The organism is Vibrio methylphosphonaticus, from assembly GCF_023634655.1.
Taxonomy (GTDB): Bacteria; Pseudomonadota; Gammaproteobacteria; order Enterobacterales; family Vibrionaceae; genus Vibrio; species Vibrio methylphosphonaticus.
On the sequence record NZ_JAMKMS010000003.1, the window covers coordinates 57,672 to 173,014 of the forward strand.

The window sequence follows — 115,343 nt, forward strand, 5'->3', positions numbered from 1 at the left end:
GCTTTTTCAGCACTGTAATCACTACTTGGCGCGTAAACGTCCCAATAAAAGTAAATTGATGCAGCAAAAGCAAACGCTAACAGGAACCAAAAACCACTCCAAAGCGCAGCTTTGCGAATAGTGATGAGTCCACCACGGGTTTGATAAATATCTAACGCGACTAAACCTAGCGTTAATACTAGAAATGAAAAGTAAACAGATAAGGGCATACGTCCTCCAGGCAGAAGGACGATGAGTGAGTGTCGACCTTCCGCAAACCAATATACACTAGAGTGAAAATGCTCACTCGAACTTGATTGCGTTGGTCTCGTCAAAGCACACAAGATGCTCTTATTTGCCGGATAAGCATTAGCTTAACGAGATGACGACAAATAATTTAGGTGACTACTCCCCAAAACGGGCGGATTGTATGCCTGAATTTATAGGTTGTCTACGAATTTTTTGGAAACAATTTTCCAGGGGACAGAAATGCAAAACCAGCAATAAAGATTGCCGGTTCATAGGGGGGACTACATATTTTATAGCATTGATTTATTTATGCTTTTTCTTTATCGATTGTTTTTTGATTGGTTTCTTTCCAATACTGAATACGACAACGATGAAGTCGAGCACGTCTCATTTTTTTCATGGGTTAATTCCTTCTCTACTCTACGCATTCCAAGTTACTTAGGTTATGTAACAGTGAAATGACAACCGTAAGACTATTGTGTGACAACGTTAAAAAGCTGGATTCGAAATCCATTCGAGCGAAATCTGCTCCTTGCCACTTTTCATACAGAGCCTATCTGTAATGAACCTATCCTGAATCTCATTTTTATGAATCCAGGTAAATAGTTTAGAGTCAGAAATGCGATGTAAGTTCAAAAATTCAACCAGTTTCTTATCGACTTCATCTGGGGTGGCGTTTCCCAGCAAATCAGGAATATTGAATTTTTCTTGGCCAACCGTCACTTCTTCTAACTGATAATTATCAACACGAAGATTATAAGGAATACGTGTATAGTGGTATGGCATCATATCAGCGATGAATTTAATGCGAGTCACCTGCCCTTTTGTAAGGTGTATTTCCGCATTCATTGGCACGCCGCGATAATCTAAATCAAATCCACAGTAATACTTGTGCTCTGTTTCTCCGCAATCATAGACATCCACTAATGCTTCCACATCCTTCAAAGCCCTAATCTCAATGTGTCCTGCGATGAAGTCATCGATCCAACTGGCTTGTACATGGAAAGCAGCCATGAAATATAGCAACGTAGTAAATAGCATATTCTTAAAGAGGATATTCTTAAAGAGAATAGAGACGGGGTTATGTCGCCTATCTCCAACCCATAATCTCATTGGTTTTTGCATGCTCTCCTGCCTTATGTGCATGATGGCAAGTTGATATTAAAGCGACTATTGCCCATCAAGCTCTCTCAGCTAGGTCACTGAATTTACGTTAATTCCAAAGATATGCTGTACTATATCACCTCACCATCGTCTACTTCGCAGTTTCGCATAAATTTATTCCTCATTCCGTTCTGAATAACTGAGGAATCTGATAGAATTTATTCGTCTTATTCAAATATAAAAGCAGTCATGAACGTTACTCCACATTCCCTTTCGATTCTCGTTGCCTGCACTTTACCGCTCATTCTCACTGCATGTAACAGTGATGACACAGTATCGCTCGGAGATAGAATACCACCAGCTCCAGTCAAAGTGTTTGGGCCAGAGTGCAACACCGCCAGCACATCACAAACTGTACGTTTTATACATGTTGCCGATCTTCACGGTCATTTTGGATTTCAAGAAAAATACTACAGCAAAATCAAAGCCGTCCATAACCAAGCACTTTCTGAACAACCCTATACGTTGTTTACCAATGGCGGTGATGATTATGAAAAAGGCTCGGTTGCCGAGCAATTATCACGCGGGGACGCGACTTTGGAAGCGACGCAAGCGCTAGCTTTTGACTATCGTGTTATTGGCAACCATGACTTTGCATGGGGGCCCGAACAACTGCTCAAATACTCAAGAGATGACGTCGCAACCGTTCTTGCCTCCAATACTGAATATGACGGAAATGATCCACAAGGCTTTGATGGTGTGAATTTTGCCATTGCTCAAGTTGGTTGTGTGAAAATTGGCTTTTTTGGTATGACTTCTGGCCCTTGGAATGAGTTAGATCAAGAGGTAAAACCTCAAACTGATTTTATTCCTGATTTCAGCATGCGCTGGGACTGGAACGACAGAGCAAGACAATTAATCAGCGACTATGCACAAGACGTTGACTATATGATCATGCTCAGCCATTTAGGATTTGGTACCGATAAGGCTCTGGCGACCTATGTTGACGGTATTGACTTAATTCTTGGTGGGCACTCTCACGCCACGCCAGAAGCGGAATTAATCAACAATACCATGGTCGTGCTTCCCGATTTTAACGCTAAAGGTTACACCGATATCGAAATCACCTTCAACCTTAGTGATAAGTCAGCGGTCATCACTCAACCGATTGTCAGTACCGACATTGAGCTTACCTCCAGTGTCGATCAAACCACACAAAACAAAATTGATACGATTCTTGGTCGCTATGCACCCGATGCCCATACCGAAATCGCCGTCTCGAAAAGCCAGCCAACTCGAACACAGATGCGAGATATCTTATATAACGCCATGCGCTCTTTTACCAATCCAGAGACGCAGGAGTATTTTGAGATTGATGCCAGCATTCTTAATGAAAATGAAATCGAAGACAGTGAAATTTGGGCGCCTGGATCTCTCACACAAGAGCATTTCCACCGCTCCTATCCAATAGAGCGCCAACCAGCAAATACGCCTGGATTTACTGCTCTGTATCAGGTCCAAGTATTGGGCTCTGAGCTTAAGCTCATGGTTGACGCTAGTAGTCAATTGCAATATAACGGCCCTAATATCGATGAGGTCGATGATCAAACACGCTATAACGTTGCCTTGTTTAAATCAGCCGCATGGAACCCTGAACTATTTTTCAATGCCAATTATTATGAGAAAGAAGACGCGGTACTCATTGCTGAAGCCTGGCAACTTTACGATGTTTATGCACGAAATCGTACCGCCAACTGCCAATTCATAGATTCAGACGACGTACTTTATAGCTGTGACGATGACGCAATCAACGCGACAACCATATGGAACTTCAATGACCCCGACAACATATTCAATGGCGAACAAAGTCAACGATCATCCTTGTCGCTACAGACAAATACAGGCGAACTGGCAGACTGTAATAGCGCTATTCTGACATGTGGCACCACCGATGCATTGGGTATACCTGATCTTCCTGATGGTTCTACAGGTAATGTCATCAAGCTCGAGGCGCTTATCGCTGATGAAATTGGCGAGTTAGCGTTACAAACAACACACGCCGCAAATGGAGACTTTGCGTCACAAGACCTGATTTCTAACTATACCTTGGCTTTTGATGTACTTTGGCCAGAAAGTAGTAGTAATGAATATCGAGCTATCTTGGACGCCAATGATCTCAATAATAAAGTCGAAATCTACCTGAACGAAAGCAATCAACTAGGACTGTATTCTCAATATGCGGGAACGTTTATGCCGAATACTTGGTATCGTATTGCCTTGGTGTTTTATACCTCTGAAACTGGCGATGTGGTCTACAAACTCTATGCGGATGGTAAGTTCATTTCAACAATGCGCTACAGTGCTGGCGAAGGATTTAAGTGGGCGATGAATAAAAGCACCATGCGTTTATTTACCGATACTGAATATCAAAAATACGAAGCTGAACCTGTTTACTTAAACGCGTTGTTGTTCACGCCAAGACCACTAACCGATGTTGAAGTGGCCAGTTTGGGCACAGCTAAGAGTTCGCTGACATTCACTCCAACCGTTCGAGAACTCAACCAAACGGTGGAAAGATTTTATGAGAATGCGCCTGAGGATTGGGCGCACAAGTGGATTAAGCAACGTGCTAAGTTTATGAGATCTACGTCTAGCCCATCACAAACGCAGGACTCACAAACTATCCGGCTCAAATAAGTTGTTGAATTACTTAGCTCATGGGTTAATACGCGGTTAAACGTTATAAACTAATGAGCTTTATAAACCATATAAGCTTTATAAACTATTAAGCAGCCCTGAGTCTTCAGGGCTGCTTATATAACATCGCTCTTAATAATAGCTGGAGTAGAGCCTCAATGGGTCAGGTTGAAGCTCTGCACTCTCCCATGCTGGATCAAAGTGATATTTAAAATAAAGGTTGAACAGACTCGGTTGATAATCACTAGAAAACTGTTGAGAAAGATAACCAACCAAACTCCAGTGGTCTGTCATTTTATATTCCGTATACAATTGCACGGCACTACTAACCCCCGAACTAGTTGTTGCGCTCCCCCCCAACAGATAAGGAGCGTCAAAACTCGCATTGGAAAGCGATACCGTGCCCCGAGCCCCGTATGTCCAATCGTAGTTATATCGTCGATAATAAGAGACGGGCAATGAAACCGACACATAAGACTGTGGGCTGTAGTAATTACCGTGACCAACCACAACCTCATTGACGTTTTTATCGTATCCCATATAGAACAGTGAACTACCGATGGACAAGGCTTGATCGTTACTGCTTATTAGGTTGTAGTAGCCACCAAACATACCCGATAGCCTATCGTTGTCTGCAACGTTTTTTCCGGTTAGTTTGTGGTACTCACCGTAGCCCCAAAAACCATAGGGCCGCCCATCATTCCACGAGGCACTAACTGTACCTCCCGCGCGCGTAATACCTCCAAACTCCGTCACATTGCCACGGCGATCAGCCACTTCCAAACCGGAATAAGAAATCAAGCTAGACGTTACGGGTCGTTTACTAATGCTCGCGCGCATGGAAACATCACCAAATGTACTCGTCCCTTCGACCCCACCTACCCAATCACTAATCCGAAAACCAATGGGTGTAGTGCCAATATCAGCGCGCCACTGCGACGCTTGCCAACCTACAGAAAATGCTTGCCCAACACGGCTTCGTTCAAAGTTAACACCTTCGTTATAATAAGTTAACTCGCCGCTATTAAGGTAAACACTCTCCGTGCGTAGTTTTAAGTGGCCATCCCAATCAGGCATTGCGATGCTCAGCTCAACAGGCGCAGTTAAAAAAGTGGCTCCATTTGGCACGGAATTAAATTCTGCACCAAACATCACGTAGCTTTGATTTCTTTCCCGCAGTACATCAAGCGTCGAAATTAAGTCATTGGTCATCCATTGATCGTCGGCATTTCTATACGCCGCTCTCATCGAACGTGTGCTTGTCAATTCATGGCGTTCTTTATCATCTAACAATAAACTCTTTTCCGCATAACGCTGCACCAGAGCCCTGTCATTCATTGCATTCGCTTCTTCTTGAAGCCGCCAATAATCAAACGCTGTGAATGTTTGCTGCGTTGAATGATTATTGAAAAAGTTAACGTAGGCTTGATTGCTGGTTCTTATCGCGGCGATTTCCGCCGTTATAAACTGCTCTTTCGTTAGTAACCGTACTCGATCTGCTGATGCGTTAATTAACTGCTCCGCATGATCTGGGGATTGACTGACCAAAGACAGATAACGATCCGTTCCTAGATTAAAGCCAGAGTTGATCAGTTCGACATACAGCTCAGCCGCTCTATCAGGTTGCTTATTTGCTAAATACTGGTCTGCTTTAAACGCGAGTTCTCTATCATCGATGACGGAAACATTCATTTTCCGTTTTCGGGCTTGAGTATAAACGGCATGATGTAACTCACCCTGATTAAGGTCAAACGTCACCTGAGAATAAAGCACTAATTCATAGTCTTGCATTGCAGAAACATCCACCGATGCTAGTGCCTCATTGGCGACATCTTGGTAGCCAAATTCGCTCCACAACACTATCGCAATTGGAAGGTTTTGCTCGGCAACACGATCGATATAAGGTGATATTTCTTGCTCATTTGCACTTTTCTTTTGTAGTGTTTGACGATGATATTCCAGCGTAATTCTGGTAAATGTGGCTTGCTCTGACGGTGTGAGGGTTGTTAACTTATTTTCACTAACAATCCCATAAGCCTCGGTCCAACGATTCTCTGACACTAAAAACAGGGAGAAGGCATGAGTATGCTGCGCATCCTGATGTTCAATGTATGCATGACGCATCATATAATCTGCAAGATCGCGCTCTTCCAAGCGGAGTAACTGTTCGGCAATGTCTTTTTTCAACCAAGGGAGGTAGGCTGTACTCGCAATAACGTCCTGAAATAACGGCGACTGCTCTAGTGAAGGAGATAATGAATTCACCTCCTTTAAGCGGTTTAAAATGACCGTATGTTCCACACTCGCCGAAAAAGACTGTAGCGCTTTGCGCTGAGGACTGGTTAACGTATTTATCGCGAGCATTTGACCTTCTGCCCCGAGTGTAGGTTGATACGTTTCAACCCAAAGTTCTAGAGCACTCGTACTCAATGGTTCTAGCGCGATGGCCTTTTGGGCCCATTGATTAGCTTGTTCAAGATCCCCTTTACCTCGTAAAATTTGCCCTTTAAATACATACGCTAAGGCAATTTGACCGTCAATTTCTAGAGCCTTATTAATGTAAATTTCCGCCTGATTCAGATTTTGGTTGACCATTGATTGGCGAGCTAAGTCGATCGATTGCCAATATTCGATAGAGCGTTTTTGTGATGAATAAAAGTCCGCTAAATCTGGATTATCATCACTGGCTTTTGCTTGTTTCAGATACGCCAATGCCGCCACGTAATTACCGCGTTGAAATTCATGACGGCTCAACGCATCAAGAATATCAGGATCATTCGGCCACGTTTTATTAGCAACGCGCAGCGCTTTGAAACCTGAGGCGGTGTAGTTCCCTTGCCTTATTTCTGCCAGCGATCGTCGCTTTGCACGATAGCGAGGGTCTTTTCTCAAGTTCTTTTCTGTCGACCAGCGGCTTGTCGCGGTTTCGTATTTTTGCTGAATAGATAAATCGTCGGGATGATAGCTCGCCACCAGCGAATAGGTGTCAAACCATTGTTGTGAGAGTGGTTGTGAGTCCAACTCATTTAGCCACAAGCTACTTGCAAAGGCGCCCAACTGAGCATCATTGGCTAAGTTTTTATATATTTCGATGGCTTTCTTTTCATCGTAGTAACGGGCTAAGTGACGAGCCAAACGAATTTGAATTTCACCAACGTGTGGAAATGCCGTATCGAGCGCTTGGTATCCCTTAAGAGTTTCATCGGCATGTTCAGGAAAGGTCGATAATAAGTCCAGATATTCCAGTTCGTAAGTAATATCGGGGCGGCCAGAGTCAAACAAAGCATTGAAACGGGTTAGTGCCGCAGCATTCTGCCCACCTTTTTGTAGTAATAATATCTGGTTAAAATCACTCTTTTTCTCACCGTTAACTATTAAGTAAGATTCAAATGCTCGGATAATATCTTTATTATCCAGCATTTTTACTTTTGCAAGCAATGACGTCGCCAAATCAAACTGATCGTTTCTTACTAACCAGCGTCCTTTGGCAAACAACGCCTCTGAGTTGGTTGGTTCGATCGCTAGCCAACGCTCGACGGCAGACAGTACCAATTCTTCGTCTTTTTTTAGTTCACCAATAACAATTTGGTTTTCTAACCACGAAGGCGCCGATTGGTAATATATAACAGGTGCATTAGTAGCAGCACAAACCGGCACTCCCCCGAGTAAAGCGAGCGTACATAAACCTGAAGCAAAATTGGGCACCCTTAGCATTATTTAGCCTGACTAGTAGATTTCGCCTGACCATTGGTTATGGTCTGAGTACTGGCTTCTTCTTGATAGCGAGACGGTTCATTTTCCGCCCAAGGCAACATCAATTCTCCCTTAGGGCTAAAGCGAAATTTTTCCAAGTACCACGCCGTCCCAAACATCGCCAACACATTGTTATAATACTCGTCATCTCGGTCGGTAATGAGTTGAGCGAGCGTGTCTGAATAAAAAGTAGCAGCGAGATCATCATCACCATTAGCGGCCAAGAAAGGTAGCATCGCAGCTTTGAAACCAATAGGCGCAATGCCTTCTGTCAAACCCTCGTTCGCAAACGTCATTAACGGCACCTGCTTGTCTGTATTGATTTGCTTCGCAAGCGGTTTCAAAGACTCTAGGATGACCGTTTGGTTATCCATACCAACCGGCATCATACCCGCCCATAAGTAGGTCCGAATAGCGTTGTAACTCCCTTCAGATGTTGTTTGGTTGTCATAATAATACTGGCTACCATCATAGAGTACCCAGTCAGGGCTTAACCCCTTATGCTGAGTTTGTAACAAGAGCTGCATTGAGCCAGACCACAGTTCGTGCCAACGTTTGTCGCGAGATGAATGTACGAATTTTGCCAGTAGAGGTAACGGAACATAGCTAGGGTTGAGTTTCACTACAGAATTACTGATAAAGCCCTGCTTCCCTGGAACGAGCTGCCGATGACCCGGTGTCAAACTAATGGTTTCTTCCGCAAGGATGCGCAGCGCTAACAAGTGTCCGACATTTTGATAGTAATCGCTTTGCCACAAACGTCCTGCTTCGATCAAGGTATAGGCTATCCAAAGATCAGAATCTGACGCCGAATTACTGTCTAATATTGTCTGTCTATTTTCGGAAGTTCCCCACAACCATGCAGGCAATCGAGCGGTCAGGTCTCCTTCAGCAAGGTGATTGCGAGTCCACTCATACACCTCATCAAACGTTTTTCGATCATTTTCTATTAACGCAAAGAATAATGCATAAGATTGTCCTTCTGAGGTTGTGATTCTTCTTGCATCAGAACCGTCAACTACTCGCCCATTATCAATAATGTAAACGTCTTTAAATTGCTGCCAGGTAGTCTTGTCTTGTGCCCAAGCGAGTGAAAACGAAGCCATACATAGTAAAATGGTTATTAACCTAGTCATTACGATGCTCCATAGTGCTACCTAACCGGCGAGAGGCGTAGGCTCGAAGCATTCTCCAAGCCAATAATGTGAAGCCCATAACCAAAAGCAACGCGACCATTACCATCACCATCGGTCTATCGGAAAAGTGATACCAAATTAAATCATAAAGAGGCAACGAGCCAACAAAATAATGGTCTCCGATTTGATAGCTGGTAATATCGTATTTGGTAATCGCCACCGCTGAACCCGACAATTGCTCACTGTTCTCAGTCAGCGCCTTTTTCAACAAGGGAATGGACTGCTGATTACGTGCTGACAAAACGGTGACGGTTCTATTACTTGTCACGGGTGACTCGAAACTAGCGATAGAGGCAAACCCACCGCGCGTCGACAAATGCGCAGAAACCGTTGCAGGCTGCCCATTAAACTTAGCTAAGTCTTGCGCATTACCTTTTTCTGGCTTCACAGCGGCAGTCATAAACTGGCCATCTTCCGAGGAGTTAACGTAGGCCAATGACTCAGAAGCTAGTCCAAACTCGGTTGCAGACTGCACCCCTAAAACAAGGATATCTTTGTCGGTAAGTTGCGTTTCATCCCACGTATCTAGCAAAGTATACCGATAAGCAGGTAAACCCGTTTTCTTAGAAATAAATCCTACGGTTTCTAACAACAGTTCGATCTCTTTATCGCTTGGTTGCGGCGTTATTACGATGGCTGTTTCAGATAAATCCGCCATTTTTGAATATGGGAAGCCTGAGCTTGCAAAAACCTGACTATTTGGCATTCGTATGTAATGTGGAAACCCGGAGAAATCTACCGTGGAATTACCATCAATAGCCGCATATTGAATCGAAGATGAACTACCTTGGCATTCCCCCGCGACACTTTTTGCGAGCTCAAAGTTAAAACCTACTGTATTAGTTGTTGCCGCTTTGAAACCCGGTATTTTAAGGTTTTGAGACTCCGAAAAAGACTCACTTCCGAATACTGGAAGTCGCCATATCTGTTGCTGCTTGCTCGTGCCTTCACTATCAAGAGAAAACGCGCGAACAAAACCATCGTTCACTGTCACACTCAACTTCGAGCCGACTGTACCCTCTTGAGGAGGTGAATGACGATAATTCAATCTTAGCGGTATTGAATTGTCATTCCAGGTAAACAGATCGGGTGGTAACGTGAAACTCACATTTATAGGCGCTAGATTTACTCCCTGACTTTCAAGTTGGTAACCACCCTCAATTAATTCTGAAAACCTAACAGCTCGATCTGTTGGTAACCAATTTGGCGCATCGTATGGTTGGCGTACTTGTAAGTTTTGTACTTGATTAACATAGGCAACCTCACCAGCCATAAGCTGATTACTCGCAGCTAACCCTTTAACAGCCAGAGACAATTGCAACTCATCAGCACCCAAGATTAATAGTAACTTTACTTTCGGGTTATCGGGATGACTAACCATCTGAATCGTTGGTTGCGTAATACGAGGTAAATCTTTTAGGAACGCCGGTCTGGCGTTATTGGTCGCAAACACCACCGCATGTCGACCCGGCAGTGTATCGCTGTAAACTGGAAACTCAATATCTCGCCACTTTACATAGCTCGCAAAATAACTTGCCACGTTAGATACGGAATGAATATTGGTTAGAGATAAACCTTGTGGCACCACGAACGGAATCGTAACGTCATGAAAATCACGGGCATCAAAAAAAGGTGCCGGCAATAAGCTGAGCTCATTCGCAATGGCTAGGTTTCTAACATCAAGCTGGATTGCGCTTGCTGAACTCAATTCCCACCACAACGCAGGGTCATTGCCATCACTACACTGGGCGTCGATCTGGCCATTTAGTTCAAACTTTAATTGGTTATAATTTTTAAAAAACCGTCCATCTAACGCTATGGTTTGACTTTGCTTTGGCGTAGAAGGGTCACTATCGATTTGAATCACATCCATAAGTTCATTATTCAAAAACACTCGGAGATGCGACACTGACGCTCTAAGTGCGGGGGATGGATAAAACTCCAGATGTAATGACCCACCTGTAATTACTTGGTCTAAACGAGATCCAAAGCCAAGATACGCCACGCTTTGGTTACCTTTCATCGCAATAGATGAATCCCCAGCGATATCAGCAAAAGTGTATTCGAGTTTGCCATGTTCCTGAGATGATATGGCGGTATCTATCTCGGATGCAGAAAGTATCGACGACATCATACTCAAAGACAAAATCGAAAGCGCTCGCATTATTTTCATTATTACTTCCCTACACCATCCACTTTGGTCTGAATGACGTCAAAACCAAAACAAACTTTTCCATTCCCATATACGCCCTTTGAATCATCATAGGGCTATAATCCACAATTTTTCGAAATCCAATGACACTAACAAACGCCATACCTTTTAAGCTTTCTAGTGGTCTATCTTCATCATACGATTTTTGCCACTGAGACCAGGTATCAGAACGAGCAAACGTACACTGGATGAAATGTTTCTCCTTCTCCAGAGTCATCGGCATGAGTTGAGTCCCTACTGTACCGTCACGACAGAACTTAATTTCACATAAAAACGATTCTGTGATGCCATAACGTTGCAATGCGACGTGTACTTTATCCCCGACATTCAGCTTAATCTCCGGATGAGTATCAAACCCTAGTCCACCAAAAGAGAAATCTTTTAATTGTGCAGGATAGTGATGCCCATCAATAGTGCTAAAAGAAATAGCGTAATCCACATCGATCCGATGGGTTTGGCGAACTTGTTTCTCTTCCGCAGCAACCGCTAAGGCAACCCCAAGAACAAATAAATTATAAACCGTCCAGAATAAGTTAACGAGAACGGTTGTGGTTTGAGTAAATTCATCATCAAATAAGCGATAAATTCCTACACTCATACCCAATACATTAAGCAGTAATAACGCAATAATCGGCTTACTGATATTCCAATCAAAGAAGCTTGTTTTTATCAAGCCCCCTTTTTCTGTCACATTAAATGTACCTTTATTTGGTGCGATTAATGCAACGGTTGTCGGTATCGCTATATACCAAGCTAATACGGTTTCGTACACTTCGCCCCAAAATGAATGACGATATTTCCCCTGTATTCTGGAATTCGCTACATTCGCGTGGAAGATATGCGGAAGCACAAATAAAACAATCGCTAACGCTGGTGCATAGATGATGTAAACGTCTAGGAGTAAAAACGCTAACGGCGCTACCATAAATACAAGTCGTGGTATTCCACTTAGGAAGTGCATCATGCCGTTTAGGTAACACAAACGTTGTTGCCATTTTAGCCCGCGACCAAACAGAGGATTGTCCACTCGAAAGATTTGAGCCATCCCTCTTGCCCAACGAATCCGCTGTCCAATATGAGCCGAGAGACTATCGGTCGCAAGGCCCGCGGATATAGGTTCTTTTAAGTACGCACTTCGATAACCAAGACGATGCATTTTCAGTGCGGTATGAGCATCTTCAGTGACAGTTTCTACGGCCACACCACCAACTTCTTCTAAGGGTGCCCGCCTCAATATTGCACACGAACCGCAAAAAAATGTGGCGTCCCACATATCGTTACCATCTTGAATCAAACCATAAAACAGGTTCCCTTCATTGGGCAATTTTCTAAAGTTAGATAAGTTTCGTTCAAACGGATCGGGCGAGAAAAAATGATGAGGGGTCTGCACTAACGCCAGCTTTTCATCTTTGAGAAACGCGCCCATTGTGACTTGAAAAAACGCGCGGGTAGGAATATGGTCACAATCAAATATCGCTACAAACTCCCCAGAAGTCTGTGCCAAAGCATAATTTAGGTTGCCCGCTTTCGCATGTTCGTTAGTAGGACGGCGAATGTAACCCACCCCAACTTGCTCCGAAAATGCTTGAAAGTCATCTCGTTTTCCATCATCAAGAATATAAATATTCAATTTGCTCTTAGGCCAGTCTATCGTCTTAGCCGCTAACACCGTTGCCCTAACCACTTCTAACTCTTCGTTATAGGTAGGGATATAGAGATCAATCGTCGGCCACTGCTTAGTTGAAGAAGGCAACAATATTGGCTTTCGATTGAGGGGCCAAATTGACTGAAAGTAACTTAACAGCAACACAAGCCAAGAATACGTTTCTGCCATGAGCAAAATTAATCCAAGGATCATATCTAGATCCTTATCCCAATTAATCGTTGAGCTATATCTCCACCAAATGTAACGGCAAGACGCGATGAGCGAAAGAATAATGAGAAGTAGATTCGGAAGCCGGCCTTTTAGACCCCGTATAGAAAAAGCGATGAGCGCTAGCGTACCAACAAATACCATCTGCGCAGAAATAGAAAATGGTACCGTTAAACATAAGGCCGTTAGGATTAGTAAGAGACTAAATAATAGTGGGTTCGGTAGGACTCGATTTGCCCCCTTATCTGAGCCTATTGAGTCTAATTTAGTATCAAGCGACGACACAACGGCTTGAGTCAAGTGTCGCAAACTAGACATACATTGGCTTATACCTTTGCCTAGTACTTTTAGGTGAACAACGACGTACCACTGTTCAAAGTTAAAACTCTGCTTAACACACAAAAGCCAGATCAACTGTACACACACGCGGATAGTATCAGTCACTTTAAAGTGGTCAATATCCACATGTGGGAATGTCTTATCCCAAGTTTGACGCTCTAAAGGGTGTCGAAGAAATGCCTTAGAGAACACGAACAAAACGAACAAAATCAGATGACGTGAACCCAGTGAATACTCAGGTATTTGCAAAGACTCAGAGAACGAGCGATACACCTCAGGGGAAACAAATGTCTTAGCTACAATCATCGCAATTGCCCTAACGTTGTCTCTGTTCCAAGTATGACATGGTTACTGTCGCCAACTGCTTAAACTCTATGTGGCTTTGAGAATATGGTGCAGACACCATGACATTTGATAGTTCGGCAAATGTCTCTTGGATAGATATATCGAAGTAAATATATGAGGATAGTAGTTTATCGCCTAGCATCTCCTCTAGGACTAAAGTGAGATCAAGGTTTAAACGAACATCGTGGCGACATGCATTCATAACAAAACGAATATTATCAGTTGTATCATTAGCTTGTAACCATCTGGACAACGTCATCACAGATACCGGGCTAGGGTTAACAACCTTAATAGCCAAATCACATTCAATACCATAATTTTCCAGACTAATGCCCACTGGCAACAGTATTATTATGCTATCGAACTTAGATGGAGCAGTGCTAAGCATTTCAGTTAACACGTTAACCGCTATTTCAATATCGAGCGAGGCATCACCATAAGGTAAAAAGTAAGTCCCCGCTGGGCTTTTAAAAAGAGCACTCTTCCATGATTTCCCTAGACTATATACGTTAGACCAACCATCACTATCTAGTGCATTATGACCAAACCAACAACCAACCAAATTTCGAGAATCAAGCTCAATGAATAAAACCTTTTGGCCTCGTTCGGTATAAGAAGCAGCTAAATTGGCGGCGACTGTACCGGCTCCGGAACCACTATTTATCGCTTGAACTGAAATTACTGCCATTTATCACTCGCTAGTACTAACAAGATTATTATTTGTCGCAACCTCCTTAATGTGCACCTTATTACTTATGATACTTTCACCTAAAGGTCGCTTACTTAAAAATTGCCACTTTTCATAAGTGCTTTCTAACTCTTGATTTTTCGTTATATTCTTATAAGAACTACAATCTAAACCATACGCTTTATAAATTTGTGAAATGTCCGACGCACCGTTAATCATTGCTCTCCTGAATCTATTTGTCTATACAGATTCAGCATAGTACACTACTTTTAACAAAACAGCAGCCCAAATGAGATCTTTAGTTAATGATTCAACAAGTTATCGGGTTCGATTCATGGAAAAACATGCACTTGCTCGCAATTAATGGTTTTAATATACCATTAGTCGAACGGCAATTTTCCGTATTGCTATCAAACATAGCTAAAGGTGAAATCTTACCAAAAGAACCCATCGATGACTCATCAACGAAGCACCTCAAACACGTATTAAACTCCATGTTTTCCGAGATATACTTGCCAGAAAACACATTATCGGCTGCTTGTTTTTTGGATGACTTAACTCAGATAAAAAACATTGAAAGCCATCATTACGCCATTATTATTGACCGTAACAACCTGAAACAGTTTGATGTAGGGATCATCATTCAAACATGTATGGATACATTTCAAAACCTGACTATAATCGTCGTTAATTCGGATTCTTCCTACATTCAAAGTGTTATACCTAAATCATTGATATCAAACCGCTTCTATCTCGGTGAAATATTTTCCATTCAAGGAAATACTTACTCTAATGTAATTAAATATCAATCAGGTGACACTCGGGTATACAACAAAGCATTTAAACTAGACAGTTCCACATCTAGTCATTCACTTGCTGAATCACTGCCTGTATTTATCCACCAAGCGGCTGCGCCAGAACATTTTATTATTACTCATGGTTACCATGCCTTTAGTTGTAGCAGTGAAATAGAATCCAGCATCTCTAACATACAAAACGCCGTCATTATTTTTACCTGTCAGAGTTTTCAAGAGATAGAGCGAGTCACCAGAGAAGTCTATACATTCAAACAAAAGTTTGGGGAGTCGTTACGAATTCTTGTCAAGGAAGGTACACCCTGTATTCGCTACAATGATTTTCATATGCTCATTAATGCGGGTGCGCAAAATATTATCGAACATTATCGCTCTGATTCAGTAATTTTTGACCAAGTACGCCTTGCCTCTCTCACGACAATGGACCGCAGTAACGTAGCTTTAACAACACTCGAAAGCTTCTTCCAAAGCCCGTTGAATCACATTGGATTTCAGGAATTTAATGTGTTTATGGACGTGACCAACAACGTCGTTGACAAAATTAAGCATTCGCAACTAGAGTTTGCCCTGGTGGAACTGATTCCTTTTTCATCTGTTTCGATTGCAGAAGCAAAAAGTTACTGCACGTTGAGGCGCAAAGGAGATATAGCAACGACCCTCGATGGTCGTATTGTGCTGTTTTTCAGCTCACTGAGACTTTATGAAGTATCCCAAGCGTTAAGTAATGTATTTTCTATTTCGACTACTGAGATTTTTTCTCAAATAAACACGTTAACGACGCACAATGACATACTTGATAAATTGAAAGAGCTTAGTCAACTTAGTCACTCAACTATACAAGCGCCTTCTCCTAACGGGCTGGTCAAGAAGACAGTATTATCGAGTAACAAAGCCGTTAAGGTTGACTGGGAATCAATATGAACATTAATGAGTTTTTCATCGTGGCTGGTTTCTTTACCGGGGTTGGCATTGCTGTTTGCCTTTTCGCACCCTTGGTATTTCGCTTAGTAAAAGTCTTCTATTTACTTATTTTTAAACGCCCCAAATATTTGAAGAAAACCAAATTTTAACTATGAATACGACCTCTCGCACATACTCTTGGTTCCTCGGCTGGTGGACAGTCTATTTCGCATTAAAAGTTTTTCTGTTTTGGAATGACACGCTGAAGTTTGACGCTCTTTATAATTTTGCATTACTTGCATTCGTCACGTTTCCGATCCCGAATCGGTGGTTAAACCGAACCCGTCATTTGATGGCAATAATTTTCGCTTTACTGCTCTTGCACCATGATTCGTTTCTTCCACCGCTTGAGCGCTTAACAAGCCAATGGGATCTCATTCGCCAATTTGATTCCACTTATTTGCTGTCTCTTGCTATCGATTTCGTTTCCTTTGATCTCGTCGTATTAATCTCACTTGCAAGCCTCGGTTATTTATACCTCAACCAGATTTTTCGGTTATCCACGTTTGTGATTTTGGCCATGATCGCGTGTACGATTCCACCATCATTATGGCAGCCTATCGCTGCTCCAAATGTTGTACTATCGGGAAATGATAACAGCGGATTAGATCTCCCCCTTTCGAGCCAGGCAGACATCAACGACGTTCAAATTGATACCTCAGCTGAAGGGCTTAATCGCTATCTTACGGATTTCTTTTCACTCCAATCGAGCTTAACTTCTTCGTTGTCATCGATTGAAAATATCACGCCCAACTATGACATTCTGTTTATCAATATCTGCTCATTAAGCTGGGATGACTTAGAATTCAGCGGCAACATTGATCACCCACTATTTGAAGAACTTGATATTGTCTTTAACAAGTTCAATTCTGCAACGTCTTATAGTGGGCCTGCAGTATTACGCATCCTTCGAGCTAACTGCGGTCAACAAAGTCACGCCGCTCTGTTTGATAACAAGCTAACAAAACAGTGCTCGTTGTTTGACGAGTTGCATCGACTCGGGTTTGAGAAAGAAGTGTTGATGAATCACGATGGAAAATTCGACGGATTTAACAAACATATTGCGAGTAATATTGGTCCTTTTACCGCTGCTGTAAATGTCGATGAAATGCAACCATCACAATACGCGTTTGACGGAACCAAAATTTATAGTGACCAAGAGGTCTTATCTAAGTGGAATAGTATCAATCACGATAAACCGACCGTGACTTTGTATAACACTATTAGTATTCACGATGGCAACCGTGTGATTGGTGAGTCAGGTTCACGCCTAGTTACATACAAACGACAACAAGCTAAATTGCTTGATGAACTTTACGCCTTTTTTCAAAACTTAACAGCAAGTGGACGTAATGTTGTTGTGGTCCTTCTGCCTGAACATGGTGCAGCGGTGAGAGGCGATCGCATGCAAATTTCAGGAATGAGGGAAATCCCAACCAAAGCCATTACCTCTGTCCCGGTAGGCGTAAAATTCTTTGGTAATGCGACCATAGTGGAACAGCAGCAAATCACTGTTGATACACCGGTTAGTTTTTTAGCGATCAGTGACTTGATAGCCAACATCGCGTCAAGTGGCATCTATCAGGGAGAGAGTGTCACTCTCAACTCACTCATTGAGAATTTACCGCAAACACCGGTCGTATCCCAAAACCAAGGAACAACCATGCTAGAAGTTGATGGTAAGCAGTTCTATAGCTTTGATGAAACATCCTGGACAGAGTACAAACAATGATGTTGAGCCCAAGATAAGTATTAGGACAACATAAGTATTAGGATAACATAAGTATTTTGGTCGCTCATTCATAGCGAAGAATGCGTGAAGGGTCGCTAGAGCTAGGCGTTGGATCATTCATAAAAACGCTCCCGTGAGCATTCAAATCTTGTTATATTTCGCAAGATAAATCAGCGCTAATCAACATCTATTGCGGAGAAATCATGTCAAAGAAAACCGTTCGATTTGAATACGAAAAAGAAACCAAAAACAGTGTTCGTTACCAAGAAGTCCCAGAAGAAGGCACTGCACCCATTGTTGGGTCGCTGTATGTTCAAAAATGGTTTGCCGGAACCAGTAAGACCATTGAAGTGACGATTGAGAAGAAAGACTAGGTTTGTGACGTTCGCACTATATTTATCGTCCATCAGCACGACGTCATTCGTGCTGATGGAGACTGTCCAATTCATGCATGCGCTCAGATGATAACGTCATGTCACTGTGAGGCAGGTTTATACGATGACTTTCACTCGCCCTACATCGCCGCTTTCTAAGCGGACCTTAATGCCATGAGGATGATTGGGCGACTTAGTCAGTAAGTCTTTTACTACTCCTGCCGTTAGCTTGCCACTACGTTGATCTTGCTTTAACACTATTTTCACTTCGATTCCTGGCTGAATATCAGCGCGATTGGTTCCATTCATACTGCTACCTTGTAAATTACTAAATCAAGCTTGTATCAAAATCTTGGACGTCAACGTCCATTGAGAGAGAATCTATTTGCGCTTGTAGCTGCTGTATATTTTTTTCTAATTCACTCAGCGTCAGCGTATTATTATCAAGGGAATACACTTGCTTTAAACTATGGTAATAAAAGAAAAGTACCACTATCGCGTCACGATCATTTTCACTGACTCGCTGCTTAATTGGTTTGATTCTACGATAAATGCGATTCTGCAACGCTTTTAGGCGCCATACGTAGTACACCTCTTTAAAATAGGGTGTATTTTTCAGTTTAGACAGCACCGCAACACACACGAACGCTGCTGCGATAACACCCATTAAGTTTAAGTGAAAGTTACCTGTCGACTCTGCGGTAGGGTTTTGTGACCCAAAGAAAGCAATCAATACGCTACCAAAACCAACAGAAAGCACCGCTAATGCTGCAACAATAGCAATTGTAATCACGTTTAGGCGCTGCTTATATATCGTTTTATCGATGTTAATTAACTTCATAGATCCAACTAGTTAGCGAAATATGACATCATGATAACCCATGCTAAGGCACTCAGACCACTTTCTTTGAAGTATGTGTCATTAATGGTAAGACGGAGCCAGAAGGTCCCCTACGATTACACGCCATATAAAGATTTCGGAACGAATAAAAAGAAAAACCCCGAGACCTTTCGGCTTCGGGGTTATATCTCTTACTCGCAGCAGTCCAGCTACTAAAGGTGCTCCATGCATCAATCCATGACAGTAATGCTAAGTTCCATTAGCATATTCCATTCATCGCCTTCCTAGCGGTGTCCAAAATAGTATTCCCTACTCGCTAACCATCCTCGCTAGCATTCATCACTCGTTCCTAAGCGGTGTCCTTAACATCTATCCTGATGCTTATTCCCTACTTTTCCAAAAGTGTCCACTGCCTTCCCTAGTTCGTTACCTATCCTAGTAACGGTTGCTTCCGTTCAATGTCCTATGTGCATTCCATGCTGAAAGTCTATCCTAGACTCTCAAGACGTCTTCCTGACGATGCCCTTACCTGGTGCCTTTCCTATTCCGTGTCGCTCTCCTGTCGACACGAGATATAATAATGAAATTTCGCTAATTTAACGTGTTACATTTGTGTAAACCACGTACAAAACCCGAAGAAAACAAAAGCAATATTCAATAAAACAACACCTTAGCTGACTTCACATCCAAACTCCTCTTCGCAATCACTCGTATAACTCACAATGTTGTAAGCGATCTCGCACACAGAGAAGCGACGAAATAGGCGCCCCCCTAAAAATCAGGTTAACTCTACGTTACAGACCATATCGATCATAAATAAACCACCACTACAATATCACTGCACACCCGATTGCCATGACAACGTTAAAGACAAAAAAGCGGCCTCACAAGGAGGCCGCTTTGTTACTCTCGCTCAGTAATCACGAAAGCTCTGCTATGCCATTCTTTGGCTCGGAGTCCAACGAGCAAGAGAAGGAGTAAACTTGATACCTTGTGATGTCAGAAGGTTCACACGAGCCAAGTACGCGGCACCGTGCATGAGGTGCTTGGCAAGGTCTACAGCATTACGCTGTTGATAATCATCAAGGTAGCTATCTTTCGCCCACGCATTAAACGCACCTAGTGCGGGACCCGCCCAAACTTGGTAGTCCATCTCACGACCTTTTTCACCGGTATTTGACCAACGACTAGAAAGCCCTAGATACCAGCGGAAGATAAGGGCCATTTTACGCTTAGGGTTGCCTTCTGCACGTTCGATCTGTTTCGGGTCACGCTCGTTAAAGTGCGCTACCGTGCCAGCCCAGATCTCGTCTAGGGTTGAACGGAATACTTGAGTTTCCAGCTTATGTCGCTCATCGGCAGGAATCGCTTCAATTGAGTCGTAGCGCGTGTAAATTTCGTATAACTTGTTGGCACGCATTGGGAACAATGTACCACGCTTCACGACTTGTAATTTCACCCCCATTTCGAACATGTCTGCTGCAGGCGCCATCGTCACATCGGCCATTTCTGTCGTGGCCAGTAACTTACGAGTATGCTCACTAGCACCCGCTTCAACACACGCTTGGTTGATAGAGCCAGTGACAATGTAAGCCGCACCCATGTTGAATGTCGCTAATGCCGCATCAGGTGTACCAACGCCCCCACCACAACCCACACGAATTGGTGTTTTAAATTGATACTGAGCTTGGATTTTATCTTTCAATGCTAAAATCGTTGGCAACAATGTCACTAATGGACGGTTATCCGTATGGCCGCCAGAATCTGCTTCCGCGGTAATATCGTCTGCCATTGGCACCAACTGAGCCAGCTCCATTTGCTCAGCGGTGATGCGCCCTTCATCGAGCAATGCTTGCAACATTTTGGCTGGCGCAGGTGCCATGAACTTGCTTGCCACTTCGGTACGGCTGACCTTCGCAATGACCTTATTGCCAATGACAATTTCGCCTTTTGCATCTCGGCTCAACCCTGCCGCTCGGTAATGCACGATTTGTGGCGTTAAACCTAAAAATGCAGACGCTTCTACCGTCTTAACATTGTGCTTCAAAAACAGTTCGACACTGCCGCGTTCAAGGGCTGGTTCACTTGGGCTATGAATCAGATTAAATGCATATGGGCCATTTGGCAGCGCCGCTTGAATGCGGTTAATCGCTTGCTCAACACGTGATGGAATAAGACCTGCAGCGCCAAATGAACACAGTATACCCGCCTGACCAAGGGCTATGACAAGCTCCTCTGAAGAGATACCATTTGCCATCGCTCCTGCGTAGTAAGCGTATTTTACCCCGTGGCAGCGACGAAATTCTTCATCACCAAGGCTTTGAGTCCCTAATGCAGGCGCATAAGCGCTTACTGGTTGACTATTAGCTGCACTTGCCGAGTCGCCTGACGTCACTTCAGCATGCTGGCTAAGGCCCAACCCCTTCTCAGGGTGATTCACTACATAGCAACCAAGACTAAGATCTTTAAGGATGGTCGCCATGGTTGCTTGGTCAAAATGCGTCGTGCTGTCTTCAATTTGCCACGGCCACGGAGAAAGCTTTTCATTGTTCATCGTTAGTTGTGTTGTCATTATTATTTGTCCTTTCTCACTCAAGCTTCTTCAATGCAAATTGCGATGTCTTTTACTTCATAGATACGAAGACCGTCTTTGCTCAAGTTGGCATCACCAACAATGATTTTCTTACCATCTTCGTCTTTGATAGCGGTGATGTGCACATCAAGCGACATTTGTTTGTTCAACGGGTTAATTTGACCGCGATATTTCCACTTCACTTCCGATTGAATCTGACCAAATTTCGGTGAACGGAAACCCGCACCAAGGTCTTTGTTAAGTGCATAGGTTTGCATCAATTCAATGATGGCTTCTACACCCAATGAACCCGGCATTACTGGGTCTTGATGGAAGTGGAATTGGAAGAACCAATCACTTGGGTCAATAGTGCGCTCGGCGTACAAGTAACCTAGTCCTGACTTACCACCATCACTGGTAATTTGCACCTTGTCGATGAAGTTCAAACGTCCACCAGCTAACTGGTAATGGGGTTGAGTTACGCCATTCGCTAATACGGGTGCGTTAAAGTAACGGCTCGATTTGTCGAGTAAATCGATGGTGACATCCGGCGTGCGATTGTTGTCGATGTGCCACGGTTGCGTCACTTTTCCGTTATCTAGACCAAGCTGATCTTTCAGCGCAGCACCTTTGAAGTAACCAAACACAGCTGTACCTTCATAGAAAGGCACCCCATCAGTGCTCAACTCAAAACTAAAGCTTTGCACGATGTTGGTACCCATCATGACTGTAGAAAGCAAACGTGAGTCATTGGTGATGGTTTTACCACGCAGATCAACATTACGCAGCATTTTGCCGCTACCGTCTAGGTTACGGAAGAACAACTCTTCACCAGGGAAGCCTAACGTCGTCCCCATGTAACCTGAGATAAAGCCATTCGGTTGCAGTGAAATTTCCATTAACACCGAGTACGGCATCAAGGTTTCATGGCTATTTTCATCGAAATACCACGCGTTTTCTGGTACTTCATATTCGGCAATACACGACGACGGCTTTTTAAAGTCGCCTCGTTTGCCGTTGATTTCTACCACACGCGTTGTGAGCTGGAGATCGCCACACGGAGTGCGCGGTGGGATCATGCCACGATAGATTGAAAAATCAGGGCCGAAGCATTTTTCAATATCGCCAGTGGCAAACTCAAACATATGATAAGGCGTGAACGGAACCGTATCAGGCGTACGATTTGGGTAATCAGGCGTAACGGGTGCCTCTACGTGTTGCAGTGGAATCACACCTTTATTAGGTGCTGTCGCTAAGTCTGGAATTTGCGCCATCAAAGGTGCGTTTACAGACGCTTGAGGCTTAGATTTAGACTCAGTCTGTACTGGGCTAGTCAACGATTCTGCAGTCGCGGTTAGTTGAGCTGAGGTCGATTGACTCGCAAGCTCAGGATAAAGCGTACATTCTGCTTCTTCCTTAATCATCACGCCAAGGTTTTGGAAATCAACAATCACTTTACCGTTAAGCAAAATATCGATATTCGCCTTCGCGTATGGACGTGGGCTCACCCCAATTTCCGTCACTTCCATGCGGTACGTTAGCTGTGCCGACTGTGGTAACACTTGACCACGACAACGTACTTGTTGCGGTGCGTTTTCTAGCGGCTGGAAGCGACCGTTTTCAACCAGTGTGTGCATGCCAAGGTGCATCATGTAGAACTGTAATAATTGACCACAGCCTTCTGCCATCAATGAACCAGCCATCACGTTGTCATCTTTAAAGTGACAAGGGAAATACCAGTGCTCTTTCTCTAGCTGTTTGTGACCTTCAATCAGACCTAAGCCCCACGTGCCGCCTTGTGGTTCTACTCGGCTCACTTGTTCAATCATCATGAACTTTTCTGAGCTAAAGCACAGTGACGGTTGATGCTGGTTAGATTGATGCGTCGGACCAAAACATTCCGCGATGTTCGCCGTCAACAGGTGACGTAATGCACTGTGATCAAATTGCGATTTCGGGCAATGTAATATTGGCTCAAAACGTTGCTTTGTCGCTAATTGACGAGCCTTGATTTCGCTTTCGGTATGAATGACACCTTTACCATCCGCTAACTCTTCATCGGTGAAGAAACCAGCACAACCGTTATCCATTTTCAGGATCATCTTGTCGCCGATAAAACACTCGTACGAGAAGAAGAACAACAAGGTATCGCCATTGCGAGCGTAGTTGTTAATGGAGATATCGTAGCGTAGCGTATCACCACCACGTGGTAAGTCACCGAGGAAGGTTAAGGTACAATCAAGAAGACGGTAAACACGCTCACCTTTGTTCTCAAAATCAATCCCTAAGTAGCTGATCAGCATAAGATCGCACTGACCCGATTCCACCGCTACTGCCCATGGAATCTGACCATCCACTAAGTATGGCGCATCGACGGGAATATCGTACTCTGTCGTCATCGTGCTTGGCTTGTATTCCAGCATCGTTGCATCAAGCTTGGTCACACGAGACACTAATAGATAGTCGGTAGTTGGCAATCTTACGCGACGCTTGTAGCTATCGATGATGGCGTAATCCGGGCCAAATACCTTAGCAATATCGCCTTCTGCGTATTCAACAAGATCGTCGTAATCCCAAATACATGGCTTGCGTTCAGGACGTGCTGGTGCTGCGTAAACGTTAACCGGTGCCACCGGAACGACAGGTTGCGCTTGTTCGGTTTGCGCAGCGTTTTGTACCGTGCTCACCTGACTCGCTCCGCTTACTGAGCCCGCCTCTAGCCCTTTGGTAATGTCATTCAGTTGCGCTTTAAGCAACGCATCAGCGATTTGCATGCCTTGCGCTCGCGTATTCAAAAACTCTTGGTGAACCTTCTGCGTCAACTGCTGATTTTGTTGAAATTTGCTGTGTGAGGCTGTCGCCACTGGGGTATTTGGCGCGGTTACCGCGCTATTTTTCGTGGATAAAACATCAGTCATCGTACTGTGATTACCTATTAACGGGTTTTGACTTGCTGCGGTTTGACCTGCAACAGTCGAAGTATTGATAGAAGAAGCAGGCGCCGCTGATACGTGGTGAGCGAGCTTCACTGGTTCCTTAGATACCGGTGCAGCGCTAGGCATTGAGTTTGCTTGTGTCATTTGCGCTATCGTTGGCACCACAACACGTCGTTGCGGCTGCTTTCCGGCTGACTTTTGTTGAATACTTGCCAGCTGGTTTAACGGCGATTCGGTAATATGCTGGAAAATATCGCGACCACCTAAGCTCACCGATTTAATCAGCTGGCGCTTAGCATCGGTCGCTAATTCAGTGTTCAATCGAGCCGACAACGCTTGCGTTTCATGAGTCGATTGACGAATCAGTAATTGCGAACATTGACCTTCACTAATGCTAGCGACGAGTGCCTGTTTGCTCGCACCTTTTGACACGTTCTCAAGATTTAGTAAGCCATTTAACACGCTCGCCATCCCAGAAGCAGAGGCACAATGCCCCACCACTTGGCTAGCTTGAGTGTGCTTGGCTGCCACTGTAGGCAAGATTGAATCATGGTTCGCGGTATTTGAGCTGGCTGGTGCCAGGTTAAGTTCAAGGATATCTATTTGGCTTGACGTCGTCGCAGAATGCGTTAACAACGCATCGGTTACGGCTTGGCTACGCGCACTAGAACCAAAGGCAAGCGCGGCGATTTGACCATAACTGTTCGCCTGTACTTGACTGGCGTTGGCATGATTTTCATCCACAAGAACCAAGGCCCCTGCCCCTTCACCGACATTCCAACCACTATCTTGAGCGTGCATTGCAACTGGCGTAACACTGTTTTGCAAAATGACATGTTCCGCACTGCCACTGAGGTCGACCGCTGCGATCACCACTGCATCTATTGACTCTTGTGACATCAGGTTTTGCGCGACATCAATACAACGAGCTACAGACTGCTCAGCGGCAGAAATGGTAAAGGCGGGACCATTGAAATCCCACAATGACGAAATACGTGACGCCATGATATTGCCGATAAAACTGGTGTACTGATTCAGCTTCGCCGCATCCATCACACTGTCCATAGCAATTTTTTCAAGCGCTTGGTACTCGTCCGCGGTGAGCTCAACGCCCATGTTGGCAAAACTATCGGCCAGCTGACTGTGCAAGTTGACACGCCCACGGAACTGATGCATTTCAAGTTCCGTTTCCATCGCCACTAATACGGCTACTTTTTGCCCAGGCTCCAACTTAGCATCGCGAATGGCTTCGTCTGCCACTTTCATCAAGAGTAGCTGCTGTGAAATCAGACGGTCATCTTCATTTGGCGGGATTTTAAAACGCAGAAAGTCCAAATCAAATTGATCAATGTACGCCCCATGAGGCACGGCGTTAAGACCAAATTGGCGCAAGAGGTCTGGGTGCTTATCTAGCCCTTTCCAACGTTGGTTTGGCAATTCTATAAAGGCGTCGTTATCCGTTTTAATAGCATTCGCCAGCGCGTTGACGCTTGGCAATGAACCAAAATGAGACGCTAGCCCTATGATGTTTAGTGGCGAAGCGCTTGGAGTGTGCTGCGGGTTAGCCAAAGGAACGACATTTGAAGGAGAGTACGCTTCCAGTAGCAAGTGTGCATTACAACCACCAAAGCCAAATACCGACACGCCCGCACAGCGCTCTGTATTACCGGGTTTATTTGGCCATGGCTGAACTTGTCTCGGTAGCGTTTGCGACCCAAATAACCCATCTGGTGATGAAAGTGGGTTTTCAAGGTTAATACTCGGCGGCAACACGCCCTCTTTCATGGCAAAGATCATTTTCATGATCCCCGGCATACCTGCTGCTGTTAGTAAGTGCCCAAGGTTCGATTTAGCCGAACCAATCAAGGGCGCGTTACTTCCGTTAAGTTTTTCAGCAAAGAAGCGCTCCATAGACGTGAGCTCTACTTTATCACCCAGCGGTGTCCCCGTTGCATGACATTCAATCACTTCAATGCTATCTGGCGTAAGATCCGAAGCTTGGTAGGCACGCTCAAACGCTTGCACCTGTCCTTTACTGTTCGGGCTCAGCACAAACTGACCTCGACCATCGTTGGATAAACCAATACCACTGACTACAGCATAGATGTTGTCTCCGTCACGTTGAGCATCAGCTAAACGTTTGAGCACTAATACGCCAGCACCTTCACCAGCAAATAAGCCCTTACTGTTACTATCAAATGGCACGGAAACGCCGTGATCTGGATACGCGTGGAAAATTGAAAAGCCCATGTTAATAAAGAATGGGTCCGCACCAGAAACAGCACCTGCCAACATCATGTCAGCCTTGCCGGTGTTGAGATAATCGCACGCAAGTTTTAATGAATAGACTGAGCTTGCGCAGGCCGCGTCAAGACTAAGCTGCACATTACCCAACCCTAGAGCATCCGCTACTAACTTAGAAGCGTTATGCGCAGCTGCTCCATTGATTGCATTAAGCTGGCTTGCGTTTTCATTGGTTGGTAGCAGGGAAAACTGTTCATTACTCAATTTGCTCTTCAGCGCTTTTTCTACCATTGAATGGTACATAGGTAAAAATAGATCGTTTGAGCGTGTGGTTGGGAAAGACAATGCCCCCATGATGATACCAGTACGCGCCAACACTTCCGCGCTTAACTCTATGCCAGCGTCCTTTAGTGCCTTTCGGCTCGTGTCCAGTGCCCATAAAAAGCTCTGATCAACACCGTTGAAGTAGTCTGGCGTAACACGGTAACCCTGAGCATTAAACGTAAAGTTTTCAATATAGCCACCCTTATCGCAGTAAAAGCGATCAGACTGGCCTTGGTTACCCTGATAATCCTTTGGATTCGCCCCTAGCTTTTCAGCACTTAACGTTGAGCGTGCATCTTTTTTATTTAATAGATTTTGCCAAAAGTCTTTCGGCGTATCGGCTGAAGGGTATTGGTTCGCAATCCCTACAATGGCTATTTTATTTTGTTGAGAACTCAAACTGGCTCTCCTTGATGATAATTCGCTACATTTTCTGCTATCGATAAACCACACGATGTAGACACACGATTTATCTCATGCTCTAAACCGGTTAACAATGGTGACACAGAAAGAGGAATTTGATGGGTAATGAGCTGACCAATGCATTTAAGTAGCGTGACAACATCGTCTCCGCCCTTGGCATTGGCCGCAATAGTGCAATAACCGCTCGAAACACCGTCGTTACGATTGATTTTATCAATTAGCGTGCTTGTTTGACGGTCTGCGCCCACTTCAATAAACAAACGCGCCCCTTGCTTTCGAGCACTGCGAATTAGTGAAGTAAAGTCGAGGGTGGCACAAAACGTATCGGCAATAGACTTGGCAATACTGTCACTATCGATACGGATAGGAAGATTGTCTGGTGCCGCCTCAGTCTGGCTATTAACAGGAAGACCCGCAGCACTAATGAAGCGGATGTGTTCAGGCAAGCTATCAAACAAAGGCTGAGTATAAAAGTCACGAACTTGAGCATGTTGGCTCAAGGCTGGCGTGGTATGCATGGCTGTCACGCGATTTGCGGCAATTCCGCGCTTACCCAATTTTTTGAGCAACGCGCGACAACTGACTTCACACCCTGCCAGTACACAAGTATCACCCTGTATAATCGCAAGATACGCACGTGGAAACTCAGGAAGCAGTGTTTCAATAGCGTGAGCATCACAACGGACCACAAAGCTATTCCATTGAATCTCTTCCTCGCTATCGAGTTGCCAATCTTGCCTTACGGCCGTGAGTTCACCTGATATCGCAGTGGTAAAAATTGGGCTTGTCTGCGTCATCTCGATCAGCGCATGCGGGTTACGCCACACTCCCAAGCTTGCCCACATCGATGCCTCACCCTTAGAGTAACCTAAGGCAAAATCAGGTATGACTTGAAATTCCTCACACAACAATTGTGTTAGCAAGTAGCTGCTACCCACACCGGCGATAGCGAGCTCGCTTAGTGACATGTCTTGTGCTTCTGCAGCGTAGGTTTTGCGCGCTTGCAACATCTCTTCCAAATTCCCTTCTCGCTCTAATCGAGCAAAAAGTGATGGGAAATAGCGATGAAACTCCGCTAGCATTCCCGGATAAACGGTCCCGACACCAGGATAGACAAACGTCACACCATCTTTACTTTTAGGTGCGGCAGAGAAGCAACTACCCGATGGCGTTTTATAATGACTGCCATCCGTAAATACCGACGTCAATGCCGTCGATAAAACCGAAATTTCTTTCAGTGCTCCCTCTGCACTTGACGCCTGAATCACGATATTTTTATGCATTGGGGTAGCAACGTTGCCACTAGGTTGCGACAACGATTGTTGAAAACTCATCAGATTCGCGCGCATAAGCTCCAGTAACCCAAGAGGATTACTAGTATCTAACGCTTTGATCTCGCCAGATAACTGAGCTAAACCAATCTCAAGACTGGATTCAGTTTGCCCTGAAACCACAAACATCACGCGCTCGTTTGACAACAAAGACTTCGCTGGCGCTAACCCCGTTGCCTGCGTGAGAACCAAGCTCGCAGTTTTCTGACCCATCGGCGTTTGGCTATCGCTAGATTGCGCATTAAACGTGAGTAGAGCAACTCGCGCTCGATGCGGTTGAGTAAACCAATAGCCCTCAGATAAGCTTCGTGCTGCTACCGCCTCAACGGCATTGAACAACTCGCTAAATTGCTGGGCAGCTGACAGCGCACCGAACGACGGCTGAAAACTCACATCAGACATACGACGCTTAGCTTGCAGTAAGGCTTGCTTCGCATCTGCGCCATAACCAGAAAAATACGCGTCGGGGTGAATTTTACCTTTTGCAGCCGTTAACGCACTTAGCATCAACAACCTCTTTGCTCGCGGGCCGTCATTTAAGCCTGAAATCAATTCAACGCACTCACCTTTAAGCACAGCGTCAATAGCCATTTGCAGTGAGTGTTGAAAGTCAGACTCGATAACGATCTTTCGGATCGAAGTCGCGGTTGATATTTGGTCGGCAGAAAGCTCAGAGGCACAAGCCGACTGAGCTAAAAGAGCGATGCGCAACGGCATCGCTTGTTGAGAAGATAAGCTCACTATGACGTCAGCTCCTTTTCGGCTGTTGGCTTCGTAATGAAAGCGTCATTCAAGCTCTTACTAATGGTCACCTTTGCACCCATCATCGTCGCACTTAAACGACCATCTTGATGGTACAGCGAGATATTCGCTTGTAACGAGCGAGCTGTGCTTTTAATCACATCAAGCTCTAACCAGCCTTTATCACCCGCTTGCAATGGTTGATAACAAACAAATTCACCAATCGCTGACGGTAAGCTTGCAGCCCCATACTTCATGCGAGCCCACACCAGCATAGCTTGTAGCAAGTAGTCTTCGGCAAATGGCTGGCTATCTGAGAAACCATTTTTGGCGATAAACGCACCACAGTCGCTTTCGGCGATCGTCGGCAATTGACACCGAGCCAGTAGGCTCGTGTCATCAAAGCGCTCGATTGACGTAATACCTTGTAATCTCGGTCCATGGAACAAGGTGCCATCGCTATATAACGACGCTTTACTCGCCACACTTCCTGACTCGCTCGCCTCAAAATGCTTCAGAAAAGCGCTTGGAACGTCCGATGCAGTTTGTACCTCGGCAACTTGTAATTCCGCTTGATACTGAGGACGACCTTGGCAATGAATCATTGCTTTAATTCTTCCTGAAGATTTCGCTAACGGTGACAACGTCACCGTTAGCTCTTGTACTTCATCAGTGTCAAATATCACACCTTTCAGCAACTTATAGTTATGAACACTCACGCTCACTCCTAACTGTTGCTGCGCTGTTTCACGCATCCATTGAATGGCGCACACTGTCGGTAACACTGGGTTACCGGCAATGCAGTGGTCTTGAATAAAAGGCAGCGCCTTCGGATCCAGACTACGTGTCACAGTGATCGTTGTGTTTAGCGGACTCTTTGCAAGATGCATAGACTCCGCACTAAGCTTTTTTACAGCCGCTTCCTTATTGTCAGAACCTTGCATGCTCGTGCCCACAAGCAATTGGATACCCGTTTCGCCCAGCAGTTGAGAACTAAATAGCTCAGCTCCCGCTTGAAGAGGAATCACGTACACACCGCGCTCTGTAAACATTTTCTTCAGAGCCGCGTTAACCATGCCGCCATCCCACGGTCCCCAGTTAAAGCTCATCACTTTCGCTTCTAGGTGACGTGCAGACAACTGTAGTGCCGCTTTGTTTAAGATTTCATTCGACATTGCATAGTCACTTTGGCCCGTATTGCCATAGAAACCAGCCGCAGAAGAGAACATCGCAATCAACTTAAGCTTGCTGCTATCAAGACCAGCTAATACCGCCTCAAGTCCACCAACCTTGGTACCGTAAACCATGTTCAATTCATCAAGCGTTTTATCTTGAATGTGTTTATCAGCAAGAACACCTGCGCCGTGAATAAGGCCTGTAATATCGCTATGAGCGGCTAACGTCTTGCCAACCGATTCGCGGTTAGATACATCAAGGCTTAAATACTCTGCGCTCGCACCGACTTGGCTAAATGCAGCAAGCGAGGCGTTAATTTCTAGACTGCTTAGTACAGGCTTTAACAACGCATCCACTTTCTTTGGTGTTGGCTTATCACCAGAGGCTTGTAAATGAGCAATCGCTGCAGGTTTTAGTTCGTTCGGTTGCTTACCTTTTGCCCACTGTGGAAGCTCATCAGACGTGATGTGCTTGCTACGACCAGCAAGAATAAAGTGTGATTGACACTGCTTCGCTAGTGTTAGTGCACATTCAAATGTCACACCTTTTGCACCACCAGTTACCAGTACTTTGTCGTTTTTAGTTAGCTGAGCTGCGGTATTTTTAACCAGAGCAGAACCAGGAGTTGTCGCTATTAATGTCGCTCGTCCCGATTCATTTTTCGTTGCTTCACTTAGACCTATTTCTACCGTATCTGTCTCGATATCAAAGAGCTCAGCCGTAATAGCGTCACCTAGATGACGAGCATCTAGCGCCTTAGAAGCATCAATTGAACGACAAAATACGTTAGACCATTCGTGACTCAGTGTTTTTGTTAGACCCGATAACGCCGCTTGGTTTAACTCAGCCACTTTCAGTTGATCACTGTCTAAGTAACCAAAACCGCCATCAATACGACTTAGCGTAAAGAACACACTACGACCCATTACCGCGTTCAACTGTGTTTTTAAGTGCTTAGCAAACAAAAACGCAACAGTTAAAGACGCTTTAGCATCTGCGCTAAGGTTGATAGCCGAAGCGTTATTATCGGTAGTTTCTGTTGCTTGTAAGTGAACAAAACCCGCGATGACCTTGTTTGACTTATTTAGATCAGCTTCGATATCGCCGATCACCGCGCTCACACCTGAATCATCAACACTGGCTAATGTGTAACTCGCCACTTCTGAATTTAAAGGTGATGCTGCAGACTGTGGGCAGCGTACAACCGCAACCTCAATACCGTTCGCAGTGAGTTTCTCCGCTAACACACCTGCGTTATGACCATCATCAGTGATCACTACACAAGCGTCTTTAGAAAAACAATCGACCAGTCTATCGGCTGCTGGTAACTTTTTTAGCGCCACCTCGCTGTGTGGAGGAAGTGCCATCACTGGCGTTTCCACGTTTTGTGTTTCAACAACTGACGTCGCCACTGGTGCAGCAGCCAAGTTGCCTGTCGTCGCTAACTTGCTTTGCATGTAAGCAACAATTTCACCCAATGTACGACACTCAGCCAAATCCTCTGGGTTTAACTCAGGTAGGTTTGGTAGTTGGTCTTGAACGGTTCCTAAGATCTCAACGCGTTTAATCGAGTCGATACCTAAATCGGCTTCCATATCCATCGCTAGATCCAACATTTCTGCTGGGTAACCGGTTTTGTCAGCCACGACATCAAGCATTGTCGCTTGAACATGCTCAGCGTTAAGACCACTCTCTGCCACGACCGGCGCTGCGGCAACGTCAGCTTCAAGGACTTGAGCAGCACCCGTGCTCAACTTGCTATTCATGTAGTCCACGATTTCGCCTAAAGTGCGACACTCAGCAAGATCTTCTGGGTTTAACTCAGGCAATGTTGGTAATTGGTCTTGTACAGTGCCTAGAATTTCCACACGCTTGATAGAATCAATACCTAAGTCGGCTTCCATGTCCATCGCCAGATCCAACATTTCAGTTGGGTAACCGGTTTTGTCAGCCACGACGTTTAGCATCGTTGATTGAACTTGGTCTGCGTTTAACCCATGGCTTGCTGCTGGCGCTGCTGCGACAGGTTGAGCGTTGCTCACACTAAGCTTGCTGTTCATGTAATCAACAATCTCGCCTAGCGTTCGGCACTCTGCAAGATCTTCTGGGTTTAGCTCTGGTAATGTTGGAAGCTCATCTTGTACTGTACCTAGAATCTCTACACGCTTGATAGAGTCAATGCCCAAGTCAGCTTCCATGTCCATAGCAAGGTCAAGCATCTCAGTTGGGTAGCCCGTTTTCTCTGCTACAACAGAAAGCATCGTGCTTTGAACAACGGTGGCGTCTAGGCCGCTTGCTGCAGTAACTGGCGTCGCGACTTCTGATGTTGATTGGCTGATTACCGCTGGCAATTTGCTGTTCATATAATCAACAATTTCACCCAATGTACGACATTCAGCAAGATCTTCAGGATTTAACTCAGGTAGCGTTGGCAGTTCATCCTGCACGGTACCAAGAATTTCAACACGTTTAATCGAGTCGATACCAAGATCCGCTTCCATATCCATTTCTAGATCAAGCATTTCTGTTGGGTAACCCGTTTTCTCGGCGACGACTTCCAACATAGTTTGTTGAACAGCGGCAGCATCAAGACCGTTTGAGGCTGTTTCCGCCCCACCAGTAGATGCTGAAGCAGTAAGTGCTGAAGCAGCCGTGACAGGCGCAGCAGAAGCCGCTGCCATTTTGCTGTTCATGTAAACAACAATCTCGCCTAAAGTGCGACACTCAGCGAGATCTTCAGGGTTTAGCTCTGGAAGATTTGGCATCTCATCTTGAACCGTACCAAGGATTTCCACACGTTTAATGGAGTCAATACCAAGATCCGCTTCCATGTCCATGTCTAAGTCGAGCATTTCTGTTGGGTAGCCCGTTTTCTCAGCAACCACCTCTAGCATCACTTTTTCTGCGTCTGCAGTGTGTACTGGAGCCGACGCTACTGGTGTGACAGGAGCAAGAGCAGGCGCTGCTGGTGCTGGTTTCGCGGCTTGAGCCTGTACAACTGGCGATTTAACCGGAGCCACTTGTTGTGGAGCAGCTTGAACAGGCTTTGATGTTGGCACGGCTTGCGCCACAGCTGGTGCTTGAGGTGCTGGCGCTGGCTGGATCGCAACCGTAGGCGTAGCGACCGATGCTGGTTGCATCAACGGTGTTGCGGGCGTTGTTTGGCCTGTCAGCATAGTCAGCGCAGAATGATTACTGCTTGTTTGCTGTTGTAAATATTGCGCATGCGCTTGAAGTGTTTGGGCTTGATGCTGATGGAACATGTCCATCGAACGTTGCAAGCTCTCAGGGATAGCAACGCCAGCGCTTGCCATTTTTGCTTGCTCAGACATTAGGGTGTTAAAGGTATCACCGTATTGTTGAGGAATCGCCAAGAACTGCTGGTGCACTTCTGCCGCTTGCTGTTGGGCATTGAAGAATGATTGTAATGACGACTCATCAACAGAAGTCACTGCCGTTGCAGACGGCAGAGTCTGGGTGGCTTGCACGGGTGCTACTGGCGCATTAACTGGCGCGGCAGACGGTCCTGCTACGGCAACCGGCACTTCTACCGGCACTTCTACAACTTCAGTTTTAATCACTTCTTTTTCCACGATCTTCTCAACTTCAACTTTGACTTCAACAATCTCAGTTTTCTCTGTAACCGTACCCGCCGCCAAAGATGCATCCATCTTTTTGCGCGTTGCTGGGCTAATGTAGTTCGTTGCGTTTAGCTTAATATTCATTGGCGACGTTGCTGCTGGCGCTGCAATCTCAGCTTGATACGGGTCAATGCTATCTAGCGTGACACCCGCAACACACAGCTGCATGGCGGCTAAACGTAACTGCTGGTCACTATTACCTTTCGGGCTCGGGTTAAGACTGATTGTGCATAGCTCTTCACTCTTGTCTGCGAGCGTTTTCTCGACCAATTTTTGTAAAATATTCTTTGGCCCAAACTCAACAAACACACGAGCACCCGCTTCATACATCGAATCAAGCTGCTCACTAAAGCGTACTGACTGCAACATGTGTTGCTTAAACGCTTTCTTAATTGCTTTGCTGTCTTTGCTGTGCAACTTACCGGTTGCATTTGAATACAGTGGTACTCCAGGCGCACCAAACGTCACCTTATCGATAGCAGACGCAAATGGTTTTTGCGCATGAGCGACCAATGGGGTGTGGAACGCACCAGAAACAGGTAAAGCAATCGCTTTGAAGCCCTGCTCACTTAATGCTTGTGCCGCTTGTTGAGTGGTCGCGGTTGGGCCTGCGATAACCAGTTGTGTTGGCGCGTTGTAATTCGCAATGCTCACCCCTTCGAAAGCACTGATGCAGCTTTCAACGGCAGATAACTTGTCTGCATCCAAAATAACCGCGTACATTGTTCCGCTGTCACCTTGCTCTGGCGTTGCTGCCATCGCGTCACCACGGGCAAAGGCTAGCTGGTAGTAATCGTCTTGCGAAATAACACCAGCAGCACATAAAGCGCTTAACTCACCAAAGCTATGACCCGCAACCATATCGGCCTTAAACCCAGCTTGCGTCAAAATATCAAATTGACCCATAGACACGGTACCAATCGCACTTTGTGCGTTAGCCGTATTGGTTAATAGTGCCTCTTGAGCCTTAGTAGCATCTGCCGTAAATGTTGGAATTGGGAACAGCACTTGCGACAACGCGGTCTTTTTATGCTGTCCAAAAACCTGATCGGCTTTTGCAAGCTGCTGGCGCATTTCTGGATAGTGACAGGCAAGCTCACGCCCCATATTAAGATATTGTGAACCTTGACCTGCAAATAGTGCCGCAACCTTACTCGCACCGTCGTCAGCCACTAATGCTGATTCACGGTAGCTAGTACCGTTTGGAAGCTGCCAGTGTGTTTTTGCTTGGCTCTCTGTCATAGAGATCGCTTGAGTAAGTTGAGCCTCTAGATCAGCAATGTCTGTGACAACTAAACCTAGTCGTGCATGGGAAGCGTTAAGCTCACGCAGGCCGTGTTGCTCGGCAAGCACATTCAGGTCAGCAGAGCTATCGGCAACGCTATTAGAAACCTGCTTTAGTGTCGCAATTAGCGCCGCTTTTGATTCCGCACTGAATAATAGACTTTGTGGTACTTGGCGCTGACGGTATTTGTCACCGCGAGCATGTTCCTGTGTGTACTCTTCTAGGACCACATGGAAGTTTGTGCCGCCAAAACCAAACGAGCTAATACCCGCACGACGTGGCGTACCATCAACACGCTGCATCCATGGACGCGTTTGGGTATTGAGATAAAACGGTGAGTTTTCAATATCCAGCTTTGGATTCGGAGCCGAAACATTAATCGTTGGTGGCAATACTTTATGATGCAGTGCGAGCGCGGCTTTAATTAAGCCGGCTGTACCCGCGGTTGATTTAGTATGACCAATTTGCGATTTTACCGAGCCAAGCGCGATGTGTTGTTTTTGCTCGTTGTCTTCACTAAATACCGAGTTTAAACCACCGAATTCAGCCACATCACCAGCGGCAGTACCCGTACCGTGAGCTTCAAGCAAACCCAACGTATGAGGCGCAAAACCCGCATCGTCGTAGGCACGTTTTAGTGCTTTTGCTTGTCCTTCAGGACGAGGCGCATAAATACTTTTAAATTTACCATCAGAAGAAGAACCTACCCCTTTAATCACCGAGTAAATTCTGTCACCGTCACGCTCTGCATCTTCTAAACGCTTCAATGCAACCATGCCAATACCTTCACCGATCATCATGCCTTTAGAATCGATGTCGAAAGGTTGAATGGTTTCGTTAGTGGTAAACGCAGGCGTTTTAGAAAAGCTCATGTACATCGTTGGCGAGTTATCAGTACATACGCCACCTGTGATCATCATTTCACTGCGACCTTCAACCAGCTCGCTCAATGCCATACGCATGGCGGCAAGAGAGCCAGCACAAGCGGCATCAACCACACAGTTAATACCACCAAGATCAAAACGGTTGGCAATACGACCAGAGATAACGTTGCCTAAAGAGCCTGGAAATGAATTCTCTTCCCAGTGAATATACTGGTCTTGGAATTTCTTGATCATCATTTCACTGTCTTCATCACTAATGCCGCTGCTCTTGAAGACTTTCTTTAGTACTGGGTATTGCAAACGAGCATTAAGGCTCTGTGCGATCTTCTGACCACCGCCAACACCTAGCGTGATGCCGATTTTGTCACGGTCATAACCATCTGGTAGCTTGGCATCTTCCAACACTTCCTTCGCGACAATCAGTGACAGCAGCTGAGACGTGTCAGTCAGTTCTAAAATGTTTGGCGGAAGACCAAACTCCATTGGGTTAAAGTCCACCTCAGGAATAAAACCACCGCGCTTACAGTACGACTTATCCGGTGTTGTTCTATCTGAGTCGTAGTAATCCTCTGGACGCCAGTGCGTGTCCGGCACCTCAGTAATCGCATCTATTTTCTCGCTGATCAAATCCCAAAATTTATTTAGGTAACGAGAATTAGCAAACATGCTTGCCATACCAACAATAGCGATAGGCATATCTTTAAGACGTTTATTCAGACGAGTATCGTCTATGGATTCAGGTGTCGTTGTTTCTGGTTGGCTCATTTATGAGTCTCCACTGGAAATCACAGAGGGTGATGTCTGGTTTTGTGGCTGGGCTTTTGGGTGTAAGAACGAACAATCTAAGTTAGATTTGGAAAAGCACAGCCGAAAAGTTAGGTTGCTGAGTTTTGGCAACCTGGTAGAAATTAGATTTGCAAAATGCAATAACTTGCATTGGTAGAAATGATGTTTCATGCGCGATGTAAGCGCTCAAACGTTAGGGTGGTGTCCATTAAAATCCTGTTCAAATGATGGCGACAAACACAGCTAACTTCGCCACGAAAACGAGTTATTTTGTCTAATGGAACAGCAGGCTACCGGACAGGGCTTTTTGTTACAATGCTCATACTGGTCACTACCATCTCTTCAGACCAGTTGAAAATAGGCTTACTAACGAAATTTTGGCTCTCAACACCAATAACAACCTGATTAGTAAGGGTTTAGAGTAATTACTTAGTGCTTTTACTCTACTTTGTGACAAAATGCGATCTAGCTATCATTTTCGCAACTTTCACAGATTAAACGTCGACACATCAAGGCTAACAGACTACAAACGAGCAAATATCATTTAAATCTAAATCGGGTATAAAGGCATACTTTTTGACGATTCCACACTTGATTTTCCATGGATTCATAGTGGCAGAAAGGGTATGATCTAGAGCGATTTTTGAGTGGCTAGGAGTATGGTATTGAAGGCAGTTCAGCATGTCGATTTATGGATTTGTCCACTCGTAGAACTTAATCAAGACGCGGATATAATTCGCGAACTGAAATCGTGGTTAAGCGATGATGAATTAAGAAAAGTCTCTCGCTTTCGTCAACCACAAGCCCAACTTACTGCACTCTATGTTCGCAGCATGTTACGAGGCATTTTATCTCGCTATTCACCTATTCAGCCCCAGCATTGGGTATTTGAGTACGGTGAAAAAGGTAAGCCTCGTCTAAGTAACTTGCAACGCACACAAACTGGGCTTGAATTTAACCTCAGCCATAGTAAAGATTACTTGCTCATCGCCGTTCTTCAATCCGACGATGAATCATTGATGCTCGGTACAGATATCGAACATTCGCGAGAAAGCACAGATATTCACGCGATCATGACCCATTATTTCGCTGCACAAGAAATAAATGATCTCAATGTGTTACCTCTAGAAAAGCAACGAGATCGCTTTTTTGACCTTTGGGCGTTAAAAGAATCGTATATCAAAGCAACGGGGAAAGGTTTGGCGACCTCACTAAAACAGTTTTATTTTGATTTTAATCAGGCAACGCCTCACTGCGTCTCATTTGTAGATAATGACAACAAGTCAAATACAGCTAAGGATTTAGTCATTTCATATGACATCACGGTACACTTCACGCCTGAGCATCAAAAAAGTCACAAGAATGCCGCCGCCAACTGGCAAAGCTATTTGGGTCGGTTAGATGACCAATATCGAATCGCAGTCACATTAGGTGGAAGCGAACGGCAGATAGAATTAAAAGGGATGACATTCGATCCCTCTCAATTAGTGATCCGTTAGCAATCAGTTAGTAATCGTCGCTTTCCTGATACAAATGCATGCTTAACTAGCCATTTAGCATTGCAGTGAGCACCTCTTCAGGTACAGGTTGTAAACGTTTGTCTTTGTCCAAACACACCATTTCTATATCACCGATAACTGCTGGTTTACTAGCACCTTCACGCCATACTTCCTGACGCCACAGTGTTTTATATTTCCCGTCCAACTCAAAAGACGTGCGAATATCACAGATTTCAGCAAACTCAACGCCATCTTGGAAGGTCATGTTGGCTTTATAAACTGCAAACCCTAGCCCATGATCATTCCATAGCTCGGCCAGTTTATCGCTGCCGAGTACATGCTCACGCGCTCGCTCGAAGTATTTTAAAAAATTAGGGTGATAAACCACACCAGAATGGTCGGTATCTTCGTAGTAAATTTGAACCGGATGGTGATAAATCTTACTCATGCAATGGCGTTCTCTCGTCGAATCAATAAACGCGGTAAACACCGAACAAAAAGCAGCGATTCACTCAAAGAACAAGTAATTCGCGAATCTATACGATGAAAAGCCAACGTAGGCGATGCCGCACTTTACCCTACTTCTTTTTACTTCTTCAATGATTCAACCGAGCTGTGTACACTCATCAGACCTCAGGACGAACCTGAACAACACCTAGCCAAGCGCTGTGAATAGCCACTGACATATGAAACAATCACTCTCTAAATAGAAAATGGGACCTGATTTTATTCAGATCCCATGACTGATGCTCTCTTTATTAACCCGGCGCTTCTATGTTTTATTTACTGCTTCTATATTTACTATAGCTTCGATCGAGTACATTATTTCGTTCTACTACATTAACTAGAACGCATCACATTAACTAAAACGCATTACATTACGTCGATTGAAGTGCCTGCTTTTTCTTCATTTTCATAGTCGAATACACAGAGAAGATAGCGAGTACGATAAACGCTAATGCTATTGGACGTTCATACAAGAATGACCAACTATTATCAAACATAAGCAATGATTTTCTTAGATTCGTTTCTGCCATCGGCCCTAAAATTATAGCAAGTAAAATAGGTGATGATGGGATTTCTAATTTACCTAAAACAAATCCTAAGAAGCCAAATGAGATCGCAATACCAATATCAAACATTGAATTATTAATGGCATAAGCACCAATAATCGACAGGAAAATAATGATTGGGATCATCAACATTTTTGGCACTTCGATAATTCGACAGAAGAAACGAATACCAAGTAAACCAATCAGTAACATAATGACATTCGCCACTAACATCGAACTGAATACGCCGTAGACTACCTCAGGGTTTTGAGCAAATAACAACGGGCCTGGCGTTAATCCTTGAACAATAAGCGCGCCTAACAAGACAGCAGCGACCGCATCTCCCGGAACACCTAAGGTTAACAGTGGTACAAGTGATCCCCCTGTTACACCGTTATTACCCGCCTCTGCCGCTGCTAAACCGCGAACCGATCCCTTACCAAATTCTTCTGGATTTTTAGATGAGCGTTTCGCTTCGTTATAACAAACAAAGGCTGATATATCTGCCCCTGCGCCTGGAACCGACCCTATTGATGTCCCTAGCAGACCACTTTTAACGGCAGTTGGCATCATATCTTTCAGATCTTGTTTGCTCATTAAACTACGATCAAACTTCGGTCGTGCCACTTTTTTCTCAGACAGCACTTTTTCAATTTGGTTAAGCGCTTCTGACAATGCAAACAAGCCGATCAATACCGGTATCACGTTGATACCACTATATAAGTCCATTACGCCAAACGTAAAACGTGGCACACTACTAATTGGATCTAGCCCAACCGTAGAAACCAATAACCCAATAGCACCCGCAAGTAGCCCCTTAAGGATATTTTTACCTGACACACTCGCGATAATTGTTAAACCAAATACCGCCAGGGCGAAATATTCTGGTGCATTAAATCTTAAGGCAAAGTTTGCTAATAACGGGGCAATAGCAATGAGGATAATGGTACTGATTAATCCGCCGATAAAAGAAGCAGTGGCTGAGATACTAAGTGCTCTCGCAGCTTGCCCTTTTGCCGCGAGTGTATGACCATCCAGTACCGTTGCAGCAGACGCTGGCGTACCCGGTGTTTTTAACAAAATAGCGGCTATTGATCCTCCGTATATACCGCCTATATATACCCCAATTAACATCACAAGTGCTGCCGTTGGCTCCATGCCAAACGTAAATGGCAGAAGTATCGCTACACCCATAGTGGCCGTTAAACCAGGTAGTGCGCCTAGAATAATGCCACCTAATACTCCAAACACGAGTACAGGGAATACGGCAAGGCTAAACGTGGCAGACAAGCCACCAATTAAATGCTCAAACATAGCGGTCACCTAAAACAACGAACCTTGAGGTAAGGAAATAACAAATACTTCTCCAAACAAGTAGTAAATGCCAAAAACAAATGACCACGCCACTACGTAATATAATGGTTTTGTGATCTTAAATACGACGAGATAAAGTGTAAATGCAAGAAGCGTAGCGTAAAGGTAGCCAATAAAGCTGATTAATACCGCGTAGCCAACAAGAAAAAATAAACCAAAAATAGATAATTTGGTAAAAATAGGCGAAGTCTCTTGCTTAGCAAGATTAGCCATTTTACTTTGAATCATTAATATAGCTGAGATAACTATAATTGCGATGGCAACAACGCTAGGAAAAAATTTGGCATCAACACTTGCGTCCTGTTGAAACATTGGCTCATTGAATTGACTTATGATGACAAGCGCAAAAAGGCTGATGAGGATCATAAGTGAAGGGAATATAATATTTCTATTGTTCATACTTTCGCCTCAATAAATATAGCGAAAAGTAGGAGCGAATACCGCTCCTACTAAATGCAAATTACTTAATTAGTTCACCTAGGGCTTTCGTATCCTGGTCAACAAATGCAGTAAACTCTTCTGCGTTCATGTTGTGAATAGTCATCGCACCTTTTTCCATGAAATCTTTAAATTCAGGCGTTGCCATTGCTTGGTCAAAGGCTTTACCTAATGTTTCAATCACTTCGTCTGGCGTATTTTTAGGAGCGCCAATACCACGCCAAGTGCCCGTACTTACATCGACACCTTGCTCTTTCAGAGTTGGTACATCTGGAATGAACGCAATACGTTCTTCAGACATCACACCTAAAGCTTTAAGTTGGCCAGAGCGAAGTTGTGCAATCGCTTCTCCTGGTGTCACCATTGTGACGTCCGTGTGGTGACCAAGGACAGCTGGAATCGCTTCAGAAGCGCCGTTATATGGAATAGCGTTAAGCTTGATCCCTTGATCTTTTTCAAGAGCCATCAAATAGAAATTTGGAGCCGCTGTTGAAGCAAACTTGACCGCACCATCAGCTTTCTTAGCTTCAGCAATCAGGTCGTTAATTGTGTTGTAAGGACTGTCAGCCGATACCAATACCACGGCCGGATCTAGATTCACCATACGAATTAGACGAAAATCGTCTGCGTCATGCTGCATTAGTCCCATTTGAGGTAATGATGCAATCTCACGTGTCACTACAGTTAAGGTATAGCCATCCGCTCTTTGCTGAGCACCAAAGCTCATCCCAACCGCTCCCGCACCACCAGTTCGGTTCATTACCGCAATATTTTGACCTAAAATGTCCTTGGCAGAGTTAGCTAAAGTACGACCAACGGCGTCGGTACCACCACCTGCACCAAACGGAACCACAAGACGTATGTTCTTAGTTGGATAGTCAGCAGCAATCGCAGATGTCGAAAGAATAATACCTGCAGTGACAAAGAGTTTTTTTAGTAAGTTATTCATAATATGACCTTTATACTATTATCTTGTTTGTTGTGTAGGGTTATTGATTTTTGTATTTTGATATTCACTCATCGTGATTTGTTCTATGGCAAGTGCAATCCAACCGCTAATAAGCATGTCGTACCATTGTTCTACTCCGCTGCACGCAACCACAATATCGCCATAAACAAACGATCCGTAAAATAAGACATCTCCCTCCCTTAATGACGATGGGTGTTGCGTTTGCATTTGAATATTGGGGCCAGATTGCCTCCATGCTTGCTGTGCTTTCTTTTTTGCTAATTCATCAAATGGAATCGTCCATTCACTTGGGTTTCCAAGTGATGCCTCAACCAACACCGCCTCTTCAAACGGCGCCTCCCAAGGCTTAACGGTTGGGTCCATCACAACGATATGAAGCTCCTTACGATTGGTACGCTCAAACAGTCGTTCAATCGAAGGTTTCGTCAATTCAATCGCATCTAACACGATGGCTTTGGTACTTCTCATAGTTAATCTCCTTGTCTTGCATTTAATATATTGTAAGACAAATTATTTTATTACCGTCAGTTTCCCCAAATGATAAATCGATCACACCCAACTAGGACAAGTTGCGTCACTGATCATATTTATCCTTTATAATAAGTAATTTAAGGTGATCTGAGACGTGTTTATAAATAGATATATCGAACAAACTATTTGTCTGAAAATAATATATATGAAATTAGCCATATTCTAAGATATGTCGCTTATTGCTAGATAACCAAATCAGCTCGTCACGCATCCTCACTCGCCATTCCACCTACTTTATTTCGACACTAAACCCTGTCAGCTAAGTAAGAAAGCGATGCGTAGCGATCACAAGGAGCATTAAATCGAGAGGGTATTCAAACGTCTGGTGCGCTATATGACGAAGATTTTAACAGAGAGGTATAGAAGCCGGATGCACCGTTTTAACGCCAACGAAAGAGAACATTGAGACGATTATTTCTAAATAAGAAACCGCTTGTAAGACGCACAGCAAGGATGCCATCGATCTCAATATTCAGCGTTGAAGCCTGGGTCTCAAAAACTAATGCAGCGGCACGAAATCAATAGAATTGTTGAGGTGAGTGCCCAGAATCACTGGACAAAAGCAATGAGTAAACTGGTTTAACTAGAGAAATTAAAGAGGCAAAACTTTGCTAGCGATAATCGCCTTGAGAAGCCTTTCGACTATGGCCTAGTCGCTTATCGCTCTTCCAACTATCCTAATAGGCCGTCATCCTCGTGCAGACGAGGAGCGTCCAAAGCGTGTGACTCACTTGAAGTAAAAACTAAGCGCCAGTATTCAACTCACAATGCGCTGATAAAGATCCCCTTGTTCAAGAGGGTGACAGTTAACTTTTATTTGTAGATGCAGTACCAAGCCAGAATTTAATCTGCGTTTTAAAAGGTAAAACACACTTCATAGACTTACTATTAACACTTAGCATTCACACTCTAGTATCAATGTCATTCGCGATTTTATTGACTGAGCTGCTTTTTGAATTATGTATCCGATAGGCCGTCGTTAAGTTCAATACGATTAGGCAAGATTCGAGCATGGTCCCCCCTACCGACCCCATCAATATATTATTAATAAGCCAGCACGACGCTCCAAGACAAAGGGTCAATCGAAGTGAAATCCCCTTTAGTTGAAAGATCGCATACGTGCCAATCGATGTACCAATAACAGAGAACACCTGTATCCAACTGGTCGCAAAAAGGCCACCAAATAATGCCAGCACCAATATCGTCGCCCAACATAGATATTGACCAGAATAACGAATGGCTAAGGCCGTACGTAAAAATGATAGTCCCGATGCAAAAGCCGACGTCATGCTTCCGAGTAAGATAAAGTGCAAAGCGTGAACAACATAAAAACCTAACATGCACTGTTTTAATCGTCGGTCATCGGTTTGCCAAAACGACAGTAAACCCAAAGCAAAGCTGCCAACGCCGACCCACTGTGCTATATCCATGGTACTTCCCAAATAAATAAGCCTCAAACATTGTTGAGGCTTAAAGGCTTTACGACAAGAGATGTTTGATTTACTAATTATTCAAGCCGATCACGACTTGTTAGCAACCGCGAGTACCTGTTTATTGCAGGTAGGTCGAATTGTTCGCTTTGTCTACTTCACTTAAGAATAAATCGAGTAATTCAGACCCTTTGTCACCGTGAGTTTCTCGTACGTACTTTTTCACCCCTGGTTGAGTGGCTTGGCGCATCGCTTCACGCTGCTCATTCGTTAACGAGTTAATCTTCATTTTCTTTTTAAGGCCCGCTAAACCACGATCATCCGATGCTTCGATAAGACGAGATAGACCACGGTTAGCACTCAACGCAATCTCTACTGCATCGGCAACGATTTTTTGCTCATCTGCTGTCAGACCATCATAAAAGTCTTTATTCACCATAAAAGTATATGGGGCAAATAGGTGGTTTGTTAAGGTTAGATACTGCTGTACTTCGTTAAACTTAGCAAACGACACGGTTGGAACCGGATTCATTTGACCGTCGATAACCCCTGTTTGAAGGGATGAGTATACTTCTCCCCATGATAGCGGGTAGGCTTCTGCCCCCAATGACTGAATAATTTTCTGGTGCGTCGGCAACGTCATCGTACGGATACGAAGACCTTTAAAATCTTCTAAATTTTCAATCGGACGCTTGGAGTTAGTCACAGAAAAGAAGCCGCCTGTATCAGGGAAACCTAAGATCTTCACATCTTTCATTTCAGCTTCAATATCTCGAGCTAAAGTTTGTCCAAATGGGCCATCGAGAACTTGATAAGTAGAAGCATTATTGTCAAACGCAAAAGGGACATCCAACACGCCAATTCTCGGATAGTAACCCGCTAAAGGTCCTACTGGTGACAATGTGCCTTGCAATTGTCCATCACGCACCATTTGGATGTGTTCTTTGGCGTTACCAAGCTGGTTGCTTGGGAATACTTGAACCTTAATCTCACCGTTTGTTGCCGTTTCTACGATGTTTTTGAATACGCCAGTAAATGCGTGGGCTGGGTTTTCCATAATGTCAGCTTTATTATCATGACCGATTCGCAATACTTTCTCTGCCATGGCAAAAGGGGCGGTGACAAAACTTGCAGCAAGAGCAGCAGCGACGAGCGTTTTCGATAGTGATTTCATAATGACTCCATTTCTATGAACTGGTTTTGTGTTGGGGGTGTATCGTGTTAACTCTAATTTCTTTATATAGACGTTTGCCTCCCATTTCTTTGCGGGCATTAACGTCTACAGTTGGTGCTCATTTAGCGGGGGACAACAAGCCAGTCACGCCTTCGCTAGATAAATAATCAAAGACGTCAATAGCCAAGTAGCCTCGGAATAAACAAGACAATGTCAGGGAAGAACGCGATGGCAAATAACAGGATCAACTGACCAATTAGGAACGGCATAAGTTCTTTGGAAATACCTTCAATTTTGGCACCTGTCACGGATGAGAGTACGAATAAGCAAGCACCTATTGGTGGTGTCATCAGTGAGATATTCAGTGCCAAGATGAACACGATACCTGCATGCAAAGGATCCATACCAATCTCTGCCGTTAACGGCACCAAAATAGGGGCTAAAATCACTAGCATGACGTTAATGTCCATAATCATGCCTACCGTCAGTAGCAACACGATAATCAACGCCAAAATCACATTTGGGTTATCTGACAACGCTATAAACATATCGGCGATCATCTGTGGGATCTGGTTAAAGCTCAACCACCAGCCAAGAATCGAAGCAGACCCAATAATTAGATAAATAACTGCCGATATTTGCGAGGTTCGCACAATCATATTAAACAACGCGTTAATAGTAAGATTGCGATAGATAAACGTACCGATAACCAATGCATACGCCACCGCGATTGACGCCGCTTCTGTTGGGGTGACGACACCAAATACAATGCCGCCTAAGATGATAAGTGGCATTAACAAAGCCAAAGCGGAATTTTTAAAATGATCGAGCACTTCTTTGAGCGTGGCCCGCTGACTCATTTTTGGTAAATTTTTACGCTTACCCATGGAGCCAATGATTGCCATGCACACTAAACAAACTAATAACCCCGGTAAGATCCCTGTCGCGAACAACCCGCCTATCGACACACCCATGAGCGAGCCATACACCACCATAAGTCCGGATGGCGGAATAGTAGGGCCAATAATCGAGCCTGCGGCGGTAACAGCACACGCGTAATCTTTGCTATAACCTTGTTTAACCATCGCAGGTACTAATGTACGCCCAAACACAGCAGCGTCTGCCGTTGCTGAGCCCGTAATTCCAGAAAAGAATACCGATGCGACCATATTTGAGTGGGCCAATCCTCCGCGAAAGTGCCCAACCAATGCCTGAGCTAAATACACCAAACGACTAGTGATGCCAGTATGATTCATAATTTCACCCGCTAGGATGAAAAACGGCATCGCTAGAAATGGAAATATATTCAGACCATTAAATATTTTACTCGGTGCCAATGAAGTAAAATGCGCACCACCGACATCATACATACCTGCCAAACCAGCAATACCGAGTGCTATGGCGATTGGAGCGCCGATTAGCATAAGACCCGCAAATATCAGTCCAATCATGACTGCTCTCCTTCAATGGCAACAACGTGTTGAGAAAAACTTAATTTAAATGCGTATAGATCCTCTAACCAAACAAGAAAAGCTTGGAATCCTGATAGCGCAAATGTCACCGGAACGGCAGCGTAGGCATAAGACATTGGCATTGCGAAAACGGTCGATAACTGGCTCGCACCTTTCTCTGCAAATGCGTACCCCAAGTAAGCGATATAACAAAAGAAGGCACATGTAATCGCGCCGACTATTATTTTGATAATACGTTGCACTACTTCAGGAAAGCGTTTTGTGACAAACTCCAATCCCATATGTTCCCGACCTGCCGTACAGCATGGGACCGCCATTAAAATAGCCCATATCATAATATAACGAGCCATTTCTTCTACCCAAACAAGCTGCAGCCTTAATATGTAACGATCGAGAACGCCTAACCAAACATCAAGAATAAGTAATGTCGTCAATATCCCGACGCACAGTTGATTGGCTTTATTCAACCTTAGCTTTGTGGTGGTAATAATATTGTTGGGTAATGTCATAAGCCCTATTCCTTTCCGTTGAATACAAACCTATAGAAAGATAAATCGCCGAAATAACGCGCTTCCTCAGCAGGTCATTTCACTCTACCTATTAATGTTGTCAGTAAAAATGACCAAGCTCACAAAAGAATAAAAGCATGATACTTTCAAACACAAAAAGAAAAATATATCTCTAAGATGTTGATGAATAACAATTTATTTGCAATTGCCGCAATGGGTAGCCAAAAATACTTGATAGAAAGTACCAAGCACTAATCAAATTAAAAATCAATAAGTTACAAAACCACAACAATAACAATGGTAAAAAGTAACATGCTTTTTACCATAAAACTCAATGATAGAAATTAGATGTGAAGCATGTTTTCAGCGATTCTATATGCGGGGGGATATTGAGTACCTAATGACAAGAAATCACTAATACTGAGTGATAATACTAATACTGCGGATAATCCTCGTACTGCGGACGATATTAATACTGTTGGTGATATCAATAGGAGAGACATCGCATAATTACTCTACCTCCCTCTTCAGGTATTCAGTATATCTGAAGGCCAATTTATCGAACGCGACCCGTCATTACTTGATAGGGTCAAGCCCAATTTGAGCGGCGTCATGGCTGGTAAAAGCTTGATATGGCCGTAATCCAAAGTGAGGCATCATAGAATAAATATGATCAAACAGGTCTGCTTGAACACCTTCATAGATAGCCCAGTCGGTATTATTGCAAAACGCATACACTTGAAGTGGTATTCCTTGTGGAGTAGGTTGCAACTGACGAACCATAATCAACATATACTGATGAATGTCTTTATTTGACCGTAAATAAGCATTAATGTACGCACGAAATAAACCTAGATTGGTCATTTTACGTATATTTCCTATTCCCTTGGCGTCCCCTAGCCCCTCATTGTAGTCTTTAATATCGCGCGATTTTTCATAAATATATTGACGTAAAATACGAATTTCTTTCAACGCTTCAATTTCACTGTCAGACATAAATCGAATCGAAGTGACATCAATATTCAAAGAACGCTCAATACGTCGCCCACCCGTATCCGACATTCCTTGCCAGTTGATAAATGCATTTTGCACCAACGCATATGCTGGGAGCATCGTGACTGTATTATCAAAATTGCGCACCTTAACCGTGGTCAACGAAATCTCTTCCACCGTTCCATTCGCGCCATAGGCGTTCATTTGTATCCAGTCATTCAAGCCAATCATGCGATTTGCTGACAGCTGGATACCAGCAACAAACCCTAAAATTGTATCTTTGAACACCAGCATGACAAAACCCGTTGCGACACCTAATCCAGATAAGAATATCACTGGAGACTCGTTGGCGAGCATTGACATAGAAACCACGATGCCAACAAAGAACGTAAAGAGCTTAATCAGTTGGACAAAGCTCTTGATTGGCATGCGACGAGTGAGGCCTTTAAACGTTGCAATGTCATTAAGGACGTCTAGAATCGAAAAAACAATCCACACAATCATGAACAAAACCAAAATACCCAGTACGCGATCAAGCACGCTCGCAAGCACGTCGTAGTGACCAACTGCAATAGGTAACAACACATCCAATACCATGACTGGTATCAATAGTGTGACCTTTTCCAGTAAATCGTATTTCGTTAAGCTATCGCTCAGAGGTCTATTCGTTTTTTGCAGTACATTTTTTACCGAACGGACAATTAAATGGTGTATGACGAAATAAAAAATGCCAGACACCGCTATGCTTGCCAATATAAACACAGAGGTCAGTTCAATGCCGTATGGGTCACTATGTATGCCAACCGCCGTTAACTTTTGGGAAATATAGCTCCGAATATGATTATCTAACACCAACCTACCCCTCGTAATGCGTGAAGCACTCTACATGTAACTCTAACAAACTGGGCTATCATAGCCGATATTGGTGGCTTTACCTGATGGCATTTGGCATTGAAATCTAAGCCAATCTCAACACCAAACTGTCACTGATTACTGACGCTGCGACTTCGCCTTCAACTGTTCAACAACACCAGAAGGAACCACTGAACTTAGTGCACTAAAGCATTGCTCGGTCGCTTTCGCAATATCGCCTTGCTGGACATTCCTCGCTAATACTTCACACTGGGCGTACAAATGTTGAGGGTTACCACTCAATCTGTACGCTTTATTCATAGCCTGTCCCGCAGCGAGCACATCCACCGGTTCAAGAGACAGTCCGTAGACATACCAATATTGTGAATCACTACTGGCTTGTTCGGCAGCTTGTCGTAGATATCTTCTTGCTTCAACATAATCTTTTTTCCTCAACAGAGCCAAACCCATACTGTATGGCAGCACACTCGATTGAGGTTGTGCGTCTATCCCCTGCTTTAACGTCGTTAACGCTTGTCGCTCATCGCCTTGCGCCCGGTACAAGTCCGCCAAATTGATATAGCTATTTTCAAAGTACGGCTCTATCTCAATCGCGCCTAAATAGTAGTTGATCGCCTTTTGTGTCTGTCCTATATCTCGATATACATTACCGAGATTAGTGCGACCAAACCCCCTGTCGGAATTGAACTCTTGAATCGCAATATAGTCATCCAATGGGGTTTTCAGAGTCTGTTTTTGTGCAGGATTGAGTTCACGCCAATAACGCACAAGTGCACCAGCAGCTTCAGCTCGTACCGATAGTACGGGGTCCCCTAATAGAAGACTAAGGATTCTCCATCGGTCGATGCCATTGTATCCCGACGAGCCAGCAATCGTGCCAAGACGGATCATTTCATTATCATGTTTAACGGCGCGACCCAATGCGACCAGCGTATTCTTATTATTATTACCACTCATTCGTTCTAAAGAAGAAGCACGAATGATAGAACTTATTGAGGCGTCTTGCGCCACGTAAGCTAGGGCATCAGGTGCCGCTTGATGGCCAATACTGTCCGCATAGAAAGCGACGGAAAAATGCTGTTGATTTCGGTGAGCCGAGTTAGGGAACCAACGGCCTATTTGCTCATCCGCCCATTGATCCGTTTTATCATCATGACATTGCGTACAAACGTTAGGCGTCTGGGTGTGCTGACTTAAGTCCGCTCTAGGGACATGCCAACTATGGTCGCGACGAGGGTCAACCTGCATGTACGTCGTTTCTGGCATATGGCACGTCGTGCATTTTGACGCCTCGCTATTTGGCAAATGAAACGTGTGTTTTTCAGCGCTATATTCAGCCGCGCTGTGGCATTGACTGCAAACCGCCTCCTCTGGTATTACTAATTTTGCACTGTGTGGATCGTGGCAATTGGTGCAAGTGACGCCTTTTTCCGCCATCGCCGACTGTAAGAAAGATCCATAAACATAGTCTTCATCATAGATCTGTCCATCGGAGTGATAGAGCTCTGGCGAAATTAAATTAAGACGATAGCGATCAAAAAACGAGCCGTTAATATGGTCACCCGTCTCATTCAATTGTGTTCGTCGGCTGTGGCACTGTGCACACGTTTGTAGTTGATTGGTTGCCTTGATTGTCTTAGGTTGTAACGTCTTACTACCCTGCTGGTAAACCCACTCTTTCACCGACTTGGAAAGATCGCGATCAAAGCCAAAGTGACTCGGTATGGCTATGTTTGGTTTTTTCTCAGCAGTCTGAGCAAGTTTAATATGTTCGCTCGCCGCACCATGACAGGCTTCACACCCAACGTTAATTTCCGACCAACTCGTGCTATAAGTATTCGTTGCTGGTTCATAGTTCTTTTTTAGATTGGTAGAGTGACAATCTGCACACATGAAGTTCCAATTTTGCCCGGTGTTTGTCCAATAAAACTCGTCTGTTGGAGTCGTGTCGGGGTATAAGTGAAACCAACGCTGGCCTCCTTGTGCTTTTTCTCTTGAATCCCACGCAAATGGAATGAGCTGTACTCGCCCATCATCAAACTCAACCATATATTGCTGAAGGGGCTCGAACGCAAACGTATAGTTAATCTGATAATCATGAAACTGACCGTCGGGACCTTCTATATTGACCCAAAATTCTTTGTCTTTACGAAAAAAACGATTACGTTTTCCTTGGTGATCGACAACCGCATTGTTGAAATTTCCAAGTACACTTTCGTCATTTGCATGTTTCATTGCCATATCATGATGAGAGCCCTGCCACGCCTGCCACGCTTGCTGATGGCAGTCGATACAAGCTTCACTTCCTACATACTCTGCTTGATTCTCAACCATCGCAGGTGACTGAGCGAATGCAGGCGGCGATAACGCTATCCCCGTAGCAAGCAGTATCCCCATAGCAAACAGTATCCCCGCAGAAAATAGTCCCCCCATCGCAGACAGTACCACCCCAAACTGAACTGCACAGACTACAAAAATGCCCGTTAACATTTTCCAACAACACTGCTTCATAACTATCCTTGTATCAGTAGCGTTCCTTGTTGTTTATCACAACACCTTTATTACTGTTGTCGTAATTCTTTCGCTCTCATGGTGAAAGATAGGACACTTTCTCTTTATTAGACAAGCGATTAACACTATTTTCAGAGAAATTGATTACAGGATCAAAAAAGAGCTCTTTCGAGCTCTTTCTATCTACTTAGTACTAACCACACCTCTATTTGTTAGGCGATTCCTGCAATTTATCCATTACCTGATCCAAACTAAAGCTTGCCGCTTTTTGTCGTGGAGGGAATTCCTTAAAGGTTTGCAAGAACTCTCCAACATACGCCTGAGCTGGGACAAACATATAAGCATGGTCAAGTAACCAATCATAATAGGTGTTTGAGGTTATATCCGCCGTCTCATATGGGTCCATGCGTAAATTGAACAACTTAGGTAAACGCAGTGTCACAAAAGGTTCTGCCCATATTTTCATTGTGCCCGTCGCTCGCTGCTCCATGAACACGGCTTTCCAGTTGTTATAACGAAGCGCCGCAAGATCGCCATCATCAGTGAAATAGAAGATTTCAGAACGACGCCCTTTCTCTTCTTCTCCCGTTAAATAAGGCAAGAAGTTATAACCATCCAAATGAACTTTGAAGGTTTTATTCCCCGCTTGGTGCCCTTTTAACAGTTTTTCCTTAATTTGGTCGTCACCTGCTGCTGCAAGGAAAGTCGGCATCCAATCCATATGGTGCATGATTTCATTGGAAACGGTGCCCGCTTCAATTTTACCTGGCCAACGAACCATTGCAGGAACACGATACGCTCCTTCCCAGTTGGTATTTTTTTCACCTCGAAATGGCGTCGCGCCAGCATCTGGCCAAGAGTTCATATGAGGGCCGTTGTCCGTTGAATAAAAGACGATGGTGTTGTCTTTTATGCCTAGATCATCCACTTGCTTAAGCAACTCGCCAACCTGACTGTCGTGTTCGACCATGGCATCCGCATAATAGCTAATACCGGTTTTGCCTAGATTGTCTTCTTTGACGTGAGTTCTAAAATGCATTCGTGTCGCATTCCACCACACAAAGAATGGTTTATCCGCTTTTACCGCACGGTCCATAAAGTCCAGAGCAACCTCTAGTGTTTCTTCGTCGACCGTTTCCATTCGCTTGCGGGTTAAAGGTCCCGTATCTTCAATTTTTCCATCAGCAGATGATTTAATAACCCCACGAGGACCAAATTTCTTACGAAACTCGGGGTCTTTCGGATAATCAATATTTTCTGGTTCTTCTTCAGCATTCAAATGATAAAGGTTACCGAAAAATTCATCAAAACCATGGGCAGTCGGCAAAAACTCATCTTTGTCTCCAAGATGGTTTTTCCCAAATTGCCCCGTCATGTATCCCATTGGTTTTAGAAGTTCGGCGATAGTGGCATCTTCTGCCTGAAGACCAATGTCTGCGCCCGGCAGACCAACCTTACTCAACCCTGTTCTTAAAACACTTTGTCCAGTGATAAACGTTGAACGACCGGCGGTACATGACTGCTCTGCATAGTAGTCGGTAAACATCATTCCTTCTTTGGCAATGCTATCAATGTTGGGCGTTTTATAACCCATCAAACCAAATGTATAGGCACTGACGTTCGACTGCCCAATATCATCACCCCATATTACTAAAATATTTGGCTTGTCCGCGGCCACCGCACCGGTCGCACCCATCAGCGCAACCGTGAGAACAGCCAAACGACGTTTTACGGCATACTTCTCTATCATAGAAACCTCTATCCGTTGTTGTTATGCATCCTGCACTACAACGTATAGTTCATTTCTTATACAACTGCGAATTGTGCTGTGATATATGTGCACAAATAACCGCATAGCATAAGATATCACAACTTAATTGCGTAAGTTATTAACAAATATAAGGTATTGCGCACAAAATGAGTTCGTTTTTTAATCATCCTAATATAGACTTAATTGATAACTAGCATACTAATTATGAACAAAGGATTGTTTATGTCTTACCTTCCAAGCGCCAAGCGTTTCATTACTAGAATCTCCACCCTTTTAATACCCATTGTTATTCTTGTTGGCTGTGACACCGCCCCTCCTGTCGTAGAAGCAGTTAAACCGAGCGTAAAAGTACTTGAGGTCATCGTGAAAGAAGTTACGCCAACCGAAGAGTTTGTTGGCCGCACAGAAGCCACGCAAGATATCCAAATTAAAGCGAAAATTCGTGGCAATTTGCTTAAAACCAACTTTGAAGAAGGCAGCAACGTTGAAAAAGACCAACTGCTATTTGAAATTGACCCTGAGCAATATCAAGCAGCACTCAAAGCGGCTAAAGCCTTAGTTGCGCAATCTCGCGCCGCTTATGACACAGCGGTTAGAAATTTCAAACGTGGTGAAGGGTTAATAAAAGATAAGTACATTAGCCAATCCGATTACGACAACCTTTTATCTAAGAAGCTACAAACTGCCGCAGCCTTGCAAAGCGCTAACGCTGAATTAGACAATGCAAAATTAGAACTTGGCTACACCAAAATTTACGCGCCGTTTAGTGGGCGAATTGGTCGTGCCGAAGTGTTTCTCGGTGACTTAATCATTCCCGATCAGACAGAGTTAGTAAACCTAGTTCAAATGGAGCCGATTTGGGTCAACTTTCAGCTTCCTGAAAAAGTGCTAATTAACGCGCAGCGCGCGCACAAGTCATCCGAATCAGATTATAAAATCGAAGATCTCCCCATTAAACTGCGCTTTCCAGATGGCACCATGTTTGAAGAAGTCGGCATGATTGATTTTATTGACAACCGAGTTGATGCGAGTACGGGCACATTGGCTGTGCGCGCTGAGCTTGCCAACAAAGAACATATCATTGTTCCCGGGCTTTATGTGACGGCGATTATCGAAGCCCCTGCTGTTGAAGAAGTTATGTTAGTACCCCAAAAAGCAGTACAAGAAGATCAGCAAGGCCGCTATATCCTGACTGTTGATAAAGACAGTCTTGTGAAGCGTAAAAATGTTGAATTAGGAAAACGCTATGGTGTTGATTGGGAAGTTGAAAAAGGCCTAGAAAAAGGTGAGCTAATCATTACTGAAGGCTTGCAAAAAGCCAGAATAGGCGCCGAAGTCGAGCACGAAATGGACACCGTGCAACCGTTCTCTGAAGATAAGTAGGAAGGAATCACTATGATCAGTAAATTCTTCATACATCGACCCAAGTTTGCGTTTGTAATATCAATCGTTTTAACCCTGTCTGGATTACTATCAATTCCAGTGTTGCCAGTTGCAGAGTTCCCCAATATTTCTCCTCCTATGGTATCGGTAACCACCTCTTACCCTGGTGCGAGCGCAGAAGTTGTCGCCGATACGGTAGCAAAGGTCATTGAGGCAGAAGTAAACGGCGTGGAAAACATGATTTACATGGAATCCAAAGGCGCCAACGATGGCAGCTACAACTTAAGCGTGACCTTTGAAGTCGGCAGTAATGTCGATATGGCTCAGGTCAACGTGCAAAACCGTGTACAACAAGCCATGCCGCGACTGCCGTCCGAGGTACAACGAAACGGTGTCAAAGTAGAGAAACAAGATCCTAACATCCTCATGATGCTCAACCTTGTCTCTCCTAACGAATCACTCGACAACCTATTTCTCAATAACTACATGGGCATCAATATTAAGGACAACCTTGCTCGTGTTAATGGCGTTTCGAAAGTCAGTATTATCGGTGGTATGGATTATTCGATGCGTATTTGGCTCAATCCCACTCGCATGGCAAGTTTAAATATCACGGTAGAAGAAGCGATTGCGGCTATTCAAGAGCAGAATATACAAGTTGCAGCCGGGCGAGTAGGTGCCGCACCTGTACCAAGGGATCAGCAGTTCCAATATACCCTATCGACCAAAGGGCGCTTGAGTCACCCGGAAGAGTTTGAAGAAATCATCATTCGTTCCAATTCAGATGGCAGCGCCGTCTACCTAAAAGACGTATCGAGAATTGAACTTGGTGCCGCCAGCTACGACGCAGAAGCTATGCTCGATAACAAAGCATCAGCACTTCTGTTCATCTACCAGGCCAGTGGCGCTAATGCGTTAGAGGTTGCCAAAGGCGTTCATGAAGAATTGTCGCGACTGCAAGAACAGTTTCCAGAAGATATGGATTACAAGGTTCTCTATGACACAACGCAGTTCGTTGAAACCTCTATTGATGAGATGATCGAGACCCTGCTCATCGCGGTATCGTTAGTCATATTTGTTGTCTATATATTCTTGCAAGATATTCGGCAAACCTTGGTTCCCGCAATAGCGATACCCGTATCGCTCATCGGGACCTTCGCCTTTCTACTGGCGACGGGCATGAGTATCAATACGGTGTCACTGTTCGCGCTTATTCTCGCCATTGGTATCGTGGTAGATGATGCCATTGTCGTGGTCGAAAACACCACTCGTCTCATGCAAGATGAAGGCTTAAACGCTGTCGATGCCACAACAAAATCTATGCAAGAAGTTACTGGACCCGTTGTTGCCACAACACTTGTTTTGCTTGCGGTGTTCGCTCCAACGGCCGTCATGCCGGGCATTACCGGACAAATGTATGCACAGTTTTCCATTACTATTTGTATTGCGGTATTAATTTCCTCGGTAAACGCTCTTACGCTCAGTCCCGCATTGTGTGCGTCTTTATTACGCCCACCGAAAACGCATGAAACAGGGTTCCACGCTAAGTTTAACAAGGTGTTTGATAAGGCGACCAATAAGTACACGGGTTTTGTATCCGGCATGGTTCGCAAGCTGATGTTAGTGGGGGTTGTCTACGCCCTACTGATTGGAGCAACAGGGCTACTTGCCACCTCGCTACCATCGGGCTTTGTCCCCACTGAAGACAAAAAAGCATTTTTCGTTGACGTACAACTACCAAATGGGGCGTCCATTAACCGAACCAAAGAAGTGATGACGAAAATGGTGGATGATCTTAACCAGATCGAAGGGGTAACTAACGTTATTTCTGCAAGTGGTTATTCCATCATCTCAGGTGCAGTCTCTTCGAATGCTGGCTTGATGGTGGTGATTCTCTCGCACTGGGATGAACGACAAGACCCATCTCTTGTGGAATCACAGATCGTTCAGCGGGCTAATGGCGTACTTGCTCGTTATAGTGAAGCACAAGCGGTAGGCTTCTCACTGCCAGCTCTACCTGGTGTTGGCACGGTGTCGGGCGTTGAATTTTATATTCAAGATACATTGGGTCGTTCGCCTGCAAGCTTAGCAAGCGTCATGCGAGCAACATCCATTGAGGCCACAACGGAGCCAGAACTCACCGCGGCGTTTAGTACTTATCAAGCGGATGTACCACAACTATTTGTCGACGTAGATAGACAAAAAGCCAAAGTTCAAGGTGTTCAACTAAGCAGTATCTTCACCACATTACAAACCATGCTTGGCTCTATGTATGTTAATGACTTTAACCGCTTTGGTAAGGTGTTTAGAGTCAACATGCAAGCTGAAACGGAATTTAGGGATTCTGAACTCGATATCGCTCAGTTCTATATTCGAAATAAAGATGGAGATATGGTGCCACTTAATACTCTGGTCACGGTTGAACCCAAACTTGGACCCGAGTATATCAACCAATTTAACCTTTATGGCGCAGTAAAAGTGAATGCCTTTCCTGCTCCCGGCTACAGTTCAGGAGAAGCGATTGAAGCGGTCAAGCGAATAGCTGATACCACTTTTCCTAACGGCTATACCTATGAATGGTCAGGGCAAACTTACCAAGAACTCAAGGCGGGTAACCTAGCCCCGTTTATCTTTAGTTTGGCGCTGATATTCACCTATCTGTTCTTAGTGGCGCAATATGAAAGCTGGACAGTTCCGATTTCCGTCATGTTGGCTGTTCCGGTTGCCATATTAGGTGCCTTTGTTTACATCTGGATTATGGGTTCAGATATTAACCTTTATACTCAAATTGGGCTGGTACTGCTGATTGGTCTTGCCTGTAAAAACGCAATTTTGATTGTGGAATTCGCCAAGCAATTACGAGAAGGCGGTATGAGTATTACCGACGCCGCAGTGAAAGCCGCTCGATTGCGTTTTAGAGCGGTACTCATGACAGCGTTCTCGTTCATTCTTGGGGTTATCCCACTTGTGATTGCCACAGGTGCTGGCGCGGCGAGTCGTGTTTCCCTGGGTTACGCGGTAATGGGGGGCATGATTGCTGCCACTATCGTCGGTACATGTTTAGTCCCCGTCTTTTACGTCATGCTTCAGTCAATGCGCGAAAAAGTTAAAGGTACCAAACCAGACGCACAGGCGTAATAAATGACGCCTTGCTCGCTATAATCCTATTTAGGACGGTACCAAGCCATAAAATAAAGCCTGATTTAATCAGGCTTTATTTTTTATGACCGAACGGTGCGTTGACTTAAATCCTTTAAGCCAGCAACAATAATGATCACCACCTGTCAGTTAGTTATCGCCACATGTCACTTAGTTATCGCCACATCTCACTTAGCAATGTCATCCATTAACATTCTCTTCACTCATTTACGATTCTCGTAAGAAAGCACAAATACCTCTCGAGTCTGCTCGACACGCATCAATTGTCTGAAAGGTATTTACGGTAGTACGACAGCCGGCTAAATGAACCGCTGATAAATTTGATTCACCGACGTGGTAAAGGTTTCTACTTCTGAGGGGGTTGGTTTGGCCATCAAGCCATACCTTTGTAGCACTTCGATAAGTTTCCAAGGCGTGACGGTCTCGTTGCCAACAATTTCGGCATGTCCGGCGTGCACGGTTATTGGCTGGCTTTGCTCAGAACTGTCCACTTTATATTTAGTTTGCTCGACGAGTGAGAACACATAGTCGTCTTGAATACACTGTCCATCGGCATTTTGAGTTCGGCATGTATTTAGCTCATCAGTTTTGATAATAAGGTGACGCTCGAGTTGCGATATCAACTCTCCGGGCGTTTCAATAAAGTCAGCCTGTGGTGGGATATCGAGATATTTAGCGCCAGTCACTGCGTAACAAATAGCATCTACAACGCCAAGAGAGGCGACTCTCAACCAATTAATTCCGCAATGTGACGCAGCTTCTATACCTTTAAATGGCGTCGATATGGTTGCGATTTCTAAGGGCTGATGGGTAATACCTTTACCATCTGTACGATGACGAGTAACAGCGCGTCGAGAGATCAGTCCCCCTTGGCTATGCCCTAAAACGGTAAGTTGTTGTTCGCCTAATGCTGGACTCAGCGTATTAATAGCATCAATCAAATCACCAGAAACGTCATCCAACCGATCCCTATCGTCATATTCAAAACACGCCGTCTGTTGACCTAATTCGGCGTAGACTTCCGACAGTGCCCTAAATTGCCCTTCAGACGCAAAGCAGCCATGAACAATCAACACCAGAGGTTCATTTTGATTCAGTTGTAGAGGCTTGTTTGAGCTTTCGCACGAGCGTACGGTTTTATCGGGAAATAACTGTGATAGATCAACCATCTCCGCTTGAACACTTGAAATTGTGCCAACCGCTATTGCAGTGCAAGTCGCCCAACAACACCACTTTTCCATGCTCCCACTCCTTGGGTTATTTAGTGTAGCAGCACGGTAAACTTAGTCACCGGCTTAGTCCACTCCGTCGCTTTGGATTCATCCGTTTAATAACAGGACTCCCGAGGATTGTAGCATGCTTGTTGATAAGTTCGCACCGGTTACTCAAGACCACTAAAGCGTTGGATTGGCTTAGTTTAGTGCGTCATTCCTTTGTACTTGTTATGAGTTAAGCCTAAGAATTTCGATAGCTGTAACGTGCCTTTTCTCTTCGACTATTAAAACTCTCTCTTCAAATAAAAGCGAACAACGGTTTGGTATCATTCCCTAATACGCCCCTTGAAAGGCAAATGATAGCAAAATCCCCTGCGTATCCAACCAAGTGGGTTCTAACACCTAGAGTTCCGCTTAACTAGCAGATATCAGCAGCAGTCATTGATGGTAAGAAAAAGTGCAACGCATAAAAAAGCCCTCAACGCGTGTTGAAGGCTGAATCGTTACCTTAATTTTGAACGTGCTCGCTTCGATGACGCGTTGTGTTCAAAGCGATATATTGTTTACTCTACTCTTTCGATGATCGTCGCAATACCTTGCCCCATACCAATACACATGGTTGCTAGCCCGTATCGACCACCACGCTGTTCCATAATATTGATAAGGCTACCGACAATGCGAGCCCCCGAACATCCTAAAGGATGACCCAGTGAAATCGCACCACCATGCAGGTTCACCTTATCTTCACGCTGCTCCCATAAGCCTAAGTCTTTTAAACATGGGATAGCTTGCGCAGCAAAGGCTTCATTCACTTCTGCAAAATCGATATCTGCGATCGTGAGATCTGTTTTTGCTAACGCTTTTTTGGTTGCCGGTACGGGTCCATAACCCATAAGCGCGGCTGGTACTCCCGCAGAGGCTGACGAGATAACCCTAGATCTCGGTTTGATGCCAAGCTCGATAGCTTTATCTTCACTCATCACCAGCAAACAAGATGCGCCATCAGACAAAGCCGAAGACGTACCCGCCGTTACGGTTCCTCGTGGGTCAAACGCAGGTCGAAGCTTAGATAAAGATTCAACCGTCGTTTCCGGGCGAATCACCTCATCATGCTTAACCAAGATTGGTGCACCGCTTTCGTCATGACCCATGGTTGGGACAATCTCGTTATCAAAACGACCTTCCAGTGTCGCTTCGTGTGCGAGTCGGTGTGAACGAGCACCCAATTCATCTTGCTCTTCACGCGACACGTTATGCAGTTGCCCAAGCGCTTCCGCCGTTAACCCCATCATCGCAGAAGCTTGTGCCATATTGCGGTTGTATGGGTTTAGGTTGATGCCTTTTGTCATCGGGATATGACCCATATGCTCAACACCACCAACGAGAACAACATCGGCATCACCCGCTTTTATCGAACGCGTCGCCATGTGCAAAGCGTCCATTGAAGATCCACACAAACGGTTCACTGTTGTTGCTGGTACTTCTTCAGACAACCCAGCTTGAAGTGCTGCGACCTTCGCAAGGTTGACGCCCTGCTCTTCTGTTTGCTGCACACAACCCCAGATCACATCATCAATCAAAGTGGATTCAACCTTTGGCTGACGCTTTAGCATGGCGCTCATTAAGTGAGACGAAAGATCATCGGCTCGAACATGTCGAAATACACCATTTTTTGAACGCCCCATTGGAGTTCGAATCGCATCTACAATCACTACGTTTTTCATATTTCTTGCTCCAGATTACGCGTAAAAATTACGGTTGAGTTCAACACGGTCACGAAGACCTTGAGGGATAGCATATAAAGAACCTAAGTCTTCATATTGTTGGGCAATCTCTAGCAACTTATCTAGACCCATGCTATCCATGTAGTAGAAGATTCCGCCACGGAATGCCGGGAATCCAGTGCCGTAGATAAACGCAATATCACCCTCGGCTGCTGATGAAATAATGCCGTCATCTAAACAGCGAATCGCTTCATACAGCATCGGTAACATCATTCGCATTGTGATGTCTTGAGGCTCCATTGAGATTGGCGCATCACAAAGGCGTTCAATAAGCGCAGTGGTTTCAAAATGGTTTTCTGGCTGTAAGCGGCCTTTGCGATCCGCTTTATACAGATAGAAACCCTCTTTTGTTTTTTGTCCTAAACGTCCTTTCGCCACAGATTCCGCGATCAGATTCGCTTCAGGCTTAGCTAAACGGGTTGGGAACGCTTCGCTCATCACATCAATGCAGTGATCGGCGGTATCTAATCCAATTACATCAAGCAGATGCGCAGGCCCCATTGGCCAACCAAACCCTTTGCTCATCACTTTGTCGATTTGAGCAATATCACCGCCCGCAACCAACAGTTGGTTGAAAGCCAAGAAGTAAGGCGTTAGGCAGCGATTAACCAAGAAGCCAGCACAGTCGTTCACCACGATAGGCGTCTTGCCAAGTGCCAGAACATAGTTAACTGCGGTGGCAATGGTTTCCGGTGATGTTTGCTCACCTTTAATCACTTCAACCAACGGCATGCGATGCACCGGGTTAAAGAAGTGAATGCCACAGAAGTTCTCTGGGTTCTTTAATGAGTGCGCTAAGCCACTGATCATCAAAGTAGAGGTATTGGAGGCAATCATTGCATTTGGCGCAACCTGCTCAAGCTCAGCTAACACCTTTTCTTTAACGATTGGATTCTCAACGACCGCTTCAATCACCAAATCACAGCTGTCTAACGCTGCATTGTGCAAAGTCGGTACGATACGGTTGAGCACTTCACCCATCGCCTCTGGGCTCTTACGACCGCGAGTGACTTGTTTAGAAAGCAGTTGATTGGCTTCATTTAGCCCTAACGCTAAACCCTGTTTGTTGATGTCTTTGAGCACCACATCCAGCTTTTTATCCGCGGTAACATAAGCGATACCACCGCCCATGATGCCCGCGCCGACCACCCCCACTTCTTCGGTTTTCTTGCCGCCTTTAGCGTGTTTCTTTGCCGTCGCTTTTACTGCCATGTCGCTCAGGAAAACATTCACCAAAGCGTCTGCTACACCGCTTGCGACACATTTGATGATTCCCGCCTGCTCAAGCTTTAAGGCTTCATCGCGAGAACAACGAGCGCTTTGAGAAATCGTGTTCAGAATAATGCCTGGTGCAGGGTAATGTGGACCTGCGACTTTCGCGACCATGCCTTTAGCTACATTAATCGACATCGCCAGTTCCGCGTCATTCAGAGTCAGTGGCGCTTGTTTTTCTTCATAACGCTGCTGCCAATCAAAGTCACCAGAGATGCACGATTCAAGCATGGTTAACGCACTTTCGATTGGGTTTGTCTTACTCGCATCGATCACACCATCAACAACATGATGTTCTAACGCTTGCTTTGCCTTAAAGGTTTTACCCGTTGTTAGCCATTGCAGTGCCGTATCCACACCTGTGATGCGCGGTAATCGAGTCACCCCACCCCATGCTGGCATAATGCCAAGCTTAACTTCAGGCAGGCTCATTTTTAGATCAGTCGTCGCAAGACGATAATCCGCAAGCAGTGAAAGCTCGACGCCACCACCAGCCGCGACACCATTAACGATCGCGACTTTAGGAAGGTTAAGATCTTCGATTCGGTTATAAATGGAGTGCGCCCATGATAAATAATCGGTAATGGCCGCATCACCGTCACTAAACAGAGAGCGAAAGGCTTTTACATCCGCGCCCGCGCTAAATAACGCTTTGCCTGAACGGATGATCAGACCGGCAGCATCACTGCTTTCAAGTTGCTCGACACAGTTTTCAAGTTCAATTAATGCCGACTTAGTGAGTGTGTTAACCGAATCAGATTCTGCGTTGAAAACCAATTCAACGATACGATTAGAATCTTCGATAAATGCGAGTTTAAAAAATTGTCCTGTAAACATAATTACCTCCTACTTCACTAAGCCATGTTGTTTTGCTTCAGCCAGTAACGACTCACGAAAATCTGGGTGCGCGATATTCGCTAACGCATGAACGCGTTCAGAGACCGTCATGCCACGCAGATTCACTGAGCCGTATTCCGTCGCCACAATATGTACATCGTTACGAGGCGTGGTAATCGGCGTGCCTACTGGTAATGACAAACGAATATTCGACTCTAAACCATCTTTACCTTCACGCGTTGCTGCCAAGGCTAAGATGCTGACGCCGTTTTTCGCCATGTTTGCTGCTCGTACGAAATCTAATTGACCACCTGAACCTGAAATTTGGCTAAAACCCGCCCCTTCAGAAGCAACTTGACCCACAAGGTCAATCATCAAACACGTATTAATGGAGACAAAATTATCGTTCTTCGCGACTTCATACGGGTTAACGACTTCGCTCATTGAACCCATCTCAATGTCTGGATTGTTGTGCAGAAAGTCCATGACCTCTTGCGGGCCTGCCGCGAATGCCGCGACGATCTTGTTTGGCATGTGATTCTTTTTAGTGCCAGACACCGCACCGGCTTTACACATCTCCATGAGAGATTCCGTAAACATCTCTGTATGAACACCTAAATCTTTACGGTCACGAAGCGCCATGCCCATCGCATTGGAAATAGTTCCAATACCAATTTGTACCGTCATTCCATCTTTGATGTATGGGCTAACGTGTTTTGCAATTTCGGTCTCAAGCTCCGAAGGCTGGCCAGCTTTAGGTGACGCGATACTATGATGGCCTTCGACTAATGCGTCCGCACGATCGACATGCACGATATTGTCTTCATTGCCGATAAAAGGTTGCTGTTCATTAACAACAAAAATCACTTTAGAAGCATGTTTCAGCGCCACCTTCGTTGCTACGCCGCCGCACGCACCTAAGCTCACAAAACCGTCTTCATTCGGTGGTGTCACTTCAACAACAACCGTATTTGGCTGCAGTTTTTCAAAAATATTTTCAAAATTAGAGAAATGAAAGTTCGTCACCTCTACGTTGCCGGTGCTTTGCAGCTTTCTTTCTATTGTCCCCATGAAGAGACTGATATGTTTGAAGTTTTCTCGATACTGAGGCTTCAAAAATTCGAAAGGAGTCGTCATCAAACCCGTGTAGATTTCACAATCACTGAATAGGTCGAGGTGTTTATCCAACTCCTTTAGAAAAACAACTGGAATGGACAGTAAGCCACCTGCCCAGATTTTGTCACCTGATGCGAGTTTGCCTACCGCAGACTCTAACGAGAATAGTTTTTCGCTATGGATCTCTTGCCAATTATTCATTATGTAGTTCTCATTATACTTTGCATAACAGGCTAAATTTTGAAAATTTCTTTTCCATTAAAACCAAAACTTGTATGTTATGCATGAACGCTGGGTATAGGTAAATATCCTTTTCACGGTATTCAGAATACAATTTCCCCAGGCTTTAACTTTGCATTTTAGGACAAGAAATTCACTATTCTGGACAATTAATCACTTTGTGTTTTTGATCACATCTCAGCTTTATAAGGTCATATAATGACATTGGAACAACGCTTTCATAACTCCCTTTCGGTTCACGCAGGTTGGCAAGCCTTGCTCGCTTTAACAGCAAAAGAGCATCAAGTGGAGAGCCATTTTTTCCCGCCGAAGCGTAAGAATTCAGATGGTCGATTGCATTTTCATGACCTTCGAGAAGAGTTAGTAAAACTGTGTGAATATACCGATGATGAGCTGATCCCCGTAAGAGCCGCGAAGCACGTTACTCCCTTAACCTTTGGCAGTTACTCTTTAGCACTATGGACCGCTCCAAACCTAGAGGCGATGCTAAAAACCGCGGCTGAATTCTCGTTCATTATTGCGTCACCTATCCGACTTCAATATAGAGAAAATAAACAAGGTAGCGCAGAGTTGTGGGTACTCAACAGCGAGCCTTTCAGCCAAGAAAGCCATGTCACCTACCTTGGCGTAACAATGCTGATCGCCACACTCATTTTTATCATCAAGCATGTGATTCTCAGCGAAGACATCGATGTGAGCGTCAAACTGATTGAGCATAAATTCTCTCCCGATCGCACAGAACAACTTGAGCAGTTAACTGGAGCAAAAATTACCGCCGGACACCCTATAAGAAAGATCGCTATCGATAAAAAGCATCTGCATAAACCTTTAGATAATTACGATGAGGGGATCTATTTTTCGGCACTGAATCTCCTGAGAAAAGACGCGGAGTCCTTAAAGAAAGGCGACCTGATTCTCCAGATCTACAATGCGCTCAATCAAGCGAATAACTTGGAGAATGTTTCGGGTGAGAGCCTTGCTCAATCGCTCAATATGAACATCCGAACGTTGAATAGAAGGCTTGCTGAGCTCAACACGAACTATCGAGGCGTAGTCGAAAAATACAAGTTAGAAAAAGCACTGCACCTGTTAGAAGATCAACATATCAACATGACCGAGATTGCCTACCAACTCGGCTTTGCTGATTTGAGCACTTTCTCACGTGCTTTTAAAAGATGGACGGGGCTAAGTCCTATAAAATTAAGGCGAAGTCAGAATATCACCTAGCTAAAGACTGATCTAAATCAACGTTACTTTCGATGGCATATTCGGCAAAACTTTTGTCCTAAAGTGCAAAGTTAGCACGTTCATCCCTTGCTTTAATATCACCAGTACTTGCTTTGGTTAACACCCAATGCATTCAATTATTGGAGATTAGATTAGATTATGTTAAAAAAAGAGCATAACGTGCTTTTTGAACCGATGAATATCGGCTCGTTAAAACTAAAGAATCGTTACTCTATGGCCCCGATGGGCACCTTAGGTTGTGTCGATGGTGACGGCGCGTATAACAGCCGTGGCGTTGAGTATTACGTGGCGCGCGCACGTGGTGGTGTTGGCCTGATCATTACCGGTGTGCAAATGGTAGAAAATGAACTTGAACAGTTCCCTATGCCTTCCCTTCCATGCCCCACCAACCATCCAACGGCTTATATCCGCAGCGCAAAAGAGATGACCGAACGAGTTCATACTTACGGTACTAAGATATTTGCACAGCTAACCGCGGGTTGGGGACGTTCTTGCATTCCCGGCTTCACTCCTGAAGATAAATCCATTGCGCCTTCTGAAGCGCCGAACCGCTTCGATCCTTCAATCACCCACCGCGAACTGACCACTGAAGAAGTAAAATACTTCATCTCTAAGTTTGTTGAGTCGGCTGCTATTGCCCAAAAAGCAGGTTTTGATGGCGTAGAAATACACGCCGTTCATGAAGGCTACTTACTTGACCAATTCACGATGGAGTTTTTCAACCAACGCACAGACCAATACGGTGGCAGCTTTGAAAATCGTTATCGCTTTGCGGTAGAGATTGTTGAAGGTATCAAAGCGGTTTGTGGCAAAGACTTCCCGGTATCACTACGCTACTCCGTTAAAGGCAACATGAAAGGTTTCGGCCAAGGCATTCTTCCAGGCGAGCGCGCTGAAGAAGTGGGTCGAGATATGGAAGAAGGCCTCAAAGCGGCTGAATATTTGCAAAGCGCAGGGTTCGATGCTCTGAACGTGGATGCCGGCACCTATGATTCATGGTACTGGAATCACCCGCCAAACTATTTCCAACCGGGCATGTACAAGCCTTACTGCAAAGCCGTTTCAGAAGTAGTCGATATTCCCGTACTAATGGCTGGCCGTATGGAGAACCCAGATCTCGCTTCGCATGCTGTTCAAAATGGTATTTGTGATGGTGTGTCACTGGGTAGGCCCCTGCTCGCCGATCCTGATGCGGTCAATAAGATCCGCCGAGGTCGTTTCGAAGAAGTTCGTCCTTGCTTATCTTGTCACCTTGGTTGCCTCGGTCGTATGGCTGAAGTGGGTAATCTATCTTGCGCGGTTAACCCAAGCTGTGGACGAGAGGAAGAGTTCAGATTACTACCGACACACAAAACCAAAAAGGTCGTGGTTGTCGGTGGTGGTGTCGCAGGAATGGAAGCCGCTAGAATTGCTTCTGAGCGCGGACATGACGTAGTCCTTTTCGAAAAAGGTAGCGAACTGGGTGGTAATGTCATCCCGGGTAGCCAACCTCCATTCAAGCATGATGATAAAACCTTGATTGAGTGGTTCAGCGGTGAAATGACTCGACACAAGGTCGACGTAAAACTCAACACAGCGGCAGACAAAGCATCAATTGAAAGCGAAAAGCCAGACAGCGTTATTTTCGCCACCGGTTCTCGCCCGACTCAACCAAACTGGTTGGAAGGAAAAGATAAGCCACACGTTTTGGTCGCCGAAAAGATGTTGATGAACCCTGAGCTAATTACAGGCGACAAAGTCTGTGTAATTGGTGCGGGTTTAGTGGGCGCAGAAGCCGCTCTATGGATGGCTCAACAAGGTAAAGCGGTCACATTAGTTGAAGCATCAGACGATATCATTGGCGGCCCTCACGGCACCTGTTTTGCTAACTACCAGATGTTGAAAGAGCTTCTAGCCAAAGAACAAGTGAACGTTCTTACTTCAACCCGATTAGAACAAATCACCGATACAGGTGTTTGCCTAGACATTGAAAGCAGCAGTGTCGAAATGCTTGCTGACCACGTCGTCCTAGCGCTTGGCTACAAAGCTGAAGATCATCTACATGAAGAACTGGCCAATCAACTAGACGTTGATGAAGTGTTCAATATTGGAGACAGCCAAAAAGCAAGAACGATCATGGCGGCGATCTGGGATGGTTTTGAAGTGGGTCGTACCCTTTAAGCTGGTTGTACCCTTTAAGCTGGTCATACTAGCTTAATGCATTTAGCAGAGAAATAGCTTAATTTTCATGCGACTGTCTAGCTTTAAGTCTTATGGTCTTAAGGCTAGGCAGTGCGGTTAGTGATGACCAAATTTAAATCAGTGACTTAAGAAAAATTACTTTGGGTAAACTTGGCAGCACAGTCTGTTGCAATCTCTATAATACGTGTTTTAGATTTATTCATCTCTGAATGTAACCCATAAAATAAAGCTATTTCTTGTCTTAAATTACCAAGCGACTCTTTAACGTTTATTTTTCTTAATTTACCTGAACAAACATACTCTTCAGCATTAGCAATACTTAATAATGTCCATCCTTTTTTCTGTATTTTCTTCATGAGTAGATCATTATTAGAAACAAGGTGTGTTCGGTTACTGATTTTTGCATACCTCATTTCATTTAGCATTGCATTTTCAGTAACCAAAAAGTCTTCTGTGGTTAACTCATTAAGGCTAATCATATTATGTGAGATATTGGAATCAACAGACGTATAAGGTGCATATTGATAAGTTCCTAAATTTATCATACCAACCTTGGTGCTTGGGTATATTTTCCCTATGGTTGGCATGATTGTAAATAATGCTCCCCCGCTTTCTATCTCAGAAAAACTTGATTGCCGATCCCTTTGTAACCAATTAATCGAAATGTCAGGGAACTCATCCGCTATCGCGTCATCGATATCTGATAATAAGCATAGTGGTACTAAGTCATCGTGGTGCAAATTGATTGTGCTAATACTGGCTGAAAAGGTCGACAACGCGACGCTAAAGAACTCTTTTGATTGCCTCGTTAGATTATCGGCTCTCGGGAATAAATAGTTCGCTTGGTGTGTCGGTATCAATGCCTTGCCATTTACCTCAAACAAGTCGAAACCTAGGTTATCTTCTAGAGCTTTAACACGCTCCCGAACTGTAGCTCTTGTTTTGCCCGTTGCACGAGCCGCTCTACTGTAACTGTTGAGTTCGTAAACCGCTTTAAAACACATTAGTTGCTCTAGTGTAATCATTTATCGGATTTCCAATTGATTGTGTACGTATTACCCATCCATTATGTATTCGCTTGTTCCTATTTTCAAACATATTATTAATCAAACGAATGATGACCCGTCATCAGAATCACATAAAACTCATGATTTAGAACAAGTATTAATCCATATGACATATAAACTTACCGCCGTCGCAACGCTACTAACTTTGGCCTCTGCACCCTCATGGGTTGTGGCTGATACGGAAGAAGTCATTAACCCTGCGGACCTAACACGGGTTTACACCCAAGTCGCCGCTTTCATCAATTCTGATGCTGATATACGAACCACAGCCATGATGACAGGGGCCTGGAGTGAAAACATTCAGTTCGCAGGTTTTATAGAAGGTACTTTTGGTAATAATGAAGCCAATCTTGATGGAGAGCACAAATTAGGATTCAACTATCAACGTGGCCGAGCTCAGTACTTCCAAGTACACGCAACAGAAAGTTCTTTGTTCCCACGAGTTGGGTCCTCTACTGATGTTATACATTTATCTAGCGATGCTGGCACACTGCAAAACAGCGGCCTTGACGACACACTGTTACTATCCGCTGGCGCAATCGGACTCATAAACCCTGCATTTACACCCGGGTTTATGGCTTTCCCTAATATGGCTTACACCACCGGAAAAGTATTTGGAGAGTCAGCTGATGGATATATGCTTAACCTTTTTATCACTAAAGAAATTAATGATTCAGGTGCATTCATTCAGTTCTGGCCAGAATACATAAACACCTCTGGCGATGTAGTCAAAATGCAATCTTATACAACAAATATACTTTTAAATTCACCTATTAAAAGTGATCGAACGCAATGGTTATTAGGCAAAATAGAGTACGGCAGTGCTGAATATACTCTACCTGGTGGCCAAGAAATTAAAGGCAATAATGAACTCAATTTAGAAATTGGTTTGAAATTTTTTCTCTAATAACGTATCTATATTCAATTAAGGGTTTTTATGAAGATAACAATACTTTCAGCAGTTATTTCAGCCGTCTCTTTTTCGGCTCTTGCAAATGAAAACGCACAAGCGATGTATGAAGTCCCCGTAGAGGCAGACTATCAGGTGACACTAAGTAACTGGACACACCCTGACTATAATCACTGGGCTTTCCAAAATATGGGTATCCACCCAAGCGTAATGGTTGCTCGAGATGGTCATGTCTCAGTCCTACCTGAAAAACTCAACCCAAGTATTGCCAACATGGAGTTTGAATACGCAGGAACACACTATACGGTTGAAGAAGCGATGGTTAATGACCGTACCGATGGGTATGTAATCATTAAAGATGGTCACATTATTCACGAAGAATACTTTGGTACTTTTGGCGCCAAAGACCACCACATGTGGGCATCAAGCACAAAGTCACTAATTGGCCAGGCTATTGGCCTCCTTGTAGAACAAGGCAAGATAGATACCGACAAGACTGTAGAGAGCTATATTGAAGAGCTAAAAGGAAGCCACTTTGGTAAGCAAACCGTAAGAACAGTTCTCAATATGACGTCTGCGCTTAATTACAGTGAAGATTACGCCAATATCACTCCAGGAACCGTTCATTATGAATATTTCCGTCGACTAAATTTAGTTCCTGCTTTTGATTTAATGGCTATCGACCCAACAAAAGACGCGACACCTCGTGGGATTCTAGAATTTGCACCGCATTTCAATCAAAACCCAGACCTCACCGTCAACCATAAGTATGAGTACCACTCCCCCAATGTTGATGTTGCTGGTTGGCTAATTGCGCGAGTATCAGGCCAATCTCTGCAAGATTTTATTGCTGAGAATATATGGTACAAGCTAGGAGCTGAACACGACGCCGCCTTTATGACCGATATGACATTCACTCCAGTTGCAACAGGAGGCTTCACGACCACCTTAAGAGACTTCGCCAGGGTAGGAATGGTCATTGCCAACAACGGTCAGTACAACGGTGAACAAATATTCTCTGAGGCATGGATAAAAGATAGCTTCAATCTAAGCGATGACGAAAAGCAACACATGAATCGTAGTGTTTATAAGGACAAAAATTCAACTGTATATGATGAGTGGCTTGAGGGTTATAAAAACTACCTTTGGGTTCACGACAGTGAAAAAGGAATCGCAACATTTCGTGGAATATTTGGCCAACATCTTTACATTAACCAAGAAAAGAATCTTGTTATAGCGACCTTTTCTTCTGCAGAAACCGCATCAAATGCAGCAAGGACCACCAACCGTCCTCGGTTAGCGGCGTTTGAAGCTATCGCGGATAGTTACAAACAATAAGTTACCTCTAGAATACAACAAAGGCTCGATGTTCGAGCCTTTGTTGTATAGTAATGCCTGTTAGAATGTTGACTAGACAACATGCTTGACCTAATCACACTCGCACGATTCACCTTTCACCTTTCACCACCAAGTGACATCCATCAGTCCCCCTGCATTCCATCACTCGTACAATACTCAATCTACCCGACCAAAGTCAGTGTCGCTATTAGGTACGTAAAGTGATGGACGCGTCCAACACGAGTACCGTTTCTTCTCAATTTACTGTCACTCAAGTAGAAATGCAGCTCATCACTTCACCCTTTTCAGTGACCTTGCCAGGTCGAGTATTTATTGATGGGATTGAAGAACCCCGTCAATATTAACGCTGCCAAGCATCGGCCAGTACTCGCTGGAAGTACAAACTGCTCTCACAGATGTCTGTTCCATGTGCATGATTATGCCCAAAGCTGTTTCGCCCTTGGTGGCTATGCCCTTCATATTGATTGAGTTGATTCAGTACCAGCAAGTTACGTTTGCTACTCTTAATACCCGCATTGCCTACCGAAATTTCGGCCGGTACGCCGCGATAAACCGTCGCATGTACATCAATCTGATTAATGGTTTCTGGCGCAACTTTATATGGATTCGCCTCTAGTACAGTAAAGTCTGCGTATTTTCCTGGTTCGATGCTGCCAATGTTGTCTTCTAGACGAGCGGTGTATGCCGCATCAATAGTGATGGCTTTCATCGCTTCGTCAACAGTAATGCGCTCTTCTGGCCCCATCACGGTATCACCAGATAACCCAATGCGGTTAACGGCTGCCCACACGAGTGACAACGGTTGAGCTGGAGCCATTGGCGCATCAGAATGCAGGGATAAATGCCCACCAGCATCGATGAATGAACGACCACGAGACATCACCGAAGCTCGCTCTTCACCCAGCCCTTCCTCACTGTATAGCTCAGAAAGAATGTGCGTGTAATACGGATTCACACTGAAGTTGGCACCTAACTCCACAGCGCGAGGAATATCGTCTTTGTCCGTCATTCCTAAGTGGTGGAAACCCATGCGGTGATCGTCACGTGACTTCTCTTTCTGCATTTTCTCAACGATTTCAATGGCAGTTTCAAATCCTAAATCGCCATTCGCATGAACAATGATCGTATAATCGTCTTCCCAGTATGGTCGCATGCTGTCTTCGAGTTGTTCCGGCGTTTGCAGCCATTCGCCTTCATGACCGTCGATATAGCCGTCTTTCATCATCATGAGCTGACTGTACATAGCACCGTCAGAGAACAATTTCACAAACTTAGGTAGCCATTGGATTTGCGCTTCGCCTGCCATGATTTCAGTTTGTGCTTCGGCCATCAACTTGCCTTTCTCTGAATCGTAGCCAGCCATCGCATATGAGACATTTCCAGCCGGAATCAACCAATAATCCATCGGGAAATTATCATCCAGCAAGATATTAACCATTTGCTGATACAATGCAGGCGTTGCGATTACACCTGGGTCAACCGCCGTGGTAATACCGCCAGAATGGACATAATCGCGCGTTCTTTCCATACCCGTCGCAAAACGGCCCGATTCGATAAGGTACTGCATCACGCTTGGAGCAAGCATTTTCATACCATTCTCAAAAGCATGCCCTCTTTCCCAGTTAAGTTGTTCCGACGCTGGGCCTTCAACCTGCCAATCTGACTGGTTCCAACCTAACATTTCCATAGCGGCATCGTTGACGAAAAACTCATGTGCGCTGCGATGCCACACAAGAATAGGACGCTCTTTTGAAATATTATTTAATACTTCACGGCTCATGTCGCTACCGTGGAAATAATGGTGGTAGCCCCAAGTAATAATTGGCTCCCCTTCAGGCTTTTCTGCGTGCAGTTGATTTAGCCTTGCCTTGTAACCTTCACTACCAATCACGCCTTTTCTCTCCTCCCAAGGGAAATTCCAATCGGCAGGTGTAATGAAGTCCATTCCTAAAAACATCGCGCTCATCCAAAGGTGGATGTGTGGCTCCACAAAGCCCGGCGTGACCACTTTATCGGCATAATCGCGATTGATGCTGAAGCCTTCTAATTCAGAATACTTAGCTTTCAATGTTACTTTATGCCCGACTTCTACTATCTTTCCGTCTTGAACAACAACAGCATTGGCTCCCTCAAGAGTATGCTCTGACATCGTGATCAGTTCACCCGTTGCAAACAGCGTCACGGGGCCATCAGAAGCTAAGTCAGTCACGGGTTTTTCGACATCTGAAGGAGAAGGAGAAGGAGAAGGAGAACAGCCCATAATCAGTGCCATGCTTGACGCGACTAAAGACAATTTAAAATGAGAATACATAGAATTCACCAATAATATTATTAAGGTTTCTGGTCCATAGCTTTTACCCGAATGCAGTGACAGACGACTCGCGTGATCCGGCTCTAATAAACCCATCCTTGGTATCGATGAATGAACAATATCACTATATATTCGTTCCAAGTAACTCAACAAGATGGGCAAAACCCATCATTTAAGGGAATCTATGTTTTCGTATGAACATCTCGCCGCCTTCTGCGCTACTCTAGAGGAAGGCAGTTACAGTCAAGCGGCCAAAAAGTTAGGGAAAGATCGCACCACGGTTCGTGAACAAGTTAAAGCCCTCGAAGACAGCTATGCTCTGACGCTGTTTGATATTCAGGGTAAGAAAGCGGTGCCATCGAAAGAAGGGGATGCAATCTATCGACATGCGAAGTTGCTGGTGCATAACACTGAACGCCTCAACTCTAGAATGATGGATAACTACAAAACGGAATTCACTTCATTTGATATCTACCACGATATTCTCGTACCTAATTCGCTTATTGTTCATGTCGATCACTATATAAAGAGAGCTTTCCCTCTCATCAAAGTAAATTGGCTCCATAGAAACAGACAAGACATTCTCCATGAAGTCTCTTCTAAACCGAACGCACTCGCTCTCATGCAATATAGACTGCATAACAAGACCGAACAGAACTATGAATATATACACCTTGGGTCCAACGAACTCGCGGTATTCTGTAATCCAAACCACCCCTTAACCAAGGTAAAGCCTCTTGGTATCGGTGATTTAGAGCTAGCCAAACAGTATGTCAGTGAGAACCACATCCACTCTTTGGCCGAAGTGTTCTCCGTTTCTATCGATCAACATATCGTCAGCAACAACGATGTCCTTCTTGCTCTTCTTCAGCATGACGGATGGGCATTCAGCAGCCGTGCATTAGTGGCACCGCTAGTCAAAACGGGTCAGTTAGTAGAATTACCAACTGAGGAAATTGTCGCATCGCTTAAAATTGGGCTCTCGTTCTACTATCCGATTTCAATGAAACGCTCACATGAGCTAGAAGGGTTACAGAGCGTTCTGCGGGCCTACGCAAAAGAGCATTTGAATTAATCGGTCTTCATCGTCACGCTAGGAGGTATGGATTAATAACAGTCAGATAAACGCCCATCCTTGGGCAAGTTTCCTCAAAATTAAGTCACGAGAACCTCTATATTAAGTCACGAGAACCTCTATATTAAAATTAGAAGAACCACTTCACGCCAATCTCGGCTTTTAGCTCTACATCACCATCAATCGTCCAACCATCGGGCGTGGTGATGTCGGTGCTGCCGTACTCAAGTTTCGTCATCAACCATTGCGTTCTGTCTGACTTAATCGGCGCATTAAACATTACATTGAAGGACTTCGATTCCATTTCGACAGTATCACCTTCAACATTAAAATACTCTGGCCACACTTGAACGAATGCGCCGCTGTCACCAATATGTTGCGTCACGAACAGGTTTACCATGTAACCATCCGCCGACTCACCAAGTACCTTACCAGTCGTGTATGCAACGTTTGGAAACACCATGGCACCTGCGGTATAAGCTGGATTAAGCAAGCCAATTCCTCCCACTGACACTAGCGTGGTATCTTGGTAACCCAAATTTTTCATGGCTCCAGCATTACTACTTTGGTGGATAAGATCCGTTGAGAGGCCAACTCTTGGCATGAACTTGTTATCTACCGCATGAACTTGAAAGTATTGTGCGCGGCTCTTTTGATAATCTAGCCCAAATTTATCTTTGCCTTGTTCCTTCGCACTGTTGTTACCGAAGTTTCCTTCAACAAAACCCGCAAACTGGATATCTTCTGTCCAAGCTCCAGTAAACATCGCAGACACTCGAATATCGGCGTCCGATGTGACAAAAAATGCCGCTTGTGTATACACGCGAGTTAGATCCGATGGGTCAATCACTTCACTCTCTTCAGCAAATACAGCGCCCGAAGTAAGAGCGGTAAAAAGTGCTAAGCTAATCATTGTTTTATTCATATTGGTTTACCTTGTAATGGTGCATCACCTCTTCTGATTCCTTCCTGCAGTGGCGCTTAATTGTTAACGTGAGTAATGGCTGCTGCGAGGGATTTTAATTGCAAAGATTCTTTCATAAAAAACCATATTGATGGGAATAACCCAACATTCAACCGTTTTGAGACGAGAACAATCGACACTTCTTTCTGTGCTCGACTCTTCCCTATCGTGTATGGTTTATGGTTCAAGAATGTTTTTGAGAAATAGCTTTATAGATATAAGGTATGTGTTATTAGCTCTTGTTTGGATTGAGCTTCTCTCGTCGTTTTTGGAAGGTGGCTTGGAAATCAGGTAACGTAACCGACCCAAAGCCTGCCTCTACAGCATGCCACCAAAAGCGCGAGACCAGTTGTGCTTGCGATACCGCATGAGCGCCTTGTACAGACACCCGAGGTAAAATACCGAGGATGAATAACATGCCGTTAAGTTCACCGAGCTAAAACGCTTCTTTTCAGCGTAATGCTTACGTTTCAAAAGTGAGGAAGTACACTCACCAATCCACATCGATTTCCGCTATGTTTGAACGATTTTTCCCATCATATGTGATTTTTGCCATTTTAAAGCGGCTGTTAAGATATGCCTGACTAACGAGGAGACACACATGACAAAATACACTTTTCTAGCTCTTATTTGCATCGGGTTGGTCATTCTGTCATCCATAACATTCACCCACACCTTCTCGAACTTCGCCACTCTCCCCAACGAAAATGTCGAGCCCGACTCCCCCTCTCTGACACATATATACGATTTGTTGCAGCGGAGCCGGTAACCCTTTCCTTTGTTACAAACTATCGTCATCGAGATCAACCATCAAACGCTATCCACTGCTCTCCTTTAGCAAATTATCTTTACTGGCCCCTTTTATGTCGAAGGAACAGATTTCGACAATATATGGCTCTGAGATTAAGGAGAGTTCATATTTCGCCCCGCAGCTTTGAAGAGGGCTGAGCGAAATTGCACCATTGAGCTGTGTTGATGGCGCTCAGTTTTTGGCTATCTAGTGCAGGGCCATTGATACAATGAGAAAAGTGGAATTACAGGTGATTAATGCGTTTACCGCTACTTTGGGATTGCAGTGGGGCCGTGATTAAAAAGGGTTTCTGAATGCTCAGATTAGATGATGGCAGGCTGTATACGATGTACGCTTTGCTTAGGTATGTTTTGGGAGCGACGCTATCATGACACAGTTTCCCAAAATAAAAGGACTACGTTAATGTTAAGTATTTGTTTGCGGTTTTTTTTACGAAAAAGGCTTATATGTCCAACAAAGCACCGCTTTCTATCTATTTAATCCAATAGTTAAAATAATCTGACCCTGTCACATTTTCTCGTTTAACAAATCCATATTGAAACTATCTCATTTTTAAGCTTTGGTTCCAAAACTCATTGGTAATCGCTTTGTCTTCAGTAGCTGCGTTTAATGCAAGAAGCAATTCATACTTTCTATACCTAGCTACCGATTAATCCCATACATTAAAGTAGTTGATAGTTATTCCTTTGAATATCTATTTCTGCTCTATCATACTCGAACTCCCAAGATCCTGTGAATTATCTAGTTGTACGGAGTAAATCCATGTCTCATTTGGCGCTAAAGAGAGAAACCAACTTACGAAAGCTAAGTCTGGCTGTTATTAGCCTCGCCGTTATATCTTCTACTATCTACCTGCTTAGTGAAGAAGATAACCATGTCCGCCCTACGCAAGGCAATACTATTTCAGTTGCCAGTTCTTTTGAATTCACTACCCAGAACCCCGCGCAACATGGTTATATTTATACGCGAATGGGCGTCTTAGAAACCTTATTAAATGTTGACGAAGCAGGACAGCTTCAGCCCGGATTAGCAACAGACTGGGTGATATCGGAAGATGGATTGCATTGGACGTTCACTATTCGCCAAAACGTAAAGTTTCATGATGGGCAGGTACTTACCGCCAAGTCTGCCGTACAAGCACTTGAAAATATACTTAAAAACCACGGTCCTTTGACAGAAGCACCAGTGTCAGAAGTCGTGGCGATAGATGATCAAAAATTTGAGATTCTGCTGACACGCCCATTCAGTCCATTGGGGGCAGTTTTGGCAAACTACACCACAGGTATTGCCTCCCCAGACTCTTATAATGAAGACGGTTTTGTAGAGAAACTGGCCGCGACTGGCCCTTACCAAGTTTTTGACTTTGAACCACCACACAAACTGGTTGTTGAACGATTTGAAGAATACTGGGGGAATAACGCGAAAATCAAATTTGCCAGTTACCTAACTGGACATCGCTCAGAAAGCCGTGTCTTACAGTCTAAAAGTGGTCAGGCTGATATCGTATTCGGTCTTGAACCATCAAGTATCCCACTATTGCGTGATGCCAAAAACGTCACTCTCTATTCAGATCCGATCCCTAGAACTATCGCCATCAAACTCAATGCCGGGCATAAGTACTTAGAAGATGTTCGTGTGCGTCAGGCCTTGATCTTGCTGTAGATAGAGCGGGTATTGCTGATTCTATTTTCCGCACACCAGGTTCAGAAGCAGATCAATTAATTCCGGCCTCAATGTCAGACTGGCATTTAGACGATATACCAACAGCAGAGCAAGTGCTCATGGTGGTCACGACGTTATTGAAACATCAAACACGTTTTTGAGCGGCTTTCTACATCCTCTATTTGGGCTTGATCATGTTATGGCAATGGTGGCGGTTGGCTTGTGGGGTGCTTTTCTGCGCAAACCGGCCATCTGGCAACTTCCGGTTATCTTCCCAATGATGATGGCCTTTGGTGGTGCTTTAGGCATTGCTGGAGTTCAAATACCGGCTGTTGAGTTTGGCATTGCTTTGTCTTCCATCGTTCTGGGGATCATGGTTGCACTAGGTGCGCGTGTTCATCTCGAAATCGCGTATTTTCTAGTGGGTATATTTGCCATTTTCCATGGCCATGCCCACGGTACTGAATTGCCAAGCGCTGCCGCCCCGCTCGTCTATAGTTTCGGTTTTGTCGTTTCGACCGGGCTATTGCATCTTGCGGGTGTAGGTGTGGGAATGTTGGCTGAAAAACCAGAACGAGTAAAATTCGTTAAAGCTGTTGGAGTAGCTATCGTATTTGGCGGTACCGCGTTCTTATTCGGTATAGCTTGAGGACTCAATATGAAACGATTAATACGTGTGCTAATGCTTGGGGTGGTATTGTATCCAGCCTCAGCTTTTGCTCATAGCCCTATTGAAGGTGTTGGCGAGTTTTATAACGGGTTACTTCACCCCATTCTGGTATACACCCAACTACTTAGCTTGGTTGCGCTCGGCTTATGGTTAGGCTATCAACCAAAAAAACAGCGCGCAACGAGTCTGGTAGGGTTAGCTTTATGTTGCACGCTTGGACTGGTTCTAACACCGTATGTTGATGAAAATGCAATGGAGGTATTGCCGCTATTTAGTGCAACACTGCTAGGTACCGCATTAATGTATCGCCTGGTCACACCAGCATGGCTAACTATCATTGTGGCTAGTGGTACAGGACTACTGATTGGGTTGGATTCGTCCCAACCATTGCTGTACGACACTGCATTACTGTTGTCACACATAGGGAACCTGCTAGGTGTTGTTCTATTGGTTGTGAACATTGTGATGTTGAGCCAAGCGGCTAAAAAGGTATGGCAACAGATAGCAATGCGAATCGCAGGTTCCTGGATCAGCGCTTGTGCGATCCTATCTCTGTTCTTAGTTCACGTTGGTATAACATGATAATTTAATGGAATTAAACATATATGTTATGCTCAATTCATCCCTCGATCGAGCAGTCTAAGTAAATGCAGATTAATGTCGAACACCTTTTAGTTTTTGTAACGGTAACGGAGAAAGGAACATTTTCCGCTGCTGCTCGCAGCCTTGGAAAAACTCAAGGAGCGATTAGGCAAACAACTACTTACTCAGAGTAAATTGCTACTCGACCAAATGACGCACCTTGAGAAGATGTCTATCAGTCTGGTTGATGGGATTGAGTCAAAACTAACAATAGGCTTGAGTCACATGCTACCACTGAGCCTACTTAAAGACACTCTGAAACAAGTACAACAGCAGTTTCCCTTTACTCAAGTAAGACTGGTTCGGGGGACGGTGAGTTCATTACTTGCAAAACTCAATGATGGAGAGTACCAGATAGTGCTTCACGATGAGTTCAATGGTGCTAGTGAATTTGAAACGCAGCCATTTTCCGAATTATCGATCAGCTATATTTGCTCTCATTCACACCCACTTTCCCAATACAATGCAGCCTCAAATAAGTTAATTAGCCAGTACCCACAGGTACTATGCCGTGCGACCAGAGCTCATTCGGTTTTTGGTGAAGTTCAAGCTCCAACTGAGAATAGTTGGTTTACCGATAACAGCTCAGATACCTTGCAACTAGTATCCAAAGGAGTTGGTTGGGCAATTATGCCTACTGCGGTCCTCGATGCTCACTCGGCTTTTCATCAGTTCCAACGAGAGGAAGCGACAGGGAGCACAATTAGAACCTATATAACCACTTCAAGTAACCGTGCCGGAACACCTGCTCAAGAATACGCGACTACACTACTTAAGGCGGGTAGCGAGCACTGATATCGATTAGATCATTCTCTTATCTGTCTTGGAGGCATCTTATTGAATTATTCAATGAAAGTTGAAGCGATCCAATATGAGCCAATCATGACACTAAACGAGATGCGCCAAGCCGTCTTCGAATACATAGAGGTTGGTTATAATCGGACGAGAAGGCACAGTGCTCTTGGGTATCTAAGCCCAGTTAACTTTGAACAACAAAATGTCGCTTAATGGAGTGTCCAGTCTGGCTGGAGCAGATCATTTTTCTAATGCCCGCTCGAAGAAACTTCTGCCCTCAGCACTCAAAACTTCCATTGAGATGAAAACGCAAAATCAATACATAAAAGATTTAAAAGAGCACTACCAGCAACATCATGAAGCTATCGTCGATACCATTACATATGCCCTTAAGCACGCCAGTGTTTCTCGCTCAGGTATCCATTTCAATTCACCCATGGAGTTGAGCAAGTTTCTGGAGACCACCCACTTATTTATCCCTAAATCACACTGGCGCGCGGCAACGCAGTACCTCGATAGCAGCATAAAAAAATCGGAATGGCTCGATGCCCTCAAAGGTATTAAAACTTACAAGGAGAGAAAACCATCAGGTCGAAGTAAAAAAGCACAAGGTGCGGTTAGATTGGAATTAGTACACCCAAGTTCACGAATGAATAATGAGTCAAAGACCAAGCAATCATCCCCACTTTTGCTGCATTTGTTCCATATGATGGGCATTATGATGATGAACCTAAATAGTGGGGATGAAACGGCGTCCTAAAGGTCACACCTGTTTAGGATACTGGCAAGCATCTGCCAACATTACCCACAGACCATCTCAACTTCACTGTGAAAACGCTAAACGACCGCGTATTCCTTGAAATTCGCTACAAGTAACCTAAAAGTCGGTGGCTCGCCGTTAATGAGTAAGGCTTAGCGATGGGAACGTGCCTCCGTGAATACGTGTTCCCCTTAGTGTATTCACTGCTCTTTCACGTTTTTACTTGCAATCTATCAACTCTTTGAAGCAAACGGTTTATTACTACTTAATGGAGCGTTCTGAAGGCACGTCTCGCCCACTTCATCTACAAGTGATTGATCTAGAAATCTAAAAATTATTTCCTAAGCCAGTCAGGTGTTACAACCCGACTGGCTTTTTTATCATTCTTTAAATCTAATCTTGTCAAGAATTACGACATGTATTGCCCGCCATTGATATGCAGGATCTGCCCTGTCACATAACCAGACATAATATGTGAAGCAAGGTAACCAAATGTTGGCGCCATCTCATCTGCCGTGCCCAACCGCCCCATTGGAATCCCTTTACTCATTCGTTCTTTATCAGCATCATTTTTGTCTGCATGAAATGCAGTATCAACCGTACCTGGTGCAATAATATTAAAACGCACATTATCCTTAGCATAGTTCTTTGCCCAAGAACGGTTCACTGTATGCAACCAGGCTTTTGATGCTGCGTAAAGTGAAGCTCCAGGGCCACCACCAGAATACGCAGCGATTGAACCAACACTAATCACTGATGCAGACCAGTCACTTGTTGAAGCTGATGTTTTCAGGTGTGGCAAACACAAACGAACCATATCCATAGCCGAACGCATGTTTAGGTACGCAACATCATCAAAAAATTCAGCATCAATGTCTTCTAATTGCTTCCTATCAACCAAACCGCCAACATTATTAATCAGAACATCAATACCGCCATGCTGGTCAACAAACTTAGACACAAATTCTTCGCAGGCTTCAGCATTAGAAAAATCGACCTGATAAAATTGAGCTCGTCCACCCAGAGACTCTATCTCAGCAATTGTTTGTTCAATGTTGTCGTGAGATCGATAGGAGGTCAATGTGACTAATGCACCACTAGAAGCGAGAAATTTTGCCGCAGAAAGACCGATTCCACTGGTTGATCCTGTAATAATGATGCGTTTATCTTTTAAATCACTGAACATTTTATAACCCCTGTAAAAACAAAAAACACCATATCACAAAATTGAAATGGTGTTTTATTAAATTTTCGATTGAATGCTCAAAGCCGTTAGTCACTCATAGATTGAGCTAACAGATCATTATGCTCCTAAAGACTCAACGTACAGATTAAGTACATCATCTGCAGTCATCGCTACTGGATTACCACCAGCACATGGATCCGCTAGCGCACTCTCTACCCACGATTCAATATCCTGCTTAGTCACACCAAACTCTGCGAAACCTTTCGGAATGCCCACTATTTCGCTAAGTTCACGAATAGCTCTAACAGCCTCTAAGCTTGCTTGCTCTTGCGACAAACCTTCTGTTTTGCACCCCAAAGCCGATGCCAAATTAGCAAACTTTTCTACACGGTGAGATCGGTTGAACTCACACACAATCGGTAGCAAAATCGCATTACAAACACCATGTGGAAGGTTTTTGTGTGCACCTGCCGGGTGTGCCATAGCATGTACCATCCCTAAACCTGCACTGTTGAATGCCATACCTGCTAAGAACTGCCCTAGCGCCATCATTTCACGAGCTTCGAAGTTTGAACCATCTTCCACCGCGTGTGGGAGGTATTTACTAATAACACGAACAGATTCTAATGCTGAATGGTCAGTTAAAGTATGCGCACCAACAGAAACATACGCTTCAATAGCATGAGTGAGAGCATCCATCCCTGTTGCAGCAGTGACGTCTGCTGGCAAACCTAGCATGATTGAAGGATCATTGACTGAAGCATCTGGAATGATGTTGCTATCGATAATGACACATTTGACTTTATTTTCTTCATCTGTAATTACAGCATTGCTAGTCACCTCGGCAGCAGTACCAGCAGTCGTATTGATTGCATAAAGAGGTACACCTGGGTTCTTCACATGACCAACACCAGTATAAAGTGTAATTGGTTTCGGGTTTGCTGTTAGAATCTTGACTGCTTTCGCTGTATCAATGGCACTACCACCACCAAACCCGATAATGTAATCAGCACCTGAAGCCTGAAACGCTTCAAAAGCGCTATTTACAACACTAACCGTTGGATTTGGAACAGTATCCGTAAAACAACTAAAAACGAGTTGATTCTGGTCTAGCTCTTTAAGTAGTGGGTCTAACAAGCCTAGCTTCTCTAAGGCTTGGTCAGCGATGATAAATCCGTGTCCACTGTTTTTATTCGCTAAAAGTTCCACGAACTCCTTGATTGCCTCTTCACCAGAAATATTAATTTTTGGAAGTGCTAAAGTAAAAGCCATATCATTTTCCCTAAACAATTATAATTAAAAACTTCAAAATCACGACTTTGAATCATGGCCAAATAAAATACAGAATGTTCAGGTATACAATTAACAACATTCATGTTCTTTACTCGCCCGCCATGATTCAGATTACAATTTACAATGCGATATAAGAGAATAAACTTCCATCCGAGGGTTTGACGGGTTTTCTGTTTTACCAAACTATGGCTTTGCTCAACGATATTGTTTAGATATTTGACACCTAATATCTCTATCAGCGATAACATAAAGAAGCCGCTTAACCAGAGTTGAACATTCATCTCATCGATGGCAGCGTAGTTGCTTTTACTGCCGTCAATAACCACGTTGTCAGCAAGCCCATGATGAGCTATCGCCTTATTCAGAAAGGCTTTCGCGGCGGCTTAATCGCGATTGTAAATGAGGTAATAATCAATCACTTCACCAAATTTATCGACTGCTCGATAGTAATAAAGCCACTCTCCTTTCACTTTGATGTAAGTCTCCTCCATACGCCATGAGCTAGATACGGGTTTCTTTCAACGTCTTGCTTTGTGCTCTAGGATTGGGGCAAACTTAAGCACCCAACGGTTAATCGTTGTGTGATCCACCGTTATTCCACGCTCCCTCTGGATCTCCTCAATTTCACGATAACTGAGCTTGTACGCGAGATAGTAGCGAACGGTTTCAAGAGCAACCTCAGAGGGAAAATGACAGCCTTTAAACATCAAGGTTCAGAGTAATAAGTGGGAGTTGGATAAATCTTAACCGATGAAGCAAAGCTTTGCGACAGAACCGTTCAGCAATCATCATAACGACTCATTAGCCCCCACCCCAAGATTGATTTAGACAATAATGGCCATATTACCCACCAACATGGCAGTTAAAACCCATCGATTCCAGTTGGGATTTTAGTTGGCCGATTTTTTCATCTGCGTTTGATTCTATGCCTTGCAAAGGATAGCTAAGGCCCAACAAAGAGTACTTATTTTCACCATAATTGTGGTATGGAAGAAGATGGATAGTATCAACATTTGACATCACCTGAACAAATTGACCAATCGCCTGAATCTCTTCAGCGTTGTCGTTAAACCCAGGGATAACCGGAATACGCACTGTCACTTTGGTAATAAGTGAAATACGAAGGATATTTTCCAGAATAATACGGTTATCAACCCCAGTTCCCGCTTTATGGACTGTAGGATTGATAGCTTTGATATCCACAAGTGCTAAATCGATCCAAGGAAACACTTCTTCAATCGCTTGTTTAGAACCTATTCCGGTTGTTTCGATCGCAGTATGCCAGCCTTTCTCTTTACAACCTTTGAGTAACTCTCGAGCAAATTCAGGTTGAGCCAGAGGCTCGCCACCTGACAGCGTAATCCCACCACCGGCTCTGCGAAATAGATTTTCGTCTTTTTTTAGTTCAAGCAAGACTTGCTCGACTGTCATTCGCTTGCCTTTTATTTCAAGAGCACCGGTTGGGCAAACATCAGTACAATCACCGCATTCGACGCATTTGTCGCGATCAACAAAATGAGGGTTGTTATAAGATATTGCACCCACTTTGCAAGCATCGATACATTTACCACAATTAACACAATCGCTTGCTTTGAAGATCAGCTGAGGTTTAGCTTGTTGTGATTCAGGGTTACTGCACCATTTACAAGAAAGTGGGCAACCTTTAAAAAAGGGAATAGTTCGTATTCCTGGGCCATCATGTAACGAATATCGCTGGATGTTAAAAAGAACACCTTCTGTATTGTAATCGACTTTATTCATGACCGTTTCTCATTATTTTTGAAATAACAGGCCGCGTATTTCGCGGCCTAATACTACTTTTACGTTATAATTTCTGCTCTGTACGGCTGATGATATCGTCCTGAACTTCTTTCGCTAAAACCACAAATTGAGCACTGTAACCTGCAACACGAACCACTAAATCTTGATGAAGGTGGGGATTTCTCTGTGCTTCAAGTAGACGTTCACGGTCAATAACGTTGAACTGTACGTGCATACCTTTACGGTCAAAGTAGTTACGTACCAAGCCGCTAAAGTTGTGCAATCCTTTCTCACCAGCAAGAGAGGCTGGTAGGAACTTCTGATTGTACAACGTACCGTTAGAAGCGATAAAGTGATCAAGTTTTGCAACAGAGTTTGCCGCAGCGGTTGGCCCAGAAACATCTTTACCTTGGCGCGGTGAAACACCATCAGCCAAAGGTTTACCGGCTAAACGACCATCTGGTAGTGCAGAGACGCCTTTACCAAACAGAACATTAGCTGATACTGGATAGATACCCGCTTGGAACTGACCACCACGTGTATTGGTGTACTTCTCGACTTCTTCACAGTAAATAGATGCACAACGGCGAGCAACGTAGTCAACATCATCAATATCGTTACCAAAGCTTGGCGAGCTTTCTAGGATAAGGCGAATTTCTTCATGACGTGAAATACGCCCTACTGAAGGAGTCGCTTGTGTTTGTGCGCTTGACAACTGGCGGAATACTTCTTCTTTAATCGCTTCTGGGCTCAGAGAGCCGTTTTCCGCAATTAAACGTTGAACAACATTGTATACTTCTTTTTCATCTAAAGAGCTTTTGGTCGCCACAGCAGCCGAAGCGCCGTCTGCATAACCAAAGTTTGCGTCTAGTGCCCCTTTTAGTTCGGTCATCGTCAGTTTGCGGTCTTCGAACACTTGTTTTTGCATTGCGTACACTGAATCACCTGTATCTGCGATACCGAAAGCTTGCGGACCGGTGTAGTTGTATATCGCGCCGCCGTCTTGCAGAGACTTACCACGACCGATACAGTCGTCTACTAACGCAGAAAGGAATGGCAGTGGGCAGCGTTCTGCATGCGCGATATCAACACTATTACACGCTTCAACCAATTGACGTACGAAGTGAGCGATTTGTGCTGTGAATGCATCAAAGAAATCTTCAATATCAGTAAATTGAGTCATATCTTTAGTGGCAGGACCAACCTGTTTATTGTTTGCACGGCCATTGTTTAATGTGATTTCCAGTACTTTTGCCACATTGAAGAATGCCGCATCATGCCACCCCTCAGTACGGTGTGGTGCTTGTGGTTCTACACAACCGATGATGCAGTAATCACGAGCATCCGCTAACGAAACTCCACGGTTTTGTAGTGAAGGTATGATAACTTCATCATTATACATTGCAGGAACACCAAGACCGAGGCGAACCACTTCACAAGCACGGAATAAGAACTCGTCTGGTGTGCCTTGCCATACACGAATAGAGAACGAGGGCGCAGGTAATTGGACGTGTGCTGTTGCTTCCATACACATGTAACTTAATGGGTTAGTGGCGTCTAATCCATCTGACGTCTGGCCGCCAACACATAAGTTTTGAAACACAGCGTAACCAGCAAACGCTTGGGCTGATACTTCATCGCGAGTTTTGTTGATATCATTCAGTTTGATCCAGCAACAGTCTACTAATTCTTGTGCGAATACAGGATCAATGGACTTATCAGCCGCTAAGAATGGATACATGTATTGGTCAAAGCGTCCAGGAGAGATAGAGTGACCACTTGACTCAATTTGAAGCATGCTTTGTAAAAACCAGAATGTCTGACATGCTTCCCAGAAAGTTGTTGCACCATGCTCTGGTACACGACGACAGTTTTGGCTGATTTGTTCAAGTTCACGTTTACGTTGAGGATCTGTTTCAACTTGCACAAGGCGATCAGCTTCATCTGAGTAACGGTGAGCGTATACAATCGCCGCTTCATAGCTGATGATAATAGCGTGGTAAAACTGTTCTTTTTTAACGAAGTCTGGTTGTGTACGATCAAGTTTAACTAATGCGTCTTTGACTTGCTCAATCACACCGCGGAAACCAATGCGCAATACTTTGCCATAATCAACACATACGTGACCAACACCACCGTAGAAGTAGTTACCCACACTGAACACACCTGCATCCATTGATTCGTGTGTCCCTTCAGACATGTAAGATGCCGCTAACTCACTCGTAGTTTTACCAGGCCAATATTGAAATGCTTCGTGCAACTCTTGTGCTGTTTTCTTTTCGATAATAAATGGGTCCGCTACGCGGTGCTCCATTGTATCAAATTCTTTTTCTACCCAATCGTAAGAGAACTCAGGGCAAATTTCGGTTGAACGTGGATTAATAGTCACAGCTCCAACGACCAGTTCATCTTTACGAATGGTCACTGGTAACTCAGTAAAAATCTTTTCAACAACTCTTGCTCTTCTCATAACTGCAGGCAAATGCTCATTTTCTTTATAAGCATGTGTCGCTAAAATAGCTCGCTCAGACTCGACATAAGGTTTCGCGTCAATAATCATTTTCTTAAGTCGTAAAACGCGGTCAGTTGGATTAGAAAAACCTTTCTCTAACATAGTGATGTACTCCGTAATTATTAATTAGTATGACCTAAAGATCAGACCTTAGTTATTTGTTCAACGGCATTAACATCATGAATCTCGACACATAATGTTAATGCCTAATAAATGAATAAAATTGCGCAATATTGAAGGATGTGCTTTCCAAGTTGGAGCGGTCACTAACAGGTGGTCTACGACAGACTCGTCATCATCCGCATCGACCCAGTACCCACCAGCAATTTCGACTTCCGGCTTTACCGCTGAATAACCGGTTAGCCTTCGATTTTTCACCAAATTCGCTGCCGTTATAATCTGAATACCGTGACAAATCGCTGCGAGCGGTACGTTACGGTTCATCGCATAATGCACAATATGGAGCACTGATGGTTCTAGACGAAGATATTCTGATGACCGCCCTCCTGATAGGTAAATACCACAGTATTCATCCAATCGAATTTGACTAAATGATGCTGTTAACGTGAAGTTATGTCCGATTTTTTCTGTATACGTTTGATCACCTTCAAAATCATGGATAGCGGTTTTAATGCTCTCTCCTTTTGATTTACCTGGGCAAACAACATCAACTGCAAAGCCGAGCATGATTAATGCCTGATAAGGGACCATGACTTCATAGTCTTCAGTAAAATCTCCAACCAACAGCAATATTTTTCTCATATTCAATCCATTAAAAACTGTTCAAGTCATCTTCAATAGTGCGTATCACTTCATTCACTGCTGATACGTCTCCAAAGATGGCAAGCGCGGTGACATGCTGGGGACAAGAACCTGTAATTTCAGTCACCGCCACATCAGCACGCTTACTTGCTAAATCGGCACAGAAATAAAGATCAGGAATCGGCAACATCACTATTCCAATTGCATCAATGCGAATCAAACCCAAGCGCTGACGAAATTCCGAGGGTACACGGCGTTTAAGCATCGTCAGCGTATCTGAACTTGGTGCGTTTATTATGCGTTTTTTCATATGTTTATTGCCTATCCCTTAACTCCATTAATGTTTAAACCGTTACCGAATGTTCAATGCTTCGACCATGACACATCGACGGTAGCGAGCAAAAGAGCGTGCAGAGGTGATGCCCTCGCCCGTTGGACCTGCGATAGTAAAGGTTGTGTGACCTTCACCACCCACACCAATTCCTGAGTACGATGGACCGTTTTTCACAAAAATTGTGGTTTGGATTAAACGAGCCATTTTGGTCAGTTTGTCAACATTAGTTGAGTGCATGATGGCAGTGTGACGGTTGCCATGTTCAACCTTAATTGCCAAGTCTATCGCTTCATCTACGTTTTCTACACGAACGACAGGAAGAATAGGCATCATCAACTCATGAACAACAAACGGATGATTTCTTTCTGTTTCGAGCAAAATGACTTTCACGTCATCGCCAACTTGGATATCTAGCTTTTTAAGGATATGACGAGCACCTTTACCCACAAAATCGGTATTAGGACCGGTACCCTTTTCATTCAAAACTAGTGATTGAAGTTGTTGAATCTTCTGTCTGTCACACAATAGATAGGCGCCACTTTTCTTCATGCAATGAATCAAGTAGTCAGCAACTTCATTGACAACAATGACTTCTTTCTCAGCTATACACGGCAAATTATTATCGAAAGCACAACCGTTAATAATGTCTTTTGCTGCTTTCTCGATATTTGCGGTTTCATCTACAACAGCAGGCGGATTACCAGCACCAGCGCCGATGGCTTTTTTACCCGTTGACATCACTGTTTTCACAATCGAAGGACCACCCGTTGCAACAAGCATATTCACTCGAGGGTCATTCATCATTACATTAGTGTTATCGATCGAAGGCTCAAGCACGGTCACGACCAAGTTTGCAGGTGCGCCGAGCTCAGCCAGTTTTTTGTTGATCATATCAACGGTAACCAGTGAGACATTCCGTGAACGAGGGTGGGGGCTATATACAACCGTATTTCCCGCCGCCAACATACCAATACTGTTGTTAATAATGGTTTCTGTCGGGTTAGTCGTCGGTGTGATCGAACCAATAACACCGTAAGCAGAAAACTCAGTTAAAGACAAGCCAGAATCGCCGCTAAGTGCCGACGTAGCCAGATCTTCCGTACCTGGAGTTTTCACTGCTGCGATACGGTTTTTGGTCAGCTTATCTTCAAAGTTTCCCATCCCCGTCTCTTCAACCGTCATACGAGAAATTTTTTCAAGCACATCTTCTTGGGTGAAAACATCTCGAATACCTTGTACAAACGAAGCGCGATCACCCATTGTACAATGACGGTATTGGACTTGAGCCTGTGACGTTGCACTGATCGCCTCTTCCATCGACGCAAAACAACCTAAGTATTGTGTCGATCCTTGCGCAACATTTTGGCTAGGAACGCTTTGAGGTTGCGCCTGTTTCTCGGTCAATATTTGAGAAACAATGCTCTCAACATTGCTGCTTAGAGCTGACTCAAATTTCGGTGCTTGTTGCTTTACCGAATTGGCAGTTAAAGCCTGAGAAACAATACTCTCTAAGTTTTCACCTGAAGTTGAAGCAACCTGTTTTGCGTTTGACGCTGTCGCATTTGTGTATTTGCTCAATACTTTTTCAACGGCTTGAGCAATGTCTTGTTCATTCATTCTTCATACCCCTTACAACATTCCATTTTATTTAAATTTAATATTTAGATGTATGGGGTTGTCGCAGACTGAAGAGGAACCGAATCCATTGACCCCAAGAGCTGAAGACCAACATCACGAGCGGTTAGCACAGCTTGGCGCACTGCACCTGAATCACCTGCGAAAGTAAAGATGACTTCATTACTAAAACAAGTACCTTTAGCTGGAGACGAGTAATCAACTGGGTCAATCACTGCAGATTTTGCTGCCGCATCAGCGATGACAACACCAATAGCCGCAGGAGAGGCACAAGTGATACCAAATGATTTCCCAATTGGTGCACCAAACGCCTTGTTAAGCGCTGAGCTAGCACGAGCTGTGTATTGGAATTCCAAGTGACCTGCTGCATTGCCATACACATCACCAAAAGTTCGGTTGATCTCTGATAGCGTCACTTCAACTGCGCGACGTACATCCGAAACATCATCAGCACCAAATATGATGAGACAACCATGGCCACCGCCACCTTCCGTATCACGAGCAAGCTCGACTGCAATCACTTCACTGTTGGTTGCCTTAACCGCTTCATCAGCAGCAAAGATATGCGGTCCAGCTCCGGTACGAGCACCGATAATGCCGATTGAACGGTACTTCTTATCAATGTTCATCACTTCATGCAGCTGGTTATCAACACTTGCTACAACTAGACCAATAGTACGGCCAAGATCACTAGTACCAACAAATTCAGTCAGACCAACGCTTGCGGCATTTATTGCCGGTACCTTTTGTTGAGGTTCTGACTGTTGCGTGTTCATGACCTCAGAAATAATCTGTTCCACAAAATTATCTTTCATCGTGAATTTCCTTCCGTTCTATTACTCAACTGTTTTTGGCAAGATTTTTTCAACTTCAGTATGAGGGCGAGGAATAACGTGTACAGAAACAAGTTCACCAACTTTGCTAGCCGCTGAAGAACCAGCATCAGTTGCCGCTTTTACAGCACCAACATCGCCACGAACCATCACTGTAATTAGACCTGAGCCAATTTTTTCGTAACCGACCAGTGTTACGTTTGCAGATTTAACCATGGTGTCTGCTGCTTCAATTGCAGAAACCAAACCTTTTGTTTCAACCATACCTAGAGCTTCTTGTTGCATAACTACCTCGATAATTTAAATGTTTAGTCTTCTGGCAAAGTAGCCTTACGAAAGGCTGTAGGCTCTGCCCTATTTATTAATCCATTTCATAATAAAAGTATGGAGACAAAATGTTTTGCTCCAAGTGAGGATTCTTTTGCTGACAAAAGTGGTGACAAACAAGAATTTACAGCGATACAAATCACACTAAATTTCAAGTAAATAGGAGACGCTCTGAAGCATGTTGGTATGCGGAAAATTTTGGTGAGGGATAAGTAAAAAAACAGGACAACTTTGCCCTGTCGAAGAGTAAAAAATCAATAATAAGGACAAATATTATCTGGGTTTCAATGGCATAAAAACTATGCCTTTGAAGATAAAATACGGGTGAGTCGCCTTGTTTAAAGTCAAATGAGATGCTGCCACATGTCTGGATGTGGTTTGGCAACCACCATGCTATGAACCAACAATCCTTTCTCACCCGCACTTTTACAGCCAACTTTGACCGCGTTTTTTACGTCACCAATATCACCATTGACGACAAAATAACACTTGCCGCCAATTCCAAACGCCATGTGGACACGCACTAGAGTTACGTTGGCCGCTTTCATTGCCGCGTCAGCAGCCTCAATACAGGCAGCCACACTAAAGGTTTCAACTACCCCAACCGAACCTTTAGCTTCTACCGGTGAAACACCTGAAATGGCCGGTAGAATATTAGAATCAATCTTAGGCAAAAGAATGCTATCGATCTTTAGATGCCCAGCGATCATCTCACCATGCTCTAGCGCTTGTTTGACTGCAGAAACATCACCAGTGATCATGACAATATATTTACCAGGACAAATTGTTTTCGAACTTAACACTTCCACACTAGCGCTTTTTAGCATGCTGTCGGTGACTTCAACGCCTTTTGCAATACTGCTTAATTCAAGCAAACCAATGGTATCTTTCATTATCTACCTCTTTGAATCGTAATATATTGAGCGTCAATTTCACTCACCGTACCGTTACAGCTCGCATGCACGCCTAAACTCAACGCATTTGCTTTCGCTTCGGTTAGCTTTTGCCCCAGAGTCACTCTATCGCCGGCTTGTACAATCGGCTCGCCTGGAGCTCCAATATGTTGACTAATCGCCACTTTAACTTGCCGATACGGCAAATCAAATGGTTGCATTAGTGCCTCTTGATAATACGGCGTTAGGTTGAGCCGAGAGACCAAACGTGCGGTTGGAACTAAACGGTATTCCGCCATGGGATCGGCGTCTTTTAGCTCGCCACAATATTGCGCTCCTTGTGCGCGTAATTGTTTCTTTAAAATTTTGTTAACACGCATCGGAGAAATATTGACTGGGCATGCATAACTTTCACACAAGCTGCACTCTGAACACGTTAATGCTGACAAGAACGTGGATGGTTGCGCTAAATCTCTATAATTGGTGGCTCGGATCACTTGGCTTGGTGCGAGTTCGTGACCAATTAGGTGACGCGGACACAGTTCCGTACACAATGAACATTGCTCACAAACTGTTTTCGCCATATTTAGGATCTGTTGATCGCTTTTCAGGCGACGTTGAATAATGATGTGATCACGAGGCAATACCAATAGTGCGCCTGTCGTTTTGGTGACACATTGATTCAAATCTTCAACCAATGCCCCCATCATTGGTCCACCGTTAATCACAGCAAACTCACTCTCAGTAACGCCACCTGCATAATCGAGAAGTTCTTGGAAAGTGACGCCAATAGGAACGGTGATGGTCATGGGGTTATTAACACAACCATTAATGGTTAAAGTACGATCGAAAACACCTTGCTCATGCTCAACTGCATGACAAACATTGATCAGTGTTTGCACATTATTCACAATGACACCAACGGTTATAGGCAATTGAGCCGGAGCAACACGGCGTCCTGTTGCCAGCCAAATGGTGATGACTTCATCCCCTGCAGGATAGACATCTCGTAAAATATGAATGCGCATGTTGGCGGCAAGCAATGGCGTTAGCGCATCAATCGCTTTTTGGTATTTAGCTTTTAGTGCGATAACACCTTCTTTCGCTCCGGTGGCTTTCATCGCATACGTTAGACCACGAATGAGTTCCGCTGCTTTCTCCGCCATTAACTGTTGGTCGACTTTAAGCATAGGTTCACATTCAGCTGCGTTAACCAAGAAAATTTCAGCCTCAGATTGAAGCTTTACATACGTAGGAAAACCAGCACCACCTGCGCCAACCACGCCAGCCTGTTTCACTCTTTCAACAATGGTATTTTTATCCAATTGAGTAAGATGCGATTTAATAATACATTCTGGGTTGTTCATAGTATTGCCTCTACCTAATTACAAATTGTTTAGCGCTATAGCTACGATTAGGCGAGTGCCGCCGCATCTTGGGCAATCACCTTTTCTTCATTAGTTGGCAACACAACAATCGCTGGTGAGTTTACTGTAGAAACAACGCCCCACTCTCCTCCTTTCGTCGTTGCATTTTTTTCCTTATCGAGTTTAAAGCCAAATACCGCCAATTTTTGTATGACAAGCTCTCGAATTAACACCGAATTTTCCCCAATACCTCCGGTGAATACCAACGCATCAATACGATCTAATGAAGCAAGGTGACCACCAATATGGCGGGCTAAACGATGCACCAAAACATCAATAGCAAGCGCTGCGCGTTTATTGCCCTTAGATCGAGCCTGCTCTAGCTCACGGCAATCGCTCGAAAGCCCAGAAACACCTAACAAACCTGATTGGCTGTTGCTCAAGCTGTAAACAGAATCCAACGACTGCTTGGTACTATTGGCGATATACACGGCAGCACCGAAGTCCAAATCACCACAGCGTGTTCCCATCACTAGCCCTTCGAGCGGAGTCATCCCCATCGATGTATCCACACTGATGCCATCTTTCACTGCGCAAACCGATGAGCCATTACCAAGGTGCGCTACAATTATGCCGTGATTATATTTATCCAGATCTAAACGCTTCACCGTTTCTATCGCTACGAATCGATGTGACGTACCATGAAAGCCATATCGACGTACTTTATGTTCATCGCGTAATTCTAACGGAATCGCATAGGTATAAGCTTCTTCAGACATGGTTTGGTGGAATGCAGTATCAAATACCGCGACGTTCGGTATAGTCGGCAACAACGTCATTGCGGTTTCAATTCCGACAAGATTGGCAGGATTGTGCAAAGGAGCCAGATCAGATAGCTGTTCTATTTTCGCTATGATTTCTTCAGTCACCAATACAGAATCACTGAACTCACTGCCACCATGCGCCACGCGGTGTCCTATCGCACACAAAGAGTCCATTAGTTGTAATGTCGACATAGTGGCAAACAGTTTTTTTAATGCTTCGGCATGTGTGCCTTCCGCTAGTTCGAAAACAGATTTTTTGCCTTGTGAGTCTTTTATAGAAATAAAAGCGTCTGATAGTCCTAACTTCTCTGCCACACCCGATAAAACTGGTTCATTTTCTCCTGTTGGTAAAACAGAGAATTTCATAGATGATGAACCACAGTTAATAACTAAAACACGTGTTTCTGACGACATAATTACCTCAAAAAGTAAATACTAAATAAGATTGGGAGTTATACATGATTGAACTTCTGCGTATCAACGGGTGAACAGTGAAATGGATGCCTGTGCAATCGCACAATCTTGTTCGACGGTTCCACCGCTTATGCCAATAGCCCCCAATAGTTGACCGCTTTCCCATATCGGTAGGCCACCACCAATACAACAAACGTTTGGCGCATGTTGTAATCCATAGAGGCTTTGACCAGGCAATACCTTTTCGGTCAAATCCAATGTTGGCATTTTCAATGCAACCGCTGTCCATGCCTTTTGTCTTGCTAACTCATGGCTAACCAATAACGCTTGGTCCATGACAAAAAAATAACGTTGAGATCCGGCGTGATCGACAAAACTAAACACAATATCAATCCCAACGTTTTCCGCCGCTTTTTGGGCAAAATCGCCAAGTTCAATAATTGCCTGTAAACTTAAAGTGATGTGCGATCTACTAGTTACGTTCATATTCAACGCCTTATGTGAATGTTTACGATTCTAACGAGTCAACAATTCCGACGATTGCCGCATCCGTAACTGAGGCTGGGTGGCAACTACTTTTTCGAGCGGAGCTTCCCGTGGTGACAACAACGATGTCACTATTTCCTGCGCCAACACAATCAATCGCAATCTCAGTATCACGGGTTGGTCGGTGCTCATTGTCTAATCGCGTCACCAACAGTAACTTATTGCCATTAAGCGATTCATGCTTGGTCGTGGATACAATCGCTCCGGTGACTTGTGCTAAATACATATAGACCCCTCTTAATTGATTCTTTCAATGCTGATACGTCGACGAACAATCTCTTCTTTAGCTAACGGCGTAATGATTGTATTTTTATCGATAGACAGCGACTGGTCCTCAGGCTGCAATTTGACATCAGCCAACGTAATCAGTGATTTTGATACAACATGGGATGATTTAGGCTTAGTCATAAATCTGACCCCATAGTTTTCAACCTTAGTAACATACGTTGATATCTGTTCGATTAACGGACCAGGTCCATGATCTAAAACCGTTTGATATTCATGACTAAGTGTCGCTGTGATCGATTTTCGATTGAGCAGTGCATGAAAGGCCCAACTGGTCGCTAGATTGTCACGAATACACAATGCTAACTTACTCAAACTATTGGTTGATATCGCCGGAAAAAAGACACCGTAATAATCGTCATGTAACTCATTAGGTAGGTAAGAATCGATCGAAAATTCAATATCGTCTTCTTGCTGCCAACGTAAAAACACCGATTTGATGATCGAGTGCTCTGCAGAATGAGAAAGCGTCACCGCGATACCAAACCCGGAGCGATATAACGCCTTAATACAGTTCAACGTATCGAGTAATGACTCCTGTTCGTGACCAGTCAAAATGACTCGAATCACTTTGGGTTGCGATTTGCGCGCTAAGATATCGTCAACAACCTGACTGATCATCACTGTTAAATCTTTTGATTCCATAACATGGTTACTCGCTTGCTTTCATTGCGATGCCCAACGGAGTAACAAGCAATGGCTCAGGTACAGCCAGCGATTCAACACCGGTCACTTTGGTAAAGACTTCTGCAAACTCACTAAAGCTAGATGCGCCACCAACCAACCACAACTGTTCTGCTGAATTGCTCTTTAACCATATTGAAACCAAACTAGCCATTTTTTCAACCACTGGACGAACAACAGAAAAAACTTGTTTTTCATGTTTTGCGTCTTTCTTCATTGACTCCGCTAGGTCGTATTCAAGATCCATTGCACCAGCTAACACCAGTGTCATGTGCGATCCACCGGTGGGTTCATCAGCACTAAACGTGACGTCACCCTTATCCAGTATGCTCATTCCCGTGGTGCCTCCTCCGACATCAACAACCGCACCGCTTTGTAAATTTAATGCGCATGCAGCTGCAACTGGCTCATCAATCACATCCGTAACAAAAAAACCTGCAGATTCAACCACATTAACAATGACTTTAACACTCCCTTCAGAAACACCAGGAGGAATGGCTGTGGCTGCTTTATCCAATGTACAGCAGAGACCCTCTTCAACTTTTTGTTTCAATGCGGAAACAACCTTAATCGCGGTAATGTAGTCCACTACGACGCCATCTTTAACCACTTTTGAAGGAGAACTCGCACCTGCTACCGGATTGTTGTTCTTATCAACAACCACAATTGCTATATTCGCCGTACCGAGGTCCACTCCAACTTTAAAAGGTCCTTTTTTCTTCAAACACTTTTCATCTTTTACAAGTTTTGCGAGTTTTTTAAGTCGCTTGTATGACGCTGAATCTGACATGGCTTATCTCACTTGGTAAAGAGTCACGCTATCGTTATTTTTTAGATTAAAGGCATTCGCCTCTTCTACATCGATATGCATTTCCGTCACTGCGTCGCTATTCACTCGTACGACAACATTATGTAAAACCCCGGCGCGGTCACCTTGAGCTTCAACATTGATTTCCATGCCATCTTCAAGGCCAAATGACGCGGCATTTTGATGAGAGATATGGATATGCCTCCATGCGACGATCACGCCGTGATCTTTAATGACTCTGCCACGTGGACCGATGAGTTCAATGCTCGGAGAGTTTTCTAGGTCACCTGACATTCTTACGGGAGCTCTCACACCAAGAGAAAATCCGTCTGAAATCGAAATCTCGACCTGCGTTTCACTGCGTAGTGGGCCCAAAACACGTACATTTTGTAATTCACCTTTCGGACCTTTTAGCGTTATCACTTCTTGAGCGGCGTATTGACCCGGTTGTTTAACCGCTTTAAAACGCGTTAAGTCAGATCCAGCTCCAAACAAGGCATCCATATCTTCACGGCTTAAATGCACATGTCGATTAGATATTCCAACAGGTATCTTCAGTTTAGTACTGAAACCAGTCACGACATTGTTGCTTGTAAAAGCAGTATTAGAGTGCCCAAATAACTCTTTCATTATCTGCTGTGTAATGAGCTCCGCGTTTTCCTTAATTGTGTCCATAATAGCTTTACCATTCTCTGAGGCGTTCTTATGACTATTATGATAATTTGTAATACGTCTTCATATTTGCCTTTGACTAGGATATTTTTGCTAACAAACTTTACCGGTGACAAAACGATCCAGATTAACCAATTATTTTTGTGAGCAGAGTATCAATGTCACTGGCTGACGGCTTTCTTGGGTTGGTTGTGGTACACCCGTCTGCCAATGTTGTCTCAACGATGACCTGCCTAGCAATTTCAATATCTTCACGTTTCTTACCCAATTCGGTTAGAGAAGCAGGGATCTGCAGTTGCTTGTTTAAATGACGAATTTCGTCCGATAGCGCACTTGCTGCCTGTGATGGACAGTCAACATTAATATTCATCAGACACGCACATTTGTGATATTTATTCTGTATACCCACGCTGCAATTTTCACTATTAAAATCAATAATAAGTGGTAGTAACATGGCGTTAATTTTGCCATGAGATATATGCAATATTCCACCTAACGCATGCGCCATACCGTGAACCAAACCTAAACCCGATGAGTTAAACGCCATACCCGCCATGCACGATGCGTTGTGCATATGTTCACGAGGTTCAATCGCAAATTCGTTCTCGACGACAAGTGGTAAATGAGTGGCCACCAAATGAATCGCTTTCTCAGCAAGAGCGTCACTAAAGTCATTGGAATCTGTAGAAAGCACCGCTTCAATGGCATGAGTTAATACGTCCATTCCTGTATCAATGGCGATCATTCGAGGAACACTTAATACCAAATCTGGGTCTAAAAGGGCTGCATCCGGTAGAAGATCAGGAGAAACTAGGGAATACTTTTTACCACTCGACACATCGGAAATAACCGCATATGAAGTGACTTCAGAACCAGACCCACTAGTCGTGGGAATGGCGATTAATTCAATTTTTTCTCCTTGATAGAGATCTTCTAGTGTAATTTTGATGCTCTTTGCTGCATCCAATGGAGACCCGCCACCTAAAGCTATAATCACATCCGGTTGAAATGATTTAAATTGCTGAACACCCGCTACAATTACCGCTGTGTTCGGATCTGGTTTTACATCACTAAACACTGAAACTGTCGCATAAGGCATTGCTTGAGTTAACAATTGAGTCTTACCAGAAGACACCATAAAAGCATCTGTCACGATAGCGACTTTTTTCGAATTTAAGCGTTCTAAAGAGCTGATAGCATTTGTTCCGAAGTATAAATCCGGCACAGAAAACACATGACTAGTCATTAAATTCTCACTTATTTTTTGGGTAAAATAATATCATTTTAATTTAACACCAATCGATATAGCGAAACTTATAATAACTTGCTTATAGTTAGTAAAATTTTGTTGCTCTAGTAAATATTGGACAAAATACCCCTCATTTATTTTTTACACTCAATAAAAATAGATGACAATTTTTTCACTCAAAAAAAAGGAACTAGACAATATTTTACCTTTCGAACAAATATATACTAAATCAGTTAAACAACAAAAAAACAACTTTCATTAAACCCCTACTGCTTTTAACTAACAATAAATAAGGTTTTATTATGGATAAAAAACTAGCAGGCCAGTGTATTTCTGAGTTCTTTGGGACTGGTCTATTTATATTCTTTGGAACCAGCTGCTTATGTGCAAACATATTAGCTGGTGCAAACTTTGGGCTCTGGGAGATCGCCATTGTTTGGGGTTTAGGCATTGCATTGGCAGTGTACCTAACCGCCGGGACATCTGGTGCACACTTGAACCCTGCCGTCACAATCGGTTTATGCTTATTCGCTAATTTTGAAAAGAGAAAAGTACTGCCTTATGCGTTATCACAAATCGCTGGCGCATTTTTTGGTGCAACTGTCACTTACGTCCTTTACCATAACTTATTCACAGATTATGAATTGGCACAAAATATGGTGAGAGGTTCAAAAGAGAGCTTGGCATTGGCGGGAATATTTACAACTTTCCCCCATCCATCTATTACCGTTTTTCATGCTGCTATCGTGGAAGTTGTTCTTACAGCAACGCTAATGTCTTTGATTTTATCACTCACTGACGATGGTAACGGCGTGCCTAAAGGTGGCCTGGCCCCGCTTCTGATTGGTATTCTTGTTGCCGTTATTGGTGCAGCAGCCGCTCCATTAACAGGTTTTGCTATGAACCCTGCACGTGATTTCGGCCCTCGTTTATTCACCTTTTTTTGTGGTTGGGGCGAAATATCATTAACAGGCGCAAGAGATATCCCATACATGATCGTACCAATTGTTGCACCCATCATCGGGGCTTGTCTCGGTGGTGCAGGTTATCGATTTTTGATTGATAAACACGTGGCTAAACCAGAAGTCGTGAATAAAGCTCAAGACGTACAATAGTTGTTATTTTAACCATGCCTTGGTGGATTTATCATTCTCACTAGGGCATTATTCTCCTTCTTCCATTCCAGAATTAAAATCGAACATACCCTGCCATTTTTATTACATTATCTAATTACGGCTGGGGCAACTTGAATCGGTTTTTACTAATCTTAGGCGTTGAATTCTGGAATAAACAATCTTAATCGTTACCATACTATTAGACAATTTAGGTTAACTACTAGGTAGCAATAATAGAATAACCTTAACGTCAGTCTATTGCTAAAACATATAGAACTGTTCGTCCAAACGTAGTCTATCAAACTAAGCTTTTTGAACAATAATGAAAGGTTTTAAAAATAATAGACTACTAGGTGAAAGCTACTTTATAGATAAACAATTTTGCATTCATCGCTCTTCAATAAAAAAACCCCAATCACACAGAAATTCTATGCGTTTGAGGTGTAGTTATAGTGCGCACAACAACTAAAAGAATGAAAGCAATCCGAGTTGAACACAGGATGATGATTATATTTCGCTCGGGTATTATTTTTTCGGCTTAATCCACTGTTCCTTTTACTGTGGTTTTTTTGTTGCTGACGCTGCTACTTTGGCAGCAGTCTTTTTGTTTGCAGCAGCCCTTTTGTTTGCAGTAGGCGAAGCTGGTTTGTTTGCGGCAGATGCATTCTTTTTAGATGTCGCTTTATCTTCTTCGACTACAGCTTTTGGTATTTTTACTAGTGCATCTTCGTGTGAGGCACTAGCTTGTTCAGGTTTTTTTTGTTGAGGCTCTTGGACTGCATTTGACTTAACGTTGTCTCCGGCAATAATAGCCGCCTCCAAACCTTCGGCAGTTCGAGCGATCACTTTGTAAGCATAAACTTTACCAATGCGGGAAGCCGCAGCAACGCCGGCATCCACAGCCGCATTTACTGCACCTACATCCCCTACTAGTTTAACAGTATGCAAACCATTACCTTTCGCAGACTCATAACCCAGCAATTCAACGTTTGCTGATTTGATTGCCGCATCCGCAGCTTCAATTGCTGCCGCTAAACCTACTGTCTCTATTAAGCCTAAGCTTTGATTGGACATAGACATACTTTTCTCCTTAATATTAATTAGATGTATACCCAAGCATCTAGATTTGCTTAGGTTCGACTTCGTAATCGTTCTGATATTTTCGTATCTTCCCAAGAGAAAATATCTCGACCAAAATGGCCGTAACAAGCGGTTTTTTGGTAACGAGGAGCCAGTAAATCTAAGTGTTGAATTATTTCATATACTCGAATATTGAAATGTTCTTCAACAAGTTGATATAAGCGAGAAACTGGCACTTTTTCTGTACCGAATGAGTTTATCTTCATTGATATTGGTTCAGAAAGACCAATCGCCCACGCAAGCTGGATTTCACATTTTCGAACCAATCCCGCTGCGACTAAGTTTTTAGCAATGTACCTAGCCATATAAGCAGCAGAACGATCAACTTTTGAAGGATCTTTACCAGAAAAAGCGCCCCCACCGTGACAAGCAGCACCACCATAAGTATCAACAATAATTTTCCTACCTGTCAGACCACAATCTGCTGTGGGCCCCCCAATATGGAACTCCCCAGCAGGATTGACAAGAAATTGTGTTTTTGAAGTCACCCAAGACGCAGGAATCACAGGTTTAATAACCTCTTCAATCACTGCCTCTCGTAGATCTTTCAAAGAGATGCTTGGAAGATGTTGAGTTGACACTAAAATGGTGTGGGCTTGCTGAATAGTATTTTGGTGATACTCAAGCGTAATTTGGGCTTTCGCATCGGGAAGAAAAAAAGGTAGCACATTTTTTTTTCGCAATAATGCCTGCCTTTTCATTAATTTATGTGCGTAGCAGATGGGAGCTGGCATCAGTTCTGTGGTTTCATCACAGGCATAACCAAAGGTGATACCCTGATCACCGGCACCGAGTTGAGAAAACTGAGAGCTTCGAATACCTTCAGATATATTGCTAGATTGAAGTCCGAGTAAATTGATAATCCCACAGCTGTTACCATCGAACCCTGCGATTGAGCTGTTGTATCCACAGCGATTGATCGTGGTTCGAATAATCGCCTCAATATCAACCTTTGCGGATGAATTGACCTCGCCAGCAACGATAATCACCCCCGACTTGATCAAGCATTCACAAGCGACTTTTGCAAAAGAATCTTGGAGTAAAAAAGCATCTAGAATCGCATCGGAAACCTGATCCGCTAATTTATCCGGATGCCCTTCTGAAACAGACTCTGAAGTAAATAAGTATCTTTCCATTATCTATACTTTCATACGTAACCATATCTTATGTTAAGCATTTGAGTGGTTGACGAAAAGGCACTTTATTGCCAAAGTGGTGGAGTATTTTGTTATCCCACACTTTAATTAAGCAAGATAATACAACATTATTATCCTATTTCTCTATAATCAGATGGAGATATACCTATTTCCTTTTTAAAAACTCGACAAAAGTAATTCGAATCTCTCCATGCAAGCTCTAAAGAAATTACATTTACTTTTAAATCACTGAACTTTAATAAAGAGCAAGCTATAATGATTTTTCTCTGTGCTACATAGTTTGAAAATCCGACATTTTCACTTTTCTTGAATGCTCGACTCAAATAGCATGAACTGACAAATGTCTTGTCAGAAACATCATCCAACGTGACAGTTTTTAATATATTTTTTTCGATGTGAAACTTTGCCCTATCAATAAAATCCAAACTAGACGCTTGTTTTTTAAAAAATGGAGTAAATACAACATCACCGACATGAAATAATAAATAGATCAGGCGTGGATATATATTTTGGTTTAAACCCAATCGTCCAATATCTTCAGATAGAGCATGTAGCTTCGAGCAAGTAGAGGAATAATCACCACTCAATGAGTCGAGATGAAAGCCTAAAGTATCAAGAAATGTTCTTACTTTCTCTCTTGCTTCTTCACTCTCGTTATCTCGAATGTAAATTTTGTTAATTGTATCTAAAACGAAGTTGTTCCAATGTACATAATTTTTATTTTGAAAGAGTTCATTTAATTTATCTTTAATTTTTTTAGTTTCTTTGCTCTTCCTTTCATCAAATCCAAGTGTTATTTTAATTGTCTCACTGAGTAATTCTTGTCTTACCGGCTTTAACAAATAATCTTGAATCTGCAAGTTGAACATATCCCTTAACATATCAAAGTCGTCGTTCGCTGAGGTTACTACAACTTTCGCTGTATTATTTTTTGACCTTAAATAATCAACAACCTCCTTTCCATTAGGCAAAGGGATATTAATATCGACCAATATTAAATCAATATTTTTAATGTCATCTATTAATTGAATTGCTTTTTTCCCTGTTGACGCCTTATGAACAATAGCATTATCGATGCATGTTAATACAATTCGCTCAATAGATTCCATTTCAATCCATTCATCTTCTACAATTACTATATTATACATACGGCGTCTCACTTAGTTATTATTCATGGGAATTTTTAAAACTATTTTAGTTCCTTTTTTAGGCTTGTTAGGACTAGATATATCTAACTTGTATCCATCGCCATATAAAAGCCTTGTTCTATTTATTATATTGTATATACCGATGCAACCACTATTAGAATGTTGCTCACCAGAAATTATATCTTCTATCTTTTCTTTTGAAATACCATCACCGTTATCCTGCAATTCAACAAATATACTTTTTCCATTATCGTAGGCTTTAATCGATAGCGTACTAATGATATCTCTAGGCTCTACAACGTAGTTGAAAAAATTTTCTACCAAAGGTTGAAGAATCAAAAAAGGACAAGGGATATTAGAATATTTATCTGGCACATTACAAGTATATGAAAAACGGTCTCCCATCCTAACTTCTTGTATAGACATATAATTTTTTACATACTTTATTTCCTGTCCCAGCGTGATTACACTACATGAACTTTTCCTTAATAAATAACGCATCATATCAGAGAAATTATGCACCATATTTTCAGTTCTATTTGCTTCTTCTAAATAAGATAGACGACCAATGGTATTCAGAACATTAAATAAGAAATGAGGATTTACTTGGTAGGAAAGGGCTTTAAACTCGGCTTCATGTAAAGCCTTCTCCATCTCCATACTTTTTTGTAATTCATTTTTTAATTCAAGTTCTTTTTCATGTAAATCGGTTTGAATAAGCCGTGAATGTGCTTGCTCAACTAAATATGAAGCAACATCGAACAAGGTGTCTGCTGTCGATATAAAGCGTTCATAATCCATCTTTCTAGTTGTATCGTATAAAGCAATGAGTTCAGAATTATCTTCCCAGATCTTATTCTCTTCAAGAATATACGGAATCTTACTTTTCGTATTGTCTTCCACTTTGACTTGACCTGATATCATTGCCCCTAAATACTGTCCTTCAATCATGATAGGTACAGCACATTCAACAAAACCACAGTAACAACGATAGACAACTGGCTTACCAGTTTGCATAGCAATTCGACCACCAGCATCATCACTTTCATAACACTGCATTTTTCTTGTTGGATCTTTTCTCGCTTGGGCACAATATTCGCAGAACCCACTTGGCTTGGTGACAGGTTCCCCGTGAGAGTCAACGACAACCAGTGCAATTTCCATTGACTGACTGAAATTATTCTGTAACTTTTGCAAGCGGTTAATATCTAAATACTTGTCTAACGTATACTGCATAGCGTTCTGCTGACCATAGTTTCTCAGATCAAAAAAGTATAAGTTTAGGAAAGAAATCAAACTTGATTCAGATCAAATTAATACATCATCTTACTTGGTAAATGGTCATTTTTAGATGTCGGTAATGTTATGCTAACGCCGACGTTCTCCCCTCGTTTTTAGGCTGTACAAAGCCCATGCACAGTTTCGTCGCACATTGGCCTTGATGTTTTAACTAATTGTTATTAATAGTTAGCCACTTAGCCTGCATCACGTTGTACTAATCCGAATTATGATCCGCACCCGCAGTTTTGGATACTGAGTTAAACACCATCTAACCCAGTTTTTCTAATGCTTGAGCAAAATCGAAATCATTCTTCTATTCGTTCCCATATAAACAGAATTTTTCGTCCACCAAGCGGACGAATGCAATGGATGCCTTCAAATAACACAGAATCTTTAAGTTGCTCACGAATTACTCTTTGATCGTATTTAATGACCAAAGAAAGCTCTTCTGTTGTTAGGTAGGTATATGCCATAATCATTTCCTATCTTTGTCACTACATTTTGTAACTCTAGAGAAACATTTAGGGTCTTTATAGAAATGATTAAATGCCATTTGTCAACTTTACTAGGTGCTAGAAAGCTCAAAATTGCTGACGTAGTAAGGGATACCGGGATAAATAGAAGTACAGTTAACCGACTTTTCACGAGACTAATAACCGAATTGATTTTGAAGCACTGGAAAAACTCTGTCTTTACTTAAATTGCACCGTCGGTGAGCTGCTCGAAGTGATCCCAGATAATGATCTTCAGGCTGACTAAATTAACCTTCTCAACCAATCGAAATTTAGACAACCTAAGTCACGTTGGTCACACTGTGGTCTCAAAATGGTCACAGTGAATTCTAAGGTCTTAAATTACAGTGTTCACCTAAACGTCAGACACGACAAAAACACGCAATAAAGCGCTAGGAAATAAAATTCAATTGGAATTAATTTAGGATGTAAAATAAAGAAGGAATTGAGCTATATGGAGCGTGCAGCGGGAATCGAACCCGCATCATCAGCTTGGAAGCATTACACCCACTCAAGTTTTTACTGTCAAAAATTTGAAATAAGGCAATCTTTCATATAGTTATCTATAAACCCCCTATCAAATTAAAACCCCATTTTTCAACATTTTTGATCGACTTTTTTAACTTTGAGCCTCAAGTAATGTATACTTATTGTACATTTTATGACTTAAACGAGCGTTTGAAATGTCGCATATTTTATCGAATCGTTCAAAAAACCGATTAGAATTTTCGATTCATAGTGCTGCCCTACCCGCCTTTTCGTTCTTTCATTCTCGGCAGTTTTGGGTGGACAAAGCTGCTCTGCAGCAGTCGTCTTTAGAAGAAATTAATGTCGGTCTCATGCTTCAGGCCGTGCGTATATCAAACAACAAAATCGCCATTATCTCCGGATTTGAATCGTTAAGTTTCTCACTAACAACACTTAATCTTGTCGAGTGCGATGTCATTGTTCACGACGACATGAGTGATATCGATATCGAGAAACGAGCATGGTTGGCCGTGTTGCGCACTATGCTTTCCTCAATCGACAACAAATCAGCAGAAGACTTTCGTCGAGTACTTAATCAACAAGCACCAAACACAATCATTAAATCTCTTTTTGATAAGAATAAATTGACCCAAAAACAGCTCTCCGTCATGACACATTCTTCGAGAAGTTCTCTCGCTCAGCAAAACGCCAAAGCACAAACCCAAGAGATACCCCCCGAAGAAGAACCCTCCATTTTTGAGCGCCTCTTACAGGAGAACAAACGCGATGATTGAAGGCGTAAAAGAGCGGTTTAAACACAAAAATATCGAACGCTTTCTAAAGCAGCTCTTCCCATTTGACGACAGTCACAATGCCCTCATCGCAGCCGAAGTTATTCGGCTATGTGAAATCATCAGAGAAGAATATAGAGACGAGTTTTCTGAATTATCCTTTCTTGTTTCGGAAGCGAAAAAAGTACAACGCCCCCCAACTGCGGCAAATTTACAGGACGTAGTTATTTCAATTTCAAACAACAAGAAGCTCCGCGTCCACTATCTACCCGCGTTCTTATCATCCAATCTTTTACTGACCTCCTATGACCACAACAAATTCGACCAATATAAAGCGCTGACTTTCTTGTCCGTGGCGCGCCTTTCATTTATTGGTACCCATCAATCTAAGATCGAAGCAATCTGTAATGACGTAAGGTTATTTGCCAATGGTAAACGAGAATCCATGGCCGCTTATCTGCCAGACATTGAGCAGCTCAGTTTTAACCAGCTTGTCAACGCTTTTAAAATCCTTGTTGATGACGAGAATGAAGATCGTCCCCCGAGCCAAGTGGTCGACAACCTTAATCATTATCGCCGACCCTACGAATCCACTTTAAACTACTCACACGGCTACACCCGTAATGTTACGAGCGGTGAATTCAAAAAAAGTGGACGCCTTGATCAGGGTGAACTCAAAACACTCGATGACGATAGTGAAGAGGGGTTATTTGAGCTAACACAGTTCAACGAGGGCCCTAAATCAACAAGTCATAGCTGGCAAAAAGAAGACCATCACGGTGAAAGCAGTCGAACGACAAGTATAGTCAGCAGCTATACCCATACTCAACCGAGCTATGCGGCTGGAGCATTACATGCTCGCGCCATTCAAGCTCGTATTGAAAAGCGAGACATGAGTCTTGCTTGCGATATAGACAGTGCGACAATTTATGAAATAGGTGCATTGGTACGCTATTGCATGGAACAAATTACAAGCAATTCAAACACTTTGATGGCAGCCAAGTTACTACTTGTTATGCTATTCAGTGGCAGCACCTACAATCAAGCAAAAAAGCTGAAAAGTAAGCGCTCCTCAAACCAAAAACTCATAGGCTTTTGCCGAAAGCACAAGCTGCCTTCTCAAAAACAGCGGGCTGAGCTCTTACCCCTTCTTACGAAAACCGAGGAAGAATTTTGGTTACCTTTACCGCAGATTGTCTGTCAGAAGATGAGTAGCCTTACTTTCAAAGAAGTGGAAGAAGCGGAGTTGAAAGGGTTGCTCAGTCACATCAATAAGCAACATGACACGTATCTAACACTGAGGAGAGTTTCGTCCTATCTTAGACAGAAGCTGTCGCATGAAAACGTTGACTCGACCATTATTGCTTTGATTGCAGGTGAGCCGATTAACACCATACCTGCTGCGTTTTACCTCCAACTTTCTAATGGCTACCTACTTCAAACATACAGCCGTTATCTGGACTTCCTCTCACACCTAGCAACAGATCCATCCGTGTTAACTCTCTTCGATAAAACTCCCAACCCTTCATCGCTTGGTTCACCCCTGTATATCGAAACGGATGTCTTGTCTTCATTGTTTTCCCAGCTTCAGTCAAAGCTGAGCGCTGAAAAACAAGCGAATGAATGCTTTCATAACGACATCACGATTTACACTCAGCTTATTCTTGCTATTGCATCAGGCTATCGGCCCGTGACCGGTTGGTTTGGGAAAATCACGCACTTATCACTACAAACAGGAGACTATTGGATTTCGGACAAAGAGTCCGGTATTGGTGATAATAGCCGCGTCATCAAGCTTCCAGAGATCGCCATTAACATCCTCAACAACTATTTGAACTATTGCAAACGACGCGTACTACAGCTCGCCAACACTCAACCGGAACTATCGCTCGAATATCAACGTTTACTTACAGGGGAGACGCATCTCTTTTTCTACCTTAAAGAAAATCAGTACGAGCCGTGTACACCATCAAGCTACACATTTTTCATTGACGCAGTCTTCCCTCTCCAAGCCAACTGGGCACGACACCACACACGTTCCCTATTAACCGCAAAGGGCATTGACCTCTCTGTCATTAACGCCTGGATGGGGCATATGAATCAATCTAAGCGAAGTTTTCACGAGTTTAGTACTCTCACCCGCCAACATATGCTGACGGTCTCAAACATCCTTAACGAACATCTGTTAGATATTGGCGTGGAGGCCACATATGACTGAGATTGGCGTCGAGGCTCGCCGTAAAAATCGACTTAACCAAATAGAGCGAGTCAATCAAAAAGCACAGCAAGTATTCGAGAAATATTTCCCGAACCCAGTCATAGTGCCGAAACCAGAACGATTTTATGAAAATTGGGAAAAGTTCATCGATGAAATCACCAACACATTTGGGCGAGTTGGTGATTACCGACGTGCGTTTAACATCGGTGTAAGAAACGTCCTCAGTTATCAAAAACTCCATAATTGGAAGGTCAGCCCTCCAAGTTACATTGTCACTAAAAAGTCATCGAAGCCACTACGCACACTAGACTGGATGCAGAGTGCTTGGAAAGGCTATGAATTCTATCAACATTGGTACTACGATGAACTATTAAAGTCACCGGCTCAATCCAAGGACCAAGCCTTTCGGAACCTAGTCCTTTCGCTCATCTATCATAGCGGTCAAGCGAACCCTGATGTTGTAGACGCCTTCCAACAATTGATTGTTAACTCAAGCGTCAAAGTGAATCATTGGAATCACTCACCTTTTATTAGCGTGACCATCGACTCAGAGCGGTTTAATACCAATGTTGATATCGCGGGAAATAAATTCACTCAATTTCAATGCTATCTTCATCCAATTACACTTGGCTTGTTGCGTATGTGGAAACGGTGGCAGCGTCATATCTGGCAAGCGCCTAAAGATAGAGGCGAGCTGAGCGCAATATTAACAAACAACCAATGCGCCCTGACTTTCAGCCAGCTTTGCCAAACCTCTGTATACGTGGCAGAAAACCAATCTGATTTAGCAATCAGCCATGCGCTCATTGAATACCAGATGAGCAAAACAAAATCGTACGGGCTTCCGACGAGCAATCTTGCCCGCTTGATTCACCCAATGGTCTATCCATTAACGAAGATTGACTTTACCTCCGGTTCGGCTTCCTCAGATTCAGAGGTAAGCGCGAGGAAAGCGAAACCAAAATCACAACACCTTGAACTCTTTGACAAACTAAAAGCGTGTTTGCGCCCCAAGGGAACACTCAAACCAGTGAGCAAAGCAACACTCAAGCAAAGCTTAGAAACGTTAATAACAGACATATCAAGTGAAGACGCAATAAACCAACGCTTACTGGTTCAGTGGTATCGCTACAAACTAGACTCTTGCAGTGTCGGCACCTTAAAAGCGTACCATTCGAGCCTGACACGCAAATGGCTTTACCTCTGCGAAAGATATCAACTGAATTCACTCAATAGTGAAGCATTAGAACAAATCTATAAGCAAACCATCGACAGACACACAACAGACAAGTCGAAGAAGTACTTTGCAGGTCGGCTCAAAGACTTACACGCCTTTGCTGTGGAAGCCAATGTACTTACGCCTATTTCGAGTGATTATTTACACACAGACCCGACTCAAGCCCATACTCGCGCCGCATTTGTCGATGAAGCACTATTTACAGGCCTACTTAACGGTATCTCTTCTACTGAGGGGCTAAATGAAGCCGATGAGCTGTGCCTTCAATCGATGTGTATCCTCTCCTATCGATGCGGTCTAAGACTCAATGAATTGGCCAAGTTACGAATCAAGGACATTGAGCATTCCAAAATTGGCTGGCTATCCGTTCGAGATAATCACCTTGGTCAAAACAAAACCGCGGCGAGTTTACGGAAAGTACCGCTCTACCCAATGTTGCTTAAGCATGAAACCCAAATCATCAACGACTATTACCATATCAAGCAGGAACAATCACTTGGACAAAAGCACCCCTTCTTTTCGCTTGGCGCCGACGCAAAGCTTCCGGTCGATAACTTTCGAGTTTCTATGCTCGTTGGGGAACTACTCAAGTCCCTTTCCCAGTTGAACTATTTTGTGTTTCACCACCTTCGCCATAGCTGCTTAAGCAGACTGCAACTTATCTTGGAAATAGATGACTTAAGCTCACTACCCCAACAGTTATCTCCATACGATAGAAACCAGCTCAAGCAAATCAAAAGCATCGTGTTTGGAAAATCGGCTATGAACGGCTACGATGTCATTGCCTTTATGGCGGGTCATGAGTCGCCACGGATGACATTTGAGCATTATTTCCATTTTTCTGACTGGACCGTTGCTCAAAAACTGAAAGATATCGACTTTGCGCTTCCTCAAGGCACGATGAGCCAAGTGGGCTTATTGCCCCAAAGAGTCCCTCTAGAGAAAAGACTCAAACGATATGTCCTACCCTATTTGATGAAAAAGCTCGCTATTCAAGAGCTATCAACAAACATAGACAATGGCATTGTGCCTACGCTCCATATTAAAGATGATAAAGAAATCCGTTCCTTTCCGATTTGCCAGAGTGCTTTAGAGCTTTATCAGCAAGGTTTTAGTCATGAAGATATTTGTTCGAGGCTAAGAATCACCGAGGCGACACTGAACAAGTGGATCAACAATGCTAAACACATCAAAGCATTTTCCACTGAGTCGGCTGGTCAGCAATACTCCCGTCATTTTTCTAATGCCCGCTCGACGAAACTTCTGCCCTCAGCACTCAAAACTTCCATTGAGATGAAAACGCAAAATCAATACATAAAAGATTTAAAAGAGCACTACCAGCAACATCATGAAGCTATCGTCGATACCATTACGTATGCCCTTAAGCACGCCAGTGTTTCTCGCTCAGGTATCCATTTCAACTCACCACTTGAGTTGAGCAAGTTTCTGGAGACCACCCACTTATTTATCCCTAAATCACACTGGCGCGCGGCAACGCAGTACCTGGATAGCAGCATAAAAAAATCGGAATGGCTCGATGCCCTCAAAGGTATTAAAACGTACAAGGAGAGGAAACCATCAGGTCGTAGTAAAAAAGCACAAGGGGCGGTTAGGTTGGAATTAGCACACCCAAGTTCACGAATGAACAATAAGTCAAAAACTAAGCAATCATCCCCACTTTTGCTGCATTTATTCCATATGATGGGCATTATGATGATGAAACTAAATGGTGGTGAATCGACGTCCTAAAAAGCACACCTGTTTAGGATTCCAGAACGCCACTTAATGCTTAACGTCACTTTTGAAAGCAAAGAGATCAACCACGTTATCGGGGATAGTCGCGTTTTCTTGTGAAGCTTTGTTCGTCATCGATGCCGCGACCATTTGTGATTGGATTTCCGCTATTTTTGCTTCATCTTGAATACTATCTATCATTTGACAACGTAGGGAGGAGAAAAACGGACGAACTAGCTCCAATTCATTGTCGTGCAACTGGCCATAATGGCTTGCCCACTGCAGGAACATCTCTTCGTCGGGATAAAAGTAATCTTTACTTGCTTTAGTCTTGCGAAGCAAGCTATTCACCCACTCGTCAAACGAAGCGGATTCAAGCTCATTATCTGGTAGCGTACCTACTTGGTATACGCGGTTTTCGAATTGCCAAGCTACGTCGTTGATATGGCTTTGTACGCTGCGATCGCCTCTCTGGCAGAAATAAGGACGTGGATGATGAGTAAGGAAGCAATTAAACATGTCACGAAAGCTGTCATCATCGCCCCACTCAAACTCCTCCATAAAAAAGTGAAGATTGTTAAACAGCCGCTCGACAAGTAAGTTCGTAAATTCAAGCCAATCCCCCTTCTTCACGCCACAAAACACCATCGCATACCGCGTATGCACATGCATCGCTACAAGTACATTTTTTCGCTGGACCTTGATGACATGCACAAGCCACTGTGAAATGGGCTCAAGAGCGGTACCTACGTCGGAAATGGATTCGGTGGGTTTATCTTCAATTGGGGTTTGCTTTTGACCACGACGAGTAACAGTAAAAAAGTCCGAAGCGGCTTTAGTGCAATTGAATACTAACAAAACGTCTTCCTAAGTTGATCGATGGTCACAAATAACGCTGCCGTTACTTGCTGATATGACGACAATTATATACTGAAAGTATCTACGATACCTTACTCACAAGCCATCTCAATATCACAATGAAAATGCTAAACGACTGCGTATACCTTGAAGTTTGCTGCACATAACCTAAAGTTAAGAAAAGGTAGTCGGTAGCTCGCCGTTAATGAGTATGGCTTAGCGATGGGAACTCGCCTCAGTGAATACGTGTTCCCCTTGATGTATTCACTGCTCTTTCCTGTTTTGCTTGCAATCTGTCAACTCTATGAAGCAAACGTTTTATTGCAAGTTATCCACTAAAAATGTGTAGAAAATTCAACCAAAGCCAGCAACATCGTTCAATCGAGACACTGACGAAATAACTCTTTAAATTCAATGGAATAAAGTCTATTCCTGCGAATTAATGCAAAGACCGCACAATACGAATGCGCATTTTTCATACACAAACTGCTAATTTCTGTCATTTGAGTCAGTTTAGCTATGAGCAGATTCATTTAATAAACAAATCTCACTCCATGTGAAGATGTAAATAACTTATTTTTTCAGAGCCGTGCGTGATTCGCCCAAGTCAATAGGCGCAGGACTCAACTTGGTGCCCCCCAAGCTCATATATTGTACCCAAACCATTGGGCGTGCGAATTACTGCTAACATAAACAAGATGCTTATCGTCTCAATGTCAGCATGTTGTCAGCAAAACTTGTAAGAGATCGTCCATAGCATTGACATAATGCATCTGGATTCATGGCCAAACCTACTTGCCCATACACATAACCCTTTGTTTTATTGTTCCACCAACCCGTATATTGCTCTGTTAAATCAATCTTTACCTAGCGTTAACACCCATTTCATTTCCTGAGCACGTAAAATATCTCTCATCGACGGGGCTAGTCGAGTTAAAAGGAATGCCTTTAGGGACGGACATGGTTTTTGAGGACAGAAAAACCAGAACGGAATCATAGGACACCGCTAGGACAGCGATTGGAGCCAGAAGCTGGACGATAACAGCCCGCTCATTAAGGATGATTTGCATTGAGCAACATAAGTAGCATAGGGGCTACTGCGTCAATTTAGACCCGATGATGGTTTTACTTCTCGGGGCTACTTTATTTTGACAAATAGCTTTTTGCGCATAAAAGGAAAACAACACATGGATTTGAATCACATTCAAGCTCGTATTCAAGAAGAGCTTAGTCTTACTCTAGCGAGTATCGACGATACCCGAACACAATTAAGCCAATCCGCCGTTCAATCAAGCGATTGCTGCGATACGGCTGACCAATTGCAACACCACTACCAACTCAACACGATTATGGGTCGTTTGAATGCACGCGCAAATGCGTTAACTCTCGCTAAAGCAAAAGTATCTTTGAATGACTACGGGTATTGTCAGGCATGTGGTGACGACATCGAACCGGCTCGCTTAGCCTTTGATGTAACGTGTACACACTGCATTAGTTGTCAATCCAAAAAAGAAATGAACCAGCACCTTTATGCTCAATAAGACTGATGTATTGGCAGTAGGACTCTGCCTTTTTAGTGCTTTTAATATTAGGAAAATATAATGAACGCCACTTCTCATTCATTTAACGATTGGTATAGCCTCACCGGGCAAAGAATGGTCGACTGGGATAAGAATGGACTGTCTTTAAAAGAAGCAGAAGCCTACTTAATGGAATATTTCAGTGACTTCCCTGCGGCAAGT

The 115,343-nt window shown here is 43.8% G+C and carries 81 protein-coding genes and 4 pseudogenes (2 of these 85 cut by a window edge); 27 read left to right on the forward strand and 58 right to left on the reverse strand.

What is annotated here, in order from left to right:
• Together M9196_RS04425 and M9196_RS04430 are read right to left on the reverse strand one after the other, a co-directional pair.
• On the reverse strand, positions 1–209 hold the start of the coding sequence (locus tag M9196_RS04425; RefSeq protein ID WP_250616326.1) for a TerC/Alx family metal homeostasis membrane protein. 745 nt of this gene lie to the left of the window's left edge; 209 of the gene's 954 nt are visible here — the first part of the coding sequence; its start codon is at positions 207–209; its stop codon lies off the left edge, out of view.
• 508 nt (positions 210–717) lie between these two features.
• A complete protein-coding gene (locus M9196_RS04430) occupies positions 718–1,353 on the reverse strand; it encodes a hypothetical protein (protein WP_250616327.1) in 636 nt (211 codons plus the stop codon).
• A gap of 228 nt (positions 1,354–1,581) precedes the next feature.
• Here M9196_RS04430 and M9196_RS04435 point away from each other — a divergent pair, with 228 nt between their 5' ends.
• Positions 1,582–4,029 (forward strand): metallophosphoesterase, encoded by a 2,448-nt coding sequence (locus tag M9196_RS04435; RefSeq protein WP_250616328.1) that lies wholly within the window; start codon positions 1,582–1,584, stop codon positions 4,027–4,029.
• Positions 4,030–4,161: 132 nt separating this feature from the next.
• Here the strand turns inward: M9196_RS04435 and M9196_RS04440 are convergent, their stop codons facing one another.
• Genes M9196_RS04440 through M9196_RS04460 form a run of 5 tightly spaced genes read right to left on the reverse strand, consistent with a single transcriptional unit; the run spans position 4,162 to position 14,435 of the window.
• Positions 4,162–7,743 carry a cellulose synthase subunit BcsC-related outer membrane protein gene (locus tag M9196_RS04440; RefSeq protein WP_250616329.1) on the reverse strand — a complete coding sequence of 1,194 codons (3,582 nt, stop codon included), beginning with the start codon at positions 7,741–7,743 and terminating at the stop codon, positions 4,162–4,164.
• The gene (bcsZ, locus tag M9196_RS04445; protein ID WP_250616330.1) at positions 7,743–8,918 is read right to left on the reverse strand and encodes a cellulose synthase complex periplasmic endoglucanase BcsZ; all 1,176 of its coding nucleotides are present in this window, start codon (positions 8,916–8,918) and stop codon (positions 7,743–7,745) included. The genes M9196_RS04440 and bcsZ overlap by 1 nt, the downstream gene beginning before the upstream one ends.
• Positions 8,911–11,151 carry a cellulose biosynthesis cyclic di-GMP-binding regulatory protein BcsB gene (gene bcsB / locus M9196_RS04450; protein ID WP_250616331.1) on the reverse strand — a complete coding sequence of 747 codons (2,241 nt, stop codon included), beginning with the start codon at positions 11,149–11,151 and terminating at the stop codon, positions 8,911–8,913. The genes bcsZ and bcsB overlap by 8 nt, the downstream gene beginning before the upstream one ends.
• Positions 11,152–11,161: 10 nt before the next feature.
• Positions 11,162–13,708 (reverse strand): UDP-forming cellulose synthase catalytic subunit, encoded by a 2,547-nt coding sequence (bcsA, locus tag M9196_RS04455; RefSeq protein ID WP_250616332.1) that lies wholly within the window; start codon positions 13,706–13,708, stop codon positions 11,162–11,164.
• A 10-nt stretch (positions 13,709–13,718) separates the two neighbouring features.
• The gene (locus tag M9196_RS04460) at positions 13,719–14,435 is read right to left on the reverse strand and encodes a cellulose synthase operon protein YhjQ/BcsQ (protein WP_250616333.1); all 717 of its coding nucleotides are present in this window, start codon (positions 14,433–14,435) and stop codon (positions 13,719–13,721) included.
• 305 nt (positions 14,436–14,740) lie between these two features.
• Between M9196_RS04460 and M9196_RS04465 the strand changes: the two genes are divergently transcribed.
• From M9196_RS04465 to M9196_RS04475, 3 genes are all read left to right on the forward strand, one after another.
• A complete protein-coding gene (locus tag M9196_RS04465) occupies positions 14,741–16,171 on the forward strand; it encodes a BcsE family c-di-GMP-binding protein (RefSeq protein WP_250616334.1) in 1,431 nt (476 codons plus the stop codon).
• Positions 16,172–16,322: 151 nt separating this feature from the next.
• A complete protein-coding gene (gene bcsG, locus M9196_RS04470) occupies positions 16,323–17,942 on the forward strand; it encodes a cellulose biosynthesis protein BcsG (RefSeq protein ID WP_250616335.1) in 1,620 nt (539 codons plus the stop codon).
• Positions 17,943–18,145: 203 nt separating this feature from the next.
• Positions 18,146–18,316: a hypothetical protein gene (locus tag M9196_RS04475; RefSeq protein ID WP_250616336.1), complete on the forward strand. Its 171-nt coding sequence runs from the start codon at positions 18,146–18,148 to the stop codon at positions 18,314–18,316.
• A 117-nt stretch (positions 18,317–18,433) separates the two neighbouring features.
• Here M9196_RS04475 and M9196_RS04480 read toward each other — a convergent pair whose 3' ends face one another.
• From M9196_RS04480 to M9196_RS04505, 6 genes are all read right to left on the reverse strand, one after another.
• Complete coding sequence (locus tag M9196_RS04480; protein ID WP_250616337.1) at positions 18,434–18,625, reverse strand: YwbE family protein; 192 nt, start codon at positions 18,623–18,625, stop codon at positions 18,434–18,436.
• 19 nt (positions 18,626–18,644) lie between these two features.
• Complete coding sequence (locus tag M9196_RS04485; protein ID WP_250616338.1) at positions 18,645–19,157, reverse strand: DUF3087 domain-containing protein; 513 nt, start codon at positions 19,155–19,157, stop codon at positions 18,645–18,647.
• Between the two features lie 934 nt (positions 19,158–20,091).
• Complete coding sequence (gene pfaD / locus M9196_RS04490) at positions 20,092–21,729, reverse strand: eicosapentaenoate synthase subunit PfaD (RefSeq protein ID WP_250616339.1); 1,638 nt, start codon at positions 21,727–21,729, stop codon at positions 20,092–20,094.
• A 20-nt stretch (positions 21,730–21,749) separates the two neighbouring features.
• Positions 21,750–27,632 carry a hotdog fold thioesterase gene (locus tag M9196_RS04495; protein ID WP_284677093.1) on the reverse strand — a complete coding sequence of 1,961 codons (5,883 nt, stop codon included), beginning with the start codon at positions 27,630–27,632 and terminating at the stop codon, positions 21,750–21,752.
• Complete coding sequence (locus M9196_RS04500) at positions 27,629–29,728, reverse strand: PfaB family protein (RefSeq protein ID WP_250616340.1); 2,100 nt, start codon at positions 29,726–29,728, stop codon at positions 27,629–27,631. The genes M9196_RS04495 and M9196_RS04500 overlap by 4 nt, the downstream gene beginning before the upstream one ends.
• Entirely contained in the window at positions 29,728–37,479 is a 7,752-nt protein-coding gene (locus M9196_RS04505) for a type I polyketide synthase (RefSeq protein ID WP_250616341.1), read from the reverse strand. Before M9196_RS04505 ends, M9196_RS04500 begins: the two co-directional genes overlap by 1 nt.
• Positions 37,480–38,165: 686 nt before the next feature.
• On the opposite strand from M9196_RS04505, the gene M9196_RS04510 reads away from it, so the two are divergent.
• Positions 38,166–38,999 carry a 4'-phosphopantetheinyl transferase family protein gene (locus M9196_RS04510; protein WP_250616342.1) on the forward strand — a complete coding sequence of 278 codons (834 nt, stop codon included), beginning with the start codon at positions 38,166–38,168 and terminating at the stop codon, positions 38,997–38,999.
• 46 nt (positions 39,000–39,045) lie between these two features.
• Here the strand turns inward: M9196_RS04510 and M9196_RS04515 are convergent, their stop codons facing one another.
• The 12 genes from M9196_RS04515 to M9196_RS04570 all read right to left on the reverse strand — a co-directional run bounded on the left by M9196_RS04515 (position 39,046) and on the right by M9196_RS04570 (position 54,076).
• The gene (locus tag M9196_RS04515) at positions 39,046–39,447 is read right to left on the reverse strand and encodes a thioesterase family protein (protein ID WP_250616343.1); all 402 of its coding nucleotides are present in this window, start codon (positions 39,445–39,447) and stop codon (positions 39,046–39,048) included.
• A gap of 430 nt (positions 39,448–39,877) precedes the next feature.
• Positions 39,878–41,365 carry a tripartite tricarboxylate transporter permease gene (locus M9196_RS04520; RefSeq protein WP_250616344.1) on the reverse strand — a complete coding sequence of 496 codons (1,488 nt, stop codon included), beginning with the start codon at positions 41,363–41,365 and terminating at the stop codon, positions 39,878–39,880.
• A 9-nt stretch (positions 41,366–41,374) separates the two neighbouring features.
• Complete coding sequence (locus M9196_RS04525) at positions 41,375–41,824, reverse strand: tripartite tricarboxylate transporter TctB family protein (protein ID WP_250616345.1); 450 nt, start codon at positions 41,822–41,824, stop codon at positions 41,375–41,377.
• 61 nt (positions 41,825–41,885) lie between these two features.
• Positions 41,886–42,812: a tripartite tricarboxylate transporter substrate binding protein gene (locus M9196_RS04530; protein WP_250616346.1), complete on the reverse strand. Its 927-nt coding sequence runs from the start codon at positions 42,810–42,812 to the stop codon at positions 41,886–41,888.
• An 18-nt stretch (positions 42,813–42,830) separates the two neighbouring features.
• Positions 42,831–43,301 (reverse strand): hypothetical protein, encoded by a 471-nt coding sequence (locus M9196_RS04535; RefSeq protein ID WP_250616347.1) that lies wholly within the window; start codon positions 43,299–43,301, stop codon positions 42,831–42,833.
• Positions 43,302–44,266: 965 nt separating this feature from the next.
• Positions 44,267–44,794, reverse strand: coding sequence for a YgjV family protein (locus tag M9196_RS04540; protein WP_250616348.1), 528 nt, complete (start codon positions 44,792–44,794; stop codon positions 44,267–44,269).
• Positions 44,795–44,915: 121 nt separating this feature from the next.
• Positions 44,916–45,968, reverse strand: coding sequence for a TRAP transporter substrate-binding protein (locus M9196_RS04545; RefSeq protein WP_250616349.1), 1,053 nt, complete (start codon positions 45,966–45,968; stop codon positions 44,916–44,918).
• A gap of 176 nt (positions 45,969–46,144) precedes the next feature.
• Positions 46,145–47,419: a TRAP transporter large permease gene (locus M9196_RS04550; protein ID WP_250616350.1), complete on the reverse strand. Its 1,275-nt coding sequence runs from the start codon at positions 47,417–47,419 to the stop codon at positions 46,145–46,147.
• On the reverse strand, positions 47,416–47,949 hold the full coding sequence (locus tag M9196_RS04555) for a TRAP transporter small permease (RefSeq protein WP_250616351.1): 534 nt from the start codon (positions 47,947–47,949) through the stop codon (positions 47,416–47,418). The genes M9196_RS04550 and M9196_RS04555 overlap by 4 nt, the downstream gene beginning before the upstream one ends.
• Before the next feature lie 576 nt (positions 47,950–48,525).
• Positions 48,526–49,794, reverse strand: coding sequence for a mechanosensitive ion channel family protein (locus tag M9196_RS04560; protein WP_250616352.1), 1,269 nt, complete (start codon positions 49,792–49,794; stop codon positions 48,526–48,528).
• A gap of 138 nt (positions 49,795–49,932) precedes the next feature.
• Positions 49,933–52,212 carry a multiheme c-type cytochrome gene (locus tag M9196_RS04565; RefSeq protein ID WP_406707623.1) on the reverse strand — a complete coding sequence of 760 codons (2,280 nt, stop codon included), beginning with the start codon at positions 52,210–52,212 and terminating at the stop codon, positions 49,933–49,935.
• Between the two features lie 319 nt (positions 52,213–52,531).
• Positions 52,532–54,076, reverse strand: coding sequence for an arylsulfatase (locus tag M9196_RS04570; RefSeq protein WP_250616354.1), 1,545 nt, complete (start codon positions 54,074–54,076; stop codon positions 52,532–52,534).
• Between the two features lie 243 nt (positions 54,077–54,319).
• Here M9196_RS04570 and M9196_RS04575 point away from each other — a divergent pair, with 243 nt between their 5' ends.
• Positions 54,320–55,480, forward strand: a complete 1,161-nt coding sequence (locus M9196_RS04575) for an efflux RND transporter periplasmic adaptor subunit (RefSeq protein WP_250616355.1) — start codon at positions 54,320–54,322, stop codon at positions 55,478–55,480.
• Positions 55,481–55,492: 12 nt separating this feature from the next.
• Positions 55,493–58,618: an efflux RND transporter permease subunit gene (locus M9196_RS04580; protein WP_250616356.1), complete on the forward strand. Its 3,126-nt coding sequence runs from the start codon at positions 55,493–55,495 to the stop codon at positions 58,616–58,618.
• Between the two features lie 320 nt (positions 58,619–58,938).
• Here M9196_RS04580 and M9196_RS04585 read toward each other — a convergent pair whose 3' ends face one another.
• The 4 genes from M9196_RS04585 to M9196_RS04600 form a co-directional block, all read right to left on the reverse strand.
• Positions 58,939–59,880, reverse strand: a complete 942-nt coding sequence (locus M9196_RS04585; RefSeq protein WP_250616357.1) for an esterase/lipase family protein — start codon at positions 59,878–59,880, stop codon at positions 58,939–58,941.
• 536 nt (positions 59,881–60,416) lie between these two features.
• Entirely contained in the window at positions 60,417–61,577 is a 1,161-nt protein-coding gene (fadA, locus tag M9196_RS04590; protein WP_250616358.1) for an acetyl-CoA C-acyltransferase FadA, read from the reverse strand.
• Between the two features lie 15 nt (positions 61,578–61,592).
• The gene (gene fadB / locus M9196_RS04595) at positions 61,593–63,746 is read right to left on the reverse strand and encodes a fatty acid oxidation complex subunit alpha FadB (protein WP_250616359.1); all 2,154 of its coding nucleotides are present in this window, start codon (positions 63,744–63,746) and stop codon (positions 61,593–61,595) included.
• Positions 63,747–63,755: 9 nt separating this feature from the next.
• Positions 63,756–65,063, reverse strand: a complete 1,308-nt coding sequence (locus M9196_RS04600; RefSeq protein ID WP_250616360.1) for an acetyl-CoA hydrolase/transferase family protein — start codon at positions 65,061–65,063, stop codon at positions 63,756–63,758.
• Positions 65,064–65,300: 237 nt separating this feature from the next.
• Between M9196_RS04600 and M9196_RS04605 the strand changes: the two genes are divergently transcribed.
• On the forward strand, positions 65,301–66,329 hold the full coding sequence (locus M9196_RS04605) for an AraC family transcriptional regulator (RefSeq protein ID WP_250616361.1): 1,029 nt from the start codon (positions 65,301–65,303) through the stop codon (positions 66,327–66,329).
• A 159-nt stretch (positions 66,330–66,488) separates the two neighbouring features.
• Complete coding sequence (locus tag M9196_RS04610; RefSeq protein ID WP_250616362.1) at positions 66,489–68,510, forward strand: oxidoreductase; 2,022 nt, start codon at positions 66,489–66,491, stop codon at positions 68,508–68,510.
• A 146-nt stretch (positions 68,511–68,656) separates the two neighbouring features.
• On the opposite strand, the gene M9196_RS04615 is transcribed toward M9196_RS04610, so the two are convergent.
• On the reverse strand, positions 68,657–69,556 hold the full coding sequence (locus M9196_RS04615) for a LysR family transcriptional regulator (protein ID WP_250616363.1): 900 nt from the start codon (positions 69,554–69,556) through the stop codon (positions 68,657–68,659).
• 148 nt (positions 69,557–69,704) lie between these two features.
• On the opposite strand from M9196_RS04615, the gene M9196_RS04620 reads away from it, so the two are divergent.
• The 3 genes from M9196_RS04620 (at position 69,705) to M9196_RS04630 (ending at position 72,211) form a co-directional block, all read left to right on the forward strand.
• Positions 69,705–70,505 (forward strand): hypothetical protein, encoded by an 801-nt coding sequence (locus M9196_RS04620; RefSeq protein WP_250616364.1) that lies wholly within the window; start codon positions 69,705–69,707, stop codon positions 70,503–70,505.
• 30 nt (positions 70,506–70,535) lie between these two features.
• Positions 70,536–71,846 (forward strand): serine hydrolase domain-containing protein, encoded by a 1,311-nt coding sequence (locus M9196_RS04625; protein ID WP_250616365.1) that lies wholly within the window; start codon positions 70,536–70,538, stop codon positions 71,844–71,846.
• Positions 71,847–72,070: 224 nt separating this feature from the next.
• On the forward strand, positions 72,071–72,211 hold the full coding sequence (locus tag M9196_RS04630; protein WP_250616366.1) for a hypothetical protein: 141 nt from the start codon (positions 72,071–72,073) through the stop codon (positions 72,209–72,211).
• On the opposite strand, the gene M9196_RS04635 is transcribed toward M9196_RS04630, so the two are convergent.
• Complete coding sequence (locus M9196_RS04635; protein ID WP_250616367.1) at positions 72,208–74,178, reverse strand: amidohydrolase; 1,971 nt, start codon at positions 74,176–74,178, stop codon at positions 72,208–72,210. The genes M9196_RS04630 and M9196_RS04635 overlap by 4 nt on opposite strands.
• A gap of 184 nt (positions 74,179–74,362) precedes the next feature.
• On the opposite strand from M9196_RS04635, the gene M9196_RS04640 reads away from it, so the two are divergent.
• Positions 74,363–75,253: a LysR family transcriptional regulator gene (locus M9196_RS04640; protein WP_250616368.1), complete on the forward strand. Its 891-nt coding sequence runs from the start codon at positions 74,363–74,365 to the stop codon at positions 75,251–75,253.
• A 130-nt stretch (positions 75,254–75,383) separates the two neighbouring features.
• Here M9196_RS04640 and M9196_RS04645 read toward each other — a convergent pair whose 3' ends face one another.
• Together M9196_RS04645 and M9196_RS04650 are read right to left on the reverse strand one after the other, a co-directional pair.
• The gene (locus M9196_RS04645) at positions 75,384–76,178 is read right to left on the reverse strand and encodes a hypothetical protein (RefSeq protein ID WP_250616369.1); all 795 of its coding nucleotides are present in this window, start codon (positions 76,176–76,178) and stop codon (positions 75,384–75,386) included.
• A gap of 271 nt (positions 76,179–76,449) precedes the next feature.
• A complete protein-coding gene (locus M9196_RS04650; RefSeq protein WP_250616370.1) occupies positions 76,450–76,635 on the reverse strand; it encodes a hypothetical protein in 186 nt (61 codons plus the stop codon).
• A 1,155-nt stretch (positions 76,636–77,790) separates the two neighbouring features.
• Between M9196_RS04650 and M9196_RS04655 the strand changes: the two genes are divergently transcribed.
• From M9196_RS04655 to M9196_RS04685, 7 genes and pseudogenes are all read left to right on the forward strand, one after another.
• Complete coding sequence (locus tag M9196_RS04655) at positions 77,791–78,690, forward strand: ABC transporter substrate-binding protein (protein ID WP_250616371.1); 900 nt, start codon at positions 77,791–77,793, stop codon at positions 78,688–78,690.
• 79 nt (positions 78,691–78,769) lie between these two features.
• Entirely contained in the window at positions 78,770–79,339 is a 570-nt protein-coding gene (locus M9196_RS04660) for a HupE/UreJ family protein (protein ID WP_284677101.1), read from the forward strand.
• 9 nt (positions 79,340–79,348) lie between these two features.
• Positions 79,349–79,942 (forward strand): HupE/UreJ family protein, encoded by a 594-nt coding sequence (locus tag M9196_RS04665; RefSeq protein WP_250616373.1) that lies wholly within the window; start codon positions 79,349–79,351, stop codon positions 79,940–79,942.
• Between the two features lie 65 nt (positions 79,943–80,007).
• Positions 80,008–80,136, forward strand: a complete 129-nt coding sequence (locus tag M9196_RS04670; RefSeq protein ID WP_250616374.1) for a LysR family transcriptional regulator — start codon at positions 80,008–80,010, stop codon at positions 80,134–80,136.
• Positions 80,087–80,797 (forward strand): substrate-binding domain-containing protein, encoded by a 711-nt coding sequence (locus tag M9196_RS04675; protein ID WP_250616375.1) that lies wholly within the window; start codon positions 80,087–80,089, stop codon positions 80,795–80,797. Before M9196_RS04670 ends, M9196_RS04675 begins: the two co-directional genes overlap by 50 nt.
• Positions 80,798–80,845: 48 nt before the next feature.
• Positions 80,846–81,010: pseudogene (locus M9196_RS04680) on the forward strand (IS3 family transposase); the annotation flags it as partial.
• Positions 81,000–81,557 (forward strand): hypothetical protein, encoded by a 558-nt coding sequence (locus M9196_RS04685; protein ID WP_250616376.1) that lies wholly within the window; start codon positions 81,000–81,002, stop codon positions 81,555–81,557. The pseudogene M9196_RS04680 and the gene M9196_RS04685, both read left to right, overlap by 11 nt.
• 409 nt (positions 81,558–81,966) lie before the next feature.
• Here M9196_RS04685 and M9196_RS04690 read toward each other — a convergent pair whose 3' ends face one another.
• The 19 genes and pseudogenes from M9196_RS04690 to M9196_RS04780 form a co-directional block, all read right to left on the reverse strand.
• Positions 81,967–82,743 carry an SDR family NAD(P)-dependent oxidoreductase gene (locus M9196_RS04690; protein ID WP_250616377.1) on the reverse strand — a complete coding sequence of 259 codons (777 nt, stop codon included), beginning with the start codon at positions 82,741–82,743 and terminating at the stop codon, positions 81,967–81,969.
• 117 nt (positions 82,744–82,860) lie between these two features.
• The gene (locus M9196_RS04695) at positions 82,861–84,015 is read right to left on the reverse strand and encodes an iron-containing alcohol dehydrogenase (protein WP_250616378.1); all 1,155 of its coding nucleotides are present in this window, start codon (positions 84,013–84,015) and stop codon (positions 82,861–82,863) included.
• Positions 84,016–84,188: 173 nt separating this feature from the next.
• A pseudogene (locus tag M9196_RS04700) lies at positions 84,189–84,743 on the reverse strand (IS6 family transposase); the annotation flags it as partial.
• A 136-nt stretch (positions 84,744–84,879) separates the two neighbouring features.
• Positions 84,880–85,797, reverse strand: a complete 918-nt coding sequence (locus tag M9196_RS04705; protein WP_250616379.1) for a glycyl-radical enzyme activating protein — start codon at positions 85,795–85,797, stop codon at positions 84,880–84,882.
• Positions 85,798–85,861: 64 nt separating this feature from the next.
• Positions 85,862–88,411, reverse strand: coding sequence for a glycyl radical diol dehydratase GrpM (gene grpM, locus M9196_RS04710; RefSeq protein WP_250616380.1), 2,550 nt, complete (start codon positions 88,409–88,411; stop codon positions 85,862–85,864).
• 75 nt (positions 88,412–88,486) lie between these two features.
• Positions 88,487–89,071, reverse strand: coding sequence for a DJ-1/PfpI family protein (locus M9196_RS04715; protein WP_250616381.1), 585 nt, complete (start codon positions 89,069–89,071; stop codon positions 88,487–88,489).
• Between the two features lie 10 nt (positions 89,072–89,081).
• The gene (locus tag M9196_RS04720; RefSeq protein ID WP_065676504.1) at positions 89,082–89,381 is read right to left on the reverse strand and encodes a BMC domain-containing protein; all 300 of its coding nucleotides are present in this window, start codon (positions 89,379–89,381) and stop codon (positions 89,082–89,084) included.
• 42 nt (positions 89,382–89,423) lie between these two features.
• Complete coding sequence (locus tag M9196_RS04725; protein ID WP_250616382.1) at positions 89,424–91,022, reverse strand: aldehyde dehydrogenase family protein; 1,599 nt, start codon at positions 91,020–91,022, stop codon at positions 89,424–89,426.
• Positions 91,023–91,066: 44 nt separating this feature from the next.
• Positions 91,067–91,855, reverse strand: coding sequence for a propanediol utilization microcompartment protein PduB (gene pduB / locus M9196_RS04730; RefSeq protein WP_250616383.1), 789 nt, complete (start codon positions 91,853–91,855; stop codon positions 91,067–91,069).
• A gap of 21 nt (positions 91,856–91,876) precedes the next feature.
• Positions 91,877–92,158 (reverse strand): propanediol utilization system shell hexameric protein GrpH, encoded by a 282-nt coding sequence (gene grpH, locus M9196_RS04735; protein WP_065676507.1) that lies wholly within the window; start codon positions 92,156–92,158, stop codon positions 91,877–91,879.
• A gap of 386 nt (positions 92,159–92,544) precedes the next feature.
• Positions 92,545–93,093 (reverse strand): BMC domain-containing protein, encoded by a 549-nt coding sequence (locus tag M9196_RS04740; protein ID WP_250616384.1) that lies wholly within the window; start codon positions 93,091–93,093, stop codon positions 92,545–92,547.
• Positions 93,093–94,460 (reverse strand): 4Fe-4S dicluster domain-containing protein, encoded by a 1,368-nt coding sequence (locus M9196_RS04745; RefSeq protein ID WP_250616385.1) that lies wholly within the window; start codon positions 94,458–94,460, stop codon positions 93,093–93,095. The genes M9196_RS04740 and M9196_RS04745 overlap by 1 nt, the downstream gene beginning before the upstream one ends.
• Positions 94,461–94,507: 47 nt before the next feature.
• A complete protein-coding gene (gene tdcD, locus M9196_RS04750; protein WP_250616386.1) occupies positions 94,508–95,698 on the reverse strand; it encodes a propionate kinase in 1,191 nt (396 codons plus the stop codon).
• Between the two features lie 63 nt (positions 95,699–95,761).
• Positions 95,762–96,184: a GlcG/HbpS family heme-binding protein gene (locus tag M9196_RS04755; protein ID WP_065676511.1), complete on the reverse strand. Its 423-nt coding sequence runs from the start codon at positions 96,182–96,184 to the stop codon at positions 95,762–95,764.
• Between the two features lie 22 nt (positions 96,185–96,206).
• The gene (locus M9196_RS04760) at positions 96,207–96,470 is read right to left on the reverse strand and encodes a EutN/CcmL family microcompartment protein (RefSeq protein ID WP_250616387.1); all 264 of its coding nucleotides are present in this window, start codon (positions 96,468–96,470) and stop codon (positions 96,207–96,209) included.
• 11 nt (positions 96,471–96,481) lie between these two features.
• Positions 96,482–97,174 (reverse strand): HFCD family protein, encoded by a 693-nt coding sequence (locus M9196_RS04765; RefSeq protein ID WP_250616388.1) that lies wholly within the window; start codon positions 97,172–97,174, stop codon positions 96,482–96,484.
• A gap of 7 nt (positions 97,175–97,181) precedes the next feature.
• On the reverse strand, positions 97,182–98,003 hold the full coding sequence (eutJ, locus tag M9196_RS04770; protein WP_250616389.1) for an ethanolamine utilization protein EutJ: 822 nt from the start codon (positions 98,001–98,003) through the stop codon (positions 97,182–97,184).
• Between the two features lie 3 nt (positions 98,004–98,006).
• Entirely contained in the window at positions 98,007–98,696 is a 690-nt protein-coding gene (gene pduL, locus M9196_RS04775; protein ID WP_250616390.1) for a phosphate propanoyltransferase, read from the reverse strand.
• Positions 98,697–98,820: 124 nt separating this feature from the next.
• Entirely contained in the window at positions 98,821–99,939 is a 1,119-nt protein-coding gene (locus tag M9196_RS04780) for a 1-propanol dehydrogenase PduQ (protein ID WP_250616391.1), read from the reverse strand.
• Positions 99,940–100,244: 305 nt separating this feature from the next.
• Between M9196_RS04780 and M9196_RS04785 the strand changes: the two genes are divergently transcribed.
• Positions 100,245–101,057 (forward strand): MIP/aquaporin family protein, encoded by an 813-nt coding sequence (locus M9196_RS04785; RefSeq protein ID WP_065676517.1) that lies wholly within the window; start codon positions 100,245–100,247, stop codon positions 101,055–101,057.
• Between the two features lie 804 nt (positions 101,058–101,861).
• Here the strand turns inward: M9196_RS04785 and M9196_RS04790 are convergent.
• The 5 genes and pseudogenes from M9196_RS04790 to M9196_RS04810 all read right to left on the reverse strand — a co-directional run.
• Positions 101,862–102,131 (reverse strand): annotated as a pseudogene (locus M9196_RS04790) (BMC domain-containing protein); the annotation flags it as partial.
• Between the two features lie 56 nt (positions 102,132–102,187).
• Positions 102,188–103,333 carry a methionine adenosyltransferase gene (metK, locus tag M9196_RS04795; RefSeq protein ID WP_250616392.1) on the reverse strand — a complete coding sequence of 382 codons (1,146 nt, stop codon included), beginning with the start codon at positions 103,331–103,333 and terminating at the stop codon, positions 102,188–102,190.
• A gap of 131 nt (positions 103,334–103,464) precedes the next feature.
• Entirely contained in the window at positions 103,465–104,502 is a 1,038-nt protein-coding gene (locus tag M9196_RS04800) for a response regulator (protein ID WP_250616393.1), read from the reverse strand.
• A gap of 12 nt (positions 104,503–104,514) precedes the next feature.
• The gene (locus M9196_RS04805) at positions 104,515–105,738 is read right to left on the reverse strand and encodes a sensor histidine kinase (RefSeq protein ID WP_250616394.1); all 1,224 of its coding nucleotides are present in this window, start codon (positions 105,736–105,738) and stop codon (positions 104,515–104,517) included.
• A gap of 350 nt (positions 105,739–106,088) precedes the next feature.
• Positions 106,089–106,256, reverse strand: a complete 168-nt coding sequence (locus M9196_RS04810; protein WP_250616395.1) for a hypothetical protein — start codon at positions 106,254–106,256, stop codon at positions 106,089–106,091.
• A 65-nt stretch (positions 106,257–106,321) separates the two neighbouring features.
• Between M9196_RS04810 and M9196_RS04815 the strand changes: the two are divergent.
• The 4 genes and pseudogenes from M9196_RS04815 (at position 106,322) to M9196_RS04830 (ending at position 112,758) form a co-directional block, all read left to right on the forward strand.
• Positions 106,322–106,542, forward strand: a pseudogene (locus M9196_RS04815) (helix-turn-helix domain-containing protein).
• 436 nt (positions 106,543–106,978) lie between these two features.
• On the forward strand, positions 106,979–107,557 hold the full coding sequence (locus tag M9196_RS04820; RefSeq protein WP_250616396.1) for a hypothetical protein: 579 nt from the start codon (positions 106,979–106,981) through the stop codon (positions 107,555–107,557).
• Positions 107,550–109,772, forward strand: a complete 2,223-nt coding sequence (locus tag M9196_RS04825) for a hypothetical protein (protein WP_250616397.1) — start codon at positions 107,550–107,552, stop codon at positions 109,770–109,772. The genes M9196_RS04820 and M9196_RS04825 overlap by 8 nt, the downstream gene beginning before the upstream one ends.
• The gene (locus M9196_RS04830) at positions 109,765–112,758 is read left to right on the forward strand and encodes a tyrosine-type recombinase/integrase (protein ID WP_250616398.1); all 2,994 of its coding nucleotides are present in this window, start codon (positions 109,765–109,767) and stop codon (positions 112,756–112,758) included. The genes M9196_RS04825 and M9196_RS04830 overlap by 8 nt, the downstream gene beginning before the upstream one ends.
• A 33-nt stretch (positions 112,759–112,791) precedes the next feature.
• Here the strand turns inward: M9196_RS04830 and M9196_RS04835 are convergent, their stop codons facing one another.
• Positions 112,792–113,601 (reverse strand): DUF6933 domain-containing protein, encoded by an 810-nt coding sequence (locus M9196_RS04835; protein WP_250616399.1) that lies wholly within the window; start codon positions 113,599–113,601, stop codon positions 112,792–112,794.
• A 1,187-nt stretch (positions 113,602–114,788) separates the two neighbouring features.
• Between M9196_RS04835 and M9196_RS04840 the strand changes: the two genes are divergently transcribed.
• Together M9196_RS04840 and M9196_RS04845 are read left to right on the forward strand one after the other, a co-directional pair.
• Entirely contained in the window at positions 114,789–115,142 is a 354-nt protein-coding gene (locus M9196_RS04840; RefSeq protein ID WP_250616400.1) for a TraR/DksA family transcriptional regulator, read from the forward strand.
• Positions 115,143–115,202: 60 nt separating this feature from the next.
• Positions 115,203–115,343, forward strand: partial view of a hypothetical protein gene (locus tag M9196_RS04845; protein ID WP_250616401.1) — the 5' portion only. It continues 138 nt past the right edge of the window; only the first 141 of its 279 coding nucleotides appear in the window; its start codon is at positions 115,203–115,205; the stop codon falls past the right edge of the window.

Bases quoted from the DNA above. Each gene is read 5' to 3' on its own strand.
- M9196_RS04430 (WP_250616327.1), bottom strand. From the start codon at position 1,353: ATGCAAAAACCAATGAGATTATGGGTTGGAGATAGGCGACATAACCCC.
- M9196_RS04435 (WP_250616328.1), top strand. From the start codon at position 1,582: ATGAACGTTACTCCACATTCCCTTTCGATTCTCGTTGCCTGCACTTTA.
- M9196_RS04440 (WP_250616329.1), bottom strand. From the start codon at position 7,743: ATGCTAAGGGTGCCCAATTTTGCTTCAGGTTTATGTACGCTCGCTTTA.
- bcsZ (WP_250616330.1), bottom strand. From the start codon at position 8,918: ATGACTAGGTTAATAACCATTTTACTATGTATGGCTTCGTTTTCACTC.
- bcsB (WP_250616331.1), bottom strand. From the start codon at position 11,151: ATGAAAATAATGCGAGCGCTTTCGATTTTGTCTTTGAGTATGATGTCG.
- bcsA (WP_250616332.1), bottom strand. From the start codon at position 13,708: ATGATTGTAGCTAAGACATTTGTTTCCCCTGAGGTGTATCGCTCGTTC.
- M9196_RS04460 (WP_250616333.1), bottom strand. From the start codon at position 14,435: ATGGCAGTAATTTCAGTTCAAGCGATAAATAGTGGTTCCGGAGCCGGT.
- M9196_RS04465 (WP_250616334.1), top strand. From the start codon at position 14,741: ATGATTCAACAAGTTATCGGGTTCGATTCATGGAAAAACATGCACTTG.
- bcsG (WP_250616335.1), top strand. From the start codon at position 16,323: ATGAATACGACCTCTCGCACATACTCTTGGTTCCTCGGCTGGTGGACA.
- M9196_RS04475 (WP_250616336.1), top strand. From the start codon at position 18,146: ATGTCAAAGAAAACCGTTCGATTTGAATACGAAAAAGAAACCAAAAAC.
- M9196_RS04480 (WP_250616337.1), bottom strand. From the start codon at position 18,625: ATGAATGGAACCAATCGCGCTGATATTCAGCCAGGAATCGAAGTGAAA.
- M9196_RS04485 (WP_250616338.1), bottom strand. From the start codon at position 19,157: ATGAAGTTAATTAACATCGATAAAACGATATATAAGCAGCGCCTAAAC.
- pfaD (WP_250616339.1), bottom strand. From the start codon at position 21,729: ATGACAACACAACTAACGATGAACAATGAAAAGCTTTCTCCGTGGCCG.
- M9196_RS04505 (WP_250616341.1), bottom strand. From the start codon at position 37,479: ATGAGCCAACCAGAAACAACGACACCTGAATCCATAGACGATACTCGT.
- M9196_RS04515 (WP_250616343.1), bottom strand. From the start codon at position 39,447: ATGAGTAAGATTTATCACCATCCGGTTCAAATTTACTACGAAGATACC.
- M9196_RS04520 (WP_250616344.1), bottom strand. From the start codon at position 41,365: ATGTTTGAGCATTTAATTGGTGGCTTGTCTGCCACGTTTAGCCTTGCC.
- M9196_RS04525 (WP_250616345.1), bottom strand. From the start codon at position 41,824: ATGAACAATAGAAATATTATATTCCCTTCACTTATGATCCTCATCAGC.
- M9196_RS04530 (WP_250616346.1), bottom strand. From the start codon at position 42,812: ATGAATAACTTACTAAAAAAACTCTTTGTCACTGCAGGTATTATTCTT.
- M9196_RS04535 (WP_250616347.1), bottom strand. From the start codon at position 43,301: ATGAGAAGTACCAAAGCCATCGTGTTAGATGCGATTGAATTGACGAAA.
- M9196_RS04540 (WP_250616348.1), bottom strand. From the start codon at position 44,794: ATGGATATAGCACAGTGGGTCGGCGTTGGCAGCTTTGCTTTGGGTTTA.
- M9196_RS04545 (WP_250616349.1), bottom strand. From the start codon at position 45,968: ATGAAATCACTATCGAAAACGCTCGTCGCTGCTGCTCTTGCTGCAAGT.
- M9196_RS04550 (WP_250616350.1), bottom strand. From the start codon at position 47,419: ATGATTGGACTGATATTTGCGGGTCTTATGCTAATCGGCGCTCCAATC.
- M9196_RS04555 (WP_250616351.1), bottom strand. From the start codon at position 47,949: ATGACATTACCCAACAATATTATTACCACCACAAAGCTAAGGTTGAAT.
- M9196_RS04565 (WP_406707623.1), bottom strand. From the start codon at position 52,212: ATGGGGATACTGCTTGCTACGGGGATAGCGTTATCGCCGCCTGCATTC.
- M9196_RS04570 (WP_250616354.1), bottom strand. From the start codon at position 54,076: ATGATAGAGAAGTATGCCGTAAAACGTCGTTTGGCTGTTCTCACGGTT.
- M9196_RS04575 (WP_250616355.1), top strand. From the start codon at position 54,320: ATGTCTTACCTTCCAAGCGCCAAGCGTTTCATTACTAGAATCTCCACC.
- M9196_RS04580 (WP_250616356.1), top strand. From the start codon at position 55,493: ATGATCAGTAAATTCTTCATACATCGACCCAAGTTTGCGTTTGTAATA.
- M9196_RS04585 (WP_250616357.1), bottom strand. From the start codon at position 59,880: ATGGAAAAGTGGTGTTGTTGGGCGACTTGCACTGCAATAGCGGTTGGC.
- fadA (WP_250616358.1), bottom strand. From the start codon at position 61,577: ATGAAAAACGTAGTGATTGTAGATGCGATTCGAACTCCAATGGGGCGT.
- fadB (WP_250616359.1), bottom strand. From the start codon at position 63,746: ATGTTTACAGGACAATTTTTTAAACTCGCATTTATCGAAGATTCTAAT.
- M9196_RS04600 (WP_250616360.1), bottom strand. From the start codon at position 65,063: ATGAATAATTGGCAAGAGATCCATAGCGAAAAACTATTCTCGTTAGAG.
- M9196_RS04605 (WP_250616361.1), top strand. From the start codon at position 65,301: ATGACATTGGAACAACGCTTTCATAACTCCCTTTCGGTTCACGCAGGT.
- M9196_RS04610 (WP_250616362.1), top strand. From the start codon at position 66,489: ATGTTAAAAAAAGAGCATAACGTGCTTTTTGAACCGATGAATATCGGC.
- M9196_RS04615 (WP_250616363.1), bottom strand. From the start codon at position 69,556: ATGATTACACTAGAGCAACTAATGTGTTTTAAAGCGGTTTACGAACTC.
- M9196_RS04620 (WP_250616364.1), top strand. From the start codon at position 69,705: ATGACATATAAACTTACCGCCGTCGCAACGCTACTAACTTTGGCCTCT.
- M9196_RS04625 (WP_250616365.1), top strand. From the start codon at position 70,536: ATGAAGATAACAATACTTTCAGCAGTTATTTCAGCCGTCTCTTTTTCG.
- M9196_RS04630 (WP_250616366.1), top strand. From the start codon at position 72,071: ATGGACGCGTCCAACACGAGTACCGTTTCTTCTCAATTTACTGTCACT.
- M9196_RS04635 (WP_250616367.1), bottom strand. From the start codon at position 74,178: ATGTATTCTCATTTTAAATTGTCTTTAGTCGCGTCAAGCATGGCACTG.
- M9196_RS04640 (WP_250616368.1), top strand. From the start codon at position 74,363: ATGTTTTCGTATGAACATCTCGCCGCCTTCTGCGCTACTCTAGAGGAA.
- M9196_RS04645 (WP_250616369.1), bottom strand. From the start codon at position 76,178: ATGAATAAAACAATGATTAGCTTAGCACTTTTTACCGCTCTTACTTCG.
- M9196_RS04650 (WP_250616370.1), bottom strand. From the start codon at position 76,635: ATGTTATTCATCCTCGGTATTTTACCTCGGGTGTCTGTACAAGGCGCT.
- M9196_RS04655 (WP_250616371.1), top strand. From the start codon at position 77,791: ATGTCTCATTTGGCGCTAAAGAGAGAAACCAACTTACGAAAGCTAAGT.
- M9196_RS04665 (WP_250616373.1), top strand. From the start codon at position 79,349: ATGAAACGATTAATACGTGTGCTAATGCTTGGGGTGGTATTGTATCCA.
- M9196_RS04670 (WP_250616374.1), top strand. From the start codon at position 80,008: ATGCAGATTAATGTCGAACACCTTTTAGTTTTTGTAACGGTAACGGAG.
- M9196_RS04685 (WP_250616376.1), top strand. From the start codon at position 81,000: ATGTCGCTTAATGGAGTGTCCAGTCTGGCTGGAGCAGATCATTTTTCT.
- M9196_RS04690 (WP_250616377.1), bottom strand. From the start codon at position 82,743: ATGTTCAGTGATTTAAAAGATAAACGCATCATTATTACAGGATCAACC.
- M9196_RS04695 (WP_250616378.1), bottom strand. From the start codon at position 84,015: ATGGCTTTTACTTTAGCACTTCCAAAAATTAATATTTCTGGTGAAGAG.
- M9196_RS04705 (WP_250616379.1), bottom strand. From the start codon at position 85,797: ATGAATAAAGTCGATTACAATACAGAAGGTGTTCTTTTTAACATCCAG.
- grpM (WP_250616380.1), bottom strand. From the start codon at position 88,411: ATGTTAGAGAAAGGTTTTTCTAATCCAACTGACCGCGTTTTACGACTT.
- M9196_RS04715 (WP_250616381.1), bottom strand. From the start codon at position 89,071: ATGAGAAAAATATTGCTGTTGGTTGGAGATTTTACTGAAGACTATGAA.
- M9196_RS04720 (WP_065676504.1), bottom strand. From the start codon at position 89,381: ATGAAAAAACGCATAATAAACGCACCAAGTTCAGATACGCTGACGATG.
- M9196_RS04725 (WP_250616382.1), bottom strand. From the start codon at position 91,022: ATGAATGAACAAGACATTGCTCAAGCCGTTGAAAAAGTATTGAGCAAA.
- pduB (WP_250616383.1), bottom strand. From the start codon at position 91,855: ATGAAAGATAATTTTGTGGAACAGATTATTTCTGAGGTCATGAACACG.
- grpH (WP_065676507.1), bottom strand. From the start codon at position 92,158: ATGCAACAAGAAGCTCTAGGTATGGTTGAAACAAAAGGTTTGGTTTCT.
- M9196_RS04740 (WP_250616384.1), bottom strand. From the start codon at position 93,093: ATGAAAGATACCATTGGTTTGCTTGAATTAAGCAGTATTGCAAAAGGC.
- M9196_RS04745 (WP_250616385.1), bottom strand. From the start codon at position 94,460: ATGAACAACCCAGAATGTATTATTAAATCGCATCTTACTCAATTGGAT.
- tdcD (WP_250616386.1), bottom strand. From the start codon at position 95,698: ATGTCGTCAGAAACACGTGTTTTAGTTATTAACTGTGGTTCATCATCT.
- M9196_RS04755 (WP_065676511.1), bottom strand. From the start codon at position 96,184: ATGAACGTAACTAGTAGATCGCACATCACTTTAAGTTTACAGGCAATT.
- M9196_RS04760 (WP_250616387.1), bottom strand. From the start codon at position 96,470: ATGTATTTAGCACAAGTCACCGGAGCGATTGTATCCACGACCAAGCAT.
- M9196_RS04765 (WP_250616388.1), bottom strand. From the start codon at position 97,174: ATGGAATCAAAAGATTTAACAGTGATGATCAGTCAGGTTGTTGACGAT.
- eutJ (WP_250616389.1), bottom strand. From the start codon at position 98,003: ATGTCAGATTCAGCGTCATACAAGCGACTTAAAAAACTCGCAAAACTT.
- pduL (WP_250616390.1), bottom strand. From the start codon at position 98,696: ATGGACACAATTAAGGAAAACGCGGAGCTCATTACACAGCAGATAATG.
- M9196_RS04780 (WP_250616391.1), bottom strand. From the start codon at position 99,939: ATGACTAGTCATGTGTTTTCTGTGCCGGATTTATACTTCGGAACAAAT.
- M9196_RS04785 (WP_065676517.1), top strand. From the start codon at position 100,245: ATGGATAAAAAACTAGCAGGCCAGTGTATTTCTGAGTTCTTTGGGACT.
- metK (WP_250616392.1), bottom strand. From the start codon at position 103,333: ATGGAAAGATACTTATTTACTTCAGAGTCTGTTTCAGAAGGGCATCCG.
- M9196_RS04800 (WP_250616393.1), bottom strand. From the start codon at position 104,502: ATGTATAATATAGTAATTGTAGAAGATGAATGGATTGAAATGGAATCT.
- M9196_RS04805 (WP_250616394.1), bottom strand. From the start codon at position 105,738: ATGCAGTATACGTTAGACAAGTATTTAGATATTAACCGCTTGCAAAAG.
- M9196_RS04810 (WP_250616395.1), bottom strand. From the start codon at position 106,256: ATGGCATATACCTACCTAACAACAGAAGAGCTTTCTTTGGTCATTAAA.
- M9196_RS04820 (WP_250616396.1), top strand. From the start codon at position 106,979: ATGTCGCATATTTTATCGAATCGTTCAAAAAACCGATTAGAATTTTCG.
- M9196_RS04825 (WP_250616397.1), top strand. From the start codon at position 107,550: ATGATTGAAGGCGTAAAAGAGCGGTTTAAACACAAAAATATCGAACGC.
- M9196_RS04830 (WP_250616398.1), top strand. From the start codon at position 109,765: ATGACTGAGATTGGCGTCGAGGCTCGCCGTAAAAATCGACTTAACCAA.
- M9196_RS04840 (WP_250616400.1), top strand. From the start codon at position 114,789: ATGGATTTGAATCACATTCAAGCTCGTATTCAAGAAGAGCTTAGTCTT.